Consider the following 109,353-nt stretch of genomic DNA (forward strand, 5'->3'; position numbering starts at 1 on the left):
CCGAGGGACGGCGCAACACCCGCTCGGCCACCAAGACGGTGACCGCCATGTTGATCGGGGCCGCCATCGCGGAGGGCTCGATCAGCGGTGTCGACGCCCCGGTCATGCCGTTCATCGCCAGCTACGGGCCGTTCGACAATCCTGACCCGCGCAAGGCGCAGATTACGGTTGAGGACCTGCTGTCGATGAGCTCGCTGCTCGAGTGCGACGACCAGAACCAGTTCTCGCGCGGCAATGAGGAGCGGATGTATCTGATCGAGGACTGGGTGAAATTCGCCTTCGACCTGCCGATCCGCGGTTTCCCTGCCTGGATCCCCCGGCCGGAGGATTCCCCCTATGGCCGGTCGTTCAGCTATTGCACGACCGGGGTGACCACCCTGGGGGCCGTGGTCCAGTCGGCGACGGACAAGCCCCTGCCGACCTTCGCCAGCGAAGTGCTGTTCACCCCTCTCGGCATTTCCGGCGAGGAATGGCAGTTCTCGCCGACTGGTCTGGCCCAGGGCGGCGGCGGCCTGGGTTTGCGCAGTCGTGACCTGCTCAAACTGGGACAGATGATGCTGGACGGCGGTCGCTGGAACGGGCGTCAGGTGCTGCCGCAGGCTTGGGTGACTGCGATGACCACGCCCCACGCCTCGGTCGGCGAGGATCGCGGAGACTATGGCTATCTGACCTGGCTGCCGGCCTACACGGTCAAGGGGCAGAGCTACCCGGCCTGGGCCATGGCCGGTTCGGGGGGAAACAAGGTGGTCATCGTACCCGCGCTGCAGGCGGTCGTGGTGGTGACGACCGAGAACTATAACGTCCGCAACCCGCACGGCATCGCCGACACCCTGATCAGCGAGCACGCGCTCGCTGCACTGGTTCCCTAGAACAGCACGGCCGGGTTCATGATCCGCTGCGGATCGATGGCGGCCCGGATGGCCTGCATGGTGGTGATCTCCAGCGGTGACTTGTAGCGCCGTGCCTCGTCGGTCTTCAGCCGGCCCAGGCCGTGTTCGGCGCTGATCGAGCCGTCATAGCGGGCGACGATGTCGTGGACGATCTGCGAGCCTTCCTCCCAGCGCGCGAGGAAGGCTTTCAGGTCGCCGCCGAGCGGGCACAGCACGTCGTAGTGCAGGTTGCCGTCGCCGACATGGCCGAAGGCGCTGACCCGGGCCCCGGGGTGGAAGCGTTCGACCGCAGCCGTGGCCTCTTCCAGAAATTCGGCGATGCGTGAGACGGGCACCGAGACGTCATGTTTCCAGCCGCCGCCCTCGGGCTTCTGGGCCGCCGACTGTTCTTCGCGGACCTTCCAGAAGGCGGCGCGCTGGGCGTCGTTCTGGGCAATGGCGGCGTCGCTGATCAGGCCGGTCTCGAAGGCGTGGGTCAGCAGCCGCTCCATCGCCGCATCGGCCGCGCCGGGCTCGCCGGAAACCAGCTCGATCAACACAGACCAGGGCGGCGTGCTGTCCAGCGGCTCACGCGTGTCGGGGATATTGGCCAGCACGAAATCCATGCCGATCCGCTTCATCAGTTCGAAGGCCTCGACCCCGCCGCCGGTCTCGGCCTTGGCGCGGGCCAGCAGGTCGATGGCGGCGGCCGGGTCGTCAAGGCCGACCACGGCGGTGGCGCGGGAACGCATGACGGGGAACAGTTTCAACGTGGCAGCAGTGATCACCCCCAGCGTACCCTCGGCCCCGATCAGCAGCTGTTTCAGATCATAGCCGGTATTGTCCTTGCGCAGCCGCTTCAGGCCGTTGAACACCTGCCCGTCGGGCATGACCGCCTCGATGCCCAGCACCAGATCGCGCATCACGCCATAGCGCAGCACGGCCGTGCCCCCGGCATTGGTCGAGATGACGCCGCCGATGGTGGCGCTGCCTTCGGCGGCGAGGCTGAGCGGGAACATCCGGTCAACGGCGGCGGCGGTCTGCTGCGCCTCCAGCAGGGTCACGCCCGCCTCGAGCGTCATCGCGTCGTCCAGCGGGGTGACGTCGCGCACCGTGCGCAGCCTGCGCGTCGACAACAGCACCTCGCCGAACGGGATCTGGCCGCCGACCAGTCCGGTATCGCCGCCCTGGGGCACCACAGCGACGCCGTGTTCGGCACAGACGGCCACGGCCCGGGCCACCTCGGCGGTCGAGCGCGGCGTCAGCATCAGCGGTGTGTGACCGCTCCAGCGATTGCGCCACTCGGTCAGCCACGGGGCGATCTCGGCCGGATCGTCGGTCCAGCCGCCGTCACCGACAGCGGACTTCAGGGCGGCGAGGGCGGTGGGCGAGGGGGAGGGGGAGGCCATGCTCCTGTTGTGCCAAGGCCGCTCGGCTTGCGCCAGAGTGGATCGCCGGTCGGGAAGGGATCGGGGCGACAGGTCCGGGGCGGACCGGCTAGAGGGGAGGGATGACGTTGCCCCTGCCAGCCCCCGTGCCCGCCGTCGGCGTCGTCTGCCTGCGCGGCGACCATGTGCTGCTGATCCGGCGCGGCAAGCCGCCGATGCTGGGTAGCTGGAGCCTGCCCGGCGGGCGGATCGAACCGGGCGAACGGGCCGTGGACGCGGCCCTGCGCGAACTGGCCGAGGAGACCGGGGTGGTGGCCGATCTCACCGGCCTGATCGACGTGGTCGACGGCATCTTTCCGGACTCGGGCCGCCACTTCTTGCTGATCGACTATGCGGCACGCTGGCTCTCCGGCGAGCCTGTGGCCGGCGACGACGCGCTGGAGGCGCGATTCGTGCCCCTGTCCGAGGTCGACGGCCTGGTCAGCTGGTCCGAAACCCGCCGCGTCATCGCCGAGGCTGTCCGAATGATCGCCGTCCCAAGTTTGGGACGCTGAATCCGTCCAACCTGGGGCAGGATGAGTCTATTCGGCATCGGGCCGGAAGGAAAACATAATGCACTTCAAGACAATGCTGGCCGCTCTTGCCGTATCCGCGATGCTGGCTCCGGCGGCCATGGCCCAGACGGAATCGGTCGACTTCACGCTGAGCAATAAAACGCGCCACACGATGATGACGCTGTATCTGTCGGTTCCGTCGACCAACAACTGGGAAGAGGACATCCTCGGCGAGGACGTGCTGGAAGCCGGCGAAAGCATGACCGTTTCGATCGACGACGGCCTCGAGGCCTGCGTTTACGATATTCGCGCCGATTTCGATGACGGCGACTCGGTTCAGGTCCGGCGGGTCAATTTCTGTGAGTTGGACGGCGAAGAGCTGGTCATCCGCTAGACCGTTCCTGTTTCAGGTCGAATCGATCTGGATTCAGAAAATGCTCCGGTTTCGACCTGGAGCGACAATGAACAAGGGGCGGTTCCGGCGGGGCCGCCCCGATTCATTACGGCGATGTCATGTTGAGCGATTCCGGTTTCGGTGGCGTGGGAACCGCCCGGGGGATACCCTTGGTCGCAACTGGAGGACGACATGAGTTATTTTGCTATCGCCTTGGTGGTTCTGGCCTTTGTGCTGCTGTTCAGCGTGGTCAAGATCGTGCCGCAAGGCCGTGAATTCACAATCGAACGTTTCGGTCGCTATACCCGCACCCTGAAGCCCGGCATCACCTTCCTGGCCCCGTTCATCGAGCGCACGGGCCGGCGCATGAACATGATGGAGCAGGTCCTGGACGTGCCCCAGCAGGAGGTCATCACCAAGGACAACGCCATGGTGAAGGTCGACGCCATCGTCTTCATCCAGGTGATGGATGCGGCTGCCGCCGCCTATCGGGTCGAGAACCTGCCCTATGCCATCACCCAGCTGTGCTCGACCAATCTGCGGACCGTGGTCGGTTCGATGGATCTGGATGAGGTGCTGTTTCAACGCGACAACATCAACTCGCGCCTGCTGACGGTGATCGACGCCGCCACCGAGCCGTGGGGCGTCAAGGTCAACCGCATCGAGATCAAGGACCTGACCCCGCCGGTCGACATCACCAACGCCATGGCGCGTCAGATGAAGGCCGAGCGTGAGCGTCGCGCCGTCATCACCGAGGCCGAGGGCGAGAAACAGGCCGCCATCGCCCGCGCCGAGGGGGCCAAGCAATCGGCCATCCTGCAGGCCGAGGGTCGTAAGGAAGCCGCCTCGCGCGACGCCGAGGCGCGTGAGCGTCTGGCCCAGGCCGAGGCCAAGGCGACGGAGATGGTGTCCAACGCCATCGCCGCCGGTGACGTCAACGCCATCAACTACTTCGTCGCCCAGAAATACGTCGAGGCCTTCGGCGAACTGGCCCGCAACACCACGGCCAAGACCGTCATCGTGCCCGCCGAAATGGGCGCGCTGGTCGGCTCCATCGCCGGCATCGGCGAACTGGTCGGCCTGGCCCGTGGCCAGCAGGCGTCGCAGCAGGGACGTCGCGAGACGGCTCCCGCTCCGGCTCCGGCCACGACCCGTTCGGCTCCGCCCGTCCAGACCCGCGCTCCGCGCCGCCCCGGCGGTTCGGTGCCGACGACGGAGTAGGTCATGACTCCGATCATCGATCTCTACATCGCCCAGCCGTTCTGGATCTGGCTGGGCGTCGGCGTCCTGCTGCTGGCCGTCGAGGCGGCCTTCTCGACCGAGTGGCTGCTGTGGCCGGCGGTCTCGGCCGGGGTCGTGGCCGTGCTAACGGCGCTGGGCCTGCGCTGGGGGTTCGGCATCGAACTGGGCATCTTCGCCGCCCTGACCGTGGTCTCGACCCTGCTGTCGCGCCGGTTGATCCAGCGCGTCAATCCGAGCGATTCGCCGGACATCAACGATCGTGATCTGCGGCTGGTCGGGCTCAAGGCCCAGGTGGTCGAGGCGTTTATCGACGGCCGCGGCCGGGTCTTCATCTCCGGGTCCGAATGGCCGGCGATGATCGACGGAGCCCAGCCCCTGGCCGGCGAGACTGTGATCGTCGATTCGGTGGCCGGTCCGATGCTGAAGGTGCGGGCGCTCTAGAAGGCGGTTCGCGACGGCGGACCTTCCGGACATCGGTTTCTAAGGGGCCGGGAACATGGGTTCGCAGTTTTTGTCATCGGGCTATTGAGTGATCACTCAAACTACCCATATGCAGTCGGCAACACGCGAAACAGGCCCGACCGGGCCGCGCCAAGGAGCCACTGATGACCGACTTCACCCTGTACGACGAAACCAACGCCCCCGACGGCAGCAAGGCCAGTCTCGCCGAGTCGAAAGCCGCATTCGGCATGATCCCCGGCCTGCACGCGGTCATGGCCGAGTCTCCGGGTCTGCTGGAGGCCTACAAGCGGGTCCATGAGTTGTTCATGGCCTCCAGCTTCGACAACGATGAGCTGACCGTGGTCTGGCAGACGGTGAACGTCGAGAACGGCTGCCACTACTGCGTTCCCGCCCATACCGGCATCGCCAAAAGCATGGGCGTGGACGACGCGATCACCAACGCCCTGCGCGATCAGACTCCCCTGCCGAATGCCCGTCTCGAGGCGCTGCGTGACTTCACCCTGAAGCTGATACGCGACCGCGGTAATGTGGATGACGCCTCGGTGCAGGCGTTCCTGGATGCCGGCTTTACCCGGCAGAGCGTTTTCGACGTCATTCTGGGCTATTCCCAGAAGGTGATGTCGAACTACACCAACCATCTGGCCCGGACCCCGGTCGACAAGCCGTTCGAGAAATTTGCCTGGCAGAAAGCAGCGTGATGCAACGGCGGCCCGGCCTGCGCGCCGGGTCGCCGATGGCCCCTGGTCCGGCCACACTGGAGATACCGAGAGCGATATGACGCGCGCCGCCCCCTATGACCGTGACGCCGCCCTCGACGCGGCCATGGCCCTGTTCTGGACCAAGGGCTTCCACGCGACCTCGCTCAAGGATCTGGAAGCGGCGCTGAACATGAAGCCCGGCAGCATCTATGCGGCGTTTTCCAGCAAGGAGACCCTGTATCTGCTGGCGCTGGACCGCTATTTCGATACCGCCCTGGCCGGGTTTCAGGCCCAGATCGCCCGGGCGACATCTCCCCTCGAAGGCCTGGCGGATCACATCCGCTCCTATGCGACCCTGGCCCCGGATGACGCCGCCCGGCAGGCCTGCATGTTGACGAAGACTTTGGTCGACACCCGCAATACCGACCCGATTATCGCGGATCGGACCCGCGCCCATCTGGCTACCATGTGTCGGCAATTCGCCCGGCTGTTCGAACAGGCCCGGGCCGAGGGGGCCTTGCCGGCCGATGCGGATGTCGACCGGTTGGCCCGCCGCTACCAGGCCAATGTCACCGCCCTGCGCCTTGAACTCCATCTGGGGACGGGACAGGCCGACATCGCCGCCCTGGCTGAGGACATGGCGCGCGAAACCCTGCAGGCGGGCAGGGCGCTCTAGGCGCGCTTCGCCGCCAGCACCTCGTCGACGCCCCGGTTGGCCAGGGCGTCGGCGCGGTCGTTCAGTTCGTGGCCCGAGTGGCCCTTGACCCAGCGCCAGTGGACATTGTGCCGCTCGCGGGCGGTGTCGAGCCGCTTCCACAGGTCCTCGTTCTTGACCGGCTTCTTGTCGGCCGTCTTCCAGCCGCGCGCCTTCCAGCCGTGGATCCACTGGTCGATGCCCTGCATCACATATTTGCTGTCGGTGTGCAGCTCGACCTTGCAGGGGCGCGACAGGGCCTCCAGCGCCATGATGGCGGCGGTCAGCTCCATGCGGTTGTTGGTGGTCAGGACCTCGCCGCCCCACAGGGTCTTCTCGTGGCCCTGGCCCGTCTGCAGGATCGCGCCCCAGCCGCCGGGCCCGGGATTGCCCTTGCAGGCACCGTCGGTGTGGATGATCACGTGAGACAAGCGGAAACTCGCATTTCGTTATAACGAATGTTATATAGGGTGCTGAAAACGAGGCCAGCCATGATTGCGCTCAAGATCACCCAGGTCGGAAACTCCGTCGGCGTCGTCCTGCCCAAGGAGGCCCTGACGGAACTCGGCGCGACCAAGGGCGACACCCTGTACCTGACGCGCTCTCCGGACGGGTCCATGCGGGTCTCAGCCTATGATGACAAGGTCCGGCAGCAGATCGCCCTGGGTGAAAGCCTGATGGACGCGCATCGCGACGTGTTCCGCGCCCTGGCCAAATGAGCCCCTATGAGCCGGTCTGGCTCGAAAAGGCCGCCCTGATCGCCCTGCACGACCGAACGCTGGCGCTGCATGGTGGCCCGGTCGGGTTGCGCGACGAAGGCCTGCTCGACTCGGCCCTGAAGCGGCCCATCCACCGCCGCGTCTATGACAATGAAGCCAGCCTCGCGGTGCTGGCGGCGACCTATGCCGTCGGTGTCGCCTCGAATCACCCGTTCGTGGATGGCAACAAGCGCGCGGCCTATCAGGCGATGATCCTGTTTCTGGCCTTGAACGGCGCGCCGCTTGAGCCGGATGCGGTGGATGCGATCCGGACCATGCAGGCCGTCGCGGCTGGTGAGATCGATATCGAGAGCCTCGCGGACTGGATTCGCGCCAACAGCGCGGCGACCTGACGCGTCATTCATTTGGCGTTGCGCCATCAGGTGGCCTATATGGCGAGACAGATTTGACGCGGACCGGGTCGGTCCGTCTGAGGAGAGCGTTACGTGGGCAGTTTGAGCATTTGGCACTGGGCCATCGTGATTATCGTCGTGGCCCTGCTGTTCGGCGGGCGCGGCAAATTGTCGGGCCTGATGGGCGACGCGGCCAAGGGCGTTAAGGCGTTCAAGGACGGCCTTAAGGATGACGACGCCAAGGATGGCCCGTCGGGTGGCACCAGTTCGCTGCCGCGGACCGATGCTGAAAAAGAAGACCTGAAAAGCTAGCCCCCTGACGGTCGGAGTCTGACGCATGGGTGGTCTCGGCCCCGGTCTCGGTGGCATGGAAATTCTGGTGATTGGCTTGGTAGCCCTGCTTGTGGTGGGGCCCAAGGACCTGCCTGCGCTGATGCGCAAGCTGGGCAAGCTGATGGGCAAGGCCCGCGGCATGGCCAATGAATTCCGTGCCAGCTTCGATGAAATGGCGCGCCAGTCCGAGTTGGACGAACTGCGCAAGGAGGTCGATGCCCTGCGCACGAACCACGGCATCCACGCCCTCGGTGCCGACGCCGACGCCGCCTTCCGCGAGATCGGCAAGGATCTCGACTCCGGCCTGGCCGCGAGCCCGGTACCGACCATGACGCCGGCTCCCGACGAATGGCCCGATGCCGGACCGGCGATGACGCCGCTGGAGGCCCCGGCGAGTTCAGAGCCGAAGCCTAAGCCTAAGCCTAAGCCTAAGCCTAAGCCTAAGCCTAAGCCTAAGCCTAAGCCTAAGCCGAAGCCGGTACCGGCGGTCAAGGCCAAGCCTAAGCCTACTCCCCGGACGAAGGCGAAATCCGCCGCTGCATCGATCAAGAAGGCGGGCGGCAAGTCGCAGACCATCCGGGCGAAGAAGGTGGACCTGTGAGCGCCCCCGAGCTGGACGAGTCCGAAATCGAGGCCTCGCGCGCCCCGCTGATGGATCATCTGATCGAGCTGCGCGGGCGGCTGCTGATCTGCGTCATCGCCTTCATCCTCGGCTTCATTCTGTGTTTTGCCTTTGCCGAGCCGCTCTACATCTTCCTGGTCAAGCCGTTCGCTGTGGCCGCCGCCTTCCATCAGAATCTGGCCCCCGGCACCCATGTGTCGCCGTTGGACCTGATCCTTGGCACCGCCGGGCTCAAGGCCCTGCCGTTCGTCGACGGGCAGATGGTCGAGCTGATCTACACGGCTCCGCTGGAAATCCTTTTCACCAAGATGAAACTGGCCGGGTTCGGAGCCTTCATCGTCTCCTTCCCGATCCTGGCCTGGCAGATGTACCGGTTCGTGGCACCGGGCCTGTATCGCAACGAGAAGGGGGCCTTCCTGCCCTTCCTGTTCGCCGCACCGCTGTTGTTCCTGCTGGGTACGGCTTTGGTCTATTTCGTCATGTTGCCGTTCGTCATGTGGTTCTCGCTGAGCCAGCAGATCGCCGGCGGCGGCGTCTCTGCCCAGCTGCTTCCCAAGGTGTCGGACTATCTGAGTCTGGTTACCGCCCTGCTGCTGGCCTTCGGTCTGTGTTTCCAGCTGCCCGTGGTGATGACCCTTCTGGGACTGGCCGGGATCGTCAATTCGAAGATGATGGCCCAGGGACGGCGCTACGCCATCGTCGCCGTGGTGGTCGTCGCCGCCGTAGTCACCCCGCCGGATCCGGTCAGCCAGCTGATGCTGGCCGTTCCCCTGGTGCTGCTTTACGAGGTCAGCATCTGGTGTGTGCGCCTGATTGAGCTGCGCAAGAAGAAGACCGAACCGGCCTGAGCGTTAGGCCCGCCGTAACCACCCGTTGCTAGCCTCTCCCGCGAAACGGGAGTGCGCCTCATGGCCCTGACTGACCTTTGCAACGGTATTCTGGCGCGGGGCGTCGTCGGGACCGACGACGTGCTGGCCCTGCGGCGTGTCGTGTTCGACGAGATCACCGTCACGCCCGACGAGGTCGAGGCCCTGTTCCGCATCGACGAGGGCACGGAAAAGCGGGTCCCGGAGTGGCGCGCCTTCTTCCTGGAAGCCATGACCGACTGGCTGGTACGCCAGCAGGAACCGTCGGGCTACATCACCCCGCAACAGGCCGACTGGCTGATCGCCCGGATCGGGGCCGACCGGCGGGTGCGTAACGGCACCGAACTGGAACTGGTGGTGCGGGCGCTCGAACTGGCGGACGAAGCACCGGCGTCGCTGTCCGCCTTTGGTCTGTCGCTGGTCACCCGCGCCGTGGTCGAGAATGACGGCCGCATCTCGGCCGACGAGGTCCAGCGTTTGCGGCGGCTGGTGTTTGCCCTGTCCGGACCGGGGCGGATGGCGGTAACCCGCGAGGAGGCTGCCGCCCTGTTCGACCTCAACGACGCTACGCGGGGCCGCGACAACGACCCGGGCTGGACCGATTTCTTCATGCGCGCGGTCGCCAATGCGGTGACCGCGGCCGCGGGCTGGGCACCGCCGGACCGTGAGGAATCGCTGCGTCGCCAACGCTGGCTGGCGGATCCCGACGACGGCATCGCCGAGGCCGCTCAGCGAACCCGTGATCCGATCCCCGAGACCGCGACGGACAGGCAGACCTGGATCGCCCGCGCCCTCGAATGGGCCCTGCGCGATCCGGCCGAAGCCGTGTTCGAAGAGCGGCTTGAGTCTCGCACCCAGGCCGCATCGACGGCGGCACCCGTGAACGGCGAGGAGGCCCGCTGGCTGATCGACCGGATTGGCCGCGACGGCGAGTTTGATGACAATGAGCGGGCACTGATCGCCTTCCTCAGGGAGATCGCGCCGACGACCGATCCGGCCTTGCAGCCCCTCATCGACCGACTGGCGGCCTGAACCGCCGTGCCCGATCGGAACCGACGGCGAGCGTGGCCGTTTGACTGGGCACCATCCCTCAGGAGTCCATCCATGAACCATCGCCAATTCGCGACCGCCGCCACCGCGTTCGCCGTCGTCACCCTCGGTGCCGTTGCCTGCACCCCGGCCGCCGACGAGAGCGCAACCGACACCGACACCACCCACACCATCGTCGAAACCCGCGAAGTGCCCGCGGCTCCGGTGGTGATCGAGCGCCAGAGCCCGCCTGTCGTCGTCGAGCGTGACGCCCAGACCGGCGACAGCACCACCGTTCGCGCCGGCCGCGACGGCATCGAGGTCGAGACCACCAACCGCTGAGTTCAGTCTGAATTCCGACGGTAGAAAAGCCCCCGGACGGGAAACTGTCCGGGGGCTTTTTTGTCAGATCGGCGGTTGCAGTCAGGGTCGACCACGACCGGGTGCGGGTACCGTTACAGGCGCTGACCGTCGACCGGCTTCAGCGTCTGTCGTCGACCCAAAGCTTCCCCGTGGCGGAACGAGGGTATACTGGAAGTCGTGAGATTTTGGTTTTCAACTCTTGCGACAGCTGGAGGCTGGTCCAGGCATGACAATCTCCCGAAGCATCCTCGTGGCCACAGCGGTTTGCAGCCTGACATTCGGCGGCAGCGCCTGGGCCCAGTCGGCACCGGATAATCTGGAAGACCTGGCCGCCGCCGCGGCCGATGGCGATTCCCGGGGTGTCGAGACCCTTCTGGCCCAGCGCCCTGGCTGGTTGGCGGCCGCCGACAGTGACGGCGACGTCTATGCCGGCATCGCCCGGTCCCCGGCGCTGGACCTGGCGGTTCGAGCCACGGCCTGGCGGTTGGCCATTGCGCAACTGCCTTCCTATGCCGGTGACGACACGGATGGCCTGCTTCTGACGCGACATCGACGTCAGTATCAGGCCGAGGCGCTCGATCTGCTTGAAACAGGGATTCCGACGGCCATATCCCGGATCCGGCCCGGTCCGGCGGCCGGGTCAGTCGGCGAGTTCGCGGCGATCGTTCGGTTGCGGCGTGACCTTGTTGATCTGCCGGGGGGATCGGAGTCGTCCGCCGCCCTGATCGCAGCCTTGCAAGCCCTGGAAACAGCCGAGGACAATGAACGTCGTGCCTACGCGCTGTTTGCGCTGGAATCGGACGCCGGTCGGCGTGTCCGCGCCTACCAGGCCGCAGCCGCAGCATTCGACGCGGCGGCCCAGGCCTATGGTCAGGCCGCGTCCCGTCTGGCTGCCTATCCGGCAGCGGTGTCGGCGGTGCGAGCCTTTGAAGCCCGAGCCCGGGCGCGGGCGGCCTATGCCCGGGACATTTCGGCTCAACGCGGTCCGGACATCGACAACCGTCCGCCGCCGCCACCGCCGCCGCCCCCTCCGCCGCCGCCCCCTCCACCGCCACCACCGCCGCCCCCGCCCCCACCAGAGCGGAACCCGCCGGTTCGGGCCACCGACGTGGCGATGGTCGCCCCCGGGACGGAGTTGACGCGTTACCAGTTGAACTGTCTTGCGGTGACGGACGGCGTCCAGAAAGCCAGCGCCCCGGTGGACCTGTATTACGCCACCAGCCGGGCCGCCGAACCGGTTCCGGACGTGGCCAGGGAACGGTATTTCGGTTCACGCCGCACGGCTGTCACGGATGGAGTCACGGCGCTGAATTTCGGCGTGACGACGGTGAATGTTCCCTGCCGCCGGGAACGGGGCGATATCCCGCGTCCCGCCGAACTGTTCTTCATCCGGATAGAGCGGCCGGATCCCGACCGTCATTTCATTGTGACCGGAGTCCAGCCTCTCTCGCGGGCAGCGTGGCTGGAACGGCTCCGGGCACCGCCGGATATCGCAGGGCGCCGGCGCGAAACCCTGTTGTACGTTCACGGCTACAATAACGGATTCAACGACGCGGCCTATCGATCGGCCCAGCTGCATGCCGACCTGCAGATCAACGGGGCGACGGTCCTGTATTCCTGGGCCTCCCGGGACAATCCGCTGCTCTATTGGGTCGACCGCAGGGTCGTGGCCTCGCCTGAAGAGATCAGTGCGCTCGCCGGGGTGATCCGTGAGGTCGGGGATCAGAGCGATGTCTTCTATATTGTGGCCCATTCGATGGGGAACCGGCTGGTGATGTCGGCTCTCGACAGCCTGTCCCGGACGCGGCCTGCGGTGGCGGGGTTCATCGATAACCTGGTGCTGGCCTCGCCGGATATCGAGCGGCCTGCGTTTGAGGCCCACTGGGCCCGCGCCCGTCCCTGGGTCAGCCACGCTGAGATCTACGCCTCCGACAAGGACCGTGCCCTGGGACTGGCGAACCGTTTCGCGGGCGATCTCCGGCTCGGCGACGCGCGTGAAGGCGTGCAGGTAGTGGACGGCATAACCACCATCGATACGTCGCTGGTTGCCGGGGCCGGCCTGGGTCATGACGACTTCAGCAATGGCGGCCTGGCGGATGTCCGCGCGACCCTGTGGTTCGGGCTCAATCCGCAGCGTCGTTGCATCCTGCGCCCTGTGTCCGACTCTCCCGGAGCCTGGCGTGTCAGCCCGGAAGCACCGGTGGCTGCGTCGTGCCCGCACAGTGATTTCGCCGATGCGATCGCCGTGGGTCGTCTGCGCGGGTCCCTGGACAAGGGACGGAACTGGCTGACGGAGAGCGACTACGAGCAGGGGCGGGCGTATTTTACCGGACTTGGGCAACTGATGGCGCGGCTGTTGGGCGACCAGCAGCGATGATGCGCAGCGACCCAGGCAAAAGGCCCCGGACGGTTTCCCGTCCGGGGCCTTTCTCGTGACTTCAGCCGCAGATCAGCAGCTGTAGTACAGGTCGAATTCGACCGGGTGCGGGTGCAGTTGCAGGCGCAACACCTCTTCCTGCTTCAGCGCGATATAGCTGTCGATGAAGTCGTCATCCATGACGCCGCCCTTCTTGAGGAAGGCCCGGTCCTTGTCGAGGTTGTCCAGCGCCTCGTGCAGGCTGCCGCAGACCTCGGGGATGTTGCCGCGTTCTTCCGGCGGCAGGTCGTAGAGGTTCTTGTCGGCGGGCGCGCCCGGATCGATGCGGTTCTCGATCCCGTCCAGACCGGCCATCAGCAGGGCCACGAAGGTCAGATACGGGTTGCCCATCGGATCGGGGAAGCGCGCTTCGATACGCTTGGCCTTGGGGCTGGACACGTGCGGGATGCGGATAGAGGCCGAGCGGTTGCGGGCCGAATAGGCCAGCTTCACCGGGGCTTCATAGCCGGGCACCAGACGCTTGTAGGAGTTGGTGGTCGAGTTGGCGAAGGCGTTGATGGCCTTGGCGTGTTTGATGATGCCGCCGATGTACCACAGGCACATGTCCGACAGACCGGCGTATTTGTCACCGGCGAACAGCGGCTTGCCGTCGCGCCAGATCGACTGGTGCACATGCATGCCCGAGCCGTTGTCGCCGTACATGGGCTTGGCCATGAAGGTGGCCGACTTGCCATAGGCGGCGGCGACGTTGTGGACGACGTATTTGTACAGCTGCAGCCGGTCGGCCATCGTCAGCAGGTCGCTGAACTTCAGGCCCAGTTCGTGCTGGGCCGGAGCGACCTCGTGGTGGTGCTTCTCGGGATTGAGCCCCAGCTCCTTCATCACGCCCAGCATCTCGCCGCGCAGGTCCTGGCCGCTGTCGACCGGATTGACCGGGAAATAGCCGCCCTTGGCACCCGGGCGATGGCCCATGTTGCCCTCGGAATATTCGGCACTGGTATTGGACGGCAGCTCGATCGAGTCGAAGCTGTAGCCGGTGTCCTGGGACGCGGTGCTCCAGCGCACGTCGTCGAAGATAAAGAACTCGGCCTCGGGGCCGAAGAACACCTGGTCGCCCACGCCCGACGACTGGACATAGGCCAGGGCCTTCTTGGCCATCGAGCGGCTGTCGCGGTTGTAGGGTTCGTTGGTGTCCGGGTTCAGCACGTCGCAGAACAGGAACATCGTGGTCTGCTGGTAGAACGGATCGATATAGGCCGTGGCCAGATCCGGCTTCAGCAGCATGTCGGACTCATTGATCGCCTTCCAGCCGACGATGGAGGAGCCGTCGAACATCGTGCCTTCCTCGAGCAGTTCCTCGTCGACCAGGTCGATGTCGAAGGTCATATGCTGCAGCCGACCCCTGGTGTCGGTGAAACGGAGATCGACGTAACGCACGTCCTTGTCCTTGATCTCCTGGAGGATCTTTTTGGCGTTCATGATCGAAATCCTGTGGGTTCGGGGAGGAGGTGAGGTGGCCGCCGGGGCGGGCGACGCGCGACGGTCAGATGGCCTGGGGTCCGGTTTCACCGGTGCGGATGCGGATGACGTCGACGACGTCGGAGATAAAGATCTTGCCGTCGCCGATCTTGCCGGTGCGGGCGGCGGTCTGGATGGCCTCGACCACGGCCGGGGCCATGTCGTCGGGAACCACAACCTCGATTTTTATCTTGGGAAGGAAGTCGATGACGTACTCGGCACCGCGATAGAGTTCGGAATGACCCTTCTGACGACCATATCCCTTGGCCTCCAGTACGGTCATGCCTTGCACGCCCACGTCCTGGAGCGCTTCCTTCACTTCATCGAGCTTGAACGGCTTGATGACGGCTTCGATCTTCTTCATGGGCGGTCCCGGGACGGGCTTGCTGAATGCCCCGTCACTCGGGCAGCAAAGGGACATTGCATTGCACAATAAGGCAAGCCTCTTTTCGATTTTGTCGTCATCTGTGAACAGGAGACGCCGGTGACCGATGGTCCCAATCGCCCTGACTGGCGGACGACGCTGCCGTGGCCGGGGCCGAATACGCACAAACACGCACGGGGCCGCCTGGGGGTGGTCAGCGGACGGGCCGGCCAGACGGGCGCGGCGCGGCTGGCCGCGCGCGGCGGGCTCAGGATCGGGGCCGGGGTGGTCAGTCTGCTGTGTCCGGTCGAGGCCGTCGCCGTGCTGGCCCCGGCGGTCGAGGCGGTGATGCTGAAGCCGTTCACCGATCCCGAGACCCTGGCCGAGCTGGCCGATGGCATGGACGCCGTGGTGGTCGGCCCGGCAGCCGGATTCAACGATGCCACCGTGGCCAATATTCACGCCCTGGCCGGAAACGGCGCGGCCCTGATCATCGACGCGGACGGTCTGACGGTGTTCGAGAGCTGGCCCGCTGATCTGTTCGCCTTGCTGGATCGGGACGACGTGCTGACCCCGCATGAGGGTGAGTTCAGCCGCCTGTTCCCCGACTTGCTGGAGCAGGGTCGCGAGCGGGCTGCGATCGAGGCCGCGGCGCGGGCCGGGGCTGTGGTGGTGCTGAAGGGGCCACAGACGGTCATCGCCGCGCCGGATGGCCGGATGACCGTCAACGACAACGGCACCCCCTGGCTGGCCACAGCGGGCAGCGGCGACGTGCTGGCCGGGATGATCGGTGGCCTGCTGGCCCAGCGGATGGACAGTTTCGATGCCGCCTGCGCCGCCGTCTGGATCCATGCCGAGGCCGCGGCCGGCTTCGGCCCCGGCCTGATCGCCGAGGACCTGCCCGACCGGCTGCCTGCGGTCCTGGCCCGGCTATGGCCGGGCCAGTGAGATGGACTGGGGATTCAGCCGGTCATCGCCGCGCCTGATGGCTGCCGCAGCAATGGCGGGCACCCTCCGGACTGCAGCGTTGCGCAGTTGTCATCCCGGACGCGGCGAAGCGGCGATCCGGGACGGAGAGCTCCCATAGTTTTGGGCCTCCCGGAAATCGCGGCGCGATTATCCGGGAGAAGGTTTCCGCCGCGCGATCCTGAACTGTCTCCCGGATAGCTGCTGGCGCAGCTTCCGGGAGGATGAAGTTTCTCCGCTCAAGCGTCCCGGATCGCCGCTTTGCGGCGTCCGGGATGACAAGGGGCTCGGACCTCACTCGACTGTTGACCCTAGTCGGCGGCTGCGACCTTTTTCGCTGCAGACTTTTTCTTCGCCGCCGGCTTCTTGGCGGCTGCGGTCTTGGCGGCCGGCTTTTTGGCCGCGGGTTTCTTGGCGGCAGCCTTTTTGGCCGGTGCCTTTTTCTTCGGCCCGGCCGCGGCCTTGGCGGCCAGCAGGGGCAGGGCCTGTTCCAGAGTCAGATCCTCGGGCGTGGTGCCCTTGGGCAGGGTCGCGTTGATCTTGCCTGATTTGACATAGGGACCGAAACGCCCGGCCATCACATGGATCGGATCGCCGGTCTCGGGGTGGGCTCCGAGGTCCTTCAGTGGGGCCACGGCGGCACCACGTCCGCCGAACTTGCCGGCCCGCTTCTCGGCCAGCAGAACCACGGCGCGGTTCAGGCCGACCTCGAACACCTCATCGATGTCGGCGACATTGGCATAGGTCCCGGCGTGCAGGACGAACGGCCCGTAGCGACCGAGCCCGGCGGTGATCATCTTGCCGTCCTCGGGGTGTGCCCCGACCTCGCGTGGCAGGGCCAGCAGGCGCAGCGCCTGTTCCAGCTCAAGCGTCGCCGGCGACCAGCCCTTGGGCAGGGACGAGCGTTTCGGCTTTTCCTCGCCCGGCGGCGTGGTTTCGACATAGGGACCGAAGCGGCCGATCTTCAACTGGACCGGTTGGTTGGTGACCGGGTCCAGACCCAGTTCACGATCGCCGCCGTCCGCGCCACCACCGTCGGCGTCGGGCGAGGCCACCGGCCGGGTGAATTTGCAGTCCGGATAGCGCGAGCAGCCGACGAAGGCCCCGAAACGGCTGGTCTTGAGGCTGAGCTGCCCCTGTTTGCACAGTGGGCATTCGCGCGGATCGCCACCGTCTTCCCGGGCCGGGAATATGTGCGGGCCCAGCGACTCATTGAGGGCGTCGAGGATGGCCGTGGTGCGCAGCTCGCCGGCGGCCTGGGCCGCGACATGGAAGTCGGACCAGAACTCACGCAGCAGGACCTTCCAGTCCAGCTTGCCGGCCGAGACTTCGTCGAGCCGGGTCTCGAGCGCGGCGGTGAAATCGTACTCCACCCATTTCGCAAAGAACTGCTCGAGGAAGGCCGTGACCAGCCGTCCCTTGTCCTCGGGATAGAAGCGGTTCTTGTCGGTGCGCACATATTCGCGGTCGCGCAGGGTGGTCAGGATCGAGGCATAGGTCGACGGACGGCCGATGCCGAGCTCTTCCAGCTTCTTGACCAGGGTGGCTTCCGAAAAGCGCGGCGGCGGCTCGGTGAAATGCTGGTCGGCGCGCACGGCCTCGACCTTGGCCGTGGCCCCTTCCTTCAGGGTCGGCAGGCGGGTCGAGTCGTCGTCTTCCTCGGTCTCGGCACCCTTCTGGCGTTCGTCGCGGCCTTCTTCGTAGACGGCGAGGAAGCCGTCGAAGGTCACCACCTGGCCGGTGGCGCGCAGGCCGGTCTGACCGTCCGGGGTCTCGACCTCGACCGTGGTGCGGTCGATCCGGGCCGATTCCATCTGCGAGGCGACCATCCGCTTCCAGATCAGCTCGTACAGCCGCTGCAGGTCACCCTCCAGGCGCAGGGACTCCGGCGCGCGGGTGATGTTGGTCGGACGAATGGCCTCGTGCGCCTCCTGGGCGTTCTTGGCCTTGGTCTTGTAATAGCGCGGCTCGGACGGGACGAAGGCCGGACCGAAGCGGTCGGCGATGACCTCGCGGGCCTGGGCGATACCCTCGGGACTGACGAACAGGCCGTCGGTCCGCATATAGGTGATCAGGCCGCCGGTCTCGTCGACGCCCTCATACAGTTTCTGCGCCGCCTGCATGGTGCGCTGGGCGGTGAAGCCCAGCTTGCGGCTGGCTTCCTGCTGCAGGGTCGAGGTGGTGAACGGCGGGGCCGGGCTGCGCTTGATCGGCTTCTTCTCGATCGACTTGATCGTGAACGCCCCGCTGTTGATCGCGTCGCGGGCGGCGAAGGCCACGGCCTCCGACGGGATGTCGAGACGCTGGATGCGCTTGCCCAGGTGTTTGACCAGCCGGGTTGTGAAGGGCGGGCTGTCGGCGGCCAGGTCGGCCTCGACCGACCAGTATTCCTGGGCCTTGAACTTCTCGATCTCCATCTCGCGATCGACGACGATGCGCAGGGCGACCGACTGGACGCGACCGGCCGAGCGGGCCCCCGGCAGCTTGCGCCACAGCACCGGCGACAGGGTGAAGCCGACCAGATAGTCCAGCGCGCGGCGGGCCAGATAGGCGTCGACCAGTTCCATGTCGATCTGGCGCGGGGCGGCCATGGCCTCGAGCACGGCGCTCTTGGTGATGGCGTTGAAGGTGACCCGTTCGACGTGGGTGTCCTTGAGCGCCTTCTTCTTGGTCAGGACCTCAAGCACGTGCCAGCTGATCGCCTCACCCTCGCGGTCGGGGTCGGTCGCCAGAATGACGCGGCTGGCGCGTTTGGCGGCCTCGGCAATCTCGGACATCCGCTTGGAGGCCCGGGCGTCGATCTCCCACGACATGGCGAAATCGTCGTCCGGCAGCACCGATCCGTCCTTGGACGGCAGGTCGCGGATGTGGCCGTAGGAGGCCAGAACCTCGAACTCGGAGCCCAGATATTTGTTGATGGTCTTGGCCTTTGCGGGGCTTTCGACAATGACGAGATTCATGATGGACGGGTTCTCGGAAAGGGGCCGGGAACGTGGTTGGCCGGACGGCCCGTGTCAATCGGCCATCTGAAACCCGGTCCCGGACAGGGGGTGGGAAGGCGGTTCAGAGCGAGGCCAGGCCTCCCGGCAGCAGGATCGCGCGCCCGACCAGACTCAGCTCCAGCAGGGCGGCGGCGACCGCCCCGACCGGCGCATTCAGGGCCCGCGCCAGCTCATCGCGCGGCGTCGGGGTCGGCGACAGCAGGGCCGCCACCCGCTCGATCAGGGCGGCATCCACGTCATCGGCCCCGGCACCAAACGGATGGTCGACCGGCGGCTCGTCCAGACGGCGCAGGGTCTCTAAAGCGCGTTCGATGTCCTCGATGCCCTCGCACAGGATCGCACCCTGACGTAGCAGTTCATTGGGGCCGCGCGATCGCGGATCCAGCGGCGATCCGGGCACGGCGAACACATCGCGTCCCTGTTCGGCCGCCAGCCGGGCGGTGATCAGCGAACCCGAGCGCAGTTCGGCCTCGACCACCACGACCCCGCGCGACAGGCCCGAGATGATGCGGTTGCGTCGGGGAAAATCGCGCGCCTGAGCCCGGGCCCCCATCGGGCTTTCGGACACGACACAGCCGTCCGCGACGATCTGGTCGTACAGCTCGGAATTGTCGGGCGGATAGACGTCGTCGACCCCGCCGCCCAGCACCGCCACCGTCCCGGTCGGCAGGGCCCCGGTGTGGGCGGCCCCGTCGATGCCGCGCGCCAGACCCGAGACCACGACATGCCCTGCGGCTCCGAGCTGGGCCGCCAGACCCCGGGCGATGCGCTGGCCTCCGGCCGAGGCGATGCGGGCCCCGACCACGGCGACACAGGGCCGCGACAGCAGGTCCGGGTCACCGCGCGTCCACAGAACCGGCGGTGGCGGATCGACGGCGGCCAGCTGTGGCGGATAGTCCGCGTCGCCGATCACCATCAGGTGCGCGTTGACCGCCTCGGCCGCCGCCATTTCGGCCTCGATCCGGTCGACGGGCGGCAGGGTGAAGCCCGCCCCGCCGGCGCGCCGAACCATGGCCGGCAGGGCCTCCAGCGCAGCCACGGCACTGCCGAAGCGGTCGAGCAGTTGCCGGAACGTCACCGGACCGACGCGCTCGGCGCGGGCGAGCCGCAGCCGGGCGAACCGTTCCGCCGCGTCCGGCGGGCTCACGTCTTTTTGGCGCCCAGCCGGGGTTCGGTCCCCTTCAGCAGCCGGGCGATGTTCTGATGGTGACGGACCCAGATCAGCACGGCGGTAAAGGCCGACAGCAGCAGGATCGGGGCGGGGGCAGGCAAGTGGAGGGCCGGGACGGTCAGGGTCGCCAGCATCGGGGCCACGGCGGCCGCCACCAGCGCCGCCAGTGACGAATAGCGCAGCCCGAAAGCCACGATCAGCCAGGTCGCCCCGGCCATCAGCCCCAGCGGCCACCAGGCGGCCAGCAACAGGCCGAAGAAGGTCGCGACCCCCTTGCCGCCCTTGAACCCCAGCCAGACCGGAAACAGATGACCGATAAAGGCCGCGCCGCCGGCGATGGCCCCGGCCACCTCGCTGTCGAACAGCCAGCGGGCGATCAGCAGGGCCACGGCCCCCTTGCCGGCGTCGAGCAGCAAGGTCGCCAGCGCCAGATCCTTGCGCCCGGTACGCAGCACATTGGTCGCGCCGATATTGCCCGAGCCGATGGCCCGGACGTCCTCACCGGTCACCGCGCGGGTGATGATCACGCCGAACGGGATCGAACCCAGCAGATAGCCGGCCACCGCCACGAGGGCGAGGGTCACAAGGGCCGGGGCAACCAGATCCTGCACGTTCTTGTCTCCCGTCTAGCGCGCGTCATGGACGATGCGTCCACCGACGATTGTAAGCAAGACCCGACCTTGCAGGCGGCGACCGTCGAACGGGGAGTTGCGCGACTTGGATTTCAGCGTCGCCGCATCGATCACCACCGGCGCGCCCGGATCGAACAGCACCAGATCGGCCGGGGCATCGGCCTCCAGCACGCCGGACTCCATATCCAGCAGGGTGGCCGGGCCGTGCGTCAGCGGTCGCAGGATGTCGAGCAGGTCCAGACCGTCCTCGTGATGCAGGCTCAGCGCCGCCGCCAGCAGGGTCTCCAGACCCACCGCCCCCGGCGCGGCCTCTGCGAACGGACGGCGCTTGTCCTCGGCCGGGGCCGGGGCGTGGGCCGAGGTGATCACGTCGATCAGGCCGTCGCGCACCGCCTCGATCAGGGCCAGACGGTCACTCTCGGCCCGCAGCGGCGGATCCAGCCGGTAGAAGGTGCGATAGTCGCCGATATCGATCTCGTTGAAGCACAGATGGTTGATCGACACCGAGGCCGCGACTTCCAGCCCCTTGGCCCGTGCCCGCGCCAGCGTCTCCAGTGCCCCTTCGGTCGAGATCTGGTCGACGAGGAAGCGCACCCCGGTCTGTTCAACCAGCGCCAGGTCGCGTTCCAGCTGGATGCGTTCGCCGATGGCCGGCGACCCCGACAGGCCCAGCCGCGTCGCCAGTTCGCCCGCGGTGGCCACCGTGCCCTCGCTCAGCCACGGCTCGCTTGGACGACAGGCGATCAGGGCGTTGAAGGCGGCGGCATAGCTCATCACCCGCTGCAGGGTGCGGCTGTTGGTGATGACCCGGTCGCCGTCGGTGAAATACAGGGCCCCGGCCTCGGTCATCAGGCCGATCTCGGCCATCCGCTGGCCGTCCAGCGTGCGGGTCGCGGCCCCGGCGGCGAACACATTGACTAGATTGAGCGCGGCCCCGCGCCGCTGGATGAAGTCGACCATGGCCGGGTCGTCGACGGCGGGATCGGTGTCGGGCTGGATGACGATGGTGGTCACCCCGCCGGCGGCGGCCGACAGGCTGGCCGATTTCAGCGTCTCCTTGGGCTCGGCCCCGGGCTCACCGGTCTTGACCCGGATGTCGATCAGGCCGGGGGCCAGACACAGGCCGTCGACGTCGATGACCTCGATTCCGGCGGCCTGGGCCCCGGCGGTCCCGCGGATGACTTCAACGATATGGCCGTGTTCGATCAGCAGGGCACCGGGGCCGTCATAGTCGCTGGCCGGGTCCAGCAGTCGGGCATTGACCAGGGCCAGGACGCTCATCGGGCGGCTCCGTCGAGACGGGCGGACAGGGCGGCCAGCACCGCCATGCGCGCGGCCACCCCCATCTCGACCTGATCCTGGATCAGGGACACGGTCAGGTCGTCGGCCACGTCGGAATCGATCTCGACGCCGCGGTTCATCGGGCCGGGATGCATGACCTTGGCCCCCGGACTGGCCCAGGACAGTTTTTCGCGGTCCAGCCCCCAGAAGCGGAAATATTCTCGGGTCGACGGCACCAGCGCCCCCTCCATCCGCTCCAGCTGCAGGCGCAGCATCATCACCACGTCGCAGCCCTTCAGCCCCTCGCGCATGTCGTGGAACACCTCACAGCCCCAGCGGTCGGCGTCGCCCGGCACCAGGGTCGGCGGTCCGATCAGCCGCACCCGGGCCCCCATCATCGACAGCAGGGCCACATTGGAGCGGGCCACGCGGCTGTGGGCCACATCACCGCAGATGGCCACGGTCAGGCTGGTCACATCACCGAACGCCCGGCGCAGGCTCAGCATGTCCAGCAGGGCCTGGGTCGGATGCTCATGACGGCCGTCGCCGGCGTTGACCACGGCACAGCCGACCTTCTGCGACAGCAGGTCGGCGGCCCCCGAGGCCCCGTGGCGCACCACCAGAATGTCGGGCTTCATCGCGTTCAGGGTGACGGCGGTGTCGATCAGGGTCTCGCCCTTGGCCACCGAGGAGGTGCGCGGGCTCATATTGACGACATCGGCCCCCAGCCGCCGCGCCGCAATCTCGAACGAGGCGCTGGTGCGGGTCGAGTTCTCGAAGAACAGGTTCATCACCGTGCGGCCGCGCATCAGGTCCAGCGTCTTGGCCGACGAGCGGTTCAGTTCGACGAAGGCGTCGGCCAGATCCAGCAGGTCGCGGGCGGTCTGGGCGTTGAGATCGCCGGACGACAGGAAATGGGGGCGAGGGAACGGGGCCAGCCGCTCGGTGATCATATCGGTGACGGCGTTGGGCTGGGTCATCGAGGCCCGCCTATACGGCTGAGTCAGGGAAAATGGAACAGGCCGGGCAAGATCGGCACCGTCACGACTGTTCGGCGACACGGATGCGGTCCAGCGCCCCCTGCAGAATCCAGGCGGCCGCGGTGCGGTCGACGACGTCGGCGCGGCGCTTGCGGGTCAGGTCCAGCTCACCGATCAGGAAGCGTTCGACGGCGCTGGTCGACAGCCGCTCGTCCCAGAAGGCGATGGGCATGTCGCGAAGCCGCAGCAGGTTACGGGCAAACGCCCGGCACGACTGGGCCCGGGGCCCTTCGGTGCCGTCCATATTGGTCGGCAGGCCGATGATCAGGCCGCTGATCTTGCGGTGTCCCATCAGCTTGAACAACGCCTCGGCCTCGATCGTGAATTTGGATTTGCGGATCAGTTCCAGCGGGCTGGCGATCATCCGGGTCACGTCCGACACGGCGACGCCGATGGTCTTTTCGCCGAGGTCCAGCCCCATCCACGCGGTTTGCGGCGGGCAGGCGGCGGGCAGGTCGAGGAGGGGGACAATGGACACAGGGTGGCGGTAGGGCTGGCGTCGCCGCGTGTCAAAGGACAAGATGGCGGCGCGTCAAAAGGGGAGTTTTGACATGATCAGACATCCATTGCTGCTTCTGGCCATCGCCGGCACCGTCGCCGCCTGCGATTCCGGCGTGGAAACCCGCAAGAGCGCGGTGCCGGACGCCGGCTCCAATGCGGTCACGGCCGCCGCAACCGCCCCGGCCACCGCCGCTGGGCCGGCCCAGACGGTCCAGACCCAGGCCGACGACTATCTGCAATCGGCCGCCTCGGTCGTCGAGGTTGCGCCGCTCACCGATCCGGGGGCCGACGCCAAGCTGTTCGGTCTGGCCGGTGGCGATCCGGCCCTGAACGGCGACCACGCCTATCTGGCCTTCTTCGTCGACCCGTCCGAGGGCTGGCGCGTCTTCCCGCTCGGCGATTTCGAACGCTGGAGCCTCGGTGAACAGGGCCCAGGCCGTTTCGTGCTGGAAACGACCCAGGGCCGGATGGGCGACAACGGCGAGATGGTCACCGGCGAGGTCAAACGCTTCATCGTGACGTACGACGCGCGCGTTGCCGGCTCGCCGCCGCCGTCCTCGATCACCGTCACCCCGGCGACCTGAGCGCCAAAGCGGCTCCGGTAGCTTGTGAAAGGCCCGCCGGGCGGCTAATCCGCCCGCTTGACCTGTCACGTCTGGAGAGCCGCATGGCCATCGACGCTGCGACGGTGCGCAAGGTCGCGCACCTCGCCCGTATCAAGACCCCGGAAGACCGGCTGGAGCCCCTGGCCGGGGAACTGACCGGCATCCTCGCCTGGATCGAGCAGTTGAACGAGGTCGACGTCGACGGCGTCGAGCCGATGACCTCGAACGTGGCCCAGCCGCTGCGCCTGCGCGCCGATGTCGTCACCGACGGCAACAAGGTCGCCGATGTGCTGGGCAATGCCCCGCAGGCGACCGACGGCTTCTTTGTCGTGCCCAAGGTGGTCGAATAGTCATGAGCGACCTGACCAAACTCACGCTGAAAGCGGCTGTCGACGGCCTCAAGGCCCGCGACTTCTCGTCCGAAGAGCTCACCACGTCATTCCTGACCGCCATTGAAGCCGCCAACCCGACCCTGAACGCCTTCGTCACCGTCACCGCCGACAAGGCGATCGACATGGCCCGCGCCTCCGACGCCCGACTGGCCAAGGGGCAGGGCGGGGTGCTGGAAGGCGCGCCGCTGGGGATCAAGGACCTGTTCTGCACCGACGGGGTCCAGACCACGGCCGGCTCCAACATGCTGCGCGGCTTCGTCCCGCCCTATGAATCGACCGTCAGCGGCAATCTATGGCGCGACGGTGCGGTCATGCTGGGCAAGCTGAACATGGACGAGTTCGCCATGGGCTCGTCCAATGAGACCAGCGCCTTCGGTCCCGTCGTCAATCCCTGGAAATCAACGGGTTCCAACGCCGACCTGACACCCGGCGGCAGCTCGGGCGGCTCGGCCTCTTCGGTCGCCGCCGACCTCTGCCTGGCCGCCACGGCCTCGGACACCGGCGGCTCGATTCGCCAGCCCGCCGCCTTCACCGGCACCGTCGGGGTCAAGCCCACCTACGGCCGCGCCAGCCGCTTCGGCATGGTCGCCTTCGCCAGTTCGCTGGATCAGGCCGGACCGATCACCAAGACGGTCGCCGACGCCGCCCTGATGCTGCAGTCGATGTGCTCGTTCGACGTCCGCGACTCGACCAGCCTCGACGTCCCGACCCCGGACTGGTCGGCTTCGCTCGGCCAGTCGATCAAGGGCCTGCGTATCGGCGTGCCCAAGGAATACGTCGTCGACGGCATGCCCGCCGAGATCCAGACGCTGTGGGATCAGGGCATGGCCTGGCTGAAGGGTGCCGGTTGCGAGATCGTGCCGATCAGCCTGCCGCACACCAAATACGCCCTGCCGGCCTATTACATCATCGCCCCGGCCGAGGCCTCGTCCAACCTGGCTCGCTATGACGGCATGCGTTTCGGCCACCGCGCCGAGGGCACGACCAGCCTGACCGACCTGTACGAGACCAGCCGCGCCGAAGGCTTCGGTGGCGAGGTCAAACGCCGCCTGATCATCGGGGCCTATGTGCTGTCGGCCGGATTCTATGACGCCTACTATGTCCGGGCCCTGAAGGTCCGGCGTCGCATCGCCGAGGATTTCGACAAGGTCTGGGGCCAGGTCGACGCCATCCTGACGCCGTCGACCCCGTCGGCCGCCTTCGCCCTCGGCGACAAGCAGATCGACCCGCTGCAGATGTATCTGAACGACATCTTCACCGTCACCGCCAACCTCGCCGGCCTGCCGGGCATCTCGGTCCCCGCCGGCGTCGACAGCGGCGGCCTGCCGCTCGGCCTCCAGGTCATCGGCAAGGCCCTCGACGAGGCGACCGTGTTCAAGGTCGCCAGTGCGCTGGAAGACGCGGCCGGGTTCGTCGCCAAGCCGGAGAAGTGGTGGTGATAAAGAAGCGTCCGAAGGTCTTTCTGGCTGCCGGGTTCTTGATCGCTCTCGTCGGGCTGATCGGTGCCTGGTACGTCCGGTTAAATGCTGAGTTCAAGGACGGATTCAACGCCGTCTATGTCGAGAACTGGCAGGGATTTTCGGCCGCTGAACTGGCCCGCATGGACCAACAGTTCGTTGCCTTTGTCATTCTGGCATTTGCTGGTTTTTGCCTGTTAGCGTTCGCAACCTACGTTTTGTTCAGCAGACCACGATCAGGTATGGGTGGCGAGGAAGGCCGATAGTCGACAGTCACTCTGCCGATGTTCGCGATCCCTCTCCCATAGGGAGAGGGCGGGGCCCGCGCGCATCGCGCGTGGGAGGGTGTGGGGTTACGGTCTGGCCGGGAGGCGTTGACGGCCACACCCTAACCCCTCATCCGGCCCTTCGGGCCACCTTCTCCCAAGGGAGAACGGGTCTTCGGGAGAGGGACGTTGACGCGGGACCAGACCGAATTCGCGCGGGCTTTGCGGCGACGGCAAACCCTGGCCGAGCGAACCTTGTGGACGGCCATCCGGGGCAAGCGGCTGGACGGGCTGAAATTCCGGCGGCAATACGGGATCAGCCGCTATTTCGCGGACTTCGCCTGCGAAAGCCTGATGCTGGTCGTCGAACTGGACGGCGCGGTTCACGACGAGGACGACAATCAGCTGAACGACCATGTCCGCCAGCAAGAGATCGAGGCCCACGGATGGGCCGTGCTGCGGTTTCGCAATGAAGAGGTGATGACCAGTCTGCACACGGTCCTCGACGCCATCCGCGCCCACGCGAAACTGGCCGGCACCGTAACCCCACACCCTCCCGCTCAACTTCGTTGAACGGGCCCCTCCCTCTCCCGACGGGAGAGGGGTAGAGAAGACAACATGACCGACACCACCACCTCCACCCCCACCAATCTCATCCAGGGCCGCACCGGGGCCTGGGAAATCGTCATGGGGCTGGAGATTCACGCCCAGGTGGCCTCGAAGGCCAAGCTGTTCTCCGGGGCGGCCGTCGGCTTCGGCGCGGGACCGAACGAGCAGGTGTCGCTGGTCGACGCCGGCTTTCCCGGCATGCTGCCGACCCTGAACGGCCATTGCGTCGAACAGGCGGTGCGCACCGGCCTCGGCCTCAAGGCCCGGATCAACAAACGCAGCCAGTTCGACCGCAAGAACTATTTCTACCCCGACCTGCCGCAGGGCTATCAGATCAGCCAGCTGTATTTCCCCATCGTCGGGGAGGGTGAGGTCGAGGTCGAGGCCGAGGACGGCACCTTCTTCACCGTCGGCGTCGAACGCCTGCATCTGGAACAGGACGCGGGCAAGCTGATCCACGACCTGTCGCCCAGCGAATCCTATGTCGACCTGAACCGCGCGGGCACAGCCCTGATGGAGATCGTCTCCAAGCCGCACATGCGCTCGCCGGAAGAGGCGGTCGCCTACGTCAAGAAGATCCGCACCATCCTGATCTATCTGGGCACCTGCGACGGCGACATGGAGAAGGGCAATCTGCGCGCCGACGTCAACGTCTCGGTCTGCCGCGTGGGTGGCTACGAGCAATTCCGTGCGTCCGGCGACTTCAGCCATCTGGGCACGCGCTGCGAGATCAAGAACGTCAACTCGTTCCGCTTCATCTCCCAGGCCATCAACTACGAAGCCCGCCGCCAGATCGAGATCCTCGAAGACGGCGGCAAGATCGATCAGGAGACCCGGCTGTACGATCCGACGGCCGGCGAAACCCGCTCGATGCGCTCCAAGGAAGAGGCCAACGACTATCGCTATTTCCCCGACCCTGACCTGCTGCCGCTCGAGCTGGAACAGGCTTGGATCGACACCATTAAGGCGTCCCTGCCGGAACTGCCGGACGAAAAGCGCAAGCGGCTGATGGCCGATTACGGCCTGTCGCAATACGACGCCGTGGTGCTGATCTCGGAACAGGCCAAGGCCGACTATTTCGAGGCGGCTGCGAAAGGCCGCGACGCTAAGCTGGTGTCCAACTGGGTCACCAATGAGCTGTCGGCCCGTCTGGCCGCCGACAATCTCGACTTCTCGCAGAGCCCGCTGCCGGCCGCCCACGTCGCCGAACTGGTCGCCCTGCTCGAGGAGGGGGTCATTTCCTCGAAAATCGCCAAGGAGGTGTTCGACCACGTCTGGGCCGGCGAGGGCTCGCCGCGTCAGGTGGTCGAGGCCCGCGGTCTGGTCCAGGTCAATGACACCGGGGCCATTGAAAAAGCCGTCGACGAGATCATCGCCGCCAACCCCGACAAGGCCGCCGCCGTCGCCGAAAAGCCCCAGGCCATCGGCTGGTTCGTCGGTCAGGTGATGAAGGCCACCGGCGGCAAGGCCAACCCCGCCTCGGTCAATGACATCCTGAAGGCGAAGCTGGGCATTTCCTGAACGCGCGGCGTCTCGCATGAGCGCATGAAAAAGGCCCCGCGGATCGCTCCGCGGGGCCTTCGTTCTTGGTGGTGCGGCTACCAGCGCCAGGCGTCGCGGATGACGTCGATGATATAGCCGTCGTACTGGTCGATCAGATAGATCTGGTTGTCGACCACGACCCAGCGCGTCCCGGCCGGCGGATAGCCGAGGCCATAGGTGCGCCAGTCGTTCAGCTCGTAGCGCCAGAACATCGACGGCAGATAGTCCCCGACCTGCCAGCGCTGGCCCCAGTAGTTGCGCGGGACGCTGTAATAACCGTAGCTGGGCGCGAAATAGAAGCCGACGCGGAAGCCGTTGTAGCTGCGGAAGCGCCGGTCGTTGCGCCACCAGTCAGAACCGTGGCTACGGTTCCAGTTGCGGTGCCACTGGCTGCTGTTGAAGCGGTTGCGGAACTCCTGGTATTCGCGGCGATCGTGGCGTTGCTCACCGCGATGCTCGCGCCGGTCGTCCCGGCGGTCATCCCGGCGATGATCGCGCCGGTCATCACGGCGATCCTGCCGCGGGTCATTGCGATGATCCTGACGGTCGTCCCGCCGGGTATTGGGGCGATCCGGCCGTTGGTCGCGCCCCGCGCCGTTCCGATCGTGGCGATCGACACGATCCTGCGTGGCCGGACGGTTCGGCGCGTCCGGCTGGGCCGGGCGACCGGGCCGGTCGGGCCGCTGCGGCCGTTGCGGCTCGGACGGGCGATTGGGTCGGTCAGGGCGTTCCTGGCGATCCTCGCGACGCTCCTGACGCGGCTCCTGGCGGCGTTCCTGGCGACGCTCTTGCTGTTCCGCCGCCGGCGCGGTGCTGCGCTCCGCCTGGGCGGCACGACGTTCCGCGTTGGGCTGACGCTGTGGACGCCCTTCGCCTTCACTTTGCGCCCGTCGTCCGCGGTCGCCGCGATCCTGGGCCGCGGCCACTACGGGGGCGGCCAGTGGCAGGAGGAGGGAGGTGATCGCGGTGAACACCATCAGATTGCGTTTCATGGTCTCTTTCCCCGCACACCCGTAGCGGGCGGCTCGATGACAGGATCGCGCCCCGTGCATGAACCTTAACTGAACGATAACGACGGGTCACGGCGCGTGGCGGCATGAAAAAGCCCCCGCCGACACAGGGTCCGCGGGGGCTGTTCCGGGAAGGCAGCGGTCTAGTAGGCGCCGGACATGACGCTGATGATCAAACCGGTGGCCACGGCCATCAGCACGATGTCGTTGCCCGCGTGGACATAGCGATAGCCCCGCGGGGCCTGGCGCAGGCCGTAGACGTACGGGTCGCGCACATAATAGCCGCGATAGGCGGCCGGCAGGGTGTGGCCGCGCTGCCAGCGATGCGTGTTGTAGCGCGGGTTGACCCGGTAGTAGCCGTAGCTCGGCGCGTACCAGTAACCGCTGCGAACCCCGCGATAGTCGCGGAAGTCGCTGCGGCCCCGGTACCAGTCGCGGTTGTTGCGATCATAGCGCTGGTGCGAGCGGTAGTCGCGCCGGTCATCGTGGCGATCCGCCCGGTAGTCGCGCTGGTCGTGGCGACGGTCCGAGCGATAGTCACGGCGGTCGTCGCGCCGGTCCTGACGATGGTCCTGACGGTGATCGCGGCGGTCATCCCGTCGATCCTGTCGCTGATCGTGGCGGTCGCGACGGCTCTGGGCCTCGGCGGCCAGGGGGGCAGCCGTGGTCGCCAGTGCGACGGCGATGACGGCAGCCCGGGCAAGGCGGTTCATACGGATTCTCCCGTGGCGGGCCGGCGATGGGTTTGGGGGTCCGGCTCCTGTATGCCGGGCATGGTCGCAAGGGCCGGATGAACTGGTCCTGAACGACTCGGTCAGCTTTGCCCGCTGGGCGGTTGCGCCGGCCCTGCCAACGCCCCAGATCAGGGGGCCGTTTCAGGATCCGCCTTCATGACCCAACCGATCGAACTCTGGTACTGGCCCACGCCCAACGGCTGGAAGGTCTCCATCGCTCTCGAGGAGATGGGCCTGCCCTATGTGGTCAAGCCGGTGAACATCGGGGCAGGAGAGCAGTTCGAACCCGCCTTCCAGGCGATCAGCCCGAACGGCCGCATGCCGGCCATCATCGACCCCGACGGTCCCGACGGAAAGCCGCTGTCGATCTTCGAGTCCGGCGCCATCCTGCAGTATCTCGGCAACAAGTCGGGGCAGTTCTATCCGGCCGACGTGCGCACGCGGGTCGACATCGACCAGTGGCTGTTCTGGCAGGTCGGCGGCCTCGGACCCATGGCCGGCCAGACCCACCATTTCCGCCAGTATGCCCCGGCCATCATCCGCGACCAGCGCCAGATCGCCTATGGCGTCCGCCGCTATACCGACGAAACCCACCGCCTTTACGGCGTGATGGATCGCCGCCTGGCCGACCGTGACTATCTGGCTGGTGACTATTCGATCGCCGACATGGCCGCCTGGCCGTGGGTGCTGCCGGAACACCAGGGCCAGTCGCTGGATGAGTTTCCCAACCTCAAGGCCTGGATGGACCGGGTCGGGGCGCGTCCGGCGGTCATCGCGGGTCGGGCTGTCGGCGAGACGATGCGGGGCAATCTGGCGGCCTCGGGCCAGTCGGCCGAGGCAGCGCGCAAGATCCTGTTCGGCCAGCGCGGACGTTAACCTTCCGGGAAGGTGTAACTACAAGATTTCCAATAAGTTTCGCAGGTCTGAACAAAAACGCCAGTATTTATCTTTGCTTTACTTAAAAGATCGAATCGACCTGCCGCCGTTAACTTTAACTTCAAACCGCGGGTATTTGATCAGGCCTCAGGAGACGGGGCCAGAACGGCCGTCGTCCGGAGGATACGGTAATGAACGCGCAAGAACTGGCGTCGGACATCGAGATCGAAGCCGAGGCCGCTCTGCCTCTGCCGACTGCGGATATGGACGGCGAAGCCCTGTTTCGTCTGGGTATGATGTACTCGACCGGCCAGGCCGGCTGCCCGATGGATCGGGTCTCGGCCCATATGATCTTCAACCTGGCGGCCATGAAGGGGTCGGTCGAGGCCCGGGTCTATCGCCGCGAGATGTCGCAGGAAATGGAACAGGACGAAATCGCCGACGCCCAGCGCGCCGCGCGCCGCTGGATCGATGCCGGTGTGGTTACCCTTGCGGCCTGATCAGTCCGTCTAGAACGACTGATACTGCCCGTTGATGGCGTAGGTGAAGCCGACGGGCAGGGCGTTGCGGATCTGGGTCACGAAATTGGCGACCTCGCCCAGCGTCGTTCTCGGCACAAACAATATGTCTCCGCGGCGCAGGGCGATGACCTCGCCACGACGCGGCCTGAGGTCAATGGCCCGCATCATGCGTACGCCGCCGGGCCCGCGCCGGATCAGCGCCACCTCCTGTTGGCGCGCGGTGGGCAGGAACGCCCCGGCCATGATGATCGCCTGATAGGCGTCGATGTCGCCCGGCATGTCATAGACGCCCGGCGTGCGGACCTCGCCGTCCACCCAGATTTTCAGCGGACCGGCCTGTTTGAGCGTGATCTCGACCACGGGCCGCAGCAGCTGTGAGGCATAGGCCCCGGCAATATCCGACTCCAGCTCGGCGATCGTGCGATCCGCGGCCATGACCTGACCGATCAGGGGCAGGGCGATACGCCCGTCGGGCCCGACTTTCTGGGTCCGGGTCAATTCGACCGCCGTCGGCGTGGCCACCTCGATCTCGTCACCCGGATACAACAGATATTCCGGCTCGGCCTCGGTCCAGTCGGCGAAGGCGATCTCGGGAAAGCCGGCTTGGCCGACCGGCTGGACCCGTCCGCCCGCCGCGCCACCCGAGGGCAGGGGCATGCGCCCGCCGTTCTCGCTGGCACAGCCGCTGAGAGCGGCGGCACCGAGGGACAGCAGAAGCAGGCGGCGGTCGATGGGCATGGGTCAGGAATCCGTAACGGACGGGCGCGTTCGACACAGGGTCTTCGCTTATGGGTAACCAGTGGTTAACGCCGCTCGGTCAAGTCTGGGGCAACAGTCACCGCGACCATATGGAATCACCAGCAGCCCATGCGCACGACGGCCTATGCCACCGCCCGCCCGCGCTACGGACTCCTCGATATCGTGGGGTTGCTGTTCCGCGAGATGCTGGTGATGATTCTGGTCTTCCTGCTGATCTTCGTGCTGGGCACGGCGGCGGTCCTGACCCTGAAGAAGACCTATACGGCGACCGGCAAGGTCTATGCCGGGGTCGGCCAGGAATATGTCTATCAGCCGCGGGTCGGTACGGCCGAGCGCGGTCAGGCCCCTGAAGCCGAGGCTGTGGCCCGGTCCGAGGCGGCGATCCTGAACAGCCTCGAGGTCAAGCAGCGCACGGTCGCCGCCGTGGGCGTCGACAGCTTCCTCGGCGACAAGCCCTCCAGCGCGGCCGCCGCCAAACGCGAGACCGACGCGCTCAAGGTCCTGGATTCGGGTCTCGGGGTCGGCACCACGCCCGGCAGCGCCATCATCGGGGTCAGCTATGAGAGCGACGACCCCGAGACCGCGGCCCGGGTCCTGAACGCGGTCATCGCCCAGTACCTGACCTATCGCCGCGAGGTGTTCCAGGACAACAAGACCCCGGCCATCGAACAGCAGCGTCAGGTGTTCGAGGACGAACTGGCCAGCGCCGATTCGGCCTATGAGTCCTTCCTGAACACCAACGACATCGGCGATTTCGCCACCCTGAAGGCAACGCTGGCGGCGACCTATCAGACGGTCTTCGCCGAACGTCTGTCGGTTCAGGCCCAGCTGAACCAGGCGCGACAGCGGCTGGCGACCCTGGTGGCCCAGCAGGCGGCGATCCCCGCCCAGGTCACCCTGCAGCAGGACCTCAATATCGCGGCCCAGGATCAGGTTCTGCAGCTACGCACCCAGCGCGAACAGCTGCTGTCGCGCTACCAGCCCGACGCCCAGCCGGTGCAGGACATCGAGGAGCAGATCGGCCAGCTGCAGGCCTTCGTCGGTAGCGGCAGCGCTGTGGGGCCCAAGGAAGTCCGCACCGGGCCCAACCCCGTCTGGATCCAGACCGAGAGCGATCGCATCGCCGCCGCCGCCGAAGCCTCGTCCCTGGCCGCGCGTCTGGCCGTTCTGGATCGTCAGGTCGGCGAGCTGCGCTCGCGACAGGCGACGCTGACCCAGATCGAATCGACCAATGCCACCCTGGCCGGGGACCGCGAGGTGCTGACCGCCAATATCCGCGACTTTCAGGAGCGCGCGACCCAGAGCCGGGCCGACAGCGCCCTGGTCATGGCCGGGGCCGACAATGTCACCGTCATCGAACGGGCCCAGGCCCCGACCCGCGGCAAGAGCCTGAAGGCCCCGCTGCTGATCGTCGTCTTCCTGTTCGCGGGCTTCACCGCCCTGTGCGTCGGCCTGTTGCGAATCTACACCCGGCGCAGCTTCGCCACCGCCGGCTCGGTCGGGCGGACGCTGGAAATGCCGGTGTTGGCAGTCGCGCCGATGAAGGCGCGATGAGCCCGCATGCTAGTCTGTGGCCTGGCGAGTTAGGCGCGTAACGATTCGATGGTCGATCTCACATCCGAAATGGCCGGCCTCTGGGCGGCACTGGGACCGGCCCCGTCGCATCGCGGACGGGTGATCCAGGTCGTCGCCGCCAATTCCGGCGAGGGGGCCTCGACGGTGGCCCGGGAATACGCCCGCCTCGCCGCGGTGCGGGCCCGGCGTCCGGTCTGGCTGATCGACGGCGATCTGGCAGAGCAGGGCCAGCTGGAGGCCGTCGCCGACGAACCGGACCGCTTCGGCCGCCTCGGTCGTCCGGCCCAGGCCTCACCCGACGGTTCCAGCTTCTTCGCGGTGACTCCGCGTGTGACCGGGTCGGACGGTCGCCCTATCTCACCGGCGCGGCTGTTGACGGCGCGATCCTGTCTGGGCGGACGCCTGTGGGTGTCCCGCTTCAACACCACCCGTCTGCGCTCGGGACAGCGGGCCGAGGCCCTCGCCGATTCCCGCTACTGGGACGCGCTGCGCAAACATGCCGACACCGTCGTCATCGATGCGCCGTCGACCGATCGCAATGACATGGCCCTGACCCTGGCCCCGTTCGTCGATGCGACGATTCTGGTGGTGTCGGAGTCGACCCGGGCCGCCGATCCGATGATCCTGCGCGACGAGATCGAGGCCGTCGGCGGCAAGATCGCCGGGGTCGTGGTCAATCGCTCGACCTATCGCGCGCCCGGCTTCCTGGCCCGCCTGACCGGCTAGATCGCTGGCTCAGCGGGCGGCGGCGTCCAGCCGTGTCAGTTCACGTGTCCCGTAAAAATGGGGCTCCAGCCCCTTCATCCAGAACAATTTTCCCAATCCGCGCGCCATCCGGTCGAGCGCCCAGGCCCGACGCGGGCTGCGCACGATCAGATAAGGCACGGCGGCGCAGGTCCACAGCAGCATCTGCGCGGCTCCAATGACCATCCAGCGCACCACGCCCAGCCAATCCCGCCGGGCCGCCGCCGTCTGGCTCGGCCCCTGACCGAAGGCGAAGGCCCGGGCCAGCGCATAACGCAGCGTCGCGCGATGGGCCGGGGCGATCTCGTCGACCCAGGCCCCGGCGGCCCAACCAAAGCGGCCACCGCGATCCGCCAGCGCGGCGAACAGGGCGTCATCCTCGCCCCCGACCTGATCGGCCCCGACGTCGAACGGCGCGAGGCCGGGCAGGGCGCTGCGCCGCACCATCAGCGAATTGCCGCAACCGAAAGGCTGGTCGATCACCCGCGTCGAGGCCGGTCCGGCACGGCCGAAGAAGTCCTCGAGATAGGGTCTCAGCCAGTCCGCCGCCCCGGGAGCGCGTCCGCGGATCGGTCCGAACACCACATCGGCCCCGGTCTGGGTCTGCGCCATCAGCAGCTGCGCCAGCCAGTCGGGCGTGGCCACCTCGTCATCGTCGAGAAAGGCGATCAGCGGCGCATCCGTGGCCTGCAGCCCGACATTGCGGGCCGTGGCCACGCCGGGCACCGGGGCGTGGCAATAGACCAGCGGCCACGGTGACCGCGGGCGCAGGCCCTCGACGGTCGCCGCAGCGGTTCCGGCCGGATCATTGTCGACCACCACGATTTCGCACAGGCGATCAGCGACCTCGGTCTGGACGAACAGGGACTCCAGCGCCCGGGTCAAACCCTCCGGGCGACGCAGGGTCGGGATGATCACGGCCACGGACCCGGTGTTGTCACACGGCGGCGTCACGCGATGGCCCCGGCATACAGGGCGGCCCGGTACAGACGCAGCGAAAAGGCCCGCGTGGCGACCGGCAGTCCCTCGGTCTCGGCCGCACGACGCAGCAGCGGCCGCAGCTGGTTCAGCCCCGGCAGACGCTTCAGCAACCGTGCCGCGCGATAGCTGGGATAGGCGCTGACGATGGCCGGATGGCGGTCGACCACACGGGCGAAATTGGGCGCGGATTGTTCGTATTTCCCAGCCAGGTCCGCGACCGTGTCCAGCCCCATATGGGTGGCCGGATTGTCGACGTGCAGCACCCGGAACCGCTTCGACACCCGCATCGCCCATTCCACGTCCTCCCAGCCCCAGCCGGTGAAGCCCGGGTCGAAGGCCTCGGCCGCGAACACGTCGCGCCGCACCAGCAGGTTGGAGGTGTAGACGTATTTCTCGGGCTGCCGGGCCCGCACCGTATAGGGCACGCACTCCGACTTGGTGGCCATGGACCGGTGCACGGCAAAGCGCGGCTCGTCCGGGGCCTGCAGCAGGGAAAAGCCACCGAACGCCACCGGCGGGTCCTCACGCGCAACCAGATCGGCCCAGTCACGCAGGAAACGTCGGTAGTCTGGCCGCATGTCGCTGTCGAGAAACAGCAGACTGCCACCACGGGCGGCGGTAGCCAGCCGGTTACGACCGATCGAGCGGCCCTCGTTGCGGGGCAGGGTGATCAGCCGCGCCGGCAGGGTCATGTACTTGATCAGGGCGGTCAGTCGCTTGGTCAGCTCGGGATCGCGGGTGCCGTCGTCCAGCACCACGATCTCGACCGAGCCGTCGACGGCCCCGGCCTCCTCATCGAGCAGTTTCAGCAGCGCCGACGGATCATCGCGCAGGAAGGGGATCAGCACCGATACGACCGGGCTGGCCACCTTCCAGGTCGGATTGGCAAAGACGCGGCCTTTGGCGGTCATGACGGTACGCTCCGGGTTCGGGCCGTGGCGACGATCCGCCCGGCCACATCGCGGACGCCCGCCGCATTCAGGGTCAGGGCGACGATGGCATAGACCAGCGCCCCGGTCGTCGCATCCAGCATCAGCTCGATCAGCCCGCCCGGCGTGGGCAGGGCCGACACCGCCAGCGCCATGGCCCCGGTCGCTACACCGCAGCGCGCCAGCGTCTCCCACGGCATCGGCATGACCAGCACCCGGCGACCGATGGCGATTGAGGCCATCAGGCCCAGGCCGAAGCTCGCCGTCGTGGCCCAGGCTGCGCCCATCACCCCGAAGGCGGGGATCAGCACCAGGTTCAAGCCGATATTGGCCAGCGCCGGCACCGACATCGCCACCAGCAACAGGCCGGTGCGCCGTCCCAGGGTGAAGGCCTGATGGAAATAATAGGTGGTCAGCCCCGACAGCAGCGCCGACAGCGCAATCCACGGGGTGATGGACGCGGCGACCCGACGCAGGTCTTCGCCGATCATCACCTCGGTCAGCGGCCCGGCCACCATCGCGACCCCGGCCGCGGCCGGCAGGCCGATCAGCAGGAAGGTCGAGGCCTGCTCCCGCGCCGCTGCCTTCAGCCGCTCGCCGCCACCCCGCTCCAGCGCCATGATCAGGGCCGGGGCCCCGGCCGCGCCCAGCCAGATGAACAACACGTCCAGCGTCCGGTTCGCGAGGCTGTAGCCCGCGTGATAGGCCCCGACCGCCGCCTCGTTCATGAAGGCCGCCAGCAGGAAGCGGTCAGTCGACGACAGCACCACGGCCAGCGCCAGCGAGGCGGCGATCGGATAGCCGTAGACGGCATAGTTGCGCAGCCGGACCCGATCGACGCGCGCGCCGCGCACCTGTCTCAGCTCGCCCGGCAGGATGAAGGGCAGGGTGATCAGCGGGGCCAGCAGCAGCCCGGCCAGCGGCGCCGCTCCGCCGGCCCCGCCCAGCGCGAACAGTACCCCGATCACCAGCCCGCCGATGGTTGTGATCATGTCCAGACGCGCGGCCCGGGTGACCTCGCCCGCCGCCCGGTAGCGCTCCATCGCCAGCTTGGCGAAGCTGCGGATCGGGATGCCGGCGATCGCCACGGCGACGACGATGCGGAAGCCCGGCTCCATCGGCCAGAGCCACAGGATCAGGGTCGCGACCGGCAGGAAGATCAGGGTCAGACGGAAGGCGGTGCGATACAGGCTGGCGAAATGACTGGCCAGCCCGTCCGGCGTCTGTTCGGCGGCCCAGAAGCGGGCCATCGACGCCTCCAGCCAGCTGAACACCGCGACATGGCTCAGCGTCAGGATCGAATAGGCCAGCGCATAGCGGCCGAAATCCGCCGGGCTCAACACCCGGGTGAAGATCATGATGGCCAGGAAGCCGACCACCCCCTGGACGATATTGGCCGGCAGATAGCCCCAGACGCCGCGCCAGAACATCAGTCTGCTCCGCTCAACGAATGGCCTGCCGGTCACCCAGCAGCACGGGCACGGTGATCAGCATCACCCACAGGTCCAGCCACAGCGACTGACGCTCGACATAGTCGATGTCCAGCTGCACGCGGCGGCGCACGTCCTGGGCCGAATGCAGCGGCCCGCGCGAGCCGTTGACGGCGGCCCAGCCGGTCATGCCCGGCTTGATCCGGTGACGATGGGCATATTCGGCCACCAGCCGCGCCGATTCGATATGGCCGGTCTTCATGCCGATGGCGTGCGGCCGCGGCCCGACCAGTGACATCTCGCCCTTCAGTACATTCAGCAGCTGCGGCAGTTCATCGAGACTGGTCGAGCGCAGGAAGCGACCCACCCGGGTAACCCGGTCATCATCGGCCGTGACCTGGCGCGACGCGGTGGCGTCGGCGACCTCGGGCCGCATCGAGCGGAATTTCCACACCACGATCTCTTCCTGGTTGAAGCCGTGGCGGCGCTGGCGGAACAGGATCGGACCCGGGCTGTCCAGACGGATGGCCACGGCCACGGCCGCCATCACCGGGGCCAGCAGTACGGCGGCGGTCAGGCCGACGATCATGTCCTGCAGGCGCTTGTTGAAGGCGCGGCGCTCATCGTCGACCGGCCCGTCCAGCTGTGCCAGCGAGGTCCGGGCCAGCCGGTCGACGGCCTTGCCCCAGTCGGCGTCGGCGGGCTCGACCAGCAGGGTCACTTCATTGGGCAGGGTCCGCAGCCGGGCGGTCAGGTCGCGCACCCGCGCCTCAGCCTTGGGGTCGATGGCCAGCACGATGCGGTCGACATAGGGGGTCATGTGGTGGGTCAGCAGGTCATCGGCCCGGCCCAGCACCGGCACGCCCTCGATGGCCCGTGGCGACCGCGCCAGCCGGTCGTCGAAAATGCCCAGCACATTGAGGTCGCGTCGCGTCAGCGCCTCTCGGATCAGCCCCTCGGCGTGGCGCGTCGCCCCGACCAGCACGATACTGGGCGTCAGGGCCCCGGATCCGCGCCAGCGGCTGACCAGATCGCTCCAGCCCATGTGCAGGCCGTTCAAACTGATCAGGATCAGCCCGGTCCACACCAGATAGGCCGACCACGGCGCGCCGGCCCCGCGCATCAACGCGCCCAGACCGATCGTGGCGACCGCCCCGGCCAGGGTGATCCCGGCCACGGCGGCCAGATGCAGACCGACCCGGTGACTGCGGTTGAAACGATACAGGCCCAGCGAGCGCATCAGCGCCAGCACGGTGACGGCCCCGGCGACGAACGGTAGCACCTGCCACAACCGGGCCTCGGCCAGGCTGCCCGGCACGATGGCCCAGGCGCACAGCAGGCTGACGGCCACCACCGCCAGCACGTCGAAGGCGCGGAAATAATGTACGGCCAGCCGCGCCGTGTGACGCTCGCGGGCATTCAGCCAGACCTCCGGCCGGAACGGACCACGCCGCGCGGCCCCATCGGCAGCCCCGTCGGCATCGCCGTCAGTCCCCGCCGCCGTTGCGGCCAGGGCCTGCAGACCGGCGGCGTCCAGCGTCGCCGGCTCGGCGGAGGACGAGGACGGTCGGGCAGGGGAACGGTGGCGGACGGCTTGGGTCATGGGACTCCGGCGTTCAGGTGCGCGCAATCATGCACAGCGGCCCTCACTGTCGCGTTAACGCTACCGCCGTCGCCGTCACCCAAACCCGGTTGCGCCGCGCCGCGCCCTCGGCTATCTGCCGTGCCTGCTGGAGACGTGGCCGAGTGGCTTAAGGCAACGGTTTGCTAAATCGTCGTACCCTGTAAGGGGTACCCAGGGTTCGAATCCCTGCGTCTCCGCCAGACCTTCCCAACATTGCGATCGAAACCCCCGCGCGTCCCCGCGCAGACGGGGACCTGGTATTGGATCATCCCCGGCTGTCGTCATCCTCCGGAGCGCAGCGACCGGAGGACCCGACGCAGGCGCTCTCCGAAGGAAGATGAAAGGCAAAGAAAAGCCCCTCTCCCGTGGGGAGAGGGGTTGGGGAGAGGGCGTACGATGTCGCCCGTGTCGCACCGTAACCCCTCACCCTTTCGCCTTGCCGATCGCTTCGCTCCCGGAGGCTCAAGCCCTCTCCCGCCGGGAGAGGGGGTGTCCATCTCTGGGCTTTTCGGTGAACCCGCTACATGATGGCCGGCGGTCAACGGGATCCGACCTTTCCCCGCCGCCCTTGGCATGGAGATCGGAGCGACAATGGACGGGTGGAAGAAGCCAACACCAAAAGCATCATGGTTCGTGTTCGTGGTGTTTGTGGCGATGATCCTCTGGGTCGTCTTCAACATGTATTCGGGCGCTGCCCCCTCCTAATTATGGGGGGGCAGAGCCGTGCGCTCGCTCGTCTGAACCGGTCCAGGCCGCCCGTCGTAGCTGCTCCCTCGACCCTCTACTCCTTCGCCCCCCAGTGCTTGCGGAAGGCAATCGCCAGCAGGGAGTTGGCGAAGACGAATCCCACCACCATCCAGACGCCCGCGCGGTCGCCCCAGAGGACGTCTGCAACGAACATGGCGAACACCCAGGCGATGGCGTGCAGGATGAAGATCGCGCTCAGCCGGACCTTGGCGCTGCGGTAGGCGACGGAACCGGCCCCGGCCGCTTCTGCCAGACCGTCGACGCCGTCCCGCTGCATCGACCAGCCGGACGCCACAATCGTCAGGCCGACCCCGGCAAAGCCGGCCAGTCCGATCAACGCCCCCCACAGGGCCACGCCGTCATCCGGCAGCAGCACGAAGGCCGCGACCAGGGTCAGGCCCGTCAGCACCAGGATCCAGCCACTCAGACGCTCGGCCGCACTGACCCCGGCCGTTCGCGTCAGCGGGAAGATCAGTTTCGGCAGGATGTTGCCGGTCACCACCATGATCAGGCCCAGCAGGGCCCCGACGCCGCGCTTGGCCATGACGCCGTCGATCTGGCCGGTTTCCTTGGCGATCACCACGCCGGCGAAGGCGATCAGCAGCACGACGAGCGCTGTCGAGCTCGACCGGCCCGGTGCCTGAGGGGTTGATGCGGTCATTCGTGCGTTTCCTTGTTTGATTGGGTTGGCGACGCGGCCGTCGCGGTGGCGCGATGCTGCAGCCCCAGCAGGTCGGCGAAGCTCAGCAGCGCCTCTTCCAGAACGGAGAGTTGCAGGTGATAGACGACGGTTTTTCCCTGCCTTTCCGAGACGACCAGGTTGGCATCACGCAGCACGGTGAAATGCGACGACATGGTCGAGCTGGAGATCGGGAATTCGTCCGCCAGCGCCCCGGCTGTCATCGACTGACGCCGCAACAGCTCCAGAATCCGTCTCCGGGTCGGGTCAGCCAGGGCCTTGAAGATCGTGCTCATGTCTGGATAGTTAGCTAATCATCAAAGTGATGTCCAATACAATTTGATGGATATCGAAATGAATGGGGTCGGTGCGGTCCGTTCTAGCCCCTCTCCCGGGGGAGAGGGGTTGGGGTGTGGGCGTACGGTGTCATCCGCGTCGCACCGTGACCCCTCACCCTTTCGCGCCAGAACCCTCGCTCACGCTCGGGTGCGCTCAAGCCCTCTCCCGCCGGGAGAGGGACGGGATGCGAGGTACTCGCCAAAAATCCCCCTATCGGCGCTACCCAAACCCCAACCCGATCAAACACCTACTCTTTTCCACCCCCCAATTTCCCGCCCTGGTTCCGGCCCGTGCCATCATCCCGGGGTCCCGTCGCACGGGGGCTCGCTCGGCCGGCGATCCGCAGCGGCGGCGGGAGCGGATGGAGCGGGCGCAACCCGGAGCCAGACCCTGCGGGGTCGCTTGCCGAGGGGATGCGAGGTCGAGCCGGGTGGAAGGCCGGACGGCCCAGGGGCGGGGAGGAGTACCCGTACCGGTCCAGGAGATGGTCGCTGCCATCCCTGCCCGCCGCGTGCAGACGGACCGCTCGTTAAAAGCGATGCCCATGGTCTAGGCACAGTGGAAACCCGTCCGCGCGGAGCGTCTGACGTTCGCCGAAACACTATCCCCTACGGTCTCCGGGCGTTCGCCCGGCGCTCCGCCAACGCCCCTCACCGCCGCCGAACAGGCGCGGCCCGTCGGCGTGCCCGCAGGCGGATACGACCCCAACTTGACCTCGGGTGATCTTGGCACCGGGGCGGGAGCGGTCTAGGTCTGGGGCTCATTCCTCAGGAGACGATTTCATGGCCGATCTGGCTCAGGTTACCGAACACATCCGCGGCGCCGTGGGCGACGATTCCGGTCTGGGCAAGACCGTGAAACTGGACCTTGGCGATGTCGGCAAGATCTACATCGACGGGGCGTCCAGCCCGAACACCGTGACCAATGAAGACAAGCCTGCCGACGCCACCGTCTCGATGACCTGGGACGACTTCATGGCCCTGTCGGAAGGCAAGCTGGACCCGATGATGGCCTTCATGCAGGGCAAGCTGAAGATCGCCGGTGACATGATGATCGCCCAGAAGCTGGCCCCGCTGCTGAAGCGCTGATTTCGACCTGCCTTCCACCCCGGAAGGTGAACAACCGCCACAGGCGGTGACGGCCGGGCCCCGGCGACGTCGGGGTCGCGGTCGTCATCGTCCGCAAGGATCGATGCCATGGACTTCAAGCCCAGCGACCGCGCCCAGCACTGGCAGGAGCGGGTCCGCCGCTTCCAGGACGATCGGGTCCTGCCGCGTCAGGCTGAATACAAGGCCCAGGTGCGTGAGGATGCCTCGCGCCAGCCGCCGGTGATGGAAGAATTGAAGGCCGAGGCCAGGGCCGCCGGACTGTGGAACATGTTCCTGCCGGGCGAGCATGGGGCCGGGCTGACCAATCTCGAATATGCGCCGCTGGCCGAGCTGATGGGCCGGGCCGTGTGGTCGGCCGAGGTCTACAACTGCGCCGCGCCGGACACCGGCAATATGGAAGTGCTCCATATGTACGGTGACGCGGCCCAGCAGGACCGCTGGCTCAAGCCCTTGATGGCCGGCGACATCCGTTCGGCCTTCCTGATGACCGAGCCCGAGGTCGCGTCGTCCGACGCCACCAACATCCAGACCCGGATCGAGCGCGACGGCGACCACTATGTGATCAATGGCCGCAAATGGTGGTCGACCAACATGGCCCACCCGAACGTGGCCGTGTCGATCGTCATGGGCAAGACCGACCCCGACGCCGCCACCCACGCCCAGCAGTCGCAGATCATCGTCCCCACCGACACCCCCGGTTTCCGCATCGACCGGATGCTGTCGGTGTTCGGCTATGACGAGGCCCCGATCGGTCATGCCGAGGTGGTGCTGGAGAACGTCCGCGTCCCGGTTGAGAACCTGATCGCCGGTGAGGGCCGCGGCTTCGAGATCGCCCAGGGGCGGCTTGGACCGGGCCGTATCCACCACTGCATGCGCGTGATCGGGGCCGCCGAGGTGGCGCTGGAACTGATGTGCCAGCGCCTGCTCAGCCGCACCGCCTTCCGCAAGAAGCTGGCCGAACATTCGGTCTGGGAGCAGCGCATCGGCGAGGCCCGCACCAATATCGAGATGTGCCGGCTGCTGGTGCTGAAGGCCGCCTGGATGATGGACGAGGCCGGGGCCAAAAATGCCAAGTCCGAGATCGCCCAGATCAAGGTCGCGGCCCCGCGCATGGCGTTGAAGATCATCGACGACGCCATCCAGGCCTTCGGCGGGGCCGGCGTCTCCAGCGACACCCCGCTGGCCGAGACCTATGCCATGATCCGCACCCTGCGCATCGCCGACGGCCCGGACGAGGTCCACAACCGCACCATCGCCCGGCTCGAATATGCCAAATACGGCGGTCGCGGCGGCTGATGCGCGCCACGTCGGGCCTTCCGGTCCGGTGCGGCGCAGTCCATATGACGCCGCATGACGATGCATGGTGACCGCTCCGGACGTCACCGCAGTGACCCCGGGGTCGCAGTGGCGACCGGGGATTCTGGACTGAAGCCCAAGGGGCCGTCGACGTTTCAGGCGCTGGCGGACCTGATGGGGCTGGTCGGGCGCTCGAACGCGCCCCGGCTGAAGCTGCGCCTGATCGCCGCCGTGCTGCTGACCCTGGCGGGCAAGGCGCTGGGCGTGCTGGCTCCGCTGGTGCTGGGGGCTGCCGTCAACTCGCTGGCCCAGGGACAGGGCACGGCCGCGGCGCTCGGCTGGGGCTTCGGCGGCTTCGCCGTCGGCTGGGCCCTCGTCCGACTGCTGTCGTCGACCGCACCGCAGCTGGCGGATGTGGTGTTCGCCCCGGTGCGCTCGGCCGCCCAGCGCCGCGCGGCGACCGAGACCTTCGCCCATGCCCTCAGCCTGTCGCTCGACTTCCACCAGACCAAACGCTCCGGTTCGTTGTCACGGACGATGGAACGCGGTGCCCGCTCGGTCGACTTCCTGCTGCGCATCCTCGCCTTCAACCTGGTCCCGACCGGAGTCGAGCTGGTGCTGGCGGCCGGCGTGCTGGGGGCCCGCTATGACTGGCGTTTCGGCGCGGTGGCCGTGGTCGTGGTGCTGGTCTACACCGCCTCGACCTTCGCCCTGTCCAACTGGCGGCTCGAGCATCGCCGGACCATGAATACGGCCGACACCGAGGCTGCCGGCGTCTCGGTCGACGCCCTGCTGAACTATGAGACGGTCAAGTCGTTCGGGGCCGAGGCCCGCTCGGCCCAAGTCTATGACCGGGCGCTGGGCGACTACACCCGGGCTGCCCTTAAGGCCAACAGCTCCCTGGCCCTGCTCAACACGATCCAGGCCGGCATCATGAACCTCGGTCTCGGGGTCATGGCCGTGATGGCCGGGTTCGAGGCCGCCGCCGGTCGCATGGGCCCGGGCGACGTTATGGCCGCGGTGCTGATCATGATCTCCCTGTACGGGCCACTGAACATCCTCGGCTTCGCCTATCGCGAGGTGCGCCAGTCGTTCATCGACATGGAGGAGATGCTGAAGGTCACGCGCCAGACTCCGCAGGTCGCCGACGCACCCGATGCCGTCGCCCTGACCCGCGACACAGCCCATCGCGGCGGCAGCATCGCCTTCGAGGGTGTTGGCTTTCGTCATGACGCCCGGGCCAACGGGCTGGAAGGCGTCAGCTTCAGCGCCGCGCCGGGAACAACAACCGCCCTGGTCGGTCCGTCCGGCGCAGGCAAGTCGACCATCGTCAAACTCGCGCTGCGCCTGCTGGATCCGCAGGAGGGCCGGGTGCTGATCGACGGCCATGACGTGCGCCAGGTTGCTCAGGCCTCGCTACGGACGGCGGTGGCCCTGGTGCCCCAGGACGTGGCCCTGTTCAACGACACCATCCGCGCCAATATCGGCTTCGCCCGCCCCGACGCCGATGAGGCCGCCATCTGGGATGCGGTCGAGGCGGCCGAACTGGCGGCCTTCATTCGCGACCTCCCCGATGGGCTGGACACCCGGGTCGGGGAGCGGGGCTTGAAACTCTCAGGCGGCGAGCGTCAGCGCGTCGGCATCGCCCGGGCCCTGCTGGCCGATCCCTGCATCCTGATCCTCGACGAGGCCACCAGCGCCCTCGACAGCCGCACCGAGGCCGCGATCCAGAAAACGCTGCGCAAGGCCCGGGCCGGGCGCACGACCCTGGTGGTCGCCCACCGGCTGTCGACGATTGCCGACGCCGACCAGATCCTGGTGCTGAAGGCCGGGCGCATCGTCGAACGCGGTGCCCACCACGAACTGGTCGCCCATCTCGGCGGCGAATATGCGGCCCTGTGGCGCAAACAGACCCGCGGTGCCCGAACCCGGACCTAGTCCTTCGGTGTCGGGCTGTTGCGTTCCTTGACCTGCTGCAGGCCGGCCAGGACAGTCGCTCGCGCCTCGGCCGCGTCCTCCGGCAGGCGCAGCAACATCTGCATCGCCTGGGCGTGGACGGTGACGATCCGCCAGTCGAACAATTCGCCGGCGGGGGCCGCGTCGACCAGGTTGCACAGGTGGCTCGCCGCCTCGCACAGTTCATTCAGGCCAAACGGACTGGCGACATCGATAATCGCATTGCTGCCGCGATAGACCTCGATCAGCCGTTCGAAATTGTCTTCCAGCGATGTCGGTTGCTCAATCGCCAGCAGGGATTTGACCATCTCAGCCACAGCCTCGACGCTGGACCCGCGCCGTTCCTCGATATTGGCCTCCGCCTGGCTCAAAGCCACGCCGATACTGATGCCACCGGGCTTGTCGATCATCTCGGTCAGGCGGGACTTGCGACGCTTGTGCGTGATGACGGTCATGATGGGACGCTACTCTCGAACATGTCTTCTGAGGGGGACTGCGTGCCGGTTTCGGCCTCGGCAGCGGCCTTGCGGATCATCAGGGCGCGACGTTCCTCGCCGGGCGGGTCATCGTCCCGGAAACGGCGGTCCGGTCCGAAATAGTCGCCAACCTCGAGAAAGGGGCGCTGATCCCGCGAGACCCAGACGATCCGTTCCAACAGGGTGATGGCACTGAAGGGTTTGACAATGACGAAGCTGGCCCCGCAGTCCCGCGCCTCGGTGGCGCGTGAACGGCGCAGATGGGCGGCGGTCATGATGATCGGGGTGAAGGCGTTCGGATCAAGCCCGGAACGCCGCAGCCAGCGGACCAGCTCAAATCCATCTGTGCCGGGCATTTCGCAGTCCACCAGCAGAAGGTCGACCGGGCTCTCCTTTAGGATGGTGATCGCGTCTGCGGCGTTACGACAGGCGAACCGGGTTCGGATTCCGAAGCCGAGCAGGGCCTGACTGGTCAGGTCCAGGGCAAAAGGAGAGTCGTCGACGACCATCGTCACAGCGCTGCTGAGATTGATGACCGAACTGGCCCGGAGTGACGTAGCGAGACCACTCATTAAAACCCGAGACCTTGAGATTTGACAGCAGGCTGCCGCCACCAACCCCGATCAATAACTCTCATGAGTAGCGGGAAGGTTAACGGTTCAACCTGCCCGACCGATGGCGTAGAACCGGTCTGCGCGCTGGCGACGCAGGGCGTCAGGCGACAGGCCGGCCAGACCCCGCAGTTCCTCGGCCAGAACATCCCCGACGGCGGCCACGGCGGTGGTTGGATCAGTATGGGCTCCGCCGCAGGGTTCGGTGATCAGTCGGTCGACGATCTTGAGTCCGATCAGGTCGGGACCGGTGATTTTCATGGCCATGGCAGCGTCGCGGGCCCGGGCCCCGTCACGCCACAGAATACCGGCTGCTCCCTCGGGCGAGATCACCGAATAGATGGAATGCTCAAGCATCAGGACCCGGCTGGCCCCGGCGATGGCGATGGCTCCGCCGGATCCACCTTCACCAGTTATAGTAGCGATCGACGGGACGCCCAGCGTCAGGCTGCGTTCGGTCGAGCGGGCGATGGCCTCGGCCTGGCCGCGCTCCTCGGCTCCGAGCCCCGGATACGCACCCGCGGTGTCAACGAACGTCAGGACCGGCAGGCCGAATTGCTCGGCCATGTCCATCAGACGGACCGCCTTGCGATAGCCTTCGGGCCGGGCCATGCCGAAATTGTGCTTCAGGCGGGACTCGGTGTCATTGCCTTTTTCGTGGCCCATGATGACCACAGCCTCGCCGCGGAACCGGGCCAGGCCACCGAGGATAGCCTGGTCGTCGCCGAACTGGCGATCGCCGCGCAATTCGACAAAGTCAGTGAACAGGCCGTCGATGTAGTCGATCAGGTGCGGACGCTGCGGATGGCGGGCGACCTGGGTCTTCATCCACGGATCAAGGTTGGCGTAGGTTTTTGTCCGGAGCTGCTCGGCCTTGCGGCGCAGGCCGTCGATCTCGGTCTCGAACGACCCCGACGTCGTGGACAGCAGGCTCAGTTCCTCGATCTTGGCCTCCAGATCGGCGATCGGTTTTTCGAATTCGAGGTAGTGGGTGGCCATGAAGGCGTCCGGTGCGGCAGGCGCGATAGATGCGCCACGGGAAGGCGGCGGAACCTAGTGGGGCAATCGCGCGCGAGCAAGTAGAGGCGTCAGTCTTCCCGCGCGAGCGGGTGATTCCGTTGCACGGCCCGACTGAGCCGGTCGGACGTGACATGGGTGTAAATCTGGGTCGTAGCAATGTCCGCATGGCCCAGCAGGGTCTGCACCACCCGCAGGTCGGCCCCGCCCTCCAGCAGATGGGTCGCAAAGGCGTGACGCAGGACGTGCGGGCTGACCCGTGCCGGGTCGAGTCCGGCGACGACGGCAGCCTGGTCCAGCATCTGGGCGAAACGCCGTGGCGTCAGGTGCCCACGACCGCTGCTCGACGGAAACAGCCAGACACCGTCGGGCGTGGCGGGTTTGCGACCCGTATCGCGTACGGTCAGCCAGACGCGGACGGCCTCGCGGGCGGCGGCGTTCAGCGGAGCCAGCCGTTCCTTGCCGCCCTTGCCGCGAACGATCAGGAATGCGGGATCGCGGCGGACCGATTCGACCTTGAGGTTCAGCAGTTCCGAAACCCGCATGCCCGAGGCGTACGCCAGTTCCACCAGGGCGACCATCCGCACGCCACTGGTCCCGTCCCGGGACGAAGCGGCGGCCAGCAGGCGGCCAATCTCGTCGATGGACAACGTCCGGGGCAGGGACCGCCCCTGTTTCGGAGCGTCGAGACGTCTAGACGGGTCGTCGGTCCGCCAGCCCTCGGCCAGGGCGAAGCGGTAGAATTGGCGGATGGATGAGCGTCGGCGCGCGGACGTGGCCGGCGACAGGCCGCGAGTTGTCAGGTCAGCGAACCATGCCTCGATCGCCGACGCATCGGCGGCCATCAACCCGCCGACCTCGGACAGGCTAGCCTCGGCGTCCGCCAGATCCCGACCATACGCCGAAAGCGTATGCGGCGAGGCGTCGCGCTCCACCGCCATCATCTCCAGAAATGCCTCGACCTGTGGCGTACTCATCGAAAGCCCCAGTTCAGCGTGCAGCGGTCCCTTGCAGGGGGGCTTCTTGATGTAGAGGGTGAAGCGATCATGTGTGCCTGCCTCTCTCCTCCCCACCAGCCTGTGCCTGCGGAGCCGTCCGCATGAGCGATGTTGCGCCGATTCCGGCATCACGGCGCACCATAGCGCTGGTGGGGCTGATGGGGGTGGGGAAATCTACCGTCGGACGGCGGCTGGCGCGTCGTCTGCACCTGCCGTTCGCCGACGGGGACGTCGAGATCGAGGCCGCTGCCGGGATGACGGTGTCCGAAATCTTCGCTGAGCTGGGAGAACCGGAATTCCGTGCCGGGGAGGCAAGGGTCATGCGGCGATTGCTGGAGGGTGATCGCCGAGTTCTGGCCACGGGCGGTGGCGCGATCTTGAACTCCGAGACCCGGGCCTTGATGAAGAGGCGGGCGACCACTGTCTGGATGCGGGCGGATCTGGCGGTCGTGGCGCAGCGCGTGCAGCGCCGGGACACCCGACCGCTGTTGCGCGGTCGTGACCCACTGGAGGCGCTGGAGGCGATGGCGGCGGTCCGCTATCCGATCTACGCCACGGCCGATGTCACCGTGGACGTTGCGAGTGGGGCGCATGCCGATGCGGTGGAGGCGATCGTCGCCACCCTGGAGGCCTTCTGGGCTCGGGATGAATCCTCATGAGCACGACGATTTCCGTCTCCGGCGCGGGTTTCACCTCATACGAGGTCGAGGTCGGGCGGGGACTGCTGACTGGACTGGGCGCGCAAGTCAGCACCCTGACCAAGGGGCGCGTCGTCGTCATCAGTGACGAGACAGTGGCTGCCCTTCACGGTCCAGCGGTCCTGGCTTCGCTGGAAGGTGCCGGACTGAGGACCCGCATTCTCACCGTCCCGCCGGGCGAAGCGTCGAAGTCCTTTACTGAGTTGGAGCGAGTGATTGACCGGTTGTTGGCTTACGAACTGGACCGCAAGGACCTGATCGTCGCCCTGGGTGGCGGCGTGGTCGGCGACCTGGCCGGCCTGGCGGCCGCGCTCTACATGCGGGGTATCGATTTCGTCCAGGTACCAACCACCCTGCTGGCCCAGGTCGATTCCTCGGTCGGCGGAAAGACGGCGATCGACACGCCGCGCGGCAAGAATCTGGTCGGAGCTTTCCATCAGCCGCGACGGGTGATCGCCGATATAGACGTCTTGGCCACCCTGCCGCCGCGCCAACTGCGCTCGGGCTGGGCAGAGGTGCTGAAGCACGGCCTGATCTGCGATGCGGCCTTCTTCGACTGGCTGGCGGGCGAAGGGGCGGTTGGGGTGAATGGCGATCTTGTAGCGCTCGAGCGGGCCGTGATCCGGTCGGTCGAGATCAAGAGCGCCATCGTTGAGGAGGACGAGCGTGAGACCGGGCGGCGCGCCCTGCTGAATCTGGGGCACACCTTCGGCCATGCACTTGAAGTCGAGCTGGGTTTTGACGAATTGGTACTGACCCACGGTGAGGCTGTGGCGCTGGGGTGCGCGATGGCGTTTCGCTACTCAGCGACCTTGGGTCTCTGCCCGGATGCCGACGTAAAACGGGCGGTGTCCGGACTGGCGGCCGCGGGCCTGCCCACACGGCTGGCAGAGGTCGGCGAGGCCGGAGCCGGAGCTCTGGTGCGCCGCATGACCGGGGACAAGAAGGTCGAGGATGGTCACCTCACCCTGATACTGGTGCGCGGTATCGGGCAGGCCTTCGTCGAGCGGACGGTTGATGCGGTTAGGTTGGCGGGATTTCTTCGAACCGAGGGAGCGCGATGATCCTGACGGCGGAGGTGCTGGAGAATAAATTCGTTCGTCTGGAGCCATTCGAGCCGGCCATCAAAGGCGAGGTCAGGGCGGCGCTGGACTGCGATCCGGAAGCCTGGGGCGGAATGGTCGCGTCCGCCTATGGACCGCATTTCGACGGCTGGTGGGCGGGGGCGCTGGCTGCCATGTCCAAAGGGGCCCGTATCCCATTCGCCGTGCGAAGCCAGGCTAGCGGTGCCCTGGTCGGTACGACGAGCCTGTACGAGATTCGGCCCGAGCATCGGCGCTGCGAGATCGGATCGACCTTCTATCGGCCGGAGGCCCGCGGTGGCCCCGTCAATCCAGCGTGCAAACGATTGCTGCTGGGCCATGCCTTCATCGCCGGTGCGGTTCGGATCGAAATCATCACCGACGCCATGAACCCGGGTAGCCAGGCAGCGATCCGCAAGCTGGGTGCAAGGGACGAGGGGGTTCTGGCTCGTCACAAGGTCACCTGGACCGGCCGGGTTCGGGACACCGCCCAGTTCGCTGTTCTGGACACGGACTGGCCGAACGTTCGGCAGAAGCTGGATGAGCGGTTGGCGGGTTTCGCGACCGACTGAACGCAGATCAGTCGATGGCGCGGCATTCGGTCGGAGGCTGCCCGTCGGCGGTCCAGCGGGCCGAGTCGCCCTTGCCGCGTAGTTCAGAACCACTCGCCTTGTACCAGATGCCGTCGGCGGCGCGTTCCTGATGCAGGTCCACCGCCTCGCCCATTGAATTCCGAACAGTCGCCATCATCCGGGGATTGTCGAAGTCGACCGATAGCCGGTCGCCGTTGTCGCACAGGTAAAGAGCGCGCACGACGCGGTTGAGGGCGCGGTCCTGGAGCTCCGCACCGGTTCGGCGTTGCGGCATCTGGGTCTCTCGGGCGCGGGCCTGGATTTCTTCGCCGTCGTCTGGCGCGGCCCGGGATGGCTTGTCGCAACCCGAAATTGCGGAGGCCGCGATCAGGAGGATAGCGAGGCCGGCCAGCTGTTGAGTGCGGATTGGAGGTATCCTCTTCATCTGTAGTCAGGCTCGATAGCGCGGAAGGACCGTCGACCTAACGCTCAGCAGTGGCCACTGTTCCGGCGCGTCGACTGCGGAAGAACTGGCGGAGCAGATCACCGCCTTCGGTAGCCAAAACCCCACCTTCAACGTCGGGCCTCCAGTGGCAGGTCGGCTGGTCGAACACGCGGACTCCGTGAATTACCGCTCCCCCCTTGGGATCGTCAGCTCCCCAGACGACACGACCGATTCGGGCATGACTGATGGCCCCGGCACACATGGTGCAGGGTTCAAGCGTCACATAAAGTGTCAGGTCGGTGAGGCGGTAGTTGCCGAGGGCCTTGGCCGCTGCGCGCAGGGCCACGATTTCAGCGTGGGCCGTGGGATCATGCGCTCCGATCGGACCGTTACCGCCCAGGCCAATGACGGTTCCGGAGGCCTCATCGACCACGACGGCCCCCACGGGCACCTCTCCGGTGTCCGCTGCCGCTTGCGCAAGGTCGAGTGCCATGCGCATGAACCGCTCATCATGGTCCGCCATACAGATGACAACGACAAGAACGCCCGCCCCCGTCAAGATGACCGGGCGCGCAAACCTAATTCCGACCCCGCCACAAGCGGTCCACGGTACTCGGTCGCAAGGCCGAGGATCGTCGACGAGCGGCCGGAACGGCCAGGTGGCAAGGGCGCTTTTGCCAAGGACGGTCCGCGCAAGGACGGCCCCCGCAAGGAGGGTCCGCCACGCAAGGATGGTCCGCGTAAGGACAGCAAGGACGCCAAGACTCCGGCCGAACCCAAGCGCAGTGAACGGATCGCCAAGGCCATGGCCCGCGCCGGGATCGCCTCGCGGCGTGAGGTTGAACGGTTGATTGGTCTGGGCAAGGTCGCCCTGAACGGCAAGATTCTGGCGACCCCGGCAGTGCTGGTGACGCGCGACGACGTCATCACCGTCGACGGCAAGACCATCGGTTCGGCCCAGGCGACGCGGGTCTGGCGCTATCACAAGCCCGCCGGTCTGGTGACCTCGCACAAGGACCCGGCTGGGCGACCGACCGTGTTCGACGCCCTGCCGGGCGGCCTGCCGCGGGTGATCTCGGTCGGACGTCTCGACCTGAATACCGAAGGCCTGCTGCTGCTGACCAATGACGGCGAACTGAGCCGGGCGCTTGAACTGCCGACTTCGGCCCTGGTGCGTCAGTACCGGGCAAGGGCGCGCGGTCGCGTCACCCAGGAAGCCCTGGACAAGCTGCAGGACGGCGTCACCGTCGAAGGAGTCCGTTACGGCCCCATCGACGCAAAGCTGGAAAAGGCCAAGACGCTGGGCGAGGGCGAACGCGCCGGCGCCAATCTGTGGATCAGCGTCTCGATCACCGAAGGCAAGAATCGCGAAGTCCGCAAGGTGCTGGAGTCGCTGGGTCTGACCGTCAACCGGCTGATCCGTCTGGCCTACGGTCCGTTCCAGCTCGGGACCCTGCCGGTCGGTTCGGTCGAGGAGGTCGGCCCCCGCGTGATCCGCGAAATGCTGTCCGAACATATCCGCCCCGACAGCCTGCCCCAGGGCAACGCCGTCTCGACCCCGACGCCGGTGCCCGGTCGGCGCAACAACGCCCCGATCGTCAAGGGCAACTCGGGGTCGGCCATTTCCGACCCGTCGCGCAAGCCCAGCCGCATCCGGGCCGCCCAGGACGCCGCCACTGAAGGCAGCGCCCGGGCTGAGACCGGTAAGCGTCCGCCCAAGAAGGAGGGCTGGGCCAAGGCCGCGCCGCGCACCGCTTCGCCACACAAGGCGTGGAAGCCGCGCGAAGGCGAGGCCGACAAGCCCAAGCATTTCTTCAAGGCCGGCACCGCGTCGTCGGCTTCGGAGGGCGAGCGGCCCAAGCGCGCCTTCAAGCCGCGCGAGGATCAGATGATTGGTCCCAAGGGAACGTCGCGGGGACCGGGCGATCGCCCGACCCGGAGCTTTGCCACCCGGGACGGGGCCGCCCCGCGCGGTGCCGCCCCCCGGGGTACCGATGGGCCCAAGCGTGACTTCAAGCCGCGCACCGGACCGCGTCCGACCGGCGGCAAGCCGACCGGACCGCGTAAGCCACGCGGCTGATGTCCGCTTCCGTTCGATAGGGAGCCGGTCCGTCTGATGCGTATCGTCGCCGGAGCCCTGAAGGGCCGCAACCTCGTGGCACCCGACGGTCAGGATACACGGCCGACGTCCGACCGGGCGCGGCAGGCGGTGTTCAATGTGCTGGAACATGCAGCCTGGGCCGGGCCGATGGCCGGGGCGCGGGTGCTGGACCTGTTCGCCGGATCGGGCGCGCTGGGCCTTGAGGCCATTTCGCGCGGCGCGGCGTTTTGCCTGTTCGTCGAGACTGACGATGCGGCGCGCGGGGCCATTCGCGAGAATGTCGACGCCTTCAGCCTGTTCGGCCAGACCCGGGTCCACCGGCGCAGCGCGACGGATCTTGGTGTGCGCCCGGGCTCGGCAGGTGAGCCGTTCGACCTTGTGTTTCTGGATCCGCCGTACGGCAAGGGACTGGGCGAGCAGGCGCTGGCGCGACTGGTCGAGGAGCAATGGCTGAAGCCGGGGGCTATCGTGGTGTTCGAACGTGGATCCGGCGAGCCGGAGATCGAGACGCCCGGGTATGAACGGCTGGACGCCCGCGACTATGGCGCGGCACGGGTGCTGTTCCTCAGGGTTCAATAGCCGGATCCGCGCGCAGGGCGTCCAGGGTTGCCGCATGGACTGCCATCCGTCGGCGGCAACGTCTGGCATGTCCGGCATAGAGACCGATGCAGACCAGCAGCGCGGCCGCCAGTATCAGCATGGTCCAGGTGCCGGAGGTGTGGCCCGGCGACAACCAGGCGAGGAATGCTATGAATCCGCCGGCCGCAAGGCTGGTGGCCATGCCGGCCAAGGCCCAGCGGTAGCCCGTTCGCGCCTGGGCGATCGCCGACAGCAGCACGTCCTCAGTCGTCCCGGTCAGGAGGCCGGGGTCGCCACGGCGGGACCACAGGGTGCCGGCGACGGCGAAGCCGACGAAGCCCATGGCGGCCAGGGCGATGGTCCAGGGCAGGTCGCGGATCAGCATGGCCCAGAGCACGACGCCCACGGTTGCCGCGCCACCGGCCAGTTCGCCGACGAAATTGAGACGGGCCAGCCGGTCGCGGCGACGCACGGTCCGGATCATGTCCGGATCCAGACGAGGCGGTGTTGCGGGTCGGTCGGTCCAGGTCCGGGTCAGGTCGGACCAGTCGTCGTTCTGAGGCGTGGTCATGGGTGATCCTGCGGATTGAGCGCTTCTCGCAGCGCGGCCTTGGCGCGGGTCAGGCGGATAGAGACAGTGTTGGCGTTGAGCCCCAGCATCGGGGCGATCTCGGCCGGGCTGAACCCTTCGAGGGTCAGCAGGGCCGGCTGGCGCAGCGGCAGGGGCAGGGCACGCACGGCGACGGTCAGGCGGTCCTGCAGGTCGCGCGCCTCAAGGTCCTCATGGGGCGTGGGGGCGGCGCTGGGCGTCTCCTCGTCCAGCGGCTGACGGCGTGGTTCGGCGGCTTCGCGGGCCACGTGGGTCACGGCGCGGTTATGGGCCACCCGGGCGATGAAGGCGCGGACCGGGGCCTCGCCACGATAGCGGGGCATGGCTCGCCAGACCGCCAGCAGGATGTCCTGCTCCAGTTCGTGACGGCGCTCTCGCCCCGCCTCATAGGCTGAGGCGATCCGGCGCAGCATCGCCCCGTGCTCGTCAAGCAAGGCTTCGAAGGTCTGGTCACGTCCCAAGCCGGGGGCACTCCGGAAAAAATTGTCGGTCGGGATGAAAGACTCCGACGAAGGGCGAGACTTTCAGGTCAGGCATCAAAAAACATGAAGAGGACTGCGACATGACCAACGACGTTGAAAACGCCAAGCCGGGGCTGCTGAAAAAGGGTAGGGGCTTTCTGTGGACGCTGGCGGCCTTTCTGGGCGTGGCGGCGGTGTGCGGCTGGGTGGCGCTGGGTATCGGTCTCTGGATGGACGTGGAGCGGACCACCCGGCTGGTTCTGGCGATTGTCGCGGCGGTCGCGACCGAGGCCCTGTTCTGGACCGTGGCAGCGGCGCTGGGTGTTTCCGTCGTTGAGGCCCGCAAGCGCATCTGGCGCCGGATCACGGGGCGAGGGGCGGAGTCTGCGCCGACAGCCGCCGAGTAAAATGAGTGCTTGACCCTGACGCGGCGTGAGGCCCGATAGGGCTGTCCATGCGGAACGATGCGAGCCTCAGAACCTATACCGTCAGCCAGCTGGCGCGGCTGTCCGGTACCTCGGTCCGGACCCTGCACCACTATGACGAAATCGGTCTGCTGAAGCCCGCATCGGTCGGCGAAAATGGATATCGCTACTATGGACGCGAGGAGATGCTGCGATTGCAGCAGATCCTGTTGCATCGGGAGTTCGGTCTCGCCCTTGGCGAGATCGCTGCCCTGCTGGACCGCGTCGGCCACGATCGCCTGCAGATGCTGCGTGAGCAGCGGACGCGGATCGCGGAGGAAGCGGACCGTTATCGCCGACTGGCCCGGACGATCGACCGCACGATCGCCGAACTGGAAGGACGAGACACCGTCATGGACAAGCAACTGTACGAGGGCTTCAGCCCGGAGAAGCAGGCCGGCTACGAGGCCTGGATCATCGACAAATACGGCGAACAGGCCCGGGAGCGGATCGAGGCGGGGCGCACGGCGATGGCGGCCATGTCGCCGGAGCAGAAACAGGACTGGATGGCCGAGGTCGCCGCTATCGAAGGCGACCTGGCGCGGGCTATGGCCGAGGGGTTCGCGGCCGACGATGCGGCTCTGGATCCGGTGATGGCCGCGCACCACGCCTGGGTCGGGCGAACGTGGAAGGTTCCGCCAACCGCGGGGGCCTATGCCGAGCTGGGCGTGCTCTACAGCACCAATCCCGAATTCCGGGCGCGGTATGAGGGTATCCGTCCCGGCCTGGCCGACTGGATGGCCGCGGCCATGAGGAGCTATGGCGTGCGGGTTCTGCAAGGTTGAATCCCGAGCGGCCGGGGTCCCCGTGCCCCGGCCGCGATTTGCCAATCGGGGGCGAATCTTACAGAACGATGCTCTGCGACACCGGGGGCAAGACATGGCGATCAAACGATCCGGGGTGGGCCCCGTGGTCATGACTATCCTGTCGATCGTCGTCATTGCCCAGACTGCGGCCCTGGCCTGGTTGCTGCTGGTGTCGCCGGACCGGGCCCAGGTCCAGGCCGATCTGAAGCGGGATCCGGTCCCGACCCTGGTCAATATGTGCACCGCCGCCTTTCCCAAATCGCCCGGCAAGGACAGCTACAAATTCTGAGATTCACCGCCGGCCGAACAGTTTCTCGAGGTCATTGAGCTTGAGTTCGACATAGGTCGGGCGGCCGTGGTTGCACTGGCCGGAGTGGGGGGTGGCCTCCATCTGGCGCAGCAGGGCATTCATCTCGGGGGCCGAGAGCACGCGGCCGGCGCGGACGCTGCCGTGGCAGGCCATGGTGCCGCAGACCTCGCCGAGGCGTTCGGTCAGGGCCAGGGCCGCGCCGTGTTCGGTGAGGTCATCGGCGATGTCGCGGATCAGGCCCTGAACGTCGGTATCGCCCAGCAGGGCCGGGGTCTCGCGCACCAGTACCGCGCCGCCGCCGAACGGCTCGACGATCAACCCCAGCGCCGCCAGTTCGTCGGCACGGGACAGGACGCGGTCGGCCTCGGCCGGGTCCAGCTCGACCACCTCGGGCGTCAGCAGGGCCTGACGGGCGACCGCGCCCTGGGCCATCTGCACCTTCATCTTTTCGTAGACGAGGCGTTCGTGGGCGGCGTGCTGGTCGACGACGACCAGGCCGTCGCGGGTCTGGGCCACGATATAGGTGCCGTGCAGCTGGGCCCGGGCGGCCCCGAGCGGGAAGTCGACCGGATCGGGTCCGGGACCGGCGTTCGTCAATGGTTGATCGGTGAACGATGATCCCCCTTCGAACCGGGCCGACCGCTCGTTGAGACCGGGGATGACGCCAGTGGTCGGTGGCGCCGCGTTCCAGCCGGTCCAGCCGCTGAATCCGGCGGCCGAGGGCGAGGAGGGGCTGTACGCAGCGGGTGCGCCGCTGTGCGCCTGGAAGCCGGCGAGGGCGTCGGCGGCGACCGTGGTCGAGGCGCGGTGACCGGCGGCGTGCAGGGCGTGACGCAGACCGCCGACGATCAGGCCCCGCACCATGGCCGGGTCACGGAAGCGGACCTCGGCCTTGGCCGGATGGACGTTGACGTCGACATAGAGGGGGTCGACCTCGAGAAACAGGACGGCGGCCGGGTGGCGGTCGCGGGCGAGGAAGTCGGCATAGGCCCCGCGCAGCGCCCCCTGCAGCAGGCGGTCGCGCACCGGGCGGCCGTTGACGAACAGATACTGATGCGCGGCATTGCCGCGGCTGTAGGTCGGCAGGCCCGCATAACCGGTCAGGCGCACGCCGTCGCGTTCCTGATCGATCAGCAGGGCGTTGGCCTCGAAATCGCGGCCCAGCAGGGCGGCGAGCCGTTTCAGCCGTCCGTCCACGCCCGGATGCTCGGCCGGCAGGCGCAGGGTGGTCTTGCCGTCGAGGTCGAGGGTGAAGGCGACGGTCTCATGGGCCATGGCCTGACGTTTGATCTCTTCCGAGATGGCCATGGCCTCGGACCGTTCGGACTTCATGAATTTGAGTCGGGCCGGGGTGGCGTAGAACAGGTCGCGGACCTCGACCCGGGCCCCGTGCGGGCCGGGGAAGCCGGCCGGGGCGACCGGGCGCTGGTCGCCGCCCTCGACGGTGATGGCCCAGGCCTCGGACGGGCCGGCTCCGGCTTCTGGGCGGGCGCGGCTTGTAATGGTCAGGCGGGCGACCGAGCCGATCGAGGGCAGGGCCTCGCCGCGGAAGCCGAGGGTGGAGATACGCAGCAGGTCGACGTCACCGGCGTCGTCGGCCTCAAGCTTGGAGGTGGCGTGGCGCTCGACCGCCAGGGCCAGCTGGTCCGGGGCCATGCCGTGCCCGTCGTCGGCGATCAGGATCCGGGTCAGCCCGCCGCCCTCGGCCTGGATCTCTATACGCCGCGCCCCCGCGTCGAGCGCGTTCTCGACCAGTTCCTTGATGGCACTGGCCGGGCGTTCGACCACCTCGCCGGCGGCGATGCGATTGACGGTTTCGGGGGGGAGGCGACGGATGGGCATGGGATTCGCAAGGATAGGCGGTTGTGCGGGACGGGGCGAGGGGGGAGTGATCACCGTTCAACCCGATCATCCCCGCGAAGGCGGGGACCCAGGTTTTGGGCTCGCTCCCTGTCACCGGCCTGATCCCGCGCCCATAGCCCCGTCGGTGCCTCACGACAGCACTGGGTCCCCGCCTGCGCGGGGATGAGCGGAATTATTGCGCGTTCGGACCCTCCATTGATCATCGCGCACGCTGACGGCCCGCGCGCCGGAGCGGCGACGGTTGGGGGCATGGGCGGAGCGCCGGGCATCCGCCCGGTGTGTTGAAAAAATACCGTTTCGGCGAACGTCAGACGCTCCGCGCGGACGGGCTTCCACATGCGCGGACCGTGGGCCTCGCTGTTGACGAGGGGTCCTTCTGCACACGGCGGGCAGGGATGGCAGCGACCATCTCCTGGACCGGTGCGGGTATCCTCCCCGCCCCCTCGGCCGTCCGGCCTTCCACCCGGCTCGACCTCGCATCCCCTCGGCAAGCGACCCCGCAGGGTCTGGCTCCGGGTTGCGCCCGCTCCATCCGCTCCCGCCGCCGCTGCGGATCGCCGGCCGAGCGAGCCCCCGTGCGACGGGACGGGGGAGAGTCTGGCACGCGCGGGGACCAAGGCGGGAAGATTGGGGTGCGGATTTGGTTAGGGGGTTGATCGGGTTGGGGTTTGGGTAGCGACGATAGGGGGATTTTGCGCAAACATGTCGCATCGCTTCCCTCTCCCGGCGGGAGAGGGCTTGAGCCTCCGGGAGCGCAGCGATCGGTCAGGCGACCCGAAGGGCGGCGCGAAGCGTCAAAGGGTGAGGGGTTTCGGTGCGACCGGGGAGACACCGTAAGCCCTCACCCCAACCCCTCTCCCCCGGGAGAGGGGCTTGAGACCGGATCGGCCCACATCCCGGTTTGATCGACTCCGCGCGGGGGGTTAGAGCATCGCTTCCTTCCGAGAGACTTCGCCATGCACGACATCAAAGCCATCCGTGAGACGCCCGACGCCTATGTGGCGGGATGGTCGTCGCGTGGGGTGACGGACGCGCAGGTCGTGGTGGACACCCTGCTGGCGCTGGATGTCGAACTGCGCGCGGCGCAGACGACGGGGCAGGAGGCGCTGACGCAGCGCAATGCGGCGTCGAAGCTGATCGGCGCGGCCATGGGGCGCAAGGATCTGGCCGAGGCCGAGCGGCTGAAGGGTGAGGTCGAGAGCCTGAAGGGGGTGATCGCCACGGCGGGAGAGGTTGAGGCCGAAAAGGCCAGGGCGCTGAAGGATCTGCTGGCGGCGCAGCAGAATCTGGCGGCGAGCGATGTGCCGGACGGGGCGGACGAGGCCGCCAATGTCGAGATTTCGCGTTGGGGCACGCCGCGTCAGGGCGGGCCGGCGAAGGATCACGCCGATCTGGGCGAGGCCATGGGGCTGCTGGATTTCGAGGCGGCGGCGAAGATGTCGGGGTCGCGGTTCGCGGTGCTGAAGGGCGGGCTGGCACGGCTGGAACGCGCCGTCGGCCAGTTCATGCTGGACATGCAGACGGTCCAGCACGGCTATCTGGAGGTCAATCCGCCGTATCTGGTGCGCGACGAGGCGATGTTCGGGACCGGGCAACTGCCGAAGTTCGAGGAGGATTTGTTCAAGACCTCGGACATCGATTGGACGGAAGCCGAGCGTGCCTTGCACGATGCCGAGCGCGAGAATTGGGATGTAGCCGGATGGGAGATGGCGAAAGAGCTAGCCCCTCTGTATGCCGATGCGGAACGAACCAGTATCCGAGACCACGATGCGTATGATGCGATCTTGAAGGCTTTTGGTGACCGACGCCGGAAGGCAGGCTTGGACGCTATGCAGAGCTATAGAGACGCTGCGCCTCGGCAGACCCGCTACCTCATCCCCACCGCCGAAGTCTCCCTGACCAACCTCGTGCGCGAGCAGATCCTGCCGGAAGACGAGATCGCCACGCCGATGCGGCTGACGGCGCTGACGCCCTGTTTCCGGGCCGAGGCCGGGTCGGCGGGGCGTGATACGCGCGGCCTGATCCGCCAGCATCAGTTCCACAAGGTCGAGCTGGTCTCGATCGCGCGGCCGGAAGACTCCGAAGCCGAGCACGAACGGATGGTCGGCTGTGCCGAGGCGGTGCTGCAGGCGCTGGATCTGCCCTATCGCAAGGTGCTGCTGTGCAAGGGCGACATGGGGTTTTCGGCGAGGAAGACCTTTGATCTGGAGGTCTGGCTGCCGTCGCAGGATACCTATCGCGAGATCAGTTCCTGCTCGAACTGCGGCGACTTCCAGAGCCGGCGCATGGATGCACGCTTCAAGCGGGCGGGCGAGAAGAAGACCGAGTTCGTGCACACGCTGAACGGCTCGGGCCTGGCGGTCGGGCGGACGCTGGTGGCGATCATGGAAAACTATCAGGACGAAGACGGGCGGATCGCGGTGCCCGAGGTGCTGCAGCGCTATATGCCCGAGGGGATGACGCATGTGGGATGATGTTCACAATCCGCTCATCCCGGCGAAAGCCGGGACCCAGTGCTGTCCAGCTGAACGCCGGCGCTTCGGGACCGAGGCCGGCGGGACGTCGGAACCGGCGCATCATCCAAAGAACTGGGTCCCGGCTTTCGCCGGGATGAGCGGAGCTTAGAGTGCGTATTCTCCTCACCAATGACGACGGGATCGAGGCCGAGGGGCTGGCGTGTCTGGAGCGGATCGCGCGGGTGCTGTCGGACGACGTCTGGACCGTGGCCCCGCAGACCGAACAGTCGGGCAAGGGGCGGGGCATCACCCTGACCGAGCCGTTGCGGGTCAACAAGCTGGGCGACAAGCGGTTCGCGGTGACCGGGACGCCGACCGACTGTGTGGTGCTGGCGGTCAATGATCTGATGGGCGAGCAGCGGCCGGATCTGCTGCTGTCGGGGGTCAATCGCGGGCACAATGTCGGCGAGGACGTCTCCTATTCCGGGACGGTGGCCGGGGCGTTGCAGGGCATGGCCTTCGGCATCCGCTCGATCGCGCTGAGCCAGTCGCTGGAGCGGTTCCACGACGAAGTCACCGCCCACTGGGAGACGGCCGAGGCCTATGCCCCGCCGATCATCAGCCGGTTGCTGGCACATCGCTGGGAGGACGGGGTGGTGATGAACCTGAATTTCCCGGCCCTGGCCCCCGAGGCGGTCAGCACGGTCGAGGTGACGCGGCAGGGCTTCCGTCAGGCGGGTGAGATGCATGCGGTTAAACGCACCGACCTGCGCGGGCGCGACTATTACTGGATGAGTTTCCGGGGCGAGAAGCAGCAGCACGCCGACGGTACCGACCTGCGGGCCATGGACGAGGGGCGGATCTCGGTCACGCCGCTGCATATCGACCTGACTCACATGCCCAGCGTCAACGACCTGAAGGGACTGCTGGGCGGGGCTGTGCCGAAGACGGTGGCGGCCGCATGAAGCTGAACGACGAGCGCGCAGGGCGGCTGATTCTGGGACTGCGACAGCAGGGGGTCACCGACCCGCGCGTGCTGGCGGCGATGGAGTCAATCGACCGCGCGGTGTTCGTGCATGCGCGGTTTCTGGATCAGGCGTGGGAGGATCAGGCCCTGCCGATCGACTGCGCCCAGACCATCAGTCAGCCGTTCATCGTCGGTCTGATGACTCAGGCACTGGACGTGCAGCCGCGCCACCGGGTGCTGGAGATTGGCACCGGCAGTGGCTACCAGTGCGCGGTGCTGAGCCGGCTGGCGCGCTATGTCTATTCGGTCGAACGCTATCGCAGCCTGTTGACCGAGGCCGAGGGCAAGCTGCGGCAGCTGGACATCGACAATGTCATCACCCGGCACGGCGACGGCGGGCTGGGCTGGCCCGAACAGGCCCCGTTTGACCGAATCATCGTCACCGCCGCCGCCCCGACCGAACCGACCGAACTGCTGAAACAGCTGAAGCCGGGTGGAATTCTGGTGGCCCCGGTGGGTCGGACCTCGGTGCAGATGCTGCACCGCTATACCGGACAGGAAGACGGCTCGTTCCAGCGTGAGAGCCTGAGTGAAGTGCGGTTCGTGCCGCTGGTCGAGGGCACCGCCAAGGAGGGATGACCGGGGACGGTTAATCTTTCCGCCCAATTTTGGCACCCTTTGACGGGTTGGCTTGTCGGGACGGACCGGGCAAACCGGATACGGACAATTCGCGTGCGATACGGAAGGGACGGCATGACCGGCTTCAAGACCTGGACCAGAGTCCTGATCATCGCCGGGGCGGTGCTGACCACAGCCGCCTGCGCCAGCTATCCCGAAGCGCCCCGCTATTCGACCCGGCCGACGTTGCCGGGGCAGGGAGCCTATCCGCAGGGCGACGTCGGCCGGCCGGTGCCGCCACCGTATGAAGCCCCGTTGCCGGCGCGGGCCCCGAGCGAGCGTATCGACGGCGGGGCCCTGCCGCCTCCGGCTGACAGCACGGCAGCCCCGGCCTATCCGGACTCGGCCTATGACGCGCCGCCCTATTCGGCCCCGCCACCGTCGGGCACCGCCGCCCTGTCGGCCCGGGCCGCCTACGAAATCCAGCCGGGCGACACCCTGTCGGGCGTCGGGCGTCGCTTCCAGGTGCCGGTCCAGACCCTGATCGACCTGAACAACCTGGGCCCGCGCGGGGCCATCACCACGGGCCAGCGCCTGACCCTGCCGGACACGGCGGTCGATGTCGGCCGCGATCCCTATGCCACCGGCCCGTCGCCGGTCGGGGTCTATGTGCCCGAGGCCGGGACGCCGCCCCCGCCGCCGCCGCCGCCGCCGTCCGGCAATGCCGCCATGCCGGCGCGCCAGCCCGCGGCGTCGGCCGCTCCGGCGGCGTCGGGTGCTGCCGGGGTGACCCTGGAATGGCCGGTCCGGGGCGACATCCTGCGGCGCTTCGGCCCCGTCGGCATGGGCGAGCGCAACAACGGCATCAATATCGGGGCCTCGGCCGGGACCGAGGTGCGGGCCGCGGCACCGGGCCGGGTCGGCTATGTCGGTGACGATCTGGCCGGACAGGGGCTGACGGTTCTGGTCGTGCATCGCGACGGCTGGCGCTCGGTCTATGGCCATCTGGGCTCGGCCACGGTACGCGACGGCGACGATGTGCGGGTGGGCCAGCAGATCGGCACGGTCGGCACCACGGCGGGTGACGGACGGCCCTCGATCCATTTCGAGACCTGGCGGATGCGCGGCGACGAGCCGACCGCGATCGACCCCCTGACGGTGCTGCCGCGCTAGCTTAAAAATGAAGCGGCACGGCGCGTTGCAATGTCGGTCGGCGCACCCTAGTTTCCGCGCCTCATTTTAAGGGAGCGTCGGCGACGGGCTCCGCGACCATGGAGAACGCTGTGCAGGGTATTCTGGAGGGACCGTTCGGGACCCTGATCTTCTTCGTTCCCGTCATCGTGCTGTTCTACTTCATGCTGATCCGTCCGCAGGCGCAGCAGGCCAAGCGCCATCGCGCGATGATCGCCGCCGTCAAGCGCGGTGACACCGTGGTCATGTCCAACGGCATGGTCGGCAAGGTCACCCGCGTCGAGACCGATGAAGCCATGGTCGAGATCTCCCAGGGCGTGAACGTCCGGGTCATCAAGTCGATGATCGCCGAGGTTCGCGACCGCACCGCCATCGCCGCCAACGACGCCAAGGCCTGACGTCGCCCTGAAAGGCCCGGGACTCTCCCAATGATCCATCTCTCACGCTGGAAGGTCATCCTTCTTGCCGCCACGTTCGCCTTCGGCCTGCTGTTCGGTTACGCGAATCTGCTCAGCCCGGCGCAGCGCGAAGCCCTGCCGGGCTGGCTGCCGAAGAACACGCTCAACCTCGGACTCGATCTACAGGGCGGTTCGTATCTGCTGCTCGAGGTCGACGTTCCGGCCATGCGCGAGAAGAAGATCACCAACCTGATCGAGGACGTGCGCACGACCATGCGCGAGGCCCGGATCAGCACCAACAACCTGGAGCGGGAAGCGGGCGGCGTGATCGTCACCGTGTCCGACGCCGGCCAGTACAACGCCGCCCTCGACGCCCTGCGCACCCTGGCCGGTGCCCCGGGGGCCAACGGTGCGGCCGAGCGGCAGGTCCAGCGGATGACCGACAACCGCATCCGCTTCAGCTTCACCGACGCCATCCTGAACAGCATGGGGGCCACCGCGGTCGACCAGTCGATCGAAGTGGTCCGGCGCCGGGTCGACAAGACCGGCACCAAGGAAATCTCGATCACCCGCCAGGGCGCGGACCGGATCGTCATCCAGGCTCCGGGCGAGAGTGACCCCGAGGCGCTGGAACGCATCATCGGCCAGACCGCTCAGCTGACCTTCCAGATGGTCGACATCGAGAATTCGGTGAATGACGCCCTGGCCGGGCGGGTCCCGCCCGACTCCGAACTGATGTATGGCGAGGCCAACGAACCCTATCTGGTCAAGCGCCGGGTGCTGGTGTCGGGCGAGAACCTGACCCAGGCCACGGTCACGACCGATCAGAACAACCGGCCGGCCATCGGCTTCCGCTTCGACGGGGCCGGCGCGCGGCGCTTCGCCGTGGCCACGGCCGCCAATATCGGCAAGCCCTTCGCCATCATCCTCGACGGCAAGGTGATCTCGGCCCCGCGCATCAACAGCGCGATCACCGGCGGGCAGGGCATCATCGAGGGCGGCTATACGATCGCCTCGGCCTCCGAGATGGTGAACCTGCTGAACGGCGGGGCCCTGCCGGCACCGCTGAAGGTCGAGGAACGCCGCACCGTCACCGCCGAACTGGGCGCTGACGCGGTCGCCGCAGGCCAGCTGTCGACCGTGATCGGCTTTGTCATCATCGTGGTCTTCATGATCGGAGCCTACGGCCTGCTGTTCGGCGGTATTTCGGTGTTGGGTCTGGTTCTGAACGGCCTGCTGATCATCGCCGCCATGTCCCTGACCCAGGCGACCCTGACCCTGCCCGGTATCGCCGGCCTGGTGCTGACCTTTGCCGTGGCCGTGGACGCCAATGTGCTTATTTACGAGCGAATGCGTGACGAGGCCCGATCCGGACGCTCGGTGATCGCCTCGATGGACACGGGCTTCAGCAAGGCCTGGGGCACGATCATGGATGCCAACGTCACCACCCTGGTGGCTGCCGCGATCATGTTTGCCTTCGGCGCGGGCCCTGTGCGGGGCTTCGCCTGGACGCTGAGCATCGGCGTCGTGACCTCGATGCTCTCCGCGATCCTGACGGCCCAGGTTATGCTGGCCTTCTGGCTCAAGGTCGCCAAACCCAAGAAACTGCCGATCGCGGAGTGATGAGCATGCGTGGATGGCCCCTGATCAAACTCCTGCCCCAGACGACGAATTTCAAATTCGTCAAATACGCTCGCGTGGCTGCGGTCCTGTCCGTCATTCTGTGCGTCGCGTCGCTGGTCAGCATCGCGGTGCCCGGGCTGACCCTGGGCATCGACTTCCGCGGCGGGGCAGCGATGGAACTGACCCGCAGCGGTGGCCAGACGCTGGATCTGGGCGCGGTGCGTGGCGCGGTTGACGCGCTGAACATCGGCGAGGTCGGGGTGCAGGGCATCGATACCGACAGCAGCGCCATCGTCCGCTTCCAGATCCCCGAGGGTGAGGCGCAGAACGAGGTGGTGCAGCGCGTGCAGGCGGCCGTCGGCTCGGCGGTCAGCGACGTGACCTTCTCGGGCGTTTCTGTTGTCGGCTCCAAGGTTTCGGGTGAGCTGTTCAGCAAGGGCCTGTGGGCCCTGGGCATGGCTGTGGTGCTGATGTTCGCCTACATCTGGTTCCGGTTCGAGCCGCAGTTCGGCTTCGGTGCCGTGGCCGGGCTGGTCCATGACGTGATCCTGACCTTCGGCCTGATCGTGCTGTTCAAGCTGGAATTCAACCTGAACATGGTAGCGGCCATCCTGACGGTGATCGGTTACTCGATGAACGACACCGTGGTGGTGTTCGACCGCCTCCGTGAGAACCTGCGCAAATACAAGACTATGCCGCTGCGTGATGTGATCGACCTGTCGATCAATGAGACTCTGTCACGGACCATCATTACCGGCATGACGGCGGTGATGGTGCTGGCGGCGCTGGCCGTCTACGGCGGCGCGGCCCTGTTCGGCTTCTCGCTGGCCCTGATGTTCGGCATCATCATCGGCACCTATTCGTCGATCTATGTCGGCGCACCGATCATCCTGCTGTGGGGTGTGCGGCGCGGGGCACGGGACGAGGAAGCCACGGCGGTCAAGCTGGGCATGGCCAGCCGGCCCTAGGCCAGTTTTCGCTGTATTCCCGCCGGGCTCGACCGGCGCTATCATCGCGAATCGTCGCGTATCGCGCCGCCTTGGGAGGGGCTGGACATGGGCAAGCTGCTATCGAATTTCCGTAACACCATTCTGCTGAGCCTGGTGCTGGCCGGGGTGATGATCTTCGCCTTCGGCCGGGTTTCGCCGGGCGGCTTTGACGGCCTGTTCTGGCAGGCGGTGCTGCGCTGGACCCACGTGCTGGCGGGGATCCTGTGGATCGGCCTGCTGTACTATTTCAACTTCGTCCAGATCCGGGTGATGCCGTCGATCCCGGCCGAGCTGAAGCCGGCGGTCGGCAAACATATCGCCCCCGAGGCCCTGTTCTGGTTCCGCTGGTCGGCGCTGGCAACGGTCGTCGCCGGTCTGGCTGTCATGTTCAGCCGCGGTCACGCCTATGCGATCGAGGTGCTGTCGTTCGGTCTGGTCGGTGGCCTGACCGAGGACCAGAAAGGCTACACCCTGATGGGCATCGGCGTCTGGCTGGCCATCGTCATGTTCCTCAACGTCTGGGGCGTGATCTGGCCGAACCAGAAGCGCGCCCTGGGGATGATCGTCGTTGATGACGATGCCAAAGCAAAGGCCGCCCGGGTCGCCATGCTGGCCAGCCGCACCAACACGCTGCTGTCGCTGCCGATGCTGACGTCGATGGCGATGTACCAGACGCTGTTTGGCTGACCCTGAAATGACGAGAGGCCAGCAGGTATTGGGCCGCATCGCGCTCGGCCTGCTGGTCATCGGCGTCGTTATCCAGCTGGGCGCGATCCTGTGGGGCGGTGCCGTCTATCCGGGATACGACCATGCCCGGCAACATATCAGTGAGCTGGGGGCCACCGGTGCCGTGACGGGTGCGGCGGTCAGCTGGTGGGGCTTTGTGCCCAGCGGCCTGTTCATGGGCAGCTTCTGCCTGATCGCGACCTGGATGCTGCGCCGGAGTGGACTGGCCGTAACCGCCTGTTTGATGCTGGGTTGGTACGGGATCACCCTGTCGGCGGCGGGCGTCTATCCATGCGAATTCGAATGCGCGCGAAGTGAAATCACCTTCAATGCGATGATGCACGACCTGTTCGGAGGCACGGGCTATCTGACCGGCATCATCGGCATGGGACTGGCTGGACTGTGGGCACGAGCCAGCTGCGCGTCATGGCTGGCCGCGCTGGGCGCGGTGTGCGTCATCATCGCCGTCGCGGGCTTCGGTGCCATCATTGTGGAGACCGAGTTCGGCGGGCTGTTCCAGCGAGGGCTGGAGGGCGCGATTGCGGTCTTCCTGCTGGCCTTCGGCTGGGCCCTGGCCAACGGAAGGCTGACGCCACCGCGCAACGCGACGGCCGCCGGTTAGTGGACACTCCAACCCTCGATGCCCAGGTCCGCGCCGCCGATCCCGACCGCTGGCTGTCCAGCCGGTTCGTGAGCGATCCGCAGGCGCGCGCGGACCTGATGGCCCTCTATGCCTTTGAGGCCGAACTGCTGGCCATCCCGACCCGGGTGACCCAGCCGTTGCTGGCCGAGATGCGCTATGTCTGGTGGCGCGAACAGATGGACGGGGTATTTTCCGGAACCGCGCGCAAGGGCCATCCGGTGCTGGAGGCCCTGACGGATGTGGTGGCACGGCACGGACTGGAACGGGCGCCGTTCGAAGCCCTGATCGAGGCCCACGTCGGCCGGGTCCACGGCGAACCCCATGACCTCGACGCCTTCTATGTCGGGCCGATGCAGGCGGCGGTGCGGGTGCTGGCCGGACCGGACCATGAGGTCAGGGTAGTCGAGGCGGGGCGGATGTGGGGGCTGGGCCAGACCGGGCAGACCGGCGCGGCGCGGGCCTTGCGGTCGACGGCGAATGCGGCCCTGAAGTCATTGCCGGCCGAGGCCTTTCCGGCGGTGGCGCATGCGGCGCTGACGCGGCGTGACGAACCCGACCCGGTCAAGCGGCTGAGGCTGACCTGGGCGACCCTGCGGGGGCGGCTGTAGACGACGTACCGGATCTGGTGGGGTCCAAACTCCTAGCGGGGTTTCAGCCTGACGCTTGCGAGAAAGTCATACTGAGCGCTCAGGCGCTGTGGGAAGTCTGTACACGCCGGCGAGGGAGCCAATGCCGGAGCGAGGTCGCGGGGAAGCGGCGGATCCAGCGTCAGACCCGTGTCAGGATCGACAAACATCCAGTCGCCCTTCAAGCCGTAACCGCGCGAGCCACCTTGGCGAACCGCGAAATGGAGGCGCGACCGCTCCGTATCGCTGACTCCGTAATCCCCCAGGGCTTCGTAGAATACATAATCCGCCCGTTCGCGGGCCGCTTCGCCACCGCCGCCACTGGCGTAAAGCCAATCATGGATAATCGCGGCCTGATAACCGGGGGCGTGTGGCTTCTTCGCCCACTGCAATAGCGAGGGAACGGAAATAAAGTCCGTAACAAACGACCGGGGCACGGTGATAACGGCGTTCAGTGCGCGACTGCAGTAATGAAAGTCGCGATCCAATGCGTAGACGAGGCGGTTGCCGCGACCCGCGCGAATATCTTCCCGATCAAGGAATACCGGCTTCGGGATGATCGGGCTTCGGTCCCGTGCGTGCGCCGCACCCGCAGTCAGGACCACCACCAACAGCACCGCAAGTCTGAGCGTTGTCATGAGCCACCTCTGGGCCCAAAGTACCACTGTTCGTTGAATTTTGCCAGGCGTGCACCGTGTCCGGGGGACGGGTTGCTGACCATGGTGCTTGCCACCCGGTCACCTGCCCGGCTAACGACCCTTGGTCGATGAACGTTCATTGTTGGGGGACTTATGACTTTTCGCCAGATTTCCATTGCCGCGCTGACGGCTGCCGGTCTTGTATGGCTGCCGATGACGGCGACGGCCGAAGCCCCCGCTGTGATAGTGAACGCCAGCGCGCTGTCCGCCGTGACGACGACCGAGGCGGACAACAAGGCTGTGGTCGAGAGCCTGTACCGGGCCTTCGCCGCCGGGGACGGACCCACGATCGGAGGGATCCTGTCGCCGGACATCGTCTGGGTCGAGGCCGAGAACGGTCCCTATGCCGACCTCAATCCCTACAATGGCCCCGCGGCCGTGTTCGAGGGTGTGTTCGGGCGGATCGGCCAGCAATGGCAGGGCTTCGTCGTTACGCCCGTGACGATCTTGGCCAGTGGCGACCGCGTGGTCTCGCTGGGCCGCTATACCGGGACCAATACCGCGACGGGCGAGGCGCTGGATGCCCAGTTCGTCCACGTCTTCACCCTGGCCGGCGGCAAGATCGTCGGCTTCCAGCAATATACCGACACGGCGCAGTGGATGGACAAGGTGACGCCGGACTGAATGGACCAACGCCGCCGTTCAGCCGGGGCGTTCAGCGCGTGGGAAACGCGGTGACGTCCGGTGGCCAGACGGTCCGGTTGGGCGAGCGTTGAAAGGCCCAACGGATCAGGCGCGCGGTCGCGCGGGCCCCGGCGCGCATCAGCGGGCGGGGCATACCCGCTGAATGCGGCGCGTGCAGGGCCCGGGCCCAGTCGGGCAGCAGGTCGAGGCCGGCCTGCATGATCACCCCGGCCGCCATGTCGACGGCGGGCGCGCCGACGGTCTGGGACATGACCAGGGCCGCGACCTCGTGGGTTCGCGCGTCGGCGCGAAGTTGGGGCCGGAAGCTCTGGATCACGGCCTCGGCCGCTGCGCGGGTGCGGGGCAGGGGATCGGCCCCCAGCGCCTGACCGATACAGGCCATCTCGTCGAAATAGGCGTCCTGTTCCGCCATCGGCATTTCGGGCTCGGCGTAGCGAATCCAGGCGTCGAGGAAGCTGATCGTCTCGGTGACATGGACCCAGGCCAGCAGGGACGGGGCCGAGACCTGGTAGGCGGTGCCGTCCGGCAGGGTGCCGCCGAGCTTGGCGTGGATGCGGTTGACCCGGTCGAGGGCGGCGCGGCCTGCATCGGCATGGTCATAGGTGGTGCGGGCGATGAATTTGGCCGTGCGCCGTAGCCGTCCGTGCATGTCGGTGCGGAAGTCGGAATGATCCCAGACGCCGGCCAGCACCGCCGGATGCAGCATCTGTAGCAGCAGGCCCGAGACGCCGCCGATCATCATGGTGACCACGTCGCCGTTGACCCGCCAGGCGACACCGTCGACCGGGAACAGGGCGTCGGCGCGTCGCAGCACCGGCCGTTCGCCTTTCTCCGCGTCGTTGAAGACTTCGGTGATCCGGCGACGGATCAGGGCGCGGGCGGGGTCGAACACCGGGAGATCAGCCTTCCGTGCGTTCCAGCTTCTCGATGCGACGGTCCATGTCGGCGACGACGCCCTCCAGCCGCTGCTTTTCCGAGGCCATGTCGACCGGCGTGCCGTCCTCGTAGGTGATCTGCGCGCCCTTGCCGATCAGGTCGAGGCGGTAGATGGCGGTGACCCGCTGGGTCCGGAAGCGCTCGAGCTCGGGGTTGGGTGTGGTCATCAGGCGGCGTCCTTTCGGGCCTTCAGTCTCGAGCGATCGAGACAATGAGCGGCAGGTGATCTGATCCGACCCCTGGACCGACCGTGGTGGAGGCGCGCAGGTCGGAGGTCACGAAGGCATGGTCGATGGGCAGGCCCAGGACAGGCAACGAGGAAAACCAGGTCGATCCCAAGGCCGGGGTAAGCCGAACCATCTGCTTTGAAACAACCCGTAGACGGTGGGACCATGGAGTCGCGTTCATGTCTCCGATGACGAGGGTACGGCCGGCTGCTGCCTCGTCAAGCGCGGCGGCCATCATTGCGGTGCTGGCCTTCATGGCTGAAGGGCTCACGGCCACAGGCGGATGCATGGCCACGATTCTGATCTGATCCGTCTCGACGATCGCGAGCGGATAGACTCCGGGGGGCAGGTCCGAACGCGGTCGCTCGGTCAAAGGGGCCCGACTGAAGACCACGGCCCCATGCTCACCGGGATCTGGAGCACCATAGACGAACGGATAGTCCGACAGGGCACGGCGAGCTCGCGCAAGATCCCTGGGCGGTTCAGCCAGGATAACGACATCGGCGGTTTGTTTTTGAGCCAGGGTGGCCAGGCGCTCGACCACCGAGTTCTTCTGGAAGACGTTGCACCACACGACTTTCATTGCGGGGCGCGTGACGGGGGACGGAGCTCTTGAGAACAGCTCGGGTGTCGTCACCAACAGCACGGCCACGACGAGAACCGCCGCACCCCCGCTCCAGAAGCGACCGACGGTAAACGCCGCACAGGCGAAGGCGAAAGCGACCACGATGATCTGGGGACGCAGGGTGGCGATCAACTCCAGCGGTGCGCCCTTGGTGTTGAACAGGGCCGGCAATGCCATCAGCAGGATGAGTGCACCCGTGATCAGAAACATATCCTTCGGCCCTGTCATTGTGGTTGGCCGGACCCCGCATCCCGCCAGGCCTTGAGGGCTTCCAGCGCCCGGATGCTCATCAGCCGCTTCTTGGCGCGGCCGCGTTGCTTGAGCGGGATCTTTTCCCCCGCCTCGTCGACCTTGGGCGCTTCCAGCGGTGGCAGCAGGCCGTAGTTGATGTTCATCGGCTGGAATTTGGAGATGCCGCCGGGACCGTCGAGGTGGCCGCCGGTGATGTGTTCGACCAGGGCCCCCATGGCGGTGTGGACGGGCGGAGCCTCCAGCGGGCGGCCAAGACGTTCGGCGGCGGCGAGGCGGCCGGTTAGCAAGCCCATGGCGGCGCTCTCGACATAGCCTTCGACGCCGGTGACCTGACCGGCGAAGCGCAGGCGCGGCATGGCTTTCAGGCGCAGCTGGCGGTCCAGCAGTTTCGGGCTGTTGAGGAAGGTGTTGCGGTGCAGGCCGCCGAGGCGGGCGAACTGGGCCTCGTGCAGGCCGGGGATCATGCGGAAGATCTCGGCCTGGGCCCCGTGTTTCAGCTTGGTCTGGAAGCCGACCATGTTGAACAGGGTGCCGAGCGCATTGTCCTGACGCAGCTGGACGATGCCATAGGCCTTGACCTGCGGGTCGCGCGGATTGGTCAGGCCGACCGGCTTCATCGGGCCGTGGCGCAGGGTTTCGCGGCCGCGTTCGGCCATCACCTCGATCGGCAGGCAGCCGTCGAAATAGGGGACGTTCTCCCACTCCTTGAACTCGGCCTTGGGCCCGTCCAGCAGGGCGTCGATGAAGGCTTCGTACTGGTCCTTGTTCATCGGGCAGTTGACGTAGGCGGCGGCGTCACCGCCGGGGCCTTCCTTGTCGTAGCGCGACTGACGCCAGGCGATGTCGAAATCGATGCTGTCGGCGTGGACGATGGGGGCGATGGCGTCGAAAAAGCTGAGCGCATCCTCGCCGGTCAGGTCGAGAATGGCGGCGGCCAGGGCCGGGGAGGTCAGGGGGCCGCTGGCGACGATGACATTGTCCCAGTCTTCGGGCGGCAGGCCGGCGATCTCCTCCCGGACGATGGTGATCAGGGGGTGGGCTTCCAGTTCGGCGGTCACCGCCTGGGAGAAGCCGTCACGGTCGACGGCCAGGGCTCCACCGGCGGGGACCTGATGGGCGTCGCCGCAGCGCATGATGATGGAATCCAGCGCGCGCATCTCGGCGTGGAGCAGGCCGACAGCGTTATGCTCCCAGTCGTCGGAGCGGAAGGAGTTGGAACAGACCAGCTCGGCCAGACCATCCGTGTGGTGGGCGTTGGTCTTGATCCCCGGCACGCCGCGCATCTCGTGCAGCACCACGGGGACACCGGCCGAGGCGATCTGCCAGGCGGCCTCGGACCCGGCGAGACCGCCGCCGATGACGTGGATAGGAGCGAGAGGGGAGGCTGTCATGGGCGGCTTCTAGCCTTGCAGTCTCATCCGGGCTAGCTTGGCCGTGGGGAATAGGGGGGCTAATGGCCAGATTTTCAATCGGCACCGCGTTCGGCGATGCTTTCGGCTTGGTCGGACGGCGACCTTTGTCGGTTCTCGTCTGGGGTTTGTTGATCCTGTTGCCGTCGGCGGGGGCCGTCCTGGTCACGCTGCCGTTCATGGTTGAGGCCTTCGCCTCGTCCGAGGCGGGCAGGGATCCCGATTTCAGCGCGATGCTGCAGCTACAGGGCGTAAGCGGGCTGCTGCACATCGTTCAGCTGCTGGTGATGGCCGTGGTCTATACCGCCGTCATCCGGGCGATCATCCGGCCCAAAGAGCGGGCGGTCTTCTCGCTTCGGATCGGCATGGATGAGCTGCGGGTCGCCGTGGTCGGCGTCGCGGTCTTTGTCGGCTTCTATCTGGCCGGGGTCGTGCTGATGCTGCTGGGGGTCGCGGCCGGCTTTGCCATGTGGCAGCTGGACTCGCCGGCCAACTGGATCACCATCGCCGTTCTTGTGCTGGTGCTCGTGCTGGGCCTCTGGCTGATGACGGCGCGGATCAGTCTGATCGCCCCGGCCAGCGTGCTGTACCGGGATTTCGCCTTCGTTCAGGGCTGGCGTTTGGGGCGGGGTCAGACCTGGCCGCTGTTCGGGATGATGCTGCTTCTGCTGGTGATTATCCTGCTGGTCGAGATTGCTGTTGTGATCGCGGCCCTGGCGGCGTTTGGCGTGGGGGCCGCCTTCATTGATCTGAATAACGTCGAGGTCTGGGCCGATCCAGCCAACTGGGGTGACCCGATTCCGTGGATGATGGCCAACTGGGCCTGGTGCGCCCTGGGCGGTGTGGTGTTGTCGTTTGTCTACGGCATGTTACTGACGCTTGGGCTCGCCCCGTTCGCCTCGGCCTGCCGCCAGCTGGCGGACAGCAGCGCGCCGCCTCCGGTCGCCGAGCCGGTAACGGAACCGGTCCAGACGGCGGAACCGGCGCACGCGCCGGAACTTTGATCCAGACGAGACCCGCAGGAGAGATGCGATGAGTTTTTCTGCCACCGAGGCCACGTTCGAGGGCTTCCGCCTGGTCCGGCGCAATCCGCTGGCGCTCGTCGCCTGGGCCCTGCTCTATGCGGTCGTAAGCGTGGCCAGCCTGTTCGCCGTGTCGAGAGCCATGGGCCCGTTGGCCAGGGTCACCGAAATGGCCGAGGCCATGGAAGGGGTGACCTCGCCGCCTCAGGCGGACGTCGCAGCGCTGTTGCAGGCGTTGGGCGAGGTGTTCCTGAATATGGGTTGGCTGTTCCCGCTCTCGATCGTGGTCGGGGCCATGTTGGCCGCGGCTGTAGCGCGCGGCGTGCTGACCCCCAAGGCCGGCGGATTCGGCTATCTGAAACTGGGCATGGATGAGGTGCGGGTCATTGTCGTGAGCCTGGTCTTGTCGCTGCTGTCGATGGTGTTGCTTCTGGTCCTGATCTTCGCAGTGGGCATCGCCGTGGGCATCGCCCAGGCCTCGGGTGGCGGAATCGCCGTTCTGGCGGCTGTGGTCGTCGGTCTCGCCGGCGCGGCCCTCTTGATCTGGCTGGCGGTACGCCTGTGTCTGGCCGTTCCCATCACTGTGGCCGAGAAGCGAATCGCCATTTTCGATTCCTTTGCCGTGACCAAGGGGCGGTTCTGGCCGCTGCTCGGCATGATCATCCTGACCGCGGTTATGGTGATTATCATCGGCGTCCTGTCCTCCATCATCACCATGCCACTGGGGATGATGTCGGGTCTCGAGCCCTGGTCGCTCGGTTCGGGTGCTTCCGACATGGCGGCCATGCAGGCGCGGTTTGACCTCAGCAACCCGTGGGTCATCGCCAGTGCCTTCGTTGAAGCCGTGGTCTACGCCCTGACCGTCGGGGTCCTGTATGCCCCGTTCGCCGCCGCCTATCGCGACATCACGGGCTCGGGCGCTGAAGCACCGACGGTCTGACGCCAGGCGGGTCGGTCAGGCGCGGGCTTTTGACCGGGCCGGCTTGACCTTGGCATCCGCCGTCAGGGCCGCCACGCGGGCCTTGCGGCGGGTTTCGTGGCGGTCCAGCACCTCTTTCAGATAGCGGCCGGTCCAGCTGTTGGGGTCAGCGGCGACCTGTTCGGGGGTGCCGACCGCGACGATTTCGCCACCGCCCTCGCCACCCTCGGGACCGAAGTCGAGCAGCCAGTCGGCGACCTTGATGACGTCGAGATTGTGCTCGATGACGACGATGGTGTTGCCGGCCTCGACCAGTTCCTGGAGCACCTGCAGAAGCTTGCGGATGTCCTCGAAATGCAGGCCGGTCGTCGGCTCATCGAGGATGTAGAGGGTCTTGCCGGTGGCGCGTTTCGACAGTTCCTTGGACAGTTTGACCCGCTGGGCCTCACCGCCCGACAGGGTGGTGGCGGACTGGCCGACCTGGACATAGCCGAGACCGACCCGCTCCAGCGTCAGCATCTTGTCGCGGATCGGCGGCACGGCCTTGAAGAAGCTCGCTGCCTCTTCAACCGTCATATCCAGAACATCGGAGATGCTCTTGCCCTTGAAAACGATTTCCAGCGTTTCGCGGTTGTAGCGTTTGCCCTTGCAGACGTCGCAGGTGACATAGACGTCGGGCAGGAAATGCATCTCGATCTTGATCAGGCCGTCGCCGGAACAGGCCTCGCAGCGGCCGCCCTTGACGTTGAAGCTGAAGCGACCGGGGCCGTAGCCGCGGGCTTTTGACTCCGGCAGGCCGGCGTACCAGTCGCGGATCGGTCCGAAGGCCCCGGTATAGGTGGCCGGGTTCGAGCGCGGCGTGCGGCCGATCGGGCTCTGATCGATGTCGATGACCTTGTCGAAATGCTCCAGCCCCTCGATGCGGTCGAAATTGGCCGGGGCGTCGGAGGCGTTGTGCAGACGACGGGCGGCGGCCTTGTACAGGGTCTCGATGGTGAAGGTGGACTTGCCGCCGCCGGAGACGCCGGTAACGCAGGTGAACAGGCCAACCGGGATTTCACCGGTGACGCTCTTGAGATTGTTGCCGGTGGCCCCGCTGATCTTCAGCATCTTCTTGCGGTTGATCGGACGGCGGCCGTCGACGGGCAGGGCGATCTCGCGCTCGCCGGACAGGTATTTGCCGGTCAGGGAGTTCGGATTGGCCAGCACCTCGGCCGGGGTGCCCTCGGCGCATATCTCGCCGCCGTGGATGCCGGCGGCCGGGCCCATGTCGATGACATAGTCGGCAGTCAGGATCGCCTCCTCGTCATGCTCGACCACCAGCACGGAGTTGCCGAGGTCGCGCAGGCCGCGCAGGGATTCCAGCAGGCGGGAATTGTCGCGCTGGTGCAGGCCGATCGAAGGCTCGTCCAGCACATAGAGGACGCCGGTCAGGCCCGAGCCGATCTGGCTGGCCAGACGGATGCGCTGGCTCTCGCCGCCGGACAGGGTGCCCGAGGCGCGCGACAGGCTGAGATAGTCGAGGCCGACATTGTTGAGGAAGCGCAGCCGGTCGCTGATTTCCTTGAGGATGCGGCGGCCGATTTCCAGCTGTTTGTCGGTCAGTCGCTCGGCCAGGGTCGAGACCCAGAGGTAGGCCTTGGAGATCGACAGGAAGCTGATGTCGGCGATGTCGGAGCCGTCGATGCGGACAGCCAGGGCCTCGGGCTTCAGGCGTTTGCCGCCGCAGGCTTCGCACGGGGTTTCGGACTGGTAACGACCCAGTTCCTCGCGCACCCAGGCGCTGTCGGTCTCGCGCCAGCGACGCTCCAGATTGGGCAGGACGCCTTCGAAGGTCTTGGACACCTCATAGGTGCGGGCGTTGTCGTCATAGACGAATTTGATCTTCTCGCTGCCGGTGCCGCGCAGGATGACCTGCTGGGCCTGTTCCGGCAGGTCGCGCCACGGCTTGTCCATCGAGAAGCCGTAGTGACGCGACAGGGCCTGCAGGGTCTGGGTGTAGAGGGGCGAGGGGCCGCGGGACCACGGGGCGACCGCGCCCTTGTGCAGGACCTTGTCGCGGTCGGGGATGACCAGATCGGCGTCGAAAGCCAGCTTGACCCCGAGGCCGTCGCAGGTCGGGCAGGCCCCGAACGGATTGTTGAACGAGAACAGGCGCGGTTCGATCTCGGCGATGGTGAAGCCGGACACGGGGCAGGCGAATTTCTCGGAGAAGACGATGCGGCGCGGCTCCTCGCCCTCGGGCGGGTTGGCCCATTCGGCGGTGGCCAGGCCGTCGGCCAGGTTCAGGGCGGTTTGCAAGCTGTCGGCATAGCGGGCCTCGAGCCCGGCCTTGGTGACAATGCGGTCAACGACGATGTCGATGTCGTGTTTGAATTTCTTGTCGAGGACCGGGGCGTCCTCGATGGCGTAGAATTCACCGTCGATCTTGAGCCGCTGGAAGCCGGTGCGCTGCCACTCGGCGATCTCCTTGCGGTATTCGCCCTTACGGCCACGCACAACCGGGGCCAGCAGCAACAGCCGCTCCCCATCGGGCAGGGCCGTCAGCTTGTCGACCATCATCGAGACGGTCTGGCTCTCGATCGGCAGGCCGGTGGCCGGCGAATAGGGCACGCCGACCCGGGCCCACAGCAGGCGCATATAGTCATGGATCTCGGTCACCGTGCCGACGGTCGAGCGCGGATTCTTCGAAGTCGTCTTCTGTTCGATCGAGATGGCCGGGGACAGGCCCTCGATCAGGTCGACGTCGGGCTTGCCCATCAGTTCGAGGAACTGGCGGGCATAGGCCGACAGGCTCTCGACATAGCGGCGCTGACCCTCGGCATAGATGGTGTCGAAGGCGAGCGAGGATTTGCCCGAGCCGGACAGGCCGGTCATCACGACCAGCTTCTCGCGCGGGATGTCGACGTCCACGCCCTTGAGATTATGTTCGCGGGCACCGCGGACGCGGATGAAATTGTGTTTTTCGGTCATGGATTCCGGAAACGCGGTGGGGCGTGCAGGGTTCGGGGCGACACCGCTATATGGGGATCAATTCGTCGGTTTCAGCAAGAACAATATGAGAACATTGCGCCGGGACGGCGTCCAAGTTATTCTTCGGTATGGCTGACGGGTTCGATATTCACCTAACGGAGGATCAGGCGCTGCGCCTGAAAGTGGTCGCGGAGGCGGCCCCGGCCGACTATGCGCTTCAGGTCCTTGAGCAGGCGATCGGTGACGACTGGACCGAAGAGGCCCGCCGCCTCGCCGCATACGACCGCTCGGGCGAAGCCGTCCCCGTCGAGGAGGCCTTGTCTGTTTTCCGGTCAGATCTGGCAGATCGGCTGGCTGCGGGGCAGTAACTAGCTGTCCGACGGTCCCCACACCTCGGTCGGCCGCACATAGCGCTCGCCCTTGCGCAACAGGACACCGTTGGCCCCGGCGATGCCCAGTTCGAGGCTGTCGGCGATCCGTTCGGCCCGTTCGATGAAGTGATCGGCCGCCTCCGGCGGGCATAGGTCGCGGGCCGTAGCCCGGAACAGCTCGAGCCAGCGGTCGAAATGGCGGCCGTCGACCGGCAGGGGCAGGTGTTTGGGCATGGGGCGACCGTGATAGACGCCGGTCATCAGGGCCACGGACGACCAGAACAGCTTCATCTGGGCCAGGTGCGGACCCCAGTCACTGATCCGTTCATCGAAGATCGGCCCGATCAGGGTGTCGGCGCGAACCCGATCGTAGAATCCGTCGACCAGGCGGTCGATCATCGCCTCGTCGATGCCGGTCTCGGTCTCGATCCGGTGTTTGGCGGCGTCGCGGCGGGATTCCGGCGGATGGTCAGGCGACAGGGTCATGACCGATGACATAGGCGTTCGGGACGTTGACCACCATCCGGGCGCGACACCGGGTCGCCGTCACCCAACCGTGAGGGGAAGTCCCTTGCAGAGGGCGAGATCAGACGCCATTCTCAACATCTCGCGTTTGTACAAGAGGCAGCTTCCCATGATCCACGCCCTGGAAATCGGTCTGACCCTTTCCGTCGTCGCCGTCGTGGCCGGGCTTGTCTCGCTGACGCCGCGCCCGAAGCCGGTGCCGATCCGCATCCGCGCAGACCGCACGCGCCGCCACCCGGGCGACTGAGTCCGGACGCTGGAATTTCGATACCGTTGAGTGGACAGGCCGGGCGTTTCAGCCCCAGCCGCTGACTTCACCCTGACGACGCCCGACCGGTGTGGCGGTGACCGGAACAGGCATGACCGGCTCGGCCGACGGGCGACCGAACAGATAGCCTTGTCCCATGTCGATACCGAGCGCCCGGACCGCGTTGGCCTGTTCCTCGGTTTCGATCATCTCGGCGATGGTCGACACCTTCAGCGAGTGGCACAGACCCACCAGATGACCGAGCAGGGTGCGGGTGCGGGCATTGTCGACGACGTCGCGGATGAAACTGCCGTCGATCTTGACGATATCGACCGACAGGCTCTGCAGATATTCGAATGAGGCCGCGCCGACGCCGAAATCATCGAGACAGACCATGATGCCCGCTTCACGCAAGGTACCCAGCCGGCGGTTCGCTGCCACGAGATCGCCGACAGACTCGGTTTCAGTAACCTCGACCAGCAGCCGGGCGCGGACCTCGGGGTGGGGCTTGGTCAGATTCAGTAAGGCCTGGATATAGGTGTCATTGGACAGGGATGCGCCGGAGATGTTCACGGCCACCTTGAGGTGGGTGAAGCCGGGGCGACGCATCTGCTTCAGCGCCTTCTCGACCACGGCCAGGTCGAACTTGTCGATCAGGCCGAGGTCCTCGGCCAGGGACACGGTGCCGGCCGGACTCTCGTCGCCGAAGCGGGCCAGCGCTTCAAGGTGATGGATCTCGCCGGATGTCAGATCGACGATCGGCTGGAAATGCAGGGCAAAGTCGCCATTGCGAACGATCGCTGTGAACCGCTCGGCTTCCTGGAGGGTGGTCCTGAGATTGTCAGCAAAGACCTGATCGGGTGGGGCGGTGTCGCCGCTTTCAATACAAGCCTTGAGCGCGACCCTGAGGACCCGCATGACCAGGCCCGGCGCAAGCCCGGCGTCGACGCCGGCCTGGCTCGCGGTCGGCTGAATTTCCAGCCCCTCGGCAGCCCCGGCATCCCGGACCTGATCGGCCAGGGTCGAGGCGTCGTCTTCCGGGTTGCGCAGAACGGCAAAGCGCTTCGGCGTCAGGCGTGCGGCGCTGGCGCCGTCGACGGAAGCGGATTGCAGGGCGGCCTCGATCCGGGCCTCGGCGCGCTGATGCTGTTCGTCCTTGCCGGGGATCAGGCCGGGAATGTCGACGAAGGCCAGGGCCACGTCTTCGCTGCTGCGACCCTCGCGCAGCGCCTGCTGAACGCGGTTGATCAGGCCTTCGGCATCCAGCATGGGTGGAGTCCGGGGCTGGGCAAGGCTGAAGGGCGCGCCGTCATAAATCAGGGCGCAGGAAACCGCCGGGGCAATCTCCGGCAGGCAGAATGTGCGTAGCCGGGCGCGCCGAATCTGATGGGGGCCACAGGTCACCACGATGTCGAGCGGCGCGGCGCGGACTCCCGGCTGCAGGCCGGCCAGGGCCTGGGTGACGACCGCTCCGCTGGCCTTGTCGAACAGGTCAATGAGCGGGCGGCCGATCCAGTCGGTTCCGGGATCGATTCCGGACGCAGGTCCGGCACCGATAGCCATGACGACGCAGCCGCCGGCATCGATTTCGATGAGGGTGTCAGCCGAGGCGCAGGCCAATCCCAGAAGTCGACGGGAAATACTCATCCGTGAACCCTGCGCCCGCAACCGTAAAGGTTGAGCCGACGAACGCGGTTAACGGGATGTGGTCAAGCGGTGCGGTTCATGGCCACCGCGCGGGCGTCGCTGGCGGAGGCCTGTCCGGACGAACCATAGGCTGACGGGGAGCCGCGGACACTGGCGACCTCTTCGGCGATGGCCTTGACCAGGCCCTCGGAAATGACCCGGGCCGCCTCAACGGCCAGAACGTGGCGGGCGAGGACCGCTTCAAAGGCTTCGGTCGCGCGGATCAGCGCCTTGCGCTCGCCGAGACCGCCCCCGGCGAAGAGTTCTGGGTGGGCCTTCACCTGGGCTGACTCACGGCGGTAGAGGTTGGCCAGTTCGCGGGTCTCGGCCATGCCGCCCGCGACGTCCTGGGGCCGCCGGGCCTCGAAAGCCCGGGATTCCTCGATCAGCCGTCCGGTCAGGCGTTCGGTGAGGGTGGTGAGTTGGCGAAGGTGGCCGGTCGCGTTGAGATCGGCGGCCGCATCAGCGGCGCTGCGTGTGGTCATGCGGCTTGCTCCTGCATCTTCAACATTTCGCTCATGACCCGGTCGGCGAGGCCGATGCCGCCGGCCTTGACCGTCTGTTTGGCCATGGCGTCGACGAGAAAGCCGCGCCAGGTGGCTTCCGACTCGCCGCCGCCGAACGGGCCGTCGGTCGACAGGCCCTCGAACATCGGCTTCAGCATCTGGGACAGGAAGGAGGCCTCAAAGGCTTCGGCGGTCTCGCGCGTGCGGGCCATGGCTGCGGGCGAGGCGACGGGACGCTCGGCCAAGGGCTGCAGCAGGGCGGCGGGGACGGACAGGTCGCTCATGATCACATCACCTCGATATCGGCCTGAAGGGCCCCGGCGGCCTTGATCGCCTGCAGGATGCCGATCATGTCGCGCGGGCTGACGCCCAGGGCGTTGAGCCCGTTGACCAGGGTCGACAGCGACGTCGTGCCGTTGACGATCCGGATCTCGCGCCCGAGTTCTTCCTCGATGGTCACCGTCGATTCAGGGACCACGGCAGTTTCGCCGCGACTGAACGGCAGGGGCTGACTGACCTGGGCCGATTCCTGCACCGAGATGGTCAGATTGCCTTGGGCGATGGCGACGGTGGAGATGCGGACGGCGTCGCCCATGACGATGACGCCGTTGACCTCGTCGATGATCACCTTGGCCGGGACGTCGACCCGGACGGTCAGGTTCTCGACCTGGCTGATGAAGCCCGCCATACCCATCTGGCCGGGCGCGCGCAGGGCGATGACCGTGCCGTTCTCGGCCATCGCCGTGCTGGGGTAGACCTGATTGATGGCCGAGGCGACGCGCTGGGCCGTGGTAAAGTCGGGATTGCGCAGGGTCAGCCGAACCTCATTCATATTGGCCAGTTCGAAGCCGGTCTCACGCTCGACCACGCCGCCCGAGGCGATGCGGCCGGCGGTGGGGACGCCACGGGTCACCGAGGAGCCGGAGCCGCCCGAGGCCGAGACGGCCCCGGTCTGGATCGAGCCCTGGGCCACGGCATAGACCTCGCCGTCGGCACCCTGCAGGCTGGTGACCAGGACCTGGCCGCCCAGCAGGCTCTTGGCGTCACACATGGCCGCGACATTGACGTCGATGCGCGAACCCGGCGTCGAGAAGGGCGGCAGTTCTGCCGTCACCATGACGGCCGCGATATTCTTGGTATTGGCGTTGGTGCCGCGGATGTTGACGCCCTGGCGTTCCATCATCCCTTCCAGGGATTGCCGGGTCAGCGGGCAGTTACGCAGCGAGTCCCCGGTGCCGTTGAGGCCGACCACCAGGCCGTAACCGACCAGCTGGTTGGTGCGGACGCCCTCGACTGCCGCGATGTCCTTGATTCGGGACTGGGCTGCCACCGGGGTGGCGAGCCCGGCCAGAACGAGCGGGGCGAGAAAGGCGGCGAGCAGTTTTTTCATAGGTCGGACGTCCAATGACTGGTGTCGTGATTAACCCTGCGAGGATCGTGCCGCGAAAATTACGCAACAATAACAGCGAGCGGGCTGTTTCGGGGCCGGATGTCCGCGGCAAAATCTGCCGGGGCGTTAACCAAACAGTGACGGTCCCCGGCGAGTGTCGGGCATCAGTTGGAGTTCGCCCGCATGAAGGTCACCGGCCCGTCGGGTCCGTCGTCATCCTCATCATCCGCCCGGCCGTCGCGTAGCGGCGGCGGCTTTGCCCTGCCTGCATCGGGTGGGGCGGCTCGGGCCGGCGCGACATCGGCCGCCGGGGGCGTATCCAGCGTGACCGGCGTGTCAGCCCTGATGGCCCTGCAGGGGGTTGAGGACGTGACAGAGCGCCGCCGTCGGGCGATCCGGCGCGGCAACGGCCTGCTGGACCGGCTCGAGGAGGTGAAGCTGGCCCTGCTGTCCGGCGAGCCGGACGAAGCGGCGCTGGAACGCCTGGCCCGGACTCTGCGCGAGGAGCGAACGCTCGACGGCGACGCGGGTCTGGACGGCCTGCTGGATCAGATCGATCTGCGCGCTGCGGTAGAGTTGGCCAAGGCTGATTTACGCCGCACCGCAACATAAACGACCGATTTCAACGGGATATTCTCAGTCTGACGGCGAAAGTGATGAAGAAATGTCACGTTTTCCACCAGAGACGCCGTTGTCTACATCACTCTAGCGCGAACCGCGTTGCGACGACTCTTTACCCCTCCTATAGGCAGGGCTGCGCCGCAGGGGGGTGCTTAGGAAGAAGAGCGTGAATGCGATGAACGCATTAGCGTCTACAGTTACCGACGCCGGAGCTGCTTACAGGCCCAGTGACGATGAGCCGTTCATGAGCGAGCGACAGCTCGCCTATTTCAAGCAAAAATTGCTGAACTGGAAGGAAGACATCCTGCGTGAGTCACGCGGGACCGTGGTCAACCTCCAGGCCGAGACCGAGAACCATCCGGATCTCGTCGATCGGGCCTCCTCGGAGTCTGACCGGGCGCTGGAGCTGAGAACGCGGGATCGCCAGCGCAAGCTGATTGCCAAGATCGACGACGCTCTGCGTCGGATCGAGGACGGCAACTACGGCTATTGCGAGGAGACCGGCGAACCCATCTCTCTGGGTCGACTGGAAGCCCGGCCGACGGCGACCCTGTCGGTTGAGGCCCAGGAGCGGCACGAGCGCCGCGAACGCGTCCACAGGGACGATTGATCCTCGCCTGACGGCACGGCGGCTTGACTTGCGGAGGTGGTGGCGCGACCAACGCGCCTCGCTTTCGAGGTTACCGTATACATGTCCGTCAAGGTTCGTTTCGCCCCGTCGCCCACCGGCAAGCTGCACGTCGGCAATGTCCGTACGGCCCTGATCAACTGGCTGTTCGCCCGGGCGCATGGCGGTCAGTTCGTGTTGCGCATCGACGACACCGATCTGGCGCGGTCCACCGCTGCCTTCGAGCAGGGCATTGAGGACGACCTGAGCTGGCTGGGTCTGGCCTGGGATGAACGCCACAACCAGTCGAAGCGGTTCGATCGCTATGAGGCGGCCGCCGACCGGCTGAAGGCCGCCGGGCGTCTGTATCCCTGCTACGAGACCGGCGACGAGCTGGATCGCCGCCGCAAGGTGCAACTGTCGCGCGGCCTGCCGCCGATCTATGATCGTGCCGCCCTGGAGCTGACCGAGGCCGAGAAGGCCGCCTACGACGCTGAGGGGCGCAAGCCGCACTGGCGTTTCCGTCTCGAGGGCAAGCGCGTTTCCTGGGAAGACCTGGCGCGCGGCCATGCCGAGGTCGACACGGCCTCGATGTCCGATCCGGTGCTGATTCGCGAGGACGGCCTGTTTCTCTATACGTTGCCGTCGGTCGTCGACGACATCGACATGGGCATCACCCATGTGATCCGCGGTGAGGACCATGTGACCAACACCGGGGCCCAGATCGAGATCTTCGAGGCGCTGGGCGGCACCATCCCCCATTTTGGTCATACGACGCTGCTGGTCGGGGCGGACGGTCAGGCTCTGTCGAAGCGGCTGGGGTCGCTGTCGATCAGCGAAATGCGCGAGCAGGGCTATGAGCCGATCGCCATCACCAGCCATCTGGGGCGGATCGGCACGTCGGACCCGCTGGAGGTCGCGGAGTCGGTCGAGGCCCTGGGCCAGAGCTTCGCCTTCGCCAAGATGGGCCGGTCACCGGCGCGCTATGACACGGCGGATCTGGACCGGCTGAACGCGCAGGCCCTGCATGCCATGCCCTATGACGTCGCGCGTGAGCGGCTGGCCCAACGGGACTGCGACCTGGGCGAGGCCTTCTGGACGCTGATGCGGCAGAATCTGCAGAAATTCGATGATGTGACGGATCTGGCGGCGCTGGTCCGTGGGCCGGTTACGCCGGTGATCGAGGACGCGGCCTTTGCGGCGGCGGCGCTGGCTGTCCTGCCGGAAGCGATCGACGAGACGGCCTGGTCGGTGTGGACGAATGCGGTCAAGGAGGCGACCGGGGCCAAGGGCAAGGCCCTGTTCATGCCGCTGCGGCTGATCCTGACCGGTCAGGCGCACGGGCCCGACATGGCGACGCTGGTGCCGATGATCGGCCGCGAGCGGATCGTGCAGCGGCTGAAGGGCGAGGCGGCCTGAGGCCGACCCCGCCCCACAGGCGTCAGTCAGCGTTGCAGGTAGCCAGTTCGGCGGCCGTCAGGGTCGTGCCCTTGTAGGAAAAGGCCGTCACCTTGCCGAGGCGGGCGACAACCCGGCGGCAGGCACGCGAGGCCGGCTGGCTGGCGCGGGCAGTCGCGGTGCAGTCAGTGCCTTCGCAGCGCCAGGCGGCACCGTCGATGATGGTGGTGCCCGCAGGGGCGGTGGCGGCATCGGCCAGGGTGAGGGCGGTTTCCGCAGGCGACTGGGCCAGGGCGGGTGCGGCAGCGAACATTACCGCGGCGATGATCAGGGCACGCATGGGAGTCTCCGGACAAGGTGGGGCGGAAATGCCCCGGAACGCCGACGGCCGCTTCCTATAAAAACGCGCAAGAAGCGTTTCTATAGAAAACCAACCTTGGCACCTTATCACTGATTACTTAACGGTGATCATGTTGCAAGACCGGCGTGTGCTCCGCGTCGCGAATAGCGGCGATCGCCGCGTCGACTGTGTCGCAGACGACCCAGGCATCGAGGAAGGACGGCGGTGTCATGCCCTCGTCGACCGAATGTTGCATCAGGGAGAACAGAATGTCCCAGAAGCCATTGATGTTCAAAAAGATGACAGGCTTGGCGTGGAGGTCGAGCCGCTTCCAGGACAGCAGTTCGATGACCTCTTCCAGGGTGCCGACACCCCCGGGGGCGACGACGAAGGCGTCGGACTGGTCATACATCAGCGTCTTGCGCTCATGCATCGAGGTGACGACGATGGTCTCGACCTCGTCGTAGAGGCGCTCACGGCTGCGCAGGAAGCCGGGCATGATCCCGACGACCCGGCCGCCGGCCTCGTGGGCACCACGGGCCGAGGCCCCCATCAGACCGACGCCGCCGCCGCCGTAGACCAGCCGCCAGCCCTGGGCCGCCGTCGCCGCGCCGAAGGCCCGGGCCGCAACCGTATAGTCAGGATGGGCCGTGTCCGAGGAGCCGCAGAACAGGCAGACGGACAGGCCGTCGAACGGGGCGATGGTGACGGGGATGGACGACATGCTTCCTCAGGACCGAAGGGGGAGACAGCAGGCATCCGGGCGCGCTATCTGGAACAACAGCCATATAGTGCCGGTGATGAGTATGAAACGTCGGATCGCATCCGGCGCCGCCGTCGGGCTGGCGCTGTTCCTCGGCCTCGTCTCCGGCTGTTCGGAACCCGCGCCGGTCGCCACCCCGACCCCGTCCGGTCCCGCCAGCCACTGGACTGCGCCACCGCAAATTACCGGAGTCAGCGTCACCGCCGAGGGTCTGCGGGTCCAGGGCCTGGCCGAGCCCGAGGGCCGGGTCGTTCTGCGGCGCGAGAGTGGCACCGCCTATGCTGCGAGCAGCGACGCCGAGGGCCGTTTTGAAATCCGCATGGCCGCGCCGGCCGACGATCTGATGCTGATCCCCGAGGCCCAGATCGGGCAGGATTCGGTTCCCGCCCCGGAGCGGTTGTTGATTCTGCGCGGCGGCAACGGCCCCATTGTCCTGCTGCGTTCAGGGCGGGCCAGTCTGCGTCTGGACGCGGCGCCGGTCCTGGGCGCGATCGACAGCGATGGCCGGGTGCTGCTGGCCTCGGGCCGGACCGGGTCGACGTCGCAGAATGTTCCGGTCTCGGTCGGCGACGGTCCCGTCATGAGGGTGACCCCCGACGACGACGGGCGCTGGAGCGCCGTGCTCAACCGGGCAGGCGGCGGCGAGGTCACCATACGGGTGCGGGATGCGGCCTTCGCCTATCCGGGTGATTCGGCACCGGCGGGCGGCGCTTTTTCGGTGCAGCGGGCGGGATGGGGCTGGCGGGTGAACTGGACGAGTGCCGCCGGAGCCGCGCAAACTACCTGGCTGCCGGTTCGACCAGACTGAGGCCGTTAGGGTTCGCTTAACCGAAGCAGCCGATTCACAGGGGGTCTTCCTTCTTTGGAGACACCCACCATCACCAAACCACTTCAGCCCGGCGCGTGCGTCGGGCTTTTTTCTTGGCCAATTGCCGGGAAGGGAAGGCGAGTGGCTCCGCGGGTAGGATTCGAACCTACGACCAGCCGATTAACAGTCGGCTGCTCTACCACTGAGCTACCGCGGAACAGACGCTCGGGAAGGCGGCGGCTATAACAGCGGCCGTCGGGCCAGCGCAACCGGAAAAGACGAACGATGACAATCATCCGCATAGAAGACCCGGCGGATGCCCGTATCGCGGCCTTTCGCGACATTCGCGAACGGGACCTGACGGGCCGCGAGGGGCTGTTTGTCGCCGAGGGGGAGGTGGTGCTGCGGGTTCTGGGGTCACCGGCCTCACGCTGTCGCCCCGTGGCGGTCCTGCTGGCCGAATCCCGTCTGGCGGCCCAGGGCGAGATCCTGACCGGCCTGCCGGAGTCGGTACCGATCCATATCGCGCCGCAGGCGGTGCTGGACGGGATCGCCGGTTTCCACCTGCATCGGGGCATATTGGCCCTGGGGGAAAAGCCCGAACCGATCGATGTCGACGGTTTTCTGGCCGCGACGGACGCAGACGCGGTGATCGTCGCGGCGAGCGAGATCGGCAATCACGACAATATGGGCGGGATCTTCCGCAATGCGGCGGCCTTCGGGGCGGCGGGGGTGATGCTGGATGACCGCTGTTGCGATCCCTTCTACCGGAAGGCCATCCGGGTCTCGGTCGGGGCTGTGCTGCGGACACCGATGATCACAGGCCTGACGGCAACCGCCATGGTCGATGCGCTGGAGCGCCACGGGTTCGAGGTCATCGCCCTGACGCCTTCGGCCCGCGAGGACCTGTCAGCGGTGGGTCGCAAGGGACGGCGGGCGATATTGCTGGGGCCGGAAGGGCCGGGGCTGCCGGCGGCGCTGATCGACCGCTGCCGCGGGGTTCGAATCCCGATGTCAGGCGGTTTTGATTCGCTGAATGTGGCCACGGCGGGGGCCGTCGCCCTGTTTCAGCTGAGCCGTTAAGGCCGACTCTCACCAAATTTTCATCGCTTTAACGATTCGTCCACCTTGATAGTTAGGCAAAATTGTGGCGCTCTGGGGTGTCCGGGGAGAGTGCCTATGTTCAGTGGAATATTTTTCTTCATCCTTCGCAATGCGCGGATCACCGTGGCGATCGGCCTCGTCACCGCCGCCGTCAGCCTGGCGGGTGCGGTTGGATGGATCACCGCCCCCATAGGCTGAAAGCCTTTGAGGTCGGGCTGAAAGGCCATTCATAGCAGGGACCGCAGGGCATTCCTGCGGGCCGGCGATGTTGTTTGATCCGGGGTAAGTCGCGATGGAGGCCTGACCGGGAATCGAACCCGGGTGCGCGGATTTGCAGTCCGCTACGTAACCACTCCGCCATCAGGCCGTCTGTCTCTTTTGGGAGACGACGTATTCGCGAGGGCCGTTCGCTACCAGATCGGATTGTCGGCTGCAACGCGCGGACCTATAAGCGCGCGAGTTTTCCGGTGCACTTCCTGCGCCGCCAGATCAGGATCAGCGACAGATGGACTTCGCCGCCGCACGCAAGGTCATGGTGGACTCCCAGGTCCGCGTGAACGACGTCACCGACCGGGTACTTCAGGCTGCCCTGCTGGCCGTACCCCGCGAGCGGTTCTGCGCCGCCGACCGGGCGTTTGCCGCCTATTCCGAAACCGAGGTGGATATCGCCGGGACGCGCAAGCTGATGGCGGCCCGCGAAGTGTCCAAACTGCTGATGGCTCTCGATCCCCGCCCGGGCGAGCGCGTTCTGGCGATCGCCGCCCCCTATGCGGCGGCCGTGCTGGCGGGAATGGGACTGGAGGTGATCGCCCAGGAAGGTGACGCCGACGTGTTCGACGTTGCCGGGGCCGCCCTGGCCGAGGCCGGGGTCAAAACGGTCGTGGCACCGCTGACCACCCCGCACGGTGAGGGTTACGATCTGATCGTCAGCGAGGCGGCCACGCCGGTCCGGCCGTCGGCCTGGATCGCGGCCCTGAAGCCCGGCGGTCGGCTGGCCGTGGTCGAGCGCACGGGCCCGGCCGGCAAGGCGGTCCTGTATGTTCAGGGTCGCGAGGGTCTGTCCCGGCGGGAACTGTTCGATGCGTCCCCTCCGGTGTTGGCGGAATTGGCACCGGTCCCCACATTCAGCCTCTAGATCTCGCCGCCGACGGCGTTGCGGCCGGCGAGGGTGAAAAAAACTTAACTGGCGTATGGCGTGGTGATCTCGCACTTACGCCAACGAACACAGGGCGGGCCATTTCGGGGACCGTCAGGCAGGAACGGCTTATGTTTATACGCTCGCGCGCGCTCGCTTCAGTGGCCATGGCCACGCTGGTCGCTGGATTCGCCGCACCGGCCTGGGCGGAGACGCTGCAGGAAGCCCTGGCCCTGGCCTATCGCACCAACCCCACCCTGTTGGCCCAGCGGGCCAGCCAGCGGTCGCTGGACGAGACCATCGTCCAGGCCCGCGCCGGACTTCGGCCACGGGTCGACCTGAGCAGCACTGCCAGCTATTCCAGAACCGACAGTAAGGGCGGGGGCTCCCGGGACATCAACGGCGATGGGATTCCCGACCTGGTTACCGGTGGGGTCTCAGAATCGAATTCAGGCTCAGCCAGTATCGGTCTGTCCCAGTCCATCTATTCGGGCGGCCGGATCGGCCACGGGATCACCGTGGCCGAAGCCAATATCCTTGCCGGGCGGGAAGGCCTTCGCGATGTCGAACAGCAGGTGCTGACCTCGGTGATCCAGGCCTATGCTGATGTGCTGCGGGACATGGAGATCCTCCAGGTACGCCAGGACAACATCACCGTTCTGCAGCGCCAGCTGGATGAATCGAGCGCCCGCTTCGAGGTCGGCGAGATCACCCGCACCGACGTGGCCCAGTCCGAGGCCCGGCTGGCCCAGTCCGACGCCGACCTGGCCAATGCCCGGGCCCAGTTATCCGTGTCGCGTGCCGCCTACGCCGCTGTGGTCGGCCAGGCCCCGTCGGACCTGTCGGCTCTGCCTGCCCTGCCGGGCGTGCCCACCGATTTCGATGTGGCCCTGAATGTCGCCCTGGCGGAGAACCCGAGCGTCAGGGCTGCGGACTACAATCTTCAGGCAGCCGAAGCCCGCGTCGCCGCGGCCCGCGCCGAGTATCGTCCGTCTGCCCGTCTGACGGCGTCTTATGGCGGGTCCAGCACCCTGAACAATTTTGACCTAGCCGATCGAACCGCATTTCAGGCGTCCGCATCCGTGTCGGTGCCACTGTTCACCGGGGGCTTGAACCGCTCACGGGTGTCGCAGGCGCTGGAACAGGCCAATGTCGCCCAGATCAACGGTGAGGGCCGTCGCCGTCAGGTGCTGCAGTCGGTCAGCAACGCCTATGCCCAGGTGATCTCCGCCCGCGCCGCCCTGCAGGCCGGACAGGAGGCTGTGCGCGCCGCCTCGGTCGCCGCGGAAGGGGTTCGTCAGGAAGCCCAGGTCGGTCTGCGCACCACGCTGGACGTGCTGAACCAGGAGCTGGAACTGCGCAGCGCCCAGGTCGCCCTGGCCAGTGCCCGTCGCAATGAATACGTCGCCCAGGCCCAGTTGCTGGCCTCGATGGGTCGGCTGGAAGGCCAGGACCTCGATCCGACGATCGACGTCTATGACGCCCGTGCCAACTACGAGCGGGTCCGCAATAATGGTGCCCTGCCGTGGGACGGTGTGATCGAGGCCTTCGACCGAATCGCCGCGCCGCCCGTCGTGCCCGCCAACGACGCCGAGGACGCCCCGATCGATCAGCGGCTGAAGTCGGAAATCATCCGCACCGCGCCGGATCAGTGACCATAGCGTCGGGGCGGCGGCGGTCAGGCGGACCGTTCCGCGTCCGGAGTTGAAATATAGCCTGACAGGCGAAAAACGAACGTTGATTCCGCCGGGCGTAGATGCGACGACAAGGCACAGGGGATGGTGCAGTCGTCCGCGTCGCCCCAATGTCCGTCGGCTGCGTCCGTGTTGCGCCGCCAGGTTTCGTTCAAGGGTACATCATGACCGACCAGACCGCCCAGGAACCGACGATGGAGGAAATCCTGGCGTCGATCCGCCGGATCATCTCCGAGGACGACGCCCCGGCGGAGACGGCCCAGGCCGCCGCGCCCGAGCCGGAAGCCGCGCCGGAAGCTGAACCCGCGCCCGCGCCCGTTGAGGCCGCGGCCCCTGAGCCGGAACCGGAACCCGCCCCTGAGCCGGAACCCGCCGAGGAGCCGGAAACGGCCGAGGCACCGGAAGCCGAGGAAGACGATGTCCTCGAGCTGACCGAACCCTATCAGGCCCCGGCCGCCGAAGTGATCGGTGATCTGGACGTGGCCGAGCCCGATAATTTTCCGGCCGCAGCCGCTGTCGCTGAACCGGAGCCGGAGCCGGAACCTGAGCCCGCTCCCGAGGCTGCACCCGCGGCGGCCTATAATCGAATCGTCGGCGACAGTGCTGCTGCCAGCGCCGCATCGGCCTTCGCCGGTCTGGCCGCCGCGATGCGCCCCGCTGATTCGACCGAGCCCAGCCTGGGCAGCGGCCTGACCATCGACGATCTGGCCCGCGCCCTGTTGCGGCCGATGCTGAAGGAATGGCTGGACGCCCATCTGCCGGGCATCGTCGAGACCGAGGTACGCAAGGAAGTCGAACGCATCGCCCGCACCGCCGGCTAGCCCTTCACGTCCACTGCGACTAGATCACAAGGGCGGCTCCGGTGGGGCCGCCCTTTCCTTTTGCCGAAACGAATTCCGTCATGCTCGACAAGACCTTCGATCCCACCGCTGCCGAACCCCGCCTGTATGAAGCCTGGGAGCAGAGTGGCCTGTTCGCCCCCCGCGCCGCGACGGCCACCGACGGGGCGGCCGACGCCTATTCGATCGTCATCCCGCCACCCAACGTGACCGGGTCGCTGCACGTCGGCCATGCCTTGAACAACACCCTGCAGGACATCCTGGCCCGCTATCACCGGATGAAGGGCAAGGCGGTGCTGTGGCTGCCGGGGACCGACCACGCCGGCATCGCCACCCAGATGGTGGTCGAGCGCCAGCTGGCGGCCGCGGGCAATATCGGGCGGCGTGAGATGGGTCGCGAGGCCTTTGTCGACAAGATCTGGACTTGGAAGGCCGAGAGCGGCGGGGCGATCGTGCAGCAGCTGCGCCGTCTGGGCGCGTCCTGCGACTGGAGCCGTGAGCGGTTCACCCTCGACGAGGGGCTGAACGCCGCCGTGCGCAAGGTGTTCGTGCAGTTGCACAAGGAAGGCCTGATCTATCGCGACAAGCGACTGGTCAACTGGGACCCGCATTTCCAGACCGCGATCAGCGACCTCGAGGTCGAGCAGCGTGAGATGGAGGGATCCTACTGGCATTTCGCCTATCCGCTGGCCGACGGCGTCACCTATGAGCACCCGGTCGCCTTCGACGACGACGGTGTGGCCACGGAATACGAGACCCGCGACTTCATCGTCGTCGCCACGACCCGGCCCGAGACCATGCTGGGCGACACCGGGGTGGCGGTGCATCCGGACGACGACCGCTATGCTGGACTGGTCGGGAAATTCGTGACCTTGCCGATCGTCGGCCGGCGCGTTCCGATCGTCGCCGACGCCTATGCGGATCCGGCCAAGGGCTCGGGTGCGGTCAAGATCACCCCGGCGCACGACTTCAACGACTTCCAGGTCGGCAAGCGGGCCGGGCTGCCGGCGCTGAACATCATGGATGCCTACGGGCGCATCACCGCCGCCGACACGCCGGACGTGCCGGCCGACTATGACGGCATGGACCGGTTCGCGGCGCGCAAGGCGATCGTTGCCCGGGCCGAGGCCGAGGGCTGGCTCAAGGATATCGAGAAGACCCGCCACGTCATCCCGCACGGCGACCGCTCCGGCGTGGTCATTGAGCCGTGGCTGACGGACCAGTGGTACGTCGACGCCCATACGATGGCCCAGCCGGCGATCAAGGCGGTGGAGCAGGGCGATACTGTCTTTGAGCCGAAGAGCTATGAGAAGATCTATTTCGAATGGCTGAGGAACATCGAGCCGTGGTGCATCTCGCGCCAGCTGTGGTGGGGTCACCGGATTCCGGCCTGGTACGGGCCGGACGGGACCATCTTCGTCGAGGAGACCGAGGAGGACGCCCGCGCCACCGCGCGCCATCACTATGACGGCGAGACCGCCCTGATCCAGGACGAGGACGTGCTCGATACCTGGTTCAGTTCGGCCCTGTGGCCGTTCTCGACCATGGGCTGGCCCGACAAGACCGAGGACCTCGAACGCTTCTACCCGACCAGTGATCTGGTCACGGCGGCGGACATCATTTTCTTCTGGGTCGCCCGGATGATGATGATGGGACTTCACTTCATGGATGAGGTGCCGTTCAAGCGGGTGATCATCAATGGCCTGGTCCGGGACGAGAAGGGCCAGAAGATGAGCAAGTCGAAGGGGAACGTGATCGACCCGCTGGTCATCATCGATGAGCTGGGGGCCGACCCCCTGCGCTTCACCATGGCCATTCTGTCGGGTACGCGTGACATCAAGCTCAGCCGTCAGCGGATTGAAGGTTATCGGAATTTCGGCACCAAGCTGTGGAACGCCGCCCGCTTCAGCCAGATGAACGAGGCGCGCCGGGTCGAGGGCTTTGACCCGGCCACGGTCGACCAGACCATCAACCGCTGGATCCGCGGCGAGCTGCTGAAGACCGAGCGGGCCGTGGCTGAAGCCATCGAGGGCGGGCGGTTCGATGACGCGGCCAGCGCCCTGTACCGCTTTGTCTGGAACGTGTTCTGCGACTGGTATCTGGAACTGGCCAAGCCGGTGTTCCAAGGCAGCGACGAAGCGGCCAAGGCCGAGACCCGGGCCATGACGGCCTGGACCCTGGACCAGACGTTGAAGCTGCTGCACCCGGTCATGCCCTTCATCACCGAGGAACTGTGGGCCGAATTGGGCCGGGAAGGTCCCGCGCGCGAAGGGCTGCTGGCCGGGTCGTCATGGCCCGACCTGCCGGACGCCTTCGTCGATGCCGGGGCCGAGGCCGAGATCGGCTGGCTGGTCGACCTGGTCACCGAGATTCGCCAGCTGCGGGCCGAGATGAACGTGCCGCCGGGAGCCAAACCGCCACTGACCTTCGTGCGTCCGTCGCCCGAGACAGCCGCCCTGATCGATCGTCACCGGGATCTGATCCTGACCCTCGCACGGGTCTCCGAGGTCGGGTCGGCCGAGGCAGCCCCGGCCGGTGCCGTCAGCTTCGTCAGCAATGGCGAGGGCGTGGCCCTGTCCCTGACCGGATTGATCGACCTGGCCGCCGAACGGGCGCGCCTGACCAAGGAGATCGCCGCCTTCGACAGCGACATCGCGCATTTCAACAAGAAGCTGGGTAACCCCAATTTCGTCGCCAAGGCGGCGGCGGCGGTGATCGACGAGCAGCGCGCCAAACTGGCCGAGGCCGAGGAGGGCCGGACCCGGCTGGGGGCCGCCCTGGCCCGTCTGGACGACCTGGGATGAAACGGGTCCGGCTGGACCAGTTGCTGGTCGCCCGGGGCCTGACCGACAGTCGGGCCAAGGCGCGCGCGGCAATCGAGGCCGGCGGGGTGACCATCGACGGGGTGCCGGCACGAATCGTGGCCCAGTCGGTTCCGGATGACGCGGTGCTGACCGTGGTCGACGCTCATCGCTGGGTCGGTCGCGGCGGGCTGAAGCTGGACCACGCCCTGACCCTGTGGCCCGTACCGGTCGAAGGACGGGTGGTGCTGGACATCGGGGCCTCGACCGGCGGCTTTACCGAGGTCTGCCTCGCCCGTGGCGCGGACCGGGTCTATGCGGTCGACGTCGGTTCGGAGCAGATGCATCCGCGGGTCGCCGCGGCCGAGCGGGTCATCAATCTGGAGAAGACCGACGCCCGCACGCTGACGCCCGAGCTGATTCCCGAAGCGCCGGCATTGATCGTTTGCGATGCCAGCTTCATCGGCCTGGCCAAGGTGCTGCCGGCGGCGCTGGCGCTGGCCGGGGCAGGGGCCGACCTGGTCACCCTGGTCAAGCCGCAGTTCGAGGCCGACGGGCCCGGCGGCGGTGGCGGCAAGAAGGGGGTGGTCAAGGATCCCGGGGCGCATCGCCGGGCCGTCGACTCAGTCAGTGCCTGGCTGGAAGGCGAGGGCTGGAGCGTGCGGGAAACGACGGAAAGCCCGATCACCGGCGGCGACGGCAACATCGAATTCCTGTTGTGGGCGCAAAAGCGCTAGCCCGAACGTAAGAGAGCCGCCGACGGATTTCTCCACCGGCGGCTCCCGTCACGTCGTCGATCGACAGGGGGGCTGAAAATTAATCGACGACGCGATAGCGGCCGTACTGGTCGGGGCAGGTGCGGACGTAGCGCACTTCTTCCCGGCCGTCGGGCAGACGGATGCGGCTCTCGGCGAGACGGCATTCGTCGGTGTTCTGATAGCGGGTGTCACGGACCGGCTGGCCATAACCATCGTAGCGACGGTCATCGGTGCGGCGGTCGTCATAGCGGCGTGAGTCGTAGCCGTAGCCATCGCGGCCCTGGTCACGGGTGTTATAGCCGTAGCTGTTGGAGCCATAGCCATTGGAGCCGTAGCCGTTAGAACCGTAACCGGTCGAGCCATAGCCGTTGCGGTTGTAGTTGCTGTCACAGTTCTGCGACGAGCTGCCGCCGACGCTGGCACCGACCACGGCACCGAGCACGCCACCGAGGATGCTGCCCTCGGTACGGCGACCGCGAGCGGCGATCTGCGAGCCGGCGATGGCACCGACCGTGGCCCCGACGAGGCCACCGGCGGTCTGATTGCCCTGGACACAAGAGTTGGCGTAGCCGGATGAGCCTGAGCGATTGTAGTCATAGGTCTGGCCGTAGGCCCCGGACCCGTAGTTCCGGGACTGGTTCTGGTAGCCGTAGGACTGGGCCGAGGCGGCGGCCGGGACCATCATCAAGCCGGCGGCGGCGAGCGCGGCGACGGCGGCGGAGCGGCTGGTGAAGCGGTCAAACATCGGGGTGTTCCTGTTTCCCTTTGGCAAACCTGGAAGCCGAACCGTTCGGACCCCTGTCTGTTGCCCCGATCAATAGGGGAGTGAAGCTGAACGGCTTTTGAGCAAGTCGTTCATCTTCGTTCATGTTTCACGCCGGGGCCAAGCCGGGCTAGAAGGCGGCCATGACCGAGACCGCGCCCCTGACCGTGCTGAAAATTACCCGCCTCGGCGGGCAGGGCGACGGTATCGCCGACACGCCGGCCGGGCCCGTTTTCGCGCCACTGACCCTGCCGGGCGAAACCGTGCGGGCGACCGTACGCGACGGGCGAGCGGGCGACATCGAGATCGTCGAACCCAGTCCCGACCGGATCGTGCCGGTCTCACCCCACTATGGCGATTGCGGTGGCTGTTCGCTGCAGCACTGGGCCACCGGCCCCTATCTGGACTGGAAACGCGAACAGGTGCGGCTGGCCCTGGCGCGCGAGGGGATCGAGACCGAGATCGAGCCGACCGTGGCGGTTCCCGCCGGTACGCGGCGGCGATTGGCCCTGCATGCCCGACGTGACCCGGACGGCCGGGTGGTTCTGGGATTCAAGGCGCGCAAGTCGTGGCGGCTGGTCGAGGTCAACGCCTGTCCGGTGGCCGATCCGCGGCTGGTCGCAGCCTTTCCCGCCCTGTCCAAGGTGGCCGAAGCCTTTCTTGAGCATCCGAAATCCGCCCCGACCCTGCATGTAACCCTGACCCTGACCGGGCTGGATGTCGATGTGACGGGGGTCGAGCGCAAGTCCGGCGGCCTGTCGCGCGATCGGCAGATGCAGGCGATCCGCGCCGCCAACATCGCCGACCTGGCGCGGTTGAGTCTGGCCGGTGAGACGCTGGCCATGATGCGCCAGCCGACGGTGATGTTCGGTCGGGCGACCGTGCCCTTGCCGCCCGGTGGCTTTCTGCAGGCTGTGCCTGAGGCCGAGGCGGCGATGACCGCGCGGGCCGTGGCGGCGGTTAAGGGAGCCAAGAAGATCGCCGATCTGTTCTGCGGTTCAGGCGCGTTTACCTTCCCGCTGGCCACCGTGGCTCCGGTGCTGGCGGCCGACTCCTCGGCTGCCGGGATTGCGGCGCTGAAGGGCGGATTCGGCTCGGCCACCGGGCTGAGCCCGATCACCGCCGAGGCCCGCGACCTGTTTCGCCGACCGCTGACGCCGCACGACCTGAAGGGTTGCGACGCCATCGTCTTTGATCCGCCGCGCGCCGGGGCCATAGACCAGACGCTGCAGATCGTCGACACCAAGGCGGCGGTCGTGGTCGGCGTTTCGTGCAATCCTCAAAGCTTCGCCCGCGACGCCCGGGTCTTGATCGACGCCGGCTTCGTGCTGGAGCGGGTCACCCCGATCGACCAGTTTCTGTGGTCCACTCACGTGGAGTTGGTCGGGGTCTTCCGGCGCTAGGGCCCGGCCGGGTGAATTGGATACGGTCGGCCATTCTGTCATTGTTGTGGGTACGGCTCCGGGACGGACCCGGGTTCTGCCGATCGAGAAACGTCAGATCGGGTGCAACCGCGGACGGTTGAACTCCGTAGCTCGTCGGAGCGCGCGGATTGGCGCGCAGGACAGGAATACCCCATGCGCCTGATGTTCTCGTTGATCGCCCTGCTGCTGCTGACGGCCTGTGCCGGCTCCGAGACACGGGAACGGCTGCGTCCCGAGATGACCGCCACGGCTGTGTTCGCCGCCGGTTGCTTCTGGTGCGCGGAACAGGCGTTCGAACAGACTCCGGGGGTGGTGGAGGCGGTGTCGGGCTATACCGGCGGGACCACGAACAACCCGACCTACGAACAGGTGACGCGCGGCGGCACCGGACACTATGAAGCGGTGCGCGTGGTCTATGATCCGACGGTGATCGGCTATGAGCAATTGCTCGATGTGTTCTGGAAAAACGTCGATCCGTTCGATGCGACCGGTCAGTTCTGCGACAAGGGCCCGTCGTATCGGGGGGCCATCTTCCCCGCCACGCCCGAGGAGACGGCCGCCGCCGAAGCCTCGAAACAGGCCGTGGCGCGCCAGTTCAACCGTGCGGTTGAGGTCAGGATTGTTCCCTCGGCCCGCTTCTACGACGCAGAGACCTATCATCAGGATTATTATCTAAAGAATCCGCAGACTTATGCCTTCTACAAGTGGCGTTGTGGTCGGGCCCAGAGGCTGGAGGCCGTCTGGGGACCGCACGAGGAATAATCGCTCAAGCTACCGGACCTTCGACCGGGTCGAACAGGTCGCGTTGCGACCGGGCGCTAGCCGGGACCCGGAACCGGGTCACGTCCAGTGGGGCACGCGGCGCGTCGAGGCCATAGCGTTTAACCGCCGCCTTGAAGCGGGCGGCGATCAGGTCGGCGACCGGGCCGGTGCCCTTCATGCGTTGTGACCAGTCGGCGTCATAGTCCTTGCCGCCGCGGGTCTGGCGGATCAGCGACATGACCCGGGCGGCGCGGGCCGGCCGGGCCTCGGCCAGCCACTCCTGGAACAGGGTCTTGATCTCCAGCGGCAGGCGCAGGGTCACATACATGGCCGAGGTCGCGCCGGCCTTGGCCGCCGCCTCAAGCACCGCTTCCAGCTCATGGTCGTTGAGGCCGGGAATCACCGGAGCGAATCCGACCCCGACGGGCACGCCGGCGTCGGCCAGCTTGCGGATTGCCTCGAGCCGTTTCGCCGGAGTTGAGGCGCGCGGCTCCATCGTCCGGGCCAGGGCGCGGTCGAGGGTGGTGATCGAGACCATGGCCTGGGTCAGACCGGCGCGACCCATCGGCCCGAGAATGTCGACGTCGCGGGCGATCAGCACCGACTTGGTGATGATGCTGAAGGGCTGGTTGAAGCGCTGCAGGACCTTGAGCAGGTCGCGGGTGATGTTCAGATCGCGCTCGACCGGCTGGTAGGGGTCGGTGTTGCCGCCCAGGTGGATGCGTTTGCACCGGTAGCGGGGGGCGGCGAGCTCCTGTTCCAGCAGACGCGCGCCTTCGGGCTTGAAGAAGAGGCGGCTCTCGAAATCCAGGCCCGGGGATAGGCCCATGAAGGCATGGGACGGACGGGCGTAGCAGTAGATACAGCCATGTTCGCAACCTTTGTACGGGTTGATGGAGCGGTCGAAACCGATGTCCGGACTGGTGTTCCGGGTGATGATGGTGCGGGCGTGTTCCGGCGTCAGGGTGGTGCGCAGCGGGGCAGGGGTCTGGTCCGCATCGGTCCAGCCGTCATCGACGGCCTCATGCACGACCGGTTCGAACCGACCACTGGCGTTGGTGCTGGCACCGCGCCCTTTCCTTGCGACTGGAGCCATGACCGGATGTAACGCACCGACCAGAACAAAGCAAGAACATTGACGACCAAACAAAACCCGCAACCGGTCCGGTGCGGGCGAGAAGCGATGGTGCGGATGAGAGGACTCGAACCTCCACGCCTTGCGGCGCTGGAACCTAAATCCAGTGCGTCTACCAGTTCCGCCACATCCGCATAGGTCCGATGCGGTCCTAGGTCGCTGGACGCCAGCGTGCAAGGCCCATGGTCCGGCGAACGCCAACGGCAACCTTGCACCCGCAGAAAAACGCGGGGAACCCACAGGATTCAGGGTGGTCAAGCCTCCCGCCATGTGGATAGTTGCGCCGCAAGAGGGATGAGGGGAAATCCATGGCTAACACTGCAGGTCCGATGCAGGGCTTCTACGACGGCGTCACAAACGTCAGCGACTTTATCTGGGGCGGGACCTGGCACGGGGAGCAGGTTCTGCTGTTCCCGCCGATGGTTGTCGTCCTGCTCGGCGTCGGCATCTGGATCATGATCGGCCTGCGCTTCTACCCGATCACCCATCTCGGCCAGGCCTTCGCCGGCCTGTTCGCGAAGAACAAGGATAAGGAGAAGGGCGAGATCTCGCCGTTCGCCGCCCTGTCGACCGCTCTGTCGGGCCAGGTGGGCACCGGCAACCTGGCCGGCGTCGCCACCGCCATCACGCTCGGTGGTCCGGGGGCCCTGTTCTGGATGTGGGTCACCGCCCTGATCGGCATGTCGCTGGCCTTCGCTGAGGGCTCGCTGGCCATCCGTTTCCGCGAAAAGGGCCCGGACGGCCATTTCCGCGGCGGTCCGATGAACTACATCCGTAACGGTCTCGGCAAGAAGTGGGGCTGGCTGGCGGTCGTGTTCAGCATTGGCCTGCTGTTTTCCGCCATCGCCACCGGCAACATGATCCAGGCCAACTCCTTCGCCGACTCGTTCAGCGGCCTGACCGGAATTCCGGAATGGGGTTCGGGCATCATCGTCGCGGTGGCCGTGTTCGCCGTCATCATCGGCGGCATCAAGTCGATCGGTGCCATTGCCGAGAAGATCGTGCCTGTCATGGCGCTGGTCTATCTGGTGATGGCCGTTATCGCCCTGGCGATGAACTACAGCGCCATTCCCGGTGCCTTCATGACGATTTTCGAGAGCGCCTTTACCGGTCACGCTGCAGCCGGCGGATTCGTCGGTGCCGGCATGATCCTGGCGATTCGTTCGGGTGTGGCCCGCGGCCTGTTCTCGAACGAGGCCGGTCAGGGTTCGACCCCCATCGCCCACGCCGTGGCCCAGACCGACGACCCCGCCCGTCAGGGCCGGTTCGCCATGATGGGTACCTTCATCGACACCATCATCATCTGCACGGCCACCGGCCTGGTCATGCTGGCGGTTCAGGGGGCGTTTCCGCACACCGTCGATGGCGTGACCGTGATGCAGAACACGGTCTGGACCTCGGACCTGCGCGGCTTCGCCATGACCGAGGCGGCCTATGCGACAGCCTTCCCCTTCGTGGTGTTCGGCACGGTGACCCTGGGCGGCTTGATCGCCTCGATTGCGCTGATCCTGTTCGTGTTCACGACCCTGATCACCTGGGGCTACTACGGCGAGCGGGCCGCGACCTATCTGTTCGGCATGAAGCTGACCATTCCGTTCCGGTTGTTCTGGGTAGTGATGATCTTCATCGGCTCGTTCCAGGAGATCGAACTGGTCTGGCGACTGGGCGACATCGCCAATGCGGCCATGGCCCTGCCGAACCTGATCGCGCTGGCCCTTCTGTCCGGCGTGGTCTTCGCCCTGGCCAAGGGCAACAAGACCGCCGGCAAGGACCACGACTAGGATGCCGTTCGCCCGGGCCGTTCGCGGCCCGGGCGATTGTTCGAGGGGGCCGCGCGCCGGCCCCCTGTAAAGGAGAGGCAGCCGGTCCCGACCGCGCCGCCCACAAGGGAGTAGACAGTTGGCTGGAAACGTTACGGCGCCGGGACGGGCGCATTGGTCTTCGAAGGGGGCCTTTGTCCTCGCGGCCACCGGCTCGGCCGTCGGCCTGGGCAATCTGTGGCGTTTTCCGACAGAGGCCGGCAGCAACGGCGGCGGGGCCTTTGTCCTGCTCTACATCCTCTGTGTGGTGCTGATCGCCATGCCGCTGCTGCTGGCCGAAAGCCTGATCGGGCGGCACGGTCAGCGGTCCACCATCGGCAGCGCCGTCTATCTGGCCCGGGAATCCAAGGCGAGCCCGGCGTGGAGCCTGCTGGCGGTGATCGGCCTGATCGCCAATACCGCCATCCTGACCTTCTACTGTGTGGTCGCCGGCTGGGTGATCTATTTCATCGGCACCAGCGCCGCCGATCTGGTGGGGGCGGTCTCGGCCGGGACACCGCTGGCCGGTGCCTATGCGAACGATTCCGTCGAGCAGATCCAGCAGTTGATGCCGACCCTGTTCGCCAATCCGGTCCTGCTGGTCGGTCTGCAACTCGCCTTCGTCATCGTGACCACCTGGATCGTGGCCCGTGGGGTCAAGCGCGGCATCGAGGTGGCGGCCACCTGGCTGATGCCTGCCTTCTTCTTCCTGCTCATCGCCATCACCATCTACGCCGCGATCACAGGTGACTTTGCTGCAGCCGTGGCCTTCCTGTTCACGCCCGACTTCGAGCGCGCCCTTCACCCCGGCGTGCTCAGCTCGGCGCTCGGTCAGGCCTTCTTCTCGCTGAGCCTGGGTGGTGGTGCCATGATCGCCTATGGGGCCTATGCCTCGCGCGACACCAACCTGGCCCAGACATCGGGCATGATCGCCTTCGCGGACACCGCCGTGGCCATCATCGCCGGCCTGGCCATCTTCCCGATCGTGTTCATGGTGGGGATGGAGCCGAACGCTGGCCCGACCTTGATGTTCCAGACCCTGCCTGCGGCCTTTCATGCCATGCCCGGCGGCGCGATCGTCGGCTTCGCCTTCTTCGTCCTGGCCCTGTTCGCGGCCCTGACGTCGTCGGTGTCACTGCTGGAGATTTCGGTCGGCTGGGTCACCGAGAGGTTTGGCGTTTCCCGGGTCAAGGCTGCCTGGAGCATCGGTGTGCTGGTGTTCCTGATCGGCCTGCTGTCGGCGCTGTCCTTCAATGTTCTCGCGGACCAGCGGCCGATGGCCGGGGTGCCCGGCTTCGAGAACGCGACCTGGTTCGACGCCATCGACGGGATCACCGGCCGGCTGCTGCTGCCGCTGTCGGGTCTGGTCACCGCCATCTTCGTCGGCTGGGTCGCGGACCGGAAGCTGGTCAACGGCGAGACGGGTCTGAAGGGGGCCGGTCTGACGGCCTGGCGCTTCCTGATCGCCTGGCTGTGCCCGCTGGCCGTGGCGGCCATCCTGATCATCGGCCTGTTCCCGCAACTGCTGGGCTGAGCCTGACATCACGTGACGGCGAAGCGGCCCGGACCCTGTCCGGGCCGCTTTCGTTTGGGCGGTATCCTGCGGTCGGGCGAGGCCCCTGTCGCCGGGAGCACAGCCCGCCGCGGCCGGGTCCCGTCGGCGCGGGCGATCATCCCTCCGCTAGCAACCGGCGCAGCGGCGTGCGCGGAACCGGTGGCGCGGTCCGTGGCCCCCGGATGGCGACGGGCCAGCACCAATCGCCCACGAAAAAGGCCCGGGATCGCTCCCGGGCCTCGTCCGTATAACCGACCGGTGGAGGGGTCAGTCTTCCTTGATGTTGTCGACACCTTCGCCGAAGGCGGCCGCCGGGGAGTTCATCAGGCTCTCCTCGGTGATGTCGATGCCCTTGGCCAGCTTGGAGTGCCAGAAGCCGTAGATGGCGTAGATCACGGCCCCGATGGCGGCGTAGCCACCCAGCAGCTGCAGGGTCAGCGGATCGGCGATGGCACCGGCCGCGAGTTGAGCCTGGGTCGGGAAGGCCTGCTCCAGCATCGGCTGGAAATTCTTCCAGGCCAGATACATGCAGGCGGCGATGCCGAGCGAAGCGGTGAAGATGCCACCGGGCACGCGGAACGGCCGGGCCAGTTCAGGGTGTTTGACCCGCAGGTAGATGACCGACAGGCAGACGATGGAGAAGGCCACCGCCGTGCCGAAGGATACCAGCTGACCGAGCAGGCTGATCGGCAGGAAGGCCGCGGTGATCGCGATCAGCACGCCCAGCAGGATGGTGCCGAGCCACGGCGTCCGGAACTTCGGATGGATGACGGCAAACACCCGCGGCAGCAGACCGTCACGGGCCATGGTGTAGAAGATCCGTGTCTGGCCGTAGCACAGCACCAGCATGACCGAGCTGAGGCCGGTGATGGCCCCGATCTTGACGAGGAAGCTGATCAGGTTGAGCTGCCCACCCGGCGCGACAGCCAGCGGAATATCGGCCCAGTGCAGACCCATGCGGTCGATGGCGACCGCGACGGGGGCAGGGCTGCTCAGCTCGGCGTAGGGGACGACACCGGTCATGACGGCGGCCACGGCCATATAGATGAGGGTGCAGACGATCAGCGCCCCGAGGATGCCGATCGGCACATCCCGCGACGGGTTCTTGGCCTCGGCCGCGGCGGTCGAAACCGCTTCGAAGCCGACGTAGGCGAAGAAGATGATCGCCGCCCCGCGCATGATGCCGTCATAGCCGTAGCGACCGGGAACGGCCGGGTCGGCAGCGGGTATGAAGGGGTGCCAGTTGTCGGGGTTCACATACGAGATACCGACCCCGATGAAGGTCAGCAGCACGACGATCTTGATGACAACGATGACGTTGTTCACGTTCGCCGACTCGCTGACACCGAGGACCAGCAGGCTGCACACAGCGGCAATGCCGATGGCCGCCACGAGATTGAAGGTGCCCGTTGCGGCCAGGACCGTGCCGTGGTCGGCGCGAACAGCCTCGATCATCGGGGTCGCCCACATGGCCCCTTCCTGGCCGGCGTACTGGATGGCCGGGAACAGCATCTGGGACAGACCGAAATCGCCCATGATGGAGACGACATAGCCGGACCAGCCGACCGCGACGGTCGAGGCGGCGATGCCGTACTCGAGCACCAGCAGCCAGCCCATGATCCAGGCGAAGACCTCGCCCAGGGTGCCGTAGGCATAGGTGTAGGCCGAGCCCGAGACCGGCATGGTCGAGGCCAGTTCGGCGTAGCAGAGGCCCGCCAGCGCGACAGCGATGCCGGCGGCGACGAAGGACAGCATGATGGCCGGACCGGCATAGTCGGCGGCAACCTGGCCGGTCAGCACGAAAATACCGGCGCCGATAATGGCACCGATACCGAGGCTCATGAGGTTGATGGGGCCCAGAGACCGCTTCAGCTCGCTCTTGGCGGCTTCTTTCTGGATCTGGGCTACGGATTTCTTGAGGAACAGGCGGTTCCCCTTAGGCCTAAGGCCTTCTGCGGACATTGAGTCTCGCCCCTAAAATACGGCAAATCCTTCCCGGATTGCCTTCAATGTCGCGGACGCTAGCGGGGCCGGAGGCGGCTGACAATGCGGATTTCGTCGTGCCAAATGATGACGCGCTTTCGTGATCCCACCCGATGCGGCTAGACCCGTGGGATGCTGCCCATCCACGCCGTTCTTGATGAGTTGAAGGCCGCGCTGGCGGCGAACAACACGGCGGTTCTGGCTGCGCCGCCGGGGGCCGGCAAGACCACGGTCGTGCCTCTGGCGCTGCTCGACCAACCCTGGCTGGCGGATGGAAAAATTCTGGTGCTGGAGCCGCGACGGCTGGCGGCGCGGGCCGCGGCGGAGCGAATGGCGCAGACCTTGGGCGAGACCCCGGGCCAGACTGTCGGCTACCGCACCCGGCTGCAGAGCCGGATCGGTCCAGCGACACGCATAGAGGTGATCACCGAGGGGGTGTTCACCCGGATGATCCTCGACGACCCCGGCCTCGACGGTGTCGGGGCCGTGCTGTTTGACGAGTTCCACGAACGCAGCCTCGACGCCGACCTCGGCCTGGCGCTGGCGCGGGACAGTCAGTCGGTGCTGCGCGAGGATCTGCGGCTGCTGGTGATGTCGGCGACGTTGGACATCGTCGGTGTAGCGAAGCTGCTGGACGGGGCTCCAGTCATAGAAGCGCAGGGGCGGATGTTCCCGGTCGAGACTCACTATGCGGGCCGCAATCCGCTGGAGCGGCTGGAAGAGGCCATGGCCCGGGCCGTGATGCAGGCGCTGGGCGAGGAGACCGGCTCGGTGCTGGCCTTCCTGCCGGGGCAGGGCGAGATCCACCGCACGGTCCAGGCCCTGAAGGCGCGGTTGCGCGACCCGGCCGTCGATGTGGTGCCGCTGTATGGGGCGCTCGACAAGAACGAGCAGGACCAGGCGCTGGATCCGTCGCCGCCGGGGCGGCGCAAGGTGGTGCTGGCGACCTCGGTGGCAGAGACCAGTTTGACCATCGAAGGCGTGCGGGTGGTGATCGACGGCGGCCTGTCGCGGGTGCCGCGGTTCGAGCCGTCCAGCGGCCTGACACGGCTGGCGACGGTCAGGGTCAGTCGTTCGTCGGCCGAGCAGCGACGCGGGCGGGCGGGGCGAACCGAACCGGGGGTCTGCTACCGGCTGTGGGACGAGGAACAGACCCGGGGACTGGTCCCGCACCAGCGGCCCGAGATACTGGAGGCGGACCTGACCGGCTTTGCCCTCGACCTGGCCCGCTGGGGCGCGCGCACGGCCGAAGGTCTGGCCCTGCTGGACGCGCCACCGGCCGGGGCCTTCGCAGAGGCGCGGGCGGTGCTGACCCGGCTGGAGGCGCTGGACGAAGACGGCAATCTGACGGCCCACGGACGCCGTCTGATCCGGATACCGCTGACGCCACGTTTGGCCCATCTGGTGGCGGTGGCCTCGGACGGGGGTGCCGCCCTGACCGGCGGGCGGATCGCGGCGATCCTGAGCGAGCCGGGTCTGGGCGGCAAGGACCCGGACCTGGGCGAGCGGCTGCGGCAGCTGCGACAGGATCGATCACCGCGCGCCCGCGATGCGATGACCCTGGCCGAGCGCTGGGCCCGGGCGGCCGGCGGCGGCAAGGGCGGCACGGTCGATCCCGGCACCCTGTTGGCCGAGGCCTTTCCCGAACGGGTGGCGCGGGCACGGGGCAAGCCGGGTGAAATACTGCTGGCCTCAGGGCGTGGGGCGTTTCTCGATCCAACCGAACTGCTGGCGCGCGAGCCGTGGCTGGCCGTGGCCGAAATGGGCGGTGGCGACGCCCGTGACCGTATCCGCCTGGCCGCCCCGCTCGATCCGCTGGCACTGGGGCACCGGATCACGGTCGAGGACCGACTGACCAAGGAGCCGTCGGGACGGATGGTCATGCGCCGCATCCGGCGGCTGGGGGCCATCGTCGTCGACGAGAAGATTACCGGCCCGCCGGATCGCAGCCAGATCAGCGCCGCGTTGCGGGCCGAGGTCGAGGCCGGGGGGCTGTCGATCCTGGCCTGGGGCGAGCGAGCCGGGGCCTTGCGGGCGCGGCTGACGTTCCTGCGGACGCTGGACCCGGACTGGCCGGACGCGTCGGACGCCGCACTGCTGGCGACCCGCGAGACCTGGCTGTGGCCTCTGCTGGATGGGGCGAAGTCACTGGCGGGCATCGGTGATGCGGCATTGGAGCAGGGGCTTAAGGCGCTGGTGCCGTGGGACCGGCACCGGTCGCTGGACGATCTGGCCCCGGCGCGGCTGACGACGCCGCTGGGCAGCGCCGCCATCGACTATGCCGCCGAGGGCGGGCCGCGCGTCGACATCCGGGTGCAGGAATTGTTCGGGGTGACGGCCCATCCGATGGTCGGCGGTGGACGGGTGCCCCTGACGCTGGCCCTGCTGTCCCCGGCGCGGCGGCCGGTGCAGGTGACGAAGGACCTGCCGGGCTTCTGGGCCGGATCGTGGGCGGCGGTGCGCGCCGAGATGCGCGGCCGCTACCCCCGTCACCCCTGGCCGGAGAATCCGGCCGAAGCCCCGCCGACCAACCGGGTCAAGCCGCGCGGGACCTAGGCGAACACCATCAGGTCGCTGTCGCCGAAATTCGGTTCGTCGGTCACGCTCGCGGCGACGTCGCGGTCGAGCCGCGCGAAGCCCGCCTCGATTTCGGCCTCGCTCAGGTGTTCGAAGGTCGAGATCGACCGACTGCGCAGGCGCTGCGCCGTGTCGGCGAGGCTGTGGCCGAACTGTTCGCGGACGGTGTCGAGGGCGATCATCTGCAGCCCGACGGCCGCGAAGACGTCCCGGACCTCGGTGGTGGACGGGAACATCGCCAGCTCGATATCGCGCGCCCGGGGAAAGAAGCGGTGCCAGTGGACGTCAGGCATGCGGTCGTTGAAAGGACTGCGGATCATCACCCGGCCACCCGGCTTGAGCACGCGCCGAATTTCCCGGGCCGCTGCCGCCCGGTCGCGGACATGGTGGAACGACAGGAACATCAGCACGAGGTCGCAGGCGTCATCCGGCAGCGGAATGCGCTCGGCCCGGCCTTCCAGATACTCGACCTGCGGATGAGCCGACCCGGACCCGGCGACGGCTCGCATCTTCTCCGATGGCTCCACGCCCCAGGTGCGTCCGCCGAAGGTTTCCGCCAGGGTCAGCGTATAGCGCCCGGTGCCGCAGCCGAGGTCGAGCACGTCAAGCGGTCGGTGTTCCGGGGCGTGGGCACTGAGGGCGGCGGCCCAGAGGGCCCGGTTGCCCGGCCCGAGGTCACGCGCGGCCCTGTAGTTGGCGTGCTGCCCGTCGTCATAGTTCACCGGTTTGAGCGGGGTCGGGGTCATACCTCGTCCGTCACCGCATAGATCATGATGCCGGTGGCCACGGCCAGATTCAGACTGTCGGCGCGACCGCGCATCGGAATCTTGACGTTGACGTCGCAGGCCGCGGCCAGGGTGTCGGTCAGGCCGGCCTGTTCATTGCCCATCAGGATCAGGGTTGGGGCGACCAAGGGGGCGTCGCGATAGCCATGCGTGGCGTCCAGACGGGTGCCGATGACGCTGCCGGGCCAGTTGGCGCGCCATGCAAGGAAGGCCTCGGCGGTGCAGCGGGCGATGGAGACGGCGAAGACCGAGCCCATGGTCGCGCGCACGGCCTCGACCGAATA

114 protein-coding genes and 4 tRNA genes (2 of these 118 only partly in view) are annotated in these 109,353 nt (G+C 67.0%); 69 read left to right on the forward strand and 49 right to left on the reverse strand.

The features are described 5' to 3' along the window. Positions 1–869, forward strand: partial view of a serine hydrolase gene (locus AAC067_RS01475; protein ID WP_339928834.1) — the 3' portion only. Its footprint begins 232 nt before the window's first position; the window shows 869 of its 1,101 coding nt (coding positions 233–1,101); its start codon lies beyond the left edge, outside the window; its stop codon occupies positions 867–869. Here AAC067_RS01475 and AAC067_RS01480 read toward each other — a convergent pair. Next, the gene (locus AAC067_RS01480) at positions 866–2,278 is read right to left on the reverse strand and encodes an FAD-binding oxidoreductase (RefSeq protein WP_339928836.1); all 1,413 of its coding nucleotides are present in this window, start codon (positions 2,276–2,278) and stop codon (positions 866–868) included. The genes AAC067_RS01475 and AAC067_RS01480 overlap by 4 nt on opposite strands. 101 nt (positions 2,279–2,379) lie before the next feature. Between AAC067_RS01480 and AAC067_RS01485 the strand changes: the two genes are divergently transcribed. The 6 genes from AAC067_RS01485 (at position 2,380) to AAC067_RS01510 (ending at position 6,283) form a co-directional block, all read left to right on the forward strand. Then, entirely contained in the window at positions 2,380–2,811 is a 432-nt protein-coding gene (locus AAC067_RS01485) for an NUDIX hydrolase (protein ID WP_339928838.1), read from the forward strand. Between the two features lie 58 nt (positions 2,812–2,869). Beyond that, positions 2,870–3,205, forward strand: a complete 336-nt coding sequence (locus tag AAC067_RS01490; RefSeq protein ID WP_339928840.1) for a hypothetical protein — start codon at positions 2,870–2,872, stop codon at positions 3,203–3,205. A 192-nt stretch (positions 3,206–3,397) separates the two neighbouring features. After that, complete coding sequence (locus AAC067_RS01495; RefSeq protein ID WP_339928842.1) at positions 3,398–4,426, forward strand: SPFH domain-containing protein; 1,029 nt, start codon at positions 3,398–3,400, stop codon at positions 4,424–4,426. A 3-nt stretch (positions 4,427–4,429) separates the two neighbouring features. After that, positions 4,430–4,888 (forward strand): NfeD family protein, encoded by a 459-nt coding sequence (locus AAC067_RS01500; RefSeq protein ID WP_339928844.1) that lies wholly within the window; start codon positions 4,430–4,432, stop codon positions 4,886–4,888. A 164-nt stretch (positions 4,889–5,052) separates the two neighbouring features. Next, complete coding sequence (locus tag AAC067_RS01505; protein ID WP_339928846.1) at positions 5,053–5,607, forward strand: carboxymuconolactone decarboxylase family protein; 555 nt, start codon at positions 5,053–5,055, stop codon at positions 5,605–5,607. 76 nt (positions 5,608–5,683) lie between these two features. Further along, complete coding sequence (locus AAC067_RS01510) at positions 5,684–6,283, forward strand: TetR/AcrR family transcriptional regulator (RefSeq protein WP_339928848.1); 600 nt, start codon at positions 5,684–5,686, stop codon at positions 6,281–6,283. Here the strand turns inward: AAC067_RS01510 and rnhA are convergent. Further along, a complete protein-coding gene (rnhA, locus tag AAC067_RS01515) occupies positions 6,280–6,732 on the reverse strand; it encodes a ribonuclease HI (protein WP_339928850.1) in 453 nt (150 codons plus the stop codon). The two genes, AAC067_RS01510 and rnhA, sit on opposite strands and share 4 nt — an antisense overlap. A 60-nt stretch (positions 6,733–6,792) precedes the next feature. On the opposite strand from rnhA, the gene AAC067_RS01520 reads away from it, so the two are divergent. The 8 genes from AAC067_RS01520 (at position 6,793) to AAC067_RS01555 (ending at position 13,002) form a co-directional block, all read left to right on the forward strand. After that, the gene (locus AAC067_RS01520; protein WP_339928852.1) at positions 6,793–7,020 is read left to right on the forward strand and encodes an AbrB/MazE/SpoVT family DNA-binding domain-containing protein; all 228 of its coding nucleotides are present in this window, start codon (positions 6,793–6,795) and stop codon (positions 7,018–7,020) included. Continuing rightward, the gene (locus tag AAC067_RS01525) at positions 7,017–7,412 is read left to right on the forward strand and encodes a type II toxin-antitoxin system death-on-curing family toxin (protein WP_339928854.1); all 396 of its coding nucleotides are present in this window, start codon (positions 7,017–7,019) and stop codon (positions 7,410–7,412) included. Before AAC067_RS01520 ends, AAC067_RS01525 begins: the two co-directional genes overlap by 4 nt. 93 nt (positions 7,413–7,505) lie before the next feature. Continuing rightward, positions 7,506–7,724 carry a twin-arginine translocase TatA/TatE family subunit gene (locus AAC067_RS01530; RefSeq protein ID WP_339928856.1) on the forward strand — a complete coding sequence of 73 codons (219 nt, stop codon included), beginning with the start codon at positions 7,506–7,508 and terminating at the stop codon, positions 7,722–7,724. Positions 7,725–7,749: 25 nt separating this feature from the next. After that, positions 7,750–8,346 carry a Sec-independent protein translocase protein TatB gene (tatB, locus tag AAC067_RS01535; protein WP_339928858.1) on the forward strand — a complete coding sequence of 199 codons (597 nt, stop codon included), beginning with the start codon at positions 7,750–7,752 and terminating at the stop codon, positions 8,344–8,346. After that, positions 8,343–9,215: a twin-arginine translocase subunit TatC gene (tatC, locus tag AAC067_RS01540; protein WP_339928860.1), complete on the forward strand. Its 873-nt coding sequence runs from the start codon at positions 8,343–8,345 to the stop codon at positions 9,213–9,215. The genes tatB and tatC overlap by 4 nt, the downstream gene beginning before the upstream one ends. A gap of 60 nt (positions 9,216–9,275) precedes the next feature. Further along, on the forward strand, positions 9,276–10,265 hold the full coding sequence (locus tag AAC067_RS01545; protein WP_339928862.1) for a hypothetical protein: 990 nt from the start codon (positions 9,276–9,278) through the stop codon (positions 10,263–10,265). A 72-nt stretch (positions 10,266–10,337) separates the two neighbouring features. After that, positions 10,338–10,604: a hypothetical protein gene (locus tag AAC067_RS01550; protein ID WP_339928864.1), complete on the forward strand. Its 267-nt coding sequence runs from the start codon at positions 10,338–10,340 to the stop codon at positions 10,602–10,604. Positions 10,605–10,851: 247 nt separating this feature from the next. Continuing rightward, the gene (locus tag AAC067_RS01555; RefSeq protein WP_339928866.1) at positions 10,852–13,002 is read left to right on the forward strand and encodes an alpha/beta hydrolase; all 2,151 of its coding nucleotides are present in this window, start codon (positions 10,852–10,854) and stop codon (positions 13,000–13,002) included. 72 nt (positions 13,003–13,074) lie between these two features. Here AAC067_RS01555 and glnA read toward each other — a convergent pair whose 3' ends face one another. Next, positions 13,075–14,484, reverse strand: coding sequence for a type I glutamate--ammonia ligase (gene glnA, locus AAC067_RS01560; RefSeq protein ID WP_339929754.1), 1,410 nt, complete (start codon positions 14,482–14,484; stop codon positions 13,075–13,077). Between the two features lie 61 nt (positions 14,485–14,545). Next, positions 14,546–14,884 carry a P-II family nitrogen regulator gene (locus AAC067_RS01565; RefSeq protein ID WP_339928868.1) on the reverse strand — a complete coding sequence of 113 codons (339 nt, stop codon included), beginning with the start codon at positions 14,882–14,884 and terminating at the stop codon, positions 14,546–14,548. 120 nt (positions 14,885–15,004) lie between these two features. Here AAC067_RS01565 and AAC067_RS01570 point away from each other — a divergent pair, with 120 nt between their 5' ends. Further along, a complete protein-coding gene (locus tag AAC067_RS01570) occupies positions 15,005–15,832 on the forward strand; it encodes an NAD(P)H-hydrate dehydratase (RefSeq protein ID WP_339928870.1) in 828 nt (275 codons plus the stop codon). A 329-nt stretch (positions 15,833–16,161) separates the two neighbouring features. On the opposite strand, the gene topA is transcribed toward AAC067_RS01570, so the two are convergent. The 6 genes from topA to ruvX all read right to left on the reverse strand — a co-directional run bounded on the left by topA (position 16,162) and on the right by ruvX (position 23,397). Then, positions 16,162–18,810 carry a type I DNA topoisomerase gene (topA, locus tag AAC067_RS01575; protein ID WP_339928872.1) on the reverse strand — a complete coding sequence of 883 codons (2,649 nt, stop codon included), beginning with the start codon at positions 18,808–18,810 and terminating at the stop codon, positions 16,162–16,164. Positions 18,811–18,913: 103 nt separating this feature from the next. Continuing rightward, complete coding sequence (gene dprA / locus AAC067_RS01580) at positions 18,914–19,999, reverse strand: DNA-processing protein DprA (RefSeq protein ID WP_339928874.1); 1,086 nt, start codon at positions 19,997–19,999, stop codon at positions 18,914–18,916. Beyond that, positions 19,996–20,634, reverse strand: coding sequence for a glycerol-3-phosphate 1-O-acyltransferase PlsY (gene plsY / locus AAC067_RS01585; protein WP_339928876.1), 639 nt, complete (start codon positions 20,632–20,634; stop codon positions 19,996–19,998). The genes dprA and plsY overlap by 4 nt, the downstream gene beginning before the upstream one ends. Positions 20,635–20,649: 15 nt before the next feature. Next, positions 20,650–21,936: a dihydroorotase gene (gene pyrC / locus AAC067_RS01590; RefSeq protein ID WP_339928878.1), complete on the reverse strand. Its 1,287-nt coding sequence runs from the start codon at positions 21,934–21,936 to the stop codon at positions 20,650–20,652. Then, a complete protein-coding gene (locus tag AAC067_RS01595; protein ID WP_339928880.1) occupies positions 21,933–22,916 on the reverse strand; it encodes an aspartate carbamoyltransferase catalytic subunit in 984 nt (327 codons plus the stop codon). The genes pyrC and AAC067_RS01595 overlap by 4 nt, the downstream gene beginning before the upstream one ends. A gap of 61 nt (positions 22,917–22,977) precedes the next feature. After that, a complete protein-coding gene (gene ruvX / locus AAC067_RS01600; RefSeq protein ID WP_339929756.1) occupies positions 22,978–23,397 on the reverse strand; it encodes a Holliday junction resolvase RuvX in 420 nt (139 codons plus the stop codon). 130 nt (positions 23,398–23,527) lie between these two features. On the opposite strand from ruvX, the gene AAC067_RS01605 reads away from it, so the two are divergent. From AAC067_RS01605 to gatB, 6 genes are all read left to right on the forward strand, one after another. Then, positions 23,528–24,061: a hypothetical protein gene (locus tag AAC067_RS01605; protein WP_339928882.1), complete on the forward strand. Its 534-nt coding sequence runs from the start codon at positions 23,528–23,530 to the stop codon at positions 24,059–24,061. 83 nt (positions 24,062–24,144) lie between these two features. Then, a complete protein-coding gene (gatC, locus tag AAC067_RS01610; protein WP_339928884.1) occupies positions 24,145–24,432 on the forward strand; it encodes an Asp-tRNA(Asn)/Glu-tRNA(Gln) amidotransferase subunit GatC in 288 nt (95 codons plus the stop codon). Between the two features lie 2 nt (positions 24,433–24,434). Beyond that, positions 24,435–25,913 carry an Asp-tRNA(Asn)/Glu-tRNA(Gln) amidotransferase subunit GatA gene (gene gatA, locus AAC067_RS01615; RefSeq protein WP_339928886.1) on the forward strand — a complete coding sequence of 493 codons (1,479 nt, stop codon included), beginning with the start codon at positions 24,435–24,437 and terminating at the stop codon, positions 25,911–25,913. After that, on the forward strand, positions 25,910–26,197 hold the full coding sequence (locus tag AAC067_RS01620; protein ID WP_339928888.1) for a hypothetical protein: 288 nt from the start codon (positions 25,910–25,912) through the stop codon (positions 26,195–26,197). Before gatA ends, AAC067_RS01620 begins: the two co-directional genes overlap by 4 nt. Positions 26,198–26,386: 189 nt before the next feature. After that, the gene (locus AAC067_RS01625) at positions 26,387–26,770 is read left to right on the forward strand and encodes a DUF559 domain-containing protein (protein WP_339928890.1); all 384 of its coding nucleotides are present in this window, start codon (positions 26,387–26,389) and stop codon (positions 26,768–26,770) included. Positions 26,771–26,815: 45 nt separating this feature from the next. Then, entirely contained in the window at positions 26,816–28,327 is a 1,512-nt protein-coding gene (gatB, locus tag AAC067_RS01630) for an Asp-tRNA(Asn)/Glu-tRNA(Gln) amidotransferase subunit GatB (protein WP_339928892.1), read from the forward strand. Between the two features lie 77 nt (positions 28,328–28,404). Here gatB and AAC067_RS01635 read toward each other — a convergent pair whose 3' ends face one another. After that, positions 28,405–29,340, reverse strand: a complete 936-nt coding sequence (locus AAC067_RS01635; protein WP_339928894.1) for an RcnB family protein — start codon at positions 29,338–29,340, stop codon at positions 28,405–28,407. A 161-nt stretch (positions 29,341–29,501) separates the two neighbouring features. Further along, the gene (locus AAC067_RS01640) at positions 29,502–30,071 is read right to left on the reverse strand and encodes an RcnB family protein (RefSeq protein ID WP_339928896.1); all 570 of its coding nucleotides are present in this window, start codon (positions 30,069–30,071) and stop codon (positions 29,502–29,504) included. Positions 30,072–30,248: 177 nt separating this feature from the next. Between AAC067_RS01640 and AAC067_RS01645 the strand changes: the two genes are divergently transcribed. After that, a complete protein-coding gene (locus tag AAC067_RS01645) occupies positions 30,249–30,968 on the forward strand; it encodes a glutathione S-transferase N-terminal domain-containing protein (RefSeq protein WP_339928898.1) in 720 nt (239 codons plus the stop codon). 191 nt (positions 30,969–31,159) lie between these two features. Next, on the forward strand, positions 31,160–31,468 hold the full coding sequence (locus AAC067_RS01650; protein ID WP_339928900.1) for an SEL1-like repeat protein: 309 nt from the start codon (positions 31,160–31,162) through the stop codon (positions 31,466–31,468). 9 nt (positions 31,469–31,477) lie between these two features. On the opposite strand, the gene AAC067_RS01655 is transcribed toward AAC067_RS01650, so the two are convergent. Then, entirely contained in the window at positions 31,478–32,227 is a 750-nt protein-coding gene (locus AAC067_RS01655) for a polysaccharide biosynthesis/export family protein (protein ID WP_339928902.1), read from the reverse strand. Positions 32,228–32,356: 129 nt separating this feature from the next. Between AAC067_RS01655 and AAC067_RS01660 the strand changes: the two genes are divergently transcribed. Next, positions 32,357–33,802, forward strand: a complete 1,446-nt coding sequence (locus AAC067_RS01660; RefSeq protein WP_339928904.1) for a chain-length determining protein — start codon at positions 32,357–32,359, stop codon at positions 33,800–33,802. Between the two features lie 48 nt (positions 33,803–33,850). Then, positions 33,851–34,549, forward strand: a complete 699-nt coding sequence (locus tag AAC067_RS01665) for a hfsB (RefSeq protein WP_339928906.1) — start codon at positions 33,851–33,853, stop codon at positions 34,547–34,549. A 9-nt stretch (positions 34,550–34,558) separates the two neighbouring features. Here the strand turns inward: AAC067_RS01665 and AAC067_RS01670 are convergent, their stop codons facing one another. From AAC067_RS01670 to AAC067_RS01685, 4 genes are read right to left on the reverse strand one after another with little or no spacing between them, the layout of a single operon-like run. Further along, positions 34,559–35,491, reverse strand: a complete 933-nt coding sequence (locus AAC067_RS01670; protein ID WP_339928908.1) for a glycosyltransferase family 2 protein — start codon at positions 35,489–35,491, stop codon at positions 34,559–34,561. 26 nt (positions 35,492–35,517) lie between these two features. After that, positions 35,518–36,459 carry a glycosyltransferase gene (locus AAC067_RS01675; protein WP_339928910.1) on the reverse strand — a complete coding sequence of 314 codons (942 nt, stop codon included), beginning with the start codon at positions 36,457–36,459 and terminating at the stop codon, positions 35,518–35,520. After that, complete coding sequence (locus AAC067_RS01680; RefSeq protein ID WP_339928912.1) at positions 36,456–37,907, reverse strand: lipopolysaccharide biosynthesis protein; 1,452 nt, start codon at positions 37,905–37,907, stop codon at positions 36,456–36,458. Before AAC067_RS01680 ends, AAC067_RS01675 begins: the two co-directional genes overlap by 4 nt. A gap of 13 nt (positions 37,908–37,920) precedes the next feature. After that, positions 37,921–39,510: an exopolysaccharide biosynthesis polyprenyl glycosylphosphotransferase gene (locus AAC067_RS01685; RefSeq protein ID WP_339928914.1), complete on the reverse strand. Its 1,590-nt coding sequence runs from the start codon at positions 39,508–39,510 to the stop codon at positions 37,921–37,923. Between the two features lie 129 nt (positions 39,511–39,639). On the opposite strand from AAC067_RS01685, the gene AAC067_RS01690 reads away from it, so the two are divergent. Beyond that, positions 39,640–39,731: transfer RNA gene (locus AAC067_RS01690), tRNA-Ser, on the forward strand. A 581-nt stretch (positions 39,732–40,312) separates the two neighbouring features. Here the strand turns inward: AAC067_RS01690 and AAC067_RS01695 are convergent. Both AAC067_RS01695 and AAC067_RS01700 read right to left on the reverse strand, forming a co-directional pair. Next, positions 40,313–40,939 carry a hypothetical protein gene (locus tag AAC067_RS01695; protein ID WP_339928916.1) on the reverse strand — a complete coding sequence of 209 codons (627 nt, stop codon included), beginning with the start codon at positions 40,937–40,939 and terminating at the stop codon, positions 40,313–40,315. Continuing rightward, positions 40,936–41,253, reverse strand: coding sequence for an autorepressor SdpR family transcription factor (locus AAC067_RS01700; RefSeq protein ID WP_339928918.1), 318 nt, complete (start codon positions 41,251–41,253; stop codon positions 40,936–40,938). Before AAC067_RS01700 ends, AAC067_RS01695 begins: the two co-directional genes overlap by 4 nt. 825 nt (positions 41,254–42,078) lie before the next feature. Between AAC067_RS01700 and AAC067_RS01705 the strand changes: the two genes are divergently transcribed. From AAC067_RS01705 to AAC067_RS01715, 3 genes are all read left to right on the forward strand, one after another. Further along, positions 42,079–42,384, forward strand: coding sequence for an SCP2 sterol-binding domain-containing protein (locus AAC067_RS01705; RefSeq protein ID WP_339928920.1), 306 nt, complete (start codon positions 42,079–42,081; stop codon positions 42,382–42,384). Between the two features lie 108 nt (positions 42,385–42,492). After that, entirely contained in the window at positions 42,493–43,701 is a 1,209-nt protein-coding gene (locus AAC067_RS01710; protein WP_339928922.1) for an acyl-CoA dehydrogenase family protein, read from the forward strand. A 174-nt stretch (positions 43,702–43,875) separates the two neighbouring features. Beyond that, complete coding sequence (locus AAC067_RS01715; RefSeq protein WP_339929758.1) at positions 43,876–45,639, forward strand: ABC transporter ATP-binding protein/permease; 1,764 nt, start codon at positions 43,876–43,878, stop codon at positions 45,637–45,639. Here the strand turns inward: AAC067_RS01715 and AAC067_RS01720 are convergent. The 4 genes from AAC067_RS01720 to AAC067_RS01735 form a co-directional block, all read right to left on the reverse strand. Continuing rightward, a complete protein-coding gene (locus tag AAC067_RS01720; RefSeq protein WP_339928924.1) occupies positions 45,636–46,112 on the reverse strand; it encodes a chemotaxis protein CheE in 477 nt (158 codons plus the stop codon). The two genes, AAC067_RS01715 and AAC067_RS01720, sit on opposite strands and share 4 nt — an antisense overlap. Further along, positions 46,109–46,705, reverse strand: coding sequence for a response regulator (locus AAC067_RS01725; protein WP_339928926.1), 597 nt, complete (start codon positions 46,703–46,705; stop codon positions 46,109–46,111). The genes AAC067_RS01720 and AAC067_RS01725 overlap by 4 nt, the downstream gene beginning before the upstream one ends. Positions 46,706–46,792: 87 nt before the next feature. Next, positions 46,793–47,743 carry an acetyl-CoA carboxylase carboxyltransferase subunit alpha gene (locus AAC067_RS01730; RefSeq protein ID WP_339928928.1) on the reverse strand — a complete coding sequence of 317 codons (951 nt, stop codon included), beginning with the start codon at positions 47,741–47,743 and terminating at the stop codon, positions 46,793–46,795. An 89-nt stretch (positions 47,744–47,832) separates the two neighbouring features. Next, complete coding sequence (locus tag AAC067_RS01735; protein WP_339928930.1) at positions 47,833–48,738, reverse strand: tyrosine recombinase; 906 nt, start codon at positions 48,736–48,738, stop codon at positions 47,833–47,835. 122 nt (positions 48,739–48,860) lie between these two features. Between AAC067_RS01735 and AAC067_RS01740 the strand changes: the two genes are divergently transcribed. The 3 genes from AAC067_RS01740 to AAC067_RS01750 are packed head-to-tail and all read left to right on the forward strand — an operon-like array spanning position 48,861 to position 51,111. Next, positions 48,861–49,418 (forward strand): shikimate kinase, encoded by a 558-nt coding sequence (locus AAC067_RS01740; protein ID WP_339928932.1) that lies wholly within the window; start codon positions 48,861–48,863, stop codon positions 49,416–49,418. Further along, positions 49,415–50,521 (forward strand): 3-dehydroquinate synthase, encoded by a 1,107-nt coding sequence (aroB, locus tag AAC067_RS01745; protein ID WP_339928934.1) that lies wholly within the window; start codon positions 49,415–49,417, stop codon positions 50,519–50,521. The genes AAC067_RS01740 and aroB overlap by 4 nt, the downstream gene beginning before the upstream one ends. Then, a complete protein-coding gene (locus tag AAC067_RS01750) occupies positions 50,518–51,111 on the forward strand; it encodes a GNAT family protein (RefSeq protein WP_339928936.1) in 594 nt (197 codons plus the stop codon). Before aroB ends, AAC067_RS01750 begins: the two co-directional genes overlap by 4 nt. A gap of 7 nt (positions 51,112–51,118) precedes the next feature. Here AAC067_RS01750 and AAC067_RS01755 read toward each other — a convergent pair whose 3' ends face one another. Beyond that, on the reverse strand, positions 51,119–51,406 hold the full coding sequence (locus AAC067_RS01755; RefSeq protein ID WP_339928938.1) for an MliC family protein: 288 nt from the start codon (positions 51,404–51,406) through the stop codon (positions 51,119–51,121). A gap of 187 nt (positions 51,407–51,593) precedes the next feature. Beyond that, entirely contained in the window at positions 51,594–52,055 is a 462-nt protein-coding gene (gene tadA / locus AAC067_RS01760) for a tRNA adenosine(34) deaminase TadA (protein WP_339928941.1), read from the reverse strand. 12 nt (positions 52,056–52,067) lie between these two features. On the opposite strand from tadA, the gene AAC067_RS01765 reads away from it, so the two are divergent. Together AAC067_RS01765 and rsmD are read left to right on the forward strand one after the other, a co-directional pair. Further along, a complete protein-coding gene (locus AAC067_RS01765; protein ID WP_339928943.1) occupies positions 52,068–53,636 on the forward strand; it encodes a pseudouridine synthase in 1,569 nt (522 codons plus the stop codon). A gap of 36 nt (positions 53,637–53,672) precedes the next feature. After that, a complete protein-coding gene (gene rsmD, locus AAC067_RS01770; RefSeq protein ID WP_339928945.1) occupies positions 53,673–54,236 on the forward strand; it encodes a 16S rRNA (guanine(966)-N(2))-methyltransferase RsmD in 564 nt (187 codons plus the stop codon). Here the strand turns inward: rsmD and AAC067_RS01775 are convergent. Both AAC067_RS01775 and AAC067_RS01780 read right to left on the reverse strand, forming a co-directional pair. Then, a complete protein-coding gene (locus AAC067_RS01775; RefSeq protein WP_339928947.1) occupies positions 54,223–54,807 on the reverse strand; it encodes a hypothetical protein in 585 nt (194 codons plus the stop codon). The two genes, rsmD and AAC067_RS01775, sit on opposite strands and share 14 nt — an antisense overlap. Continuing rightward, positions 54,804–55,307, reverse strand: a complete 504-nt coding sequence (locus tag AAC067_RS01780) for a sigma-70 family RNA polymerase sigma factor (protein WP_339928949.1) — start codon at positions 55,305–55,307, stop codon at positions 54,804–54,806. Before AAC067_RS01780 ends, AAC067_RS01775 begins: the two co-directional genes overlap by 4 nt. 101 nt (positions 55,308–55,408) lie before the next feature. Between AAC067_RS01780 and AAC067_RS01785 the strand changes: the two genes are divergently transcribed. The 3 genes from AAC067_RS01785 to AAC067_RS01795 all read left to right on the forward strand — a co-directional run bounded on the left by AAC067_RS01785 (position 55,409) and on the right by AAC067_RS01795 (position 56,866). Further along, positions 55,409–55,714, forward strand: a complete 306-nt coding sequence (locus tag AAC067_RS01785; RefSeq protein WP_339928951.1) for a hypothetical protein — start codon at positions 55,409–55,411, stop codon at positions 55,712–55,714. Positions 55,715–55,761: 47 nt separating this feature from the next. Next, positions 55,762–56,556, forward strand: coding sequence for a MerR family transcriptional regulator (locus AAC067_RS01790; RefSeq protein WP_339928953.1), 795 nt, complete (start codon positions 55,762–55,764; stop codon positions 56,554–56,556). Positions 56,557–56,650: 94 nt separating this feature from the next. Next, a complete protein-coding gene (locus AAC067_RS01795; RefSeq protein WP_339928955.1) occupies positions 56,651–56,866 on the forward strand; it encodes a hypothetical protein in 216 nt (71 codons plus the stop codon). 3 nt (positions 56,867–56,869) lie between these two features. On the opposite strand, the gene mutL is transcribed toward AAC067_RS01795, so the two are convergent. Further along, the gene (mutL, locus tag AAC067_RS01800) at positions 56,870–58,729 is read right to left on the reverse strand and encodes a DNA mismatch repair endonuclease MutL (RefSeq protein ID WP_339928957.1); all 1,860 of its coding nucleotides are present in this window, start codon (positions 58,727–58,729) and stop codon (positions 56,870–56,872) included. 977 nt (positions 58,730–59,706) lie between these two features. Here mutL and serS point away from each other — a divergent pair. The 10 genes from serS to AAC067_RS01850 all read left to right on the forward strand — a co-directional run bounded on the left by serS (position 59,707) and on the right by AAC067_RS01850 (position 68,969). Next, positions 59,707–61,224, forward strand: a complete 1,518-nt coding sequence (gene serS, locus AAC067_RS01805; RefSeq protein ID WP_339928959.1) for a serine--tRNA ligase — start codon at positions 59,707–59,709, stop codon at positions 61,222–61,224. A 152-nt stretch (positions 61,225–61,376) separates the two neighbouring features. Next, a complete protein-coding gene (surE, locus tag AAC067_RS01810) occupies positions 61,377–62,171 on the forward strand; it encodes a 5'/3'-nucleotidase SurE (RefSeq protein ID WP_339928961.1) in 795 nt (264 codons plus the stop codon). Next, positions 62,168–62,812, forward strand: coding sequence for a protein-L-isoaspartate(D-aspartate) O-methyltransferase (locus AAC067_RS01815; RefSeq protein WP_339928963.1), 645 nt, complete (start codon positions 62,168–62,170; stop codon positions 62,810–62,812). Before surE ends, AAC067_RS01815 begins: the two co-directional genes overlap by 4 nt. Positions 62,813–62,926: 114 nt before the next feature. Further along, positions 62,927–63,964 carry a M23 family metallopeptidase gene (locus AAC067_RS01820; protein ID WP_339928965.1) on the forward strand — a complete coding sequence of 346 codons (1,038 nt, stop codon included), beginning with the start codon at positions 62,927–62,929 and terminating at the stop codon, positions 63,962–63,964. A gap of 110 nt (positions 63,965–64,074) precedes the next feature. Beyond that, positions 64,075–64,380: a preprotein translocase subunit YajC gene (yajC, locus tag AAC067_RS01825; RefSeq protein WP_339928967.1), complete on the forward strand. Its 306-nt coding sequence runs from the start codon at positions 64,075–64,077 to the stop codon at positions 64,378–64,380. Between the two features lie 30 nt (positions 64,381–64,410). Further along, positions 64,411–66,003 carry a protein translocase subunit SecD gene (gene secD / locus AAC067_RS01830; protein ID WP_339928969.1) on the forward strand — a complete coding sequence of 531 codons (1,593 nt, stop codon included), beginning with the start codon at positions 64,411–64,413 and terminating at the stop codon, positions 66,001–66,003. Continuing rightward, positions 66,003–66,971, forward strand: a complete 969-nt coding sequence (gene secF, locus AAC067_RS01835; RefSeq protein WP_339928971.1) for a protein translocase subunit SecF — start codon at positions 66,003–66,005, stop codon at positions 66,969–66,971. The genes secD and secF overlap by 1 nt, the downstream gene beginning before the upstream one ends. Before the next feature lie 87 nt (positions 66,972–67,058). After that, on the forward strand, positions 67,059–67,679 hold the full coding sequence (locus AAC067_RS01840) for a hypothetical protein (protein WP_339928973.1): 621 nt from the start codon (positions 67,059–67,061) through the stop codon (positions 67,677–67,679). A gap of 7 nt (positions 67,680–67,686) precedes the next feature. Beyond that, complete coding sequence (locus AAC067_RS01845; RefSeq protein WP_339928975.1) at positions 67,687–68,340, forward strand: DUF998 domain-containing protein; 654 nt, start codon at positions 67,687–67,689, stop codon at positions 68,338–68,340. Continuing rightward, a complete protein-coding gene (locus AAC067_RS01850) occupies positions 68,340–68,969 on the forward strand; it encodes a squalene/phytoene synthase family protein (protein WP_339928977.1) in 630 nt (209 codons plus the stop codon). Before AAC067_RS01845 ends, AAC067_RS01850 begins: the two co-directional genes overlap by 1 nt. 32 nt (positions 68,970–69,001) lie before the next feature. Here the strand turns inward: AAC067_RS01850 and AAC067_RS01855 are convergent, their stop codons facing one another. Beyond that, positions 69,002–69,625, reverse strand: a complete 624-nt coding sequence (locus AAC067_RS01855; protein ID WP_339928979.1) for a DUF1353 domain-containing protein — start codon at positions 69,623–69,625, stop codon at positions 69,002–69,004. 153 nt (positions 69,626–69,778) lie between these two features. Here AAC067_RS01855 and AAC067_RS01860 point away from each other — a divergent pair, with 153 nt between their 5' ends. Next, entirely contained in the window at positions 69,779–70,309 is a 531-nt protein-coding gene (locus AAC067_RS01860; protein WP_339928981.1) for a nuclear transport factor 2 family protein, read from the forward strand. A gap of 31 nt (positions 70,310–70,340) precedes the next feature. Here AAC067_RS01860 and AAC067_RS01865 read toward each other — a convergent pair whose 3' ends face one another. Genes AAC067_RS01865 through trmFO form a run of 4 tightly spaced genes read right to left on the reverse strand, consistent with a single transcriptional unit; the run spans position 70,341 to position 73,761 of the window. Continuing rightward, on the reverse strand, positions 70,341–71,222 hold the full coding sequence (locus AAC067_RS01865; RefSeq protein ID WP_339928983.1) for an oxygenase MpaB family protein: 882 nt from the start codon (positions 71,220–71,222) through the stop codon (positions 70,341–70,343). A gap of 7 nt (positions 71,223–71,229) precedes the next feature. Then, positions 71,230–71,433, reverse strand: a complete 204-nt coding sequence (locus AAC067_RS01870) for a hypothetical protein (RefSeq protein WP_339928985.1) — start codon at positions 71,431–71,433, stop codon at positions 71,230–71,232. 22 nt (positions 71,434–71,455) lie between these two features. Continuing rightward, the gene (locus tag AAC067_RS01875; protein ID WP_339928987.1) at positions 71,456–72,328 is read right to left on the reverse strand and encodes an endonuclease/exonuclease/phosphatase family protein; all 873 of its coding nucleotides are present in this window, start codon (positions 72,326–72,328) and stop codon (positions 71,456–71,458) included. A gap of 14 nt (positions 72,329–72,342) precedes the next feature. Next, positions 72,343–73,761, reverse strand: a complete 1,419-nt coding sequence (gene trmFO / locus AAC067_RS01880; RefSeq protein WP_339928989.1) for a methylenetetrahydrofolate--tRNA-(uracil(54)-C(5))-methyltransferase (FADH(2)-oxidizing) TrmFO — start codon at positions 73,759–73,761, stop codon at positions 72,343–72,345. A 62-nt stretch (positions 73,762–73,823) separates the two neighbouring features. Between trmFO and AAC067_RS01885 the strand changes: the two genes are divergently transcribed. Together AAC067_RS01885 and AAC067_RS01890 are read left to right on the forward strand one after the other, a co-directional pair. Beyond that, entirely contained in the window at positions 73,824–74,783 is a 960-nt protein-coding gene (locus AAC067_RS01885; RefSeq protein ID WP_339928991.1) for a hypothetical protein, read from the forward strand. A gap of 28 nt (positions 74,784–74,811) precedes the next feature. Further along, positions 74,812–75,741: a hypothetical protein gene (locus AAC067_RS01890; protein ID WP_339928993.1), complete on the forward strand. Its 930-nt coding sequence runs from the start codon at positions 74,812–74,814 to the stop codon at positions 75,739–75,741. A 15-nt stretch (positions 75,742–75,756) separates the two neighbouring features. Here the strand turns inward: AAC067_RS01890 and uvrA are convergent, their stop codons facing one another. After that, entirely contained in the window at positions 75,757–78,693 is a 2,937-nt protein-coding gene (uvrA, locus tag AAC067_RS01895) for an excinuclease ABC subunit UvrA (RefSeq protein WP_339928995.1), read from the reverse strand. 128 nt (positions 78,694–78,821) lie between these two features. Here uvrA and AAC067_RS01900 point away from each other — a divergent pair, with 128 nt between their 5' ends. Continuing rightward, positions 78,822–79,061 carry a hypothetical protein gene (locus AAC067_RS01900; RefSeq protein ID WP_339928997.1) on the forward strand — a complete coding sequence of 80 codons (240 nt, stop codon included), beginning with the start codon at positions 78,822–78,824 and terminating at the stop codon, positions 79,059–79,061. Here the strand turns inward: AAC067_RS01900 and AAC067_RS01905 are convergent, their stop codons facing one another. Beyond that, on the reverse strand, positions 79,062–79,550 hold the full coding sequence (locus tag AAC067_RS01905; protein ID WP_339928999.1) for a group III truncated hemoglobin: 489 nt from the start codon (positions 79,548–79,550) through the stop codon (positions 79,062–79,064). A 148-nt stretch (positions 79,551–79,698) separates the two neighbouring features. Here AAC067_RS01905 and AAC067_RS01910 point away from each other — a divergent pair, with 148 nt between their 5' ends. After that, entirely contained in the window at positions 79,699–79,836 is a 138-nt protein-coding gene (locus AAC067_RS01910; RefSeq protein WP_339929001.1) for a hypothetical protein, read from the forward strand. Between the two features lie 48 nt (positions 79,837–79,884). Here AAC067_RS01910 and AAC067_RS01915 read toward each other — a convergent pair whose 3' ends face one another. The 4 genes from AAC067_RS01915 to AAC067_RS01930 form a co-directional block, all read right to left on the reverse strand. Further along, positions 79,885–81,483 carry an EAL domain-containing protein gene (locus AAC067_RS01915; protein ID WP_339929003.1) on the reverse strand — a complete coding sequence of 533 codons (1,599 nt, stop codon included), beginning with the start codon at positions 81,481–81,483 and terminating at the stop codon, positions 79,885–79,887. Between the two features lie 62 nt (positions 81,484–81,545). Then, positions 81,546–82,007, reverse strand: a complete 462-nt coding sequence (locus AAC067_RS01920) for a flagellar basal-body protein FlbY (protein WP_339929005.1) — start codon at positions 82,005–82,007, stop codon at positions 81,546–81,548. Then, positions 82,004–82,312 carry a rod-binding protein gene (locus AAC067_RS01925; RefSeq protein ID WP_339929007.1) on the reverse strand — a complete coding sequence of 103 codons (309 nt, stop codon included), beginning with the start codon at positions 82,310–82,312 and terminating at the stop codon, positions 82,004–82,006. Before AAC067_RS01925 ends, AAC067_RS01920 begins: the two co-directional genes overlap by 4 nt. Before the next feature lie 2 nt (positions 82,313–82,314). After that, on the reverse strand, positions 82,315–83,418 hold the full coding sequence (locus AAC067_RS01930; protein ID WP_339929009.1) for a flagellar basal body P-ring protein FlgI: 1,104 nt from the start codon (positions 83,416–83,418) through the stop codon (positions 82,315–82,317). Positions 83,419–83,601: 183 nt separating this feature from the next. Here AAC067_RS01930 and AAC067_RS01935 point away from each other — a divergent pair, with 183 nt between their 5' ends. From AAC067_RS01935 to gltX, 3 genes are all read left to right on the forward strand, one after another. Further along, the gene (locus AAC067_RS01935) at positions 83,602–84,030 is read left to right on the forward strand and encodes a flagellar assembly protein FliX (protein WP_339929011.1); all 429 of its coding nucleotides are present in this window, start codon (positions 83,602–83,604) and stop codon (positions 84,028–84,030) included. A gap of 184 nt (positions 84,031–84,214) precedes the next feature. Next, complete coding sequence (gene dksA, locus AAC067_RS01940; protein ID WP_339929013.1) at positions 84,215–84,649, forward strand: RNA polymerase-binding protein DksA; 435 nt, start codon at positions 84,215–84,217, stop codon at positions 84,647–84,649. 81 nt (positions 84,650–84,730) lie between these two features. Continuing rightward, positions 84,731–86,065 carry a glutamate--tRNA ligase gene (gltX, locus tag AAC067_RS01945; protein ID WP_339929015.1) on the forward strand — a complete coding sequence of 445 codons (1,335 nt, stop codon included), beginning with the start codon at positions 84,731–84,733 and terminating at the stop codon, positions 86,063–86,065. Positions 86,066–86,087: 22 nt separating this feature from the next. Here gltX and AAC067_RS01950 read toward each other — a convergent pair whose 3' ends face one another. Both AAC067_RS01950 and AAC067_RS01955 read right to left on the reverse strand, forming a co-directional pair. After that, positions 86,088–86,384 carry a hypothetical protein gene (locus AAC067_RS01950; RefSeq protein WP_339929017.1) on the reverse strand — a complete coding sequence of 99 codons (297 nt, stop codon included), beginning with the start codon at positions 86,382–86,384 and terminating at the stop codon, positions 86,088–86,090. 118 nt (positions 86,385–86,502) lie between these two features. After that, positions 86,503–87,108, reverse strand: coding sequence for a TIGR00730 family Rossman fold protein (locus AAC067_RS01955; RefSeq protein WP_339929019.1), 606 nt, complete (start codon positions 87,106–87,108; stop codon positions 86,503–86,505). Positions 87,109–87,190: 82 nt separating this feature from the next. Here AAC067_RS01955 and AAC067_RS01960 point away from each other — a divergent pair, with 82 nt between their 5' ends. Continuing rightward, complete coding sequence (locus tag AAC067_RS01960; RefSeq protein WP_339929021.1) at positions 87,191–87,955, forward strand: hypothetical protein; 765 nt, start codon at positions 87,191–87,193, stop codon at positions 87,953–87,955. Between the two features lie 142 nt (positions 87,956–88,097). Here the strand turns inward: AAC067_RS01960 and AAC067_RS01965 are convergent. Next, positions 88,098–88,172, reverse strand: a tRNA-Asn gene (locus AAC067_RS01965). A gap of 68 nt (positions 88,173–88,240) precedes the next feature. Here AAC067_RS01965 and AAC067_RS01970 point away from each other — a divergent pair. Together AAC067_RS01970 and AAC067_RS01975 are read left to right on the forward strand one after the other, a co-directional pair. Continuing rightward, positions 88,241–89,038 (forward strand): RNA methyltransferase, encoded by a 798-nt coding sequence (locus tag AAC067_RS01970; protein ID WP_339929023.1) that lies wholly within the window; start codon positions 88,241–88,243, stop codon positions 89,036–89,038. Between the two features lie 96 nt (positions 89,039–89,134). Beyond that, positions 89,135–89,257 carry a hypothetical protein gene (locus AAC067_RS01975; RefSeq protein ID WP_339929025.1) on the forward strand — a complete coding sequence of 41 codons (123 nt, stop codon included), beginning with the start codon at positions 89,135–89,137 and terminating at the stop codon, positions 89,255–89,257. Between the two features lie 95 nt (positions 89,258–89,352). Here AAC067_RS01975 and AAC067_RS01980 read toward each other — a convergent pair. Further along, a tRNA-Cys gene (locus AAC067_RS01980) sits at positions 89,353–89,426 on the reverse strand. Positions 89,427–89,564: 138 nt separating this feature from the next. Between AAC067_RS01980 and AAC067_RS01985 the strand changes: the two genes are divergently transcribed. From AAC067_RS01985 to AAC067_RS02005, 5 genes are all read left to right on the forward strand, one after another. Beyond that, positions 89,565–90,194 (forward strand): protein-L-isoaspartate O-methyltransferase, encoded by a 630-nt coding sequence (locus AAC067_RS01985; protein ID WP_339929027.1) that lies wholly within the window; start codon positions 89,565–89,567, stop codon positions 90,192–90,194. Positions 90,195–90,325: 131 nt separating this feature from the next. Continuing rightward, on the forward strand, positions 90,326–91,849 hold the full coding sequence (locus AAC067_RS01990; RefSeq protein WP_339929029.1) for a TolC family outer membrane protein: 1,524 nt from the start codon (positions 90,326–90,328) through the stop codon (positions 91,847–91,849). Positions 91,850–92,052: 203 nt separating this feature from the next. Beyond that, positions 92,053–92,709, forward strand: coding sequence for a DUF2497 domain-containing protein (locus AAC067_RS01995; protein WP_339929031.1), 657 nt, complete (start codon positions 92,053–92,055; stop codon positions 92,707–92,709). 80 nt (positions 92,710–92,789) lie between these two features. Further along, positions 92,790–95,531, forward strand: coding sequence for a valine--tRNA ligase (locus AAC067_RS02000; RefSeq protein WP_339929033.1), 2,742 nt, complete (start codon positions 92,790–92,792; stop codon positions 95,529–95,531). Further along, complete coding sequence (locus AAC067_RS02005; protein ID WP_339929035.1) at positions 95,528–96,265, forward strand: TlyA family RNA methyltransferase; 738 nt, start codon at positions 95,528–95,530, stop codon at positions 96,263–96,265. The genes AAC067_RS02000 and AAC067_RS02005 overlap by 4 nt, the downstream gene beginning before the upstream one ends. A gap of 79 nt (positions 96,266–96,344) precedes the next feature. Here AAC067_RS02005 and AAC067_RS02010 read toward each other — a convergent pair whose 3' ends face one another. Next, positions 96,345–97,031 (reverse strand): glycine zipper 2TM domain-containing protein, encoded by a 687-nt coding sequence (locus tag AAC067_RS02010; RefSeq protein WP_339929037.1) that lies wholly within the window; start codon positions 97,029–97,031, stop codon positions 96,345–96,347. Positions 97,032–97,192: 161 nt separating this feature from the next. On the opposite strand from AAC067_RS02010, the gene AAC067_RS02015 reads away from it, so the two are divergent. Beyond that, entirely contained in the window at positions 97,193–98,452 is a 1,260-nt protein-coding gene (locus AAC067_RS02015; protein ID WP_339929039.1) for a class I SAM-dependent RNA methyltransferase, read from the forward strand. A gap of 174 nt (positions 98,453–98,626) precedes the next feature. Further along, the gene (gene msrA / locus AAC067_RS02020; protein WP_339929041.1) at positions 98,627–99,235 is read left to right on the forward strand and encodes a peptide-methionine (S)-S-oxide reductase MsrA; all 609 of its coding nucleotides are present in this window, start codon (positions 98,627–98,629) and stop codon (positions 99,233–99,235) included. A 4-nt stretch (positions 99,236–99,239) separates the two neighbouring features. Here msrA and AAC067_RS02025 read toward each other — a convergent pair whose 3' ends face one another. Both AAC067_RS02025 and AAC067_RS02030 read right to left on the reverse strand, forming a co-directional pair. Further along, the gene (locus AAC067_RS02025; protein ID WP_339929043.1) at positions 99,240–100,331 is read right to left on the reverse strand and encodes a PA0069 family radical SAM protein; all 1,092 of its coding nucleotides are present in this window, start codon (positions 100,329–100,331) and stop codon (positions 99,240–99,242) included. An 88-nt stretch (positions 100,332–100,419) separates the two neighbouring features. Beyond that, positions 100,420–100,504, reverse strand: a tRNA-Leu gene (locus AAC067_RS02030). 174 nt (positions 100,505–100,678) lie between these two features. On the opposite strand from AAC067_RS02030, the gene AAC067_RS02035 reads away from it, so the two are divergent. Continuing rightward, positions 100,679–102,151: an alanine/glycine:cation symporter family protein gene (locus tag AAC067_RS02035; RefSeq protein ID WP_339929045.1), complete on the forward strand. Its 1,473-nt coding sequence runs from the start codon at positions 100,679–100,681 to the stop codon at positions 102,149–102,151. Positions 102,152–102,269: 118 nt separating this feature from the next. Then, positions 102,270–103,703: a sodium-dependent transporter gene (locus AAC067_RS02040; protein WP_339929047.1), complete on the forward strand. Its 1,434-nt coding sequence runs from the start codon at positions 102,270–102,272 to the stop codon at positions 103,701–103,703. A 288-nt stretch (positions 103,704–103,991) separates the two neighbouring features. On the opposite strand, the gene AAC067_RS02045 is transcribed toward AAC067_RS02040, so the two are convergent. After that, on the reverse strand, positions 103,992–105,686 hold the full coding sequence (locus AAC067_RS02045) for an amino acid permease (RefSeq protein WP_339929049.1): 1,695 nt from the start codon (positions 105,684–105,686) through the stop codon (positions 103,992–103,994). Positions 105,687–105,839: 153 nt separating this feature from the next. Between AAC067_RS02045 and hrpB the strand changes: the two genes are divergently transcribed. Beyond that, complete coding sequence (gene hrpB / locus AAC067_RS02050; protein WP_339929051.1) at positions 105,840–108,263, forward strand: ATP-dependent helicase HrpB; 2,424 nt, start codon at positions 105,840–105,842, stop codon at positions 108,261–108,263. On the opposite strand, the gene AAC067_RS02055 is transcribed toward hrpB, so the two are convergent. Both AAC067_RS02055 and AAC067_RS02060 read right to left on the reverse strand, forming a co-directional pair. Beyond that, positions 108,260–109,030, reverse strand: a complete 771-nt coding sequence (locus AAC067_RS02055; protein WP_339929053.1) for a class I SAM-dependent methyltransferase — start codon at positions 109,028–109,030, stop codon at positions 108,260–108,262. The genes hrpB and AAC067_RS02055 overlap by 4 nt on opposite strands. Continuing rightward, on the reverse strand, positions 109,027–109,353 hold the final stretch of the coding sequence (locus AAC067_RS02060) for an RNA methyltransferase (protein WP_339929760.1). 408 nt of this gene lie beyond the right edge of the window; 327 of the gene's 735 nt are visible here — the last part of the coding sequence; the start codon falls outside the window, past its right edge — the gene reads right to left on this strand; the stop codon is at positions 109,027–109,029. The genes AAC067_RS02055 and AAC067_RS02060 overlap by 4 nt, the downstream gene beginning before the upstream one ends.

Source organism: uncultured Brevundimonas sp., from assembly GCF_963977465.1.
GTDB lineage: Bacteria > Pseudomonadota > Alphaproteobacteria > Caulobacterales > Caulobacteraceae > Brevundimonas.

What these genes read in the sequence shown, in the direction of transcription:
- AAC067_RS01870 (WP_339928985.1), bottom strand. Translation starts at nt 71,433, where the DNA reads ATGACCACACCCAACCCCGAGCTCGAGCGCTTCCGGACCCAGCGGGTC.
- AAC067_RS01500 (WP_339928844.1), top strand. Translation starts at nt 4,430, where the DNA reads ATGACTCCGATCATCGATCTCTACATCGCCCAGCCGTTCTGGATCTGG.
- AAC067_RS01740 (WP_339928932.1), top strand. Translation starts at nt 48,861, where the DNA reads ATGAGCGATGTTGCGCCGATTCCGGCATCACGGCGCACCATAGCGCTG.
- AAC067_RS01700 (WP_339928918.1), bottom strand. Translation starts at nt 41,253, where the DNA reads ATGAGCACGATCTTCAAGGCCCTGGCTGACCCGACCCGGAGACGGATT.
- gltX (WP_339929015.1), top strand. Translation starts at nt 84,731, where the DNA reads ATGTCCGTCAAGGTTCGTTTCGCCCCGTCGCCCACCGGCAAGCTGCAC.
- AAC067_RS01715 (WP_339929758.1), top strand. Translation starts at nt 43,876, where the DNA reads ATGGGGCTGGTCGGGCGCTCGAACGCGCCCCGGCTGAAGCTGCGCCTG.
- hrpB (WP_339929051.1), top strand. Translation starts at nt 105,840, where the DNA reads ATGCTGCCCATCCACGCCGTTCTTGATGAGTTGAAGGCCGCGCTGGCG.
- AAC067_RS01695 (WP_339928916.1), bottom strand. Translation starts at nt 40,939, where the DNA reads ATGACCGCATCAACCCCTCAGGCACCGGGCCGGTCGAGCTCGACAGCG.
- AAC067_RS01655 (WP_339928902.1), bottom strand. Translation starts at nt 32,227, where the DNA reads ATGCCCATCGACCGCCGCCTGCTTCTGCTGTCCCTCGGTGCCGCCGCT.
- AAC067_RS01975 (WP_339929025.1), top strand. Translation starts at nt 89,135, where the DNA reads ATGTTCAGTGGAATATTTTTCTTCATCCTTCGCAATGCGCGGATCACC.
- AAC067_RS02035 (WP_339929045.1), top strand. Translation starts at nt 100,679, where the DNA reads ATGGCTAACACTGCAGGTCCGATGCAGGGCTTCTACGACGGCGTCACA.
- secD (WP_339928969.1), top strand. Translation starts at nt 64,411, where the DNA reads ATGATCCATCTCTCACGCTGGAAGGTCATCCTTCTTGCCGCCACGTTC.
- AAC067_RS01890 (WP_339928993.1), top strand. Translation starts at nt 74,812, where the DNA reads ATGAGTTTTTCTGCCACCGAGGCCACGTTCGAGGGCTTCCGCCTGGTC.
- gatC (WP_339928884.1), top strand. Translation starts at nt 24,145, where the DNA reads ATGGCCATCGACGCTGCGACGGTGCGCAAGGTCGCGCACCTCGCCCGT.
- AAC067_RS01730 (WP_339928928.1), bottom strand. Translation starts at nt 47,743, where the DNA reads ATGGCCACCCACTACCTCGAATTCGAAAAACCGATCGCCGATCTGGAG.
- tadA (WP_339928941.1), bottom strand. Translation starts at nt 52,055, where the DNA reads ATGCGCATGGCACTCGACCTTGCGCAAGCGGCAGCGGACACCGGAGAG.
- AAC067_RS01785 (WP_339928951.1), top strand. Translation starts at nt 55,409, where the DNA reads ATGACCAACGACGTTGAAAACGCCAAGCCGGGGCTGCTGAAAAAGGGT.
- AAC067_RS01820 (WP_339928965.1), top strand. Translation starts at nt 62,927, where the DNA reads ATGACCGGCTTCAAGACCTGGACCAGAGTCCTGATCATCGCCGGGGCG.
- AAC067_RS01665 (WP_339928906.1), top strand. Translation starts at nt 33,851, where the DNA reads ATGGTCGATCTCACATCCGAAATGGCCGGCCTCTGGGCGGCACTGGGA.
- AAC067_RS01855 (WP_339928979.1), bottom strand. Translation starts at nt 69,625, where the DNA reads ATGACAACGCTCAGACTTGCGGTGCTGTTGGTGGTGGTCCTGACTGCG.
- AAC067_RS01905 (WP_339928999.1), bottom strand. Translation starts at nt 79,550, where the DNA reads ATGACCCTGTCGCCTGACCATCCGCCGGAATCCCGCCGCGACGCCGCC.
- AAC067_RS01960 (WP_339929021.1), top strand. Translation starts at nt 87,191, where the DNA reads ATGAAACGTCGGATCGCATCCGGCGCCGCCGTCGGGCTGGCGCTGTTC.
- AAC067_RS01790 (WP_339928953.1), top strand. Translation starts at nt 55,762, where the DNA reads ATGCGGAACGATGCGAGCCTCAGAACCTATACCGTCAGCCAGCTGGCG.
- AAC067_RS01860 (WP_339928981.1), top strand. Translation starts at nt 69,779, where the DNA reads ATGACTTTTCGCCAGATTTCCATTGCCGCGCTGACGGCTGCCGGTCTT.
- AAC067_RS01485 (WP_339928838.1), top strand. Translation starts at nt 2,380, where the DNA reads ATGACGTTGCCCCTGCCAGCCCCCGTGCCCGCCGTCGGCGTCGTCTGC.
- AAC067_RS01765 (WP_339928943.1), top strand. Translation starts at nt 52,068, where the DNA reads ATGGTCCGCCATACAGATGACAACGACAAGAACGCCCGCCCCCGTCAA.
- AAC067_RS01505 (WP_339928846.1), top strand. Translation starts at nt 5,053, where the DNA reads ATGACCGACTTCACCCTGTACGACGAAACCAACGCCCCCGACGGCAGC.
- gatA (WP_339928886.1), top strand. Translation starts at nt 24,435, where the DNA reads ATGAGCGACCTGACCAAACTCACGCTGAAAGCGGCTGTCGACGGCCTC.
- AAC067_RS01845 (WP_339928975.1), top strand. Translation starts at nt 67,687, where the DNA reads ATGACGAGAGGCCAGCAGGTATTGGGCCGCATCGCGCTCGGCCTGCTG.
- AAC067_RS02055 (WP_339929053.1), bottom strand. Translation starts at nt 109,030, where the DNA reads ATGACCCCGACCCCGCTCAAACCGGTGAACTATGACGACGGGCAGCAC.
- AAC067_RS01900 (WP_339928997.1), top strand. Translation starts at nt 78,822, where the DNA reads ATGGCTGACGGGTTCGATATTCACCTAACGGAGGATCAGGCGCTGCGC.
- AAC067_RS01705 (WP_339928920.1), top strand. Translation starts at nt 42,079, where the DNA reads ATGGCCGATCTGGCTCAGGTTACCGAACACATCCGCGGCGCCGTGGGC.
- AAC067_RS01990 (WP_339929029.1), top strand. Translation starts at nt 90,326, where the DNA reads ATGTTTATACGCTCGCGCGCGCTCGCTTCAGTGGCCATGGCCACGCTG.
- pyrC (WP_339928878.1), bottom strand. Translation starts at nt 21,936, where the DNA reads ATGAGCGTCCTGGCCCTGGTCAATGCCCGACTGCTGGACCCGGCCAGC.
- AAC067_RS01550 (WP_339928864.1), top strand. Translation starts at nt 10,338, where the DNA reads ATGAACCATCGCCAATTCGCGACCGCCGCCACCGCGTTCGCCGTCGTC.
- AAC067_RS01775 (WP_339928947.1), bottom strand. Translation starts at nt 54,807, where the DNA reads ATGACCACGCCTCAGAACGACGACTGGTCCGACCTGACCCGGACCTGG.
- mutL (WP_339928957.1), bottom strand. Translation starts at nt 58,729, where the DNA reads ATGCCCATCCGTCGCCTCCCCCCCGAAACCGTCAATCGCATCGCCGCC.
- AAC067_RS01495 (WP_339928842.1), top strand. Translation starts at nt 3,398, where the DNA reads ATGAGTTATTTTGCTATCGCCTTGGTGGTTCTGGCCTTTGTGCTGCTG.
- AAC067_RS01510 (WP_339928848.1), top strand. Translation starts at nt 5,684, where the DNA reads ATGACGCGCGCCGCCCCCTATGACCGTGACGCCGCCCTCGACGCGGCC.
- AAC067_RS01685 (WP_339928914.1), bottom strand. Translation starts at nt 39,510, where the DNA reads ATGACCCAAGCCGTCCGCCACCGTTCCCCTGCCCGACCGTCCTCGTCC.
- trmFO (WP_339928989.1), bottom strand. Translation starts at nt 73,761, where the DNA reads ATGACAGCCTCCCCTCTCGCTCCTATCCACGTCATCGGCGGCGGTCTC.
- AAC067_RS01640 (WP_339928896.1), bottom strand. Translation starts at nt 30,071, where the DNA reads ATGAACCGCCTTGCCCGGGCTGCCGTCATCGCCGTCGCACTGGCGACC.
- AAC067_RS01955 (WP_339929019.1), bottom strand. Translation starts at nt 87,108, where the DNA reads ATGTCGTCCATCCCCGTCACCATCGCCCCGTTCGACGGCCTGTCCGTC.
- AAC067_RS02010 (WP_339929037.1), bottom strand. Translation starts at nt 97,031, where the DNA reads ATGTTTGACCGCTTCACCAGCCGCTCCGCCGCCGTCGCCGCGCTCGCC.
- AAC067_RS01735 (WP_339928930.1), bottom strand. Translation starts at nt 48,738, where the DNA reads ATGAGTACGCCACAGGTCGAGGCATTTCTGGAGATGATGGCGGTGGAG.
- AAC067_RS02005 (WP_339929035.1), top strand. Translation starts at nt 95,528, where the DNA reads ATGAAACGGGTCCGGCTGGACCAGTTGCTGGTCGCCCGGGGCCTGACC.
- AAC067_RS01910 (WP_339929001.1), top strand. Translation starts at nt 79,699, where the DNA reads ATGATCCACGCCCTGGAAATCGGTCTGACCCTTTCCGTCGTCGCCGTC.
- AAC067_RS01680 (WP_339928912.1), bottom strand. Translation starts at nt 37,907, where the DNA reads ATGTTCTGGCGCGGCGTCTGGGGCTATCTGCCGGCCAATATCGTCCAG.
- tatB (WP_339928858.1), top strand. Translation starts at nt 7,750, where the DNA reads ATGGGTGGTCTCGGCCCCGGTCTCGGTGGCATGGAAATTCTGGTGATT.
- AAC067_RS01675 (WP_339928910.1), bottom strand. Translation starts at nt 36,459, where the DNA reads ATGACCGCCAAAGGCCGCGTCTTTGCCAATCCGACCTGGAAGGTGGCC.
- AAC067_RS01875 (WP_339928987.1), bottom strand. Translation starts at nt 72,328, where the DNA reads ATGTTTCTGATCACGGGTGCACTCATCCTGCTGATGGCATTGCCGGCC.
- AAC067_RS02000 (WP_339929033.1), top strand. Translation starts at nt 92,790, where the DNA reads ATGCTCGACAAGACCTTCGATCCCACCGCTGCCGAACCCCGCCTGTAT.
- gatB (WP_339928892.1), top strand. Translation starts at nt 26,816, where the DNA reads ATGACCGACACCACCACCTCCACCCCCACCAATCTCATCCAGGGCCGC.
- rsmD (WP_339928945.1), top strand. Translation starts at nt 53,673, where the DNA reads ATGCGTATCGTCGCCGGAGCCCTGAAGGGCCGCAACCTCGTGGCACCC.
- serS (WP_339928959.1), top strand. Translation starts at nt 59,707, where the DNA reads ATGCACGACATCAAAGCCATCCGTGAGACGCCCGACGCCTATGTGGCG.
- ruvX (WP_339929756.1), bottom strand. Translation starts at nt 23,397, where the DNA reads ATGGGGCTGGACCTCGGCGAAAAGACCATCGGCGTCGCCGTGTCGGAC.
- AAC067_RS01985 (WP_339929027.1), top strand. Translation starts at nt 89,565, where the DNA reads ATGGACTTCGCCGCCGCACGCAAGGTCATGGTGGACTCCCAGGTCCGC.
- secF (WP_339928971.1), top strand. Translation starts at nt 66,003, where the DNA reads ATGAGCATGCGTGGATGGCCCCTGATCAAACTCCTGCCCCAGACGACG.
- AAC067_RS01920 (WP_339929005.1), bottom strand. Translation starts at nt 82,007, where the DNA reads ATGACCACACGCAGCGCCGCTGATGCGGCCGCCGATCTCAACGCGACC.
- AAC067_RS01660 (WP_339928904.1), top strand. Translation starts at nt 32,357, where the DNA reads ATGCGCACGACGGCCTATGCCACCGCCCGCCCGCGCTACGGACTCCTC.
- AAC067_RS01995 (WP_339929031.1), top strand. Translation starts at nt 92,053, where the DNA reads ATGACCGACCAGACCGCCCAGGAACCGACGATGGAGGAAATCCTGGCG.
- AAC067_RS01480 (WP_339928836.1), bottom strand. Translation starts at nt 2,278, where the DNA reads ATGGCCTCCCCCTCCCCCTCGCCCACCGCCCTCGCCGCCCTGAAGTCC.
- AAC067_RS02045 (WP_339929049.1), bottom strand. Translation starts at nt 105,686, where the DNA reads ATGTCCGCAGAAGGCCTTAGGCCTAAGGGGAACCGCCTGTTCCTCAAG.
- AAC067_RS01650 (WP_339928900.1), top strand. Translation starts at nt 31,160, where the DNA reads ATGAACGCGCAAGAACTGGCGTCGGACATCGAGATCGAAGCCGAGGCC.
- AAC067_RS01520 (WP_339928852.1), top strand. Translation starts at nt 6,793, where the DNA reads ATGATTGCGCTCAAGATCACCCAGGTCGGAAACTCCGTCGGCGTCGTC.
- AAC067_RS01935 (WP_339929011.1), top strand. Translation starts at nt 83,602, where the DNA reads ATGAAGGTCACCGGCCCGTCGGGTCCGTCGTCATCCTCATCATCCGCC.
- dksA (WP_339929013.1), top strand. Translation starts at nt 84,215, where the DNA reads ATGAACGCATTAGCGTCTACAGTTACCGACGCCGGAGCTGCTTACAGG.
- AAC067_RS01915 (WP_339929003.1), bottom strand. Translation starts at nt 81,483, where the DNA reads ATGAGTATTTCCCGTCGACTTCTGGGATTGGCCTGCGCCTCGGCTGAC.
- AAC067_RS01525 (WP_339928854.1), top strand. Translation starts at nt 7,017, where the DNA reads ATGAGCCCCTATGAGCCGGTCTGGCTCGAAAAGGCCGCCCTGATCGCC.
- AAC067_RS01815 (WP_339928963.1), top strand. Translation starts at nt 62,168, where the DNA reads ATGAAGCTGAACGACGAGCGCGCAGGGCGGCTGATTCTGGGACTGCGA.
- AAC067_RS01970 (WP_339929023.1), top strand. Translation starts at nt 88,241, where the DNA reads ATGACAATCATCCGCATAGAAGACCCGGCGGATGCCCGTATCGCGGCC.
- AAC067_RS01725 (WP_339928926.1), bottom strand. Translation starts at nt 46,705, where the DNA reads ATGAGTGGTCTCGCTACGTCACTCCGGGCCAGTTCGGTCATCAATCTC.
- AAC067_RS01840 (WP_339928973.1), top strand. Translation starts at nt 67,059, where the DNA reads ATGGGCAAGCTGCTATCGAATTTCCGTAACACCATTCTGCTGAGCCTG.
- AAC067_RS01555 (WP_339928866.1), top strand. Translation starts at nt 10,852, where the DNA reads ATGACAATCTCCCGAAGCATCCTCGTGGCCACAGCGGTTTGCAGCCTG.
- AAC067_RS01925 (WP_339929007.1), bottom strand. Translation starts at nt 82,312, where the DNA reads ATGAGCGACCTGTCCGTCCCCGCCGCCCTGCTGCAGCCCTTGGCCGAG.
- AAC067_RS01795 (WP_339928955.1), top strand. Translation starts at nt 56,651, where the DNA reads ATGGCGATCAAACGATCCGGGGTGGGCCCCGTGGTCATGACTATCCTG.
- AAC067_RS02025 (WP_339929043.1), bottom strand. Translation starts at nt 100,331, where the DNA reads ATGGCTCCAGTCGCAAGGAAAGGGCGCGGTGCCAGCACCAACGCCAGT.
- AAC067_RS01930 (WP_339929009.1), bottom strand. Translation starts at nt 83,418, where the DNA reads ATGAAAAAACTGCTCGCCGCCTTTCTCGCCCCGCTCGTTCTGGCCGGG.
- msrA (WP_339929041.1), top strand. Translation starts at nt 98,627, where the DNA reads ATGCGCCTGATGTTCTCGTTGATCGCCCTGCTGCTGCTGACGGCCTGT.
- AAC067_RS01565 (WP_339928868.1), bottom strand. Translation starts at nt 14,884, where the DNA reads ATGAAGAAGATCGAAGCCGTCATCAAGCCGTTCAAGCTCGATGAAGTG.
- AAC067_RS01635 (WP_339928894.1), bottom strand. Translation starts at nt 29,340, where the DNA reads ATGAAACGCAATCTGATGGTGTTCACCGCGATCACCTCCCTCCTCCTG.
- AAC067_RS01595 (WP_339928880.1), bottom strand. Translation starts at nt 22,916, where the DNA reads ATGACCCAGCCCAACGCCGTCACCGATATGATCACCGAGCGGCTGGCC.
- AAC067_RS01490 (WP_339928840.1), top strand. Translation starts at nt 2,870, where the DNA reads ATGCACTTCAAGACAATGCTGGCCGCTCTTGCCGTATCCGCGATGCTG.
- AAC067_RS01645 (WP_339928898.1), top strand. Translation starts at nt 30,249, where the DNA reads ATGACCCAACCGATCGAACTCTGGTACTGGCCCACGCCCAACGGCTGG.
- AAC067_RS01885 (WP_339928991.1), top strand. Translation starts at nt 73,824, where the DNA reads ATGGCCAGATTTTCAATCGGCACCGCGTTCGGCGATGCTTTCGGCTTG.
- AAC067_RS01755 (WP_339928938.1), bottom strand. Translation starts at nt 51,406, where the DNA reads ATGCCGCAACGCCGAACCGGTGCGGAGCTCCAGGACCGCGCCCTCAAC.
- topA (WP_339928872.1), bottom strand. Translation starts at nt 18,810, where the DNA reads ATGAATCTCGTCATTGTCGAAAGCCCCGCAAAGGCCAAGACCATCAAC.
- AAC067_RS01720 (WP_339928924.1), bottom strand. Translation starts at nt 46,112, where the DNA reads ATGACCGTCATCACGCACAAGCGTCGCAAGTCCCGCCTGACCGAGATG.
- AAC067_RS01545 (WP_339928862.1), top strand. Translation starts at nt 9,276, where the DNA reads ATGGCCCTGACTGACCTTTGCAACGGTATTCTGGCGCGGGGCGTCGTC.
- AAC067_RS01950 (WP_339929017.1), bottom strand. Translation starts at nt 86,384, where the DNA reads ATGCGTGCCCTGATCATCGCCGCGGTAATGTTCGCTGCCGCACCCGCC.
- aroB (WP_339928934.1), top strand. Translation starts at nt 49,415, where the DNA reads ATGAGCACGACGATTTCCGTCTCCGGCGCGGGTTTCACCTCATACGAG.
- AAC067_RS01710 (WP_339928922.1), top strand. Translation starts at nt 42,493, where the DNA reads ATGGACTTCAAGCCCAGCGACCGCGCCCAGCACTGGCAGGAGCGGGTC.
- uvrA (WP_339928995.1), bottom strand. Translation starts at nt 78,693, where the DNA reads ATGACCGAAAAACACAATTTCATCCGCGTCCGCGGTGCCCGCGAACAT.
- AAC067_RS02015 (WP_339929039.1), top strand. Translation starts at nt 97,193, where the DNA reads ATGACCGAGACCGCGCCCCTGACCGTGCTGAAAATTACCCGCCTCGGC.
- AAC067_RS01605 (WP_339928882.1), top strand. Translation starts at nt 23,528, where the DNA reads ATGATCAGACATCCATTGCTGCTTCTGGCCATCGCCGGCACCGTCGCC.
- AAC067_RS01750 (WP_339928936.1), top strand. Translation starts at nt 50,518, where the DNA reads ATGATCCTGACGGCGGAGGTGCTGGAGAATAAATTCGTTCGTCTGGAG.